The 113,716-nt window shown below is 49.4% G+C and carries 121 protein-coding genes, 8 tRNA genes, 2 pseudogenes and 1 riboswitch (2 of these 132 running past the window's edge); of the genes and pseudogenes, 70 read left to right on the top strand and 61 right to left on the bottom strand.

All coding sequences use genetic code 11. The annotated features are described in order from the left end of the window. The 4 genes from dacD to A1SC_RS15095 form a co-directional block, all read left to right on the top strand. Positions 1-348: the 3' portion of a serine-type D-Ala-D-Ala carboxypeptidase DacD gene (dacD, locus tag A1SC_RS15080; protein WP_001516605.1), read on the top strand. Its footprint begins 819 nt before the window's first position; only the last 348 of its 1,167 coding nucleotides appear in the window; its start codon lies off the left edge, out of view; the stop codon is at positions 346-348. Positions 349-466: 118 nt separating this feature from the next. Continuing rightward, positions 467-940: a DNA gyrase inhibitor SbmC gene (sbmC, locus tag A1SC_RS15085; protein ID WP_001105399.1), complete on the top strand. Its 474-nt coding sequence runs from the start codon at positions 467-469 to the stop codon at positions 938-940. A 208-nt stretch (positions 941-1,148) separates the two neighbouring features. Further along, complete coding sequence (locus A1SC_RS15090) at positions 1,149-2,207, top strand: FUSC family protein (RefSeq protein WP_016262098.1); 1,059 nt, start codon at positions 1,149-1,151, stop codon at positions 2,205-2,207. Between the two features lie 168 nt (positions 2,208-2,375). After that, complete coding sequence (locus A1SC_RS15095) at positions 2,376-2,705, top strand: DUF496 family protein (protein ID WP_000450409.1); 330 nt, start codon at positions 2,376-2,378, stop codon at positions 2,703-2,705. A gap of 108 nt (positions 2,706-2,813) precedes the next feature. Here A1SC_RS15095 and A1SC_RS15100 read toward each other — a convergent pair whose 3' ends face one another. Genes A1SC_RS15100 through pduA form a run of 19 tightly spaced genes read right to left on the bottom strand, consistent with a single transcriptional unit; the run spans position 2,814 to position 17,345 of the window. Continuing rightward, the gene (locus tag A1SC_RS15100) at positions 2,814-3,257 is read right to left on the bottom strand and encodes a EutP/PduV family microcompartment system protein (protein ID WP_016262097.1); all 444 of its coding nucleotides are present in this window, start codon (positions 3,255-3,257) and stop codon (positions 2,814-2,816) included. 4 nt (positions 3,258-3,261) lie between these two features. Then, the gene (gene pduU / locus A1SC_RS15105; protein ID WP_000107121.1) at positions 3,262-3,612 is read right to left on the bottom strand and encodes a propanediol utilization microcompartment protein PduU; all 351 of its coding nucleotides are present in this window, start codon (positions 3,610-3,612) and stop codon (positions 3,262-3,264) included. Beyond that, entirely contained in the window at positions 3,612-4,166 is a 555-nt protein-coding gene (pduT, locus tag A1SC_RS15110) for a propanediol utilization microcompartment protein PduT (protein ID WP_016262096.1), read from the bottom strand. The genes pduU and pduT overlap by 1 nt, the downstream gene beginning before the upstream one ends. A gap of 2 nt (positions 4,167-4,168) precedes the next feature. Then, a complete protein-coding gene (locus tag A1SC_RS15115; RefSeq protein WP_016262095.1) occupies positions 4,169-5,512 on the bottom strand; it encodes a 4Fe-4S dicluster domain-containing protein in 1,344 nt (447 codons plus the stop codon). Continuing rightward, a complete protein-coding gene (locus A1SC_RS15120) occupies positions 5,509-6,621 on the bottom strand; it encodes a 1-propanol dehydrogenase PduQ (RefSeq protein WP_001091444.1) in 1,113 nt (370 codons plus the stop codon). The genes A1SC_RS15115 and A1SC_RS15120 overlap by 4 nt, the downstream gene beginning before the upstream one ends. A gap of 10 nt (positions 6,622-6,631) precedes the next feature. Then, entirely contained in the window at positions 6,632-8,017 is a 1,386-nt protein-coding gene (gene pduP / locus A1SC_RS15125) for a CoA-acylating propionaldehyde dehydrogenase PduP (RefSeq protein WP_016262094.1), read from the bottom strand. Next, positions 8,014-9,021, bottom strand: a complete 1,008-nt coding sequence (gene pduO, locus A1SC_RS15130; RefSeq protein ID WP_001516597.1) for a two-domain cob(I)yrinic acid a,c-diamide adenosyltransferase PduO — start codon at positions 9,019-9,021, stop codon at positions 8,014-8,016. Before pduO ends, pduP begins: the two co-directional genes overlap by 4 nt. Positions 9,022-9,032: 11 nt before the next feature. Next, positions 9,033-9,308 carry a EutN/CcmL family microcompartment protein gene (locus A1SC_RS15135; RefSeq protein ID WP_000549830.1) on the bottom strand — a complete coding sequence of 92 codons (276 nt, stop codon included), beginning with the start codon at positions 9,306-9,308 and terminating at the stop codon, positions 9,033-9,035. A gap of 3 nt (positions 9,309-9,311) precedes the next feature. Then, positions 9,312-9,803 carry a microcompartment protein PduM gene (pduM, locus tag A1SC_RS15140; RefSeq protein WP_016248860.1) on the bottom strand — a complete coding sequence of 164 codons (492 nt, stop codon included), beginning with the start codon at positions 9,801-9,803 and terminating at the stop codon, positions 9,312-9,314. Further along, positions 9,800-10,432: a phosphate propanoyltransferase gene (locus A1SC_RS15145; RefSeq protein ID WP_000361033.1), complete on the bottom strand. Its 633-nt coding sequence runs from the start codon at positions 10,430-10,432 to the stop codon at positions 9,800-9,802. Before A1SC_RS15145 ends, pduM begins: the two co-directional genes overlap by 4 nt. 2 nt (positions 10,433-10,434) lie before the next feature. After that, positions 10,435-10,857, bottom strand: a complete 423-nt coding sequence (locus A1SC_RS15150) for a BMC domain-containing protein (protein ID WP_016262093.1) — start codon at positions 10,855-10,857, stop codon at positions 10,435-10,437. Between the two features lie 23 nt (positions 10,858-10,880). Beyond that, a complete protein-coding gene (pduJ, locus tag A1SC_RS15155; protein ID WP_001057752.1) occupies positions 10,881-11,156 on the bottom strand; it encodes a propanediol utilization microcompartment protein PduJ in 276 nt (91 codons plus the stop codon). 19 nt (positions 11,157-11,175) lie between these two features. Beyond that, positions 11,176-11,526: a glycerol dehydratase reactivase beta/small subunit family protein gene (locus tag A1SC_RS15160; RefSeq protein WP_000444065.1), complete on the bottom strand. Its 351-nt coding sequence runs from the start codon at positions 11,524-11,526 to the stop codon at positions 11,176-11,178. Then, the gene (locus tag A1SC_RS15165) at positions 11,516-13,348 is read right to left on the bottom strand and encodes a diol dehydratase reactivase subunit alpha (RefSeq protein WP_016262092.1); all 1,833 of its coding nucleotides are present in this window, start codon (positions 13,346-13,348) and stop codon (positions 11,516-11,518) included. The genes A1SC_RS15160 and A1SC_RS15165 overlap by 11 nt, the downstream gene beginning before the upstream one ends. Positions 13,349-13,357: 9 nt before the next feature. Next, complete coding sequence (gene pduE, locus A1SC_RS15170; protein WP_016248858.1) at positions 13,358-13,876, bottom strand: propanediol dehydratase small subunit PduE; 519 nt, start codon at positions 13,874-13,876, stop codon at positions 13,358-13,360. Positions 13,877-13,890: 14 nt separating this feature from the next. Continuing rightward, positions 13,891-14,559, bottom strand: a complete 669-nt coding sequence (locus A1SC_RS15175; protein WP_000405038.1) for a propanediol/glycerol family dehydratase medium subunit — start codon at positions 14,557-14,559, stop codon at positions 13,891-13,893. 9 nt (positions 14,560-14,568) lie between these two features. Next, positions 14,569-16,233, bottom strand: coding sequence for a propanediol dehydratase large subunit PduC (gene pduC / locus A1SC_RS15180; protein ID WP_016262091.1), 1,665 nt, complete (start codon positions 16,231-16,233; stop codon positions 14,569-14,571). 18 nt (positions 16,234-16,251) lie between these two features. Then, positions 16,252-17,064, bottom strand: coding sequence for a propanediol utilization microcompartment protein PduB (gene pduB, locus A1SC_RS15185; protein WP_000097486.1), 813 nt, complete (start codon positions 17,062-17,064; stop codon positions 16,252-16,254). After that, a complete protein-coding gene (gene pduA, locus A1SC_RS15190) occupies positions 17,061-17,345 on the bottom strand; it encodes a propanediol utilization microcompartment protein PduA (protein ID WP_001183614.1) in 285 nt (94 codons plus the stop codon). Before pduA ends, pduB begins: the two co-directional genes overlap by 4 nt. Before the next feature lie 512 nt (positions 17,346-17,857). Here pduA and pduF point away from each other — a divergent pair. From pduF to ldtA, 7 genes are all read left to right on the top strand, one after another. After that, complete coding sequence (gene pduF, locus A1SC_RS15195) at positions 17,858-18,667, top strand: propanediol diffusion facilitator PduF (protein WP_001516591.1); 810 nt, start codon at positions 17,858-17,860, stop codon at positions 18,665-18,667. Between the two features lie 202 nt (positions 18,668-18,869). Further along, complete coding sequence (gene pocR, locus A1SC_RS15200) at positions 18,870-19,784, top strand: transcriptional regulator PocR (RefSeq protein ID WP_000622053.1); 915 nt, start codon at positions 18,870-18,872, stop codon at positions 19,782-19,784. 87 nt (positions 19,785-19,871) lie between these two features. Further along, positions 19,872-20,047: riboswitch (cobalamin riboswitch) on the top strand. A gap of 217 nt (positions 20,048-20,264) precedes the next feature. After that, positions 20,265-20,699: a hypothetical protein gene (locus A1SC_RS15205; protein ID WP_001516590.1), complete on the top strand. Its 435-nt coding sequence runs from the start codon at positions 20,265-20,267 to the stop codon at positions 20,697-20,699. Positions 20,700-20,832: 133 nt separating this feature from the next. Then, on the top strand, positions 20,833-21,378 hold the full coding sequence (gene cobU, locus A1SC_RS15210) for a bifunctional adenosylcobinamide kinase/adenosylcobinamide-phosphate guanylyltransferase (protein WP_000973182.1): 546 nt from the start codon (positions 20,833-20,835) through the stop codon (positions 21,376-21,378). Then, complete coding sequence (gene cobS, locus A1SC_RS15215; RefSeq protein WP_001516588.1) at positions 21,375-22,118, top strand: adenosylcobinamide-GDP ribazoletransferase; 744 nt, start codon at positions 21,375-21,377, stop codon at positions 22,116-22,118. The genes cobU and cobS overlap by 4 nt, the downstream gene beginning before the upstream one ends. A gap of 24 nt (positions 22,119-22,142) precedes the next feature. Next, a complete protein-coding gene (gene cobT / locus A1SC_RS15220; RefSeq protein ID WP_016262090.1) occupies positions 22,143-23,222 on the top strand; it encodes a nicotinate-nucleotide--dimethylbenzimidazole phosphoribosyltransferase in 1,080 nt (359 codons plus the stop codon). A gap of 61 nt (positions 23,223-23,283) precedes the next feature. Continuing rightward, positions 23,284-24,219, top strand: a complete 936-nt coding sequence (gene ldtA, locus A1SC_RS15225) for a L,D-transpeptidase (protein WP_000986354.1) — start codon at positions 23,284-23,286, stop codon at positions 24,217-24,219. A gap of 57 nt (positions 24,220-24,276) precedes the next feature. Here ldtA and A1SC_RS15230 read toward each other — a convergent pair. Continuing rightward, positions 24,277-24,352 (bottom strand) — tRNA-Asn (locus A1SC_RS15230). A gap of 323 nt (positions 24,353-24,675) precedes the next feature. Between A1SC_RS15230 and nac the strand changes: the two genes are divergently transcribed. Beyond that, on the top strand, positions 24,676-25,593 hold the full coding sequence (nac, locus tag A1SC_RS15235) for a nitrogen assimilation transcriptional regulator NAC (protein WP_001011486.1): 918 nt from the start codon (positions 24,676-24,678) through the stop codon (positions 25,591-25,593). A gap of 100 nt (positions 25,594-25,693) precedes the next feature. Beyond that, positions 25,694-26,644 (top strand): HTH-type transcriptional regulator Cbl, encoded by a 951-nt coding sequence (cbl, locus tag A1SC_RS15240; RefSeq protein ID WP_001010989.1) that lies wholly within the window; start codon positions 25,694-25,696, stop codon positions 26,642-26,644. Between the two features lie 37 nt (positions 26,645-26,681). Here the strand turns inward: cbl and A1SC_RS15245 are convergent. Next, positions 26,682-26,757, bottom strand: a tRNA-Asn gene (locus A1SC_RS15245). A gap of 160 nt (positions 26,758-26,917) precedes the next feature. Between A1SC_RS15245 and yeeO the strand changes: the two genes are divergently transcribed. Together yeeO and A1SC_RS15255 are read left to right on the top strand one after the other, a co-directional pair. Beyond that, positions 26,918-28,393 (top strand): toxic metabolite efflux MATE transporter YeeO, encoded by a 1,476-nt coding sequence (gene yeeO, locus A1SC_RS15250; RefSeq protein WP_077627720.1) that lies wholly within the window; start codon positions 26,918-26,920, stop codon positions 28,391-28,393. 100 nt (positions 28,394-28,493) lie between these two features. Continuing rightward, positions 28,494-28,569: transfer RNA gene (locus A1SC_RS15255), tRNA-Asn, on the top strand. A gap of 92 nt (positions 28,570-28,661) precedes the next feature. Here the strand turns inward: A1SC_RS15255 and amn are convergent. The 3 genes from amn to A1SC_RS15270 all read right to left on the bottom strand — a co-directional run bounded on the left by amn (position 28,662) and on the right by A1SC_RS15270 (position 31,972). Next, entirely contained in the window at positions 28,662-30,116 is a 1,455-nt protein-coding gene (gene amn / locus A1SC_RS15260) for an AMP nucleosidase (protein WP_016262089.1), read from the bottom strand. Between the two features lie 101 nt (positions 30,117-30,217). After that, positions 30,218-31,534 (bottom strand): shikimate transporter, encoded by a 1,317-nt coding sequence (gene shiA / locus A1SC_RS15265; protein WP_000378543.1) that lies wholly within the window; start codon positions 31,532-31,534, stop codon positions 30,218-30,220. Between the two features lie 348 nt (positions 31,535-31,882). Next, positions 31,883-31,972 (bottom strand) — tRNA-Ser (locus tag A1SC_RS15270). 93 nt (positions 31,973-32,065) lie between these two features. Between A1SC_RS15270 and mtfA the strand changes: the two genes are divergently transcribed. Both mtfA and A1SC_RS15280 read left to right on the top strand, forming a co-directional pair. After that, a complete protein-coding gene (gene mtfA / locus A1SC_RS15275; protein WP_001516583.1) occupies positions 32,066-32,863 on the top strand; it encodes a DgsA anti-repressor MtfA in 798 nt (265 codons plus the stop codon). Between the two features lie 100 nt (positions 32,864-32,963). Further along, positions 32,964-33,039 (top strand) — tRNA-Asn (locus A1SC_RS15280). Positions 33,040-33,131: 92 nt separating this feature from the next. Here A1SC_RS15280 and A1SC_RS15285 read toward each other — a convergent pair. Both A1SC_RS15285 and hchA read right to left on the bottom strand, forming a co-directional pair. After that, on the bottom strand, positions 33,132-34,190 hold the full coding sequence (locus A1SC_RS15285) for a glycosyltransferase family 9 protein (protein ID WP_016262088.1): 1,059 nt from the start codon (positions 34,188-34,190) through the stop codon (positions 33,132-33,134). A 304-nt stretch (positions 34,191-34,494) separates the two neighbouring features. Beyond that, positions 34,495-35,346, bottom strand: coding sequence for a glyoxalase III HchA (gene hchA / locus A1SC_RS15290; RefSeq protein ID WP_000218188.1), 852 nt, complete (start codon positions 35,344-35,346; stop codon positions 34,495-34,497). Positions 35,347-36,075: 729 nt separating this feature from the next. Between hchA and A1SC_RS25790 the strand changes: the two genes are divergently transcribed. Further along, positions 36,076-36,234: a hypothetical protein gene (locus tag A1SC_RS25790; protein ID WP_172955709.1), complete on the top strand. Its 159-nt coding sequence runs from the start codon at positions 36,076-36,078 to the stop codon at positions 36,232-36,234. 88 nt (positions 36,235-36,322) lie between these two features. On the opposite strand, the pseudogene A1SC_RS15295 reads toward A1SC_RS25790, so the two are convergent. After that, positions 36,323-37,434 (bottom strand): annotated as a pseudogene (locus A1SC_RS15295) (porin). Between the two features lie 648 nt (positions 37,435-38,082). Between A1SC_RS15295 and drpB the strand changes: the two are divergent. The 4 genes from drpB to A1SC_RS15310 all read left to right on the top strand — a co-directional run bounded on the left by drpB (position 38,083) and on the right by A1SC_RS15310 (position 41,035). Beyond that, complete coding sequence (drpB, locus tag A1SC_RS0121475) at positions 38,083-38,364, top strand: cell division protein DrpB (RefSeq protein WP_242664688.1); 282 nt, start codon at positions 38,083-38,085, stop codon at positions 38,362-38,364. A 39-nt stretch (positions 38,365-38,403) separates the two neighbouring features. Then, complete coding sequence (locus A1SC_RS15300; protein ID WP_016262086.1) at positions 38,404-39,099, top strand: phosphohydrolase; 696 nt, start codon at positions 38,404-38,406, stop codon at positions 39,097-39,099. Positions 39,100-39,165: 66 nt separating this feature from the next. Next, positions 39,166-40,584, top strand: a complete 1,419-nt coding sequence (dcm, locus tag A1SC_RS15305; RefSeq protein ID WP_001157228.1) for a DNA-cytosine methyltransferase — start codon at positions 39,166-39,168, stop codon at positions 40,582-40,584. Then, on the top strand, positions 40,565-41,035 hold the full coding sequence (locus tag A1SC_RS15310; RefSeq protein ID WP_000785975.1) for a very short patch repair endonuclease: 471 nt from the start codon (positions 40,565-40,567) through the stop codon (positions 41,033-41,035). Before dcm ends, A1SC_RS15310 begins: the two co-directional genes overlap by 20 nt. Here the strand turns inward: A1SC_RS15310 and yedA are convergent. Beyond that, a complete protein-coding gene (yedA, locus tag A1SC_RS15315) occupies positions 41,024-41,944 on the bottom strand; it encodes a drug/metabolite exporter YedA (RefSeq protein ID WP_001212246.1) in 921 nt (306 codons plus the stop codon). The genes A1SC_RS15310 and yedA overlap by 12 nt on opposite strands. Before the next feature lie 172 nt (positions 41,945-42,116). Between yedA and A1SC_RS15320 the strand changes: the two genes are divergently transcribed. From A1SC_RS15320 to dgcQ, 3 genes are all read left to right on the top strand, one after another. Beyond that, positions 42,117-43,034, top strand: a complete 918-nt coding sequence (locus A1SC_RS15320) for a DUF808 domain-containing protein (protein ID WP_000922674.1) — start codon at positions 42,117-42,119, stop codon at positions 43,032-43,034. A 78-nt stretch (positions 43,035-43,112) separates the two neighbouring features. After that, positions 43,113-43,295 carry a YodC family protein gene (locus A1SC_RS15325; protein WP_000011632.1) on the top strand — a complete coding sequence of 61 codons (183 nt, stop codon included), beginning with the start codon at positions 43,113-43,115 and terminating at the stop codon, positions 43,293-43,295. Positions 43,296-43,487: 192 nt separating this feature from the next. Next, the gene (gene dgcQ, locus A1SC_RS15330) at positions 43,488-45,182 is read left to right on the top strand and encodes a cellulose biosynthesis regulator diguanylate cyclase DgcQ (RefSeq protein ID WP_016248837.1); all 1,695 of its coding nucleotides are present in this window, start codon (positions 43,488-43,490) and stop codon (positions 45,180-45,182) included. Here the strand turns inward: dgcQ and A1SC_RS15335 are convergent. Continuing rightward, positions 45,179-45,994 carry a mannosyl-3-phosphoglycerate phosphatase-related protein gene (locus A1SC_RS15335; protein ID WP_016262084.1) on the bottom strand — a complete coding sequence of 272 codons (816 nt, stop codon included), beginning with the start codon at positions 45,992-45,994 and terminating at the stop codon, positions 45,179-45,181. The two genes, dgcQ and A1SC_RS15335, sit on opposite strands and share 4 nt — an antisense overlap. 296 nt (positions 45,995-46,290) lie before the next feature. Beyond that, on the bottom strand, positions 46,291-46,518 hold the full coding sequence (gene yodD, locus A1SC_RS15340; RefSeq protein WP_001516578.1) for a peroxide/acid resistance protein YodD: 228 nt from the start codon (positions 46,516-46,518) through the stop codon (positions 46,291-46,293). Between the two features lie 162 nt (positions 46,519-46,680). On the opposite strand from yodD, the gene dsrB reads away from it, so the two are divergent. Beyond that, a complete protein-coding gene (dsrB, locus tag A1SC_RS15345; RefSeq protein ID WP_000867217.1) occupies positions 46,681-46,869 on the top strand; it encodes a protein DsrB in 189 nt (62 codons plus the stop codon). A 43-nt stretch (positions 46,870-46,912) separates the two neighbouring features. On the opposite strand, the gene rcsA is transcribed toward dsrB, so the two are convergent. The 14 genes from rcsA to fliF all read right to left on the bottom strand — a co-directional run bounded on the left by rcsA (position 46,913) and on the right by fliF (position 58,277). Continuing rightward, a complete protein-coding gene (rcsA, locus tag A1SC_RS15350) occupies positions 46,913-47,536 on the bottom strand; it encodes a transcriptional regulator RcsA (RefSeq protein ID WP_000103995.1) in 624 nt (207 codons plus the stop codon). Between the two features lie 289 nt (positions 47,537-47,825). Then, complete coding sequence (gene fliR / locus A1SC_RS15355) at positions 47,826-48,611, bottom strand: flagellar biosynthetic protein FliR (RefSeq protein ID WP_001516577.1); 786 nt, start codon at positions 48,609-48,611, stop codon at positions 47,826-47,828. Between the two features lie 8 nt (positions 48,612-48,619). Beyond that, a complete protein-coding gene (fliQ, locus tag A1SC_RS15360; RefSeq protein ID WP_000187358.1) occupies positions 48,620-48,889 on the bottom strand; it encodes a flagellar biosynthesis protein FliQ in 270 nt (89 codons plus the stop codon). 10 nt (positions 48,890-48,899) lie between these two features. Next, a complete protein-coding gene (fliP, locus tag A1SC_RS15365; protein ID WP_001253435.1) occupies positions 48,900-49,637 on the bottom strand; it encodes a flagellar type III secretion system pore protein FliP in 738 nt (245 codons plus the stop codon). Then, positions 49,637-50,002 carry a flagellar biosynthetic protein FliO gene (gene fliO, locus A1SC_RS15370; RefSeq protein ID WP_016262083.1) on the bottom strand — a complete coding sequence of 122 codons (366 nt, stop codon included), beginning with the start codon at positions 50,000-50,002 and terminating at the stop codon, positions 49,637-49,639. The genes fliP and fliO overlap by 1 nt, the downstream gene beginning before the upstream one ends. Before the next feature lie 2 nt (positions 50,003-50,004). Beyond that, positions 50,005-50,418 (bottom strand): flagellar motor switch protein FliN, encoded by a 414-nt coding sequence (gene fliN, locus A1SC_RS15375; protein WP_001281690.1) that lies wholly within the window; start codon positions 50,416-50,418, stop codon positions 50,005-50,007. Continuing rightward, the gene (gene fliM, locus A1SC_RS15380; protein ID WP_001516574.1) at positions 50,415-51,419 is read right to left on the bottom strand and encodes a flagellar motor switch protein FliM; all 1,005 of its coding nucleotides are present in this window, start codon (positions 51,417-51,419) and stop codon (positions 50,415-50,417) included. Before fliM ends, fliN begins: the two co-directional genes overlap by 4 nt. 4 nt (positions 51,420-51,423) lie before the next feature. Then, positions 51,424-51,888 (bottom strand): flagellar basal body-associated protein FliL, encoded by a 465-nt coding sequence (gene fliL / locus A1SC_RS15385; protein ID WP_000133098.1) that lies wholly within the window; start codon positions 51,886-51,888, stop codon positions 51,424-51,426. 104 nt (positions 51,889-51,992) lie between these two features. Next, the gene (locus A1SC_RS15390; protein ID WP_016262082.1) at positions 51,993-53,120 is read right to left on the bottom strand and encodes a flagellar hook-length control protein FliK; all 1,128 of its coding nucleotides are present in this window, start codon (positions 53,118-53,120) and stop codon (positions 51,993-51,995) included. Continuing rightward, positions 53,117-53,560, bottom strand: a complete 444-nt coding sequence (gene fliJ / locus A1SC_RS15395; protein WP_000807573.1) for a flagellar export protein FliJ — start codon at positions 53,558-53,560, stop codon at positions 53,117-53,119. The genes A1SC_RS15390 and fliJ overlap by 4 nt, the downstream gene beginning before the upstream one ends. Before the next feature lie 18 nt (positions 53,561-53,578). After that, positions 53,579-54,952, bottom strand: coding sequence for a flagellar protein export ATPase FliI (fliI, locus tag A1SC_RS15400; RefSeq protein ID WP_000213265.1), 1,374 nt, complete (start codon positions 54,950-54,952; stop codon positions 53,579-53,581). Next, positions 54,952-55,638 carry a flagellar assembly protein FliH gene (gene fliH / locus A1SC_RS15405; RefSeq protein ID WP_016262081.1) on the bottom strand — a complete coding sequence of 229 codons (687 nt, stop codon included), beginning with the start codon at positions 55,636-55,638 and terminating at the stop codon, positions 54,952-54,954. The genes fliI and fliH overlap by 1 nt, the downstream gene beginning before the upstream one ends. Next, a complete protein-coding gene (fliG, locus tag A1SC_RS15410) occupies positions 55,631-56,626 on the bottom strand; it encodes a flagellar motor switch protein FliG (protein WP_000067961.1) in 996 nt (331 codons plus the stop codon). Before fliG ends, fliH begins: the two co-directional genes overlap by 8 nt. Next, positions 56,619-58,277: a flagellar basal-body MS-ring/collar protein FliF gene (gene fliF / locus A1SC_RS15415; protein ID WP_016262080.1), complete on the bottom strand. Its 1,659-nt coding sequence runs from the start codon at positions 58,275-58,277 to the stop codon at positions 56,619-56,621. Before fliF ends, fliG begins: the two co-directional genes overlap by 8 nt. A gap of 214 nt (positions 58,278-58,491) precedes the next feature. Here fliF and fliE point away from each other — a divergent pair, with 214 nt between their 5' ends. Then, positions 58,492-58,806, top strand: coding sequence for a flagellar hook-basal body complex protein FliE (fliE, locus tag A1SC_RS15420; protein WP_016262079.1), 315 nt, complete (start codon positions 58,492-58,494; stop codon positions 58,804-58,806). A gap of 404 nt (positions 58,807-59,210) precedes the next feature. Here fliE and pliG read toward each other — a convergent pair whose 3' ends face one another. Then, positions 59,211-59,612 carry a g-type lysoyme inhibitor PliG gene (pliG, locus tag A1SC_RS15425; protein ID WP_000700038.1) on the bottom strand — a complete coding sequence of 134 codons (402 nt, stop codon included), beginning with the start codon at positions 59,610-59,612 and terminating at the stop codon, positions 59,211-59,213. 192 nt (positions 59,613-59,804) lie between these two features. Next, positions 59,805-60,209 (bottom strand): DUF1398 family protein, encoded by a 405-nt coding sequence (locus tag A1SC_RS15430; protein WP_016248821.1) that lies wholly within the window; start codon positions 60,207-60,209, stop codon positions 59,805-59,807. 327 nt (positions 60,210-60,536) lie between these two features. On the opposite strand from A1SC_RS15430, the gene zinT reads away from it, so the two are divergent. Further along, positions 60,537-61,184, top strand: coding sequence for a metal-binding protein ZinT (zinT, locus tag A1SC_RS15435; RefSeq protein WP_001516569.1), 648 nt, complete (start codon positions 60,537-60,539; stop codon positions 61,182-61,184). Positions 61,185-61,309: 125 nt separating this feature from the next. Here the strand turns inward: zinT and yedF are convergent, their stop codons facing one another. Together yedF and yedE are read right to left on the bottom strand one after the other, a co-directional pair. After that, positions 61,310-61,543, bottom strand: coding sequence for a sulfurtransferase-like selenium metabolism protein YedF (yedF, locus tag A1SC_RS15440; protein WP_000790504.1), 234 nt, complete (start codon positions 61,541-61,543; stop codon positions 61,310-61,312). Then, positions 61,540-62,745, bottom strand: coding sequence for a selenium metabolism membrane protein YedE/FdhT (yedE, locus tag A1SC_RS15445; RefSeq protein ID WP_001516568.1), 1,206 nt, complete (start codon positions 62,743-62,745; stop codon positions 61,540-61,542). The genes yedF and yedE overlap by 4 nt, the downstream gene beginning before the upstream one ends. A gap of 186 nt (positions 62,746-62,931) precedes the next feature. Here yedE and yedD point away from each other — a divergent pair, with 186 nt between their 5' ends. Then, positions 62,932-63,345 carry a lipoprotein YedD gene (gene yedD, locus A1SC_RS15450; RefSeq protein ID WP_001516567.1) on the top strand — a complete coding sequence of 138 codons (414 nt, stop codon included), beginning with the start codon at positions 62,932-62,934 and terminating at the stop codon, positions 63,343-63,345. 33 nt (positions 63,346-63,378) lie between these two features. On the opposite strand, the gene amyA is transcribed toward yedD, so the two are convergent. The 4 genes from amyA to fliD form a co-directional block, all read right to left on the bottom strand. After that, positions 63,379-64,866, bottom strand: coding sequence for an alpha-amylase (amyA, locus tag A1SC_RS15455; RefSeq protein WP_016262078.1), 1,488 nt, complete (start codon positions 64,864-64,866; stop codon positions 63,379-63,381). Positions 64,867-64,943: 77 nt separating this feature from the next. Continuing rightward, the gene (gene fliT / locus A1SC_RS15460; protein WP_001015042.1) at positions 64,944-65,309 is read right to left on the bottom strand and encodes a flagella biosynthesis regulatory protein FliT; all 366 of its coding nucleotides are present in this window, start codon (positions 65,307-65,309) and stop codon (positions 64,944-64,946) included. After that, entirely contained in the window at positions 65,309-65,719 is a 411-nt protein-coding gene (fliS, locus tag A1SC_RS15465; RefSeq protein WP_000286599.1) for a flagellar export chaperone FliS, read from the bottom strand. The genes fliT and fliS overlap by 1 nt, the downstream gene beginning before the upstream one ends. Positions 65,720-65,733: 14 nt before the next feature. Then, positions 65,734-67,149 carry a flagellar filament capping protein FliD gene (gene fliD, locus A1SC_RS15470; protein ID WP_001516565.1) on the bottom strand — a complete coding sequence of 472 codons (1,416 nt, stop codon included), beginning with the start codon at positions 67,147-67,149 and terminating at the stop codon, positions 65,734-65,736. Between the two features lie 245 nt (positions 67,150-67,394). Here fliD and A1SC_RS15475 point away from each other — a divergent pair, with 245 nt between their 5' ends. The 8 genes from A1SC_RS15475 to sdiA all read left to right on the top strand — a co-directional run bounded on the left by A1SC_RS15475 (position 67,395) and on the right by sdiA (position 74,689). Next, positions 67,395-68,705, top strand: a complete 1,311-nt coding sequence (locus tag A1SC_RS15475) for a FliC/FljB family flagellin (RefSeq protein ID WP_000079767.1) — start codon at positions 67,395-67,397, stop codon at positions 68,703-68,705. A gap of 305 nt (positions 68,706-69,010) precedes the next feature. Continuing rightward, positions 69,011-69,730, top strand: coding sequence for an RNA polymerase sigma factor FliA (gene fliA / locus A1SC_RS15480; protein WP_000839544.1), 720 nt, complete (start codon positions 69,011-69,013; stop codon positions 69,728-69,730). 45 nt (positions 69,731-69,775) lie between these two features. Further along, positions 69,776-70,327 (top strand): flagella biosynthesis regulatory protein FliZ, encoded by a 552-nt coding sequence (fliZ, locus tag A1SC_RS15485; protein ID WP_024191890.1) that lies wholly within the window; start codon positions 69,776-69,778, stop codon positions 70,325-70,327. A gap of 87 nt (positions 70,328-70,414) precedes the next feature. Next, on the top strand, positions 70,415-71,215 hold the full coding sequence (gene tcyJ / locus A1SC_RS15490; RefSeq protein ID WP_024214583.1) for a cystine ABC transporter substrate-binding protein: 801 nt from the start codon (positions 70,415-70,417) through the stop codon (positions 71,213-71,215). Positions 71,216-71,319: 104 nt separating this feature from the next. Then, complete coding sequence (gene dcyD / locus A1SC_RS15495; RefSeq protein ID WP_001128252.1) at positions 71,320-72,306, top strand: D-cysteine desulfhydrase; 987 nt, start codon at positions 71,320-71,322, stop codon at positions 72,304-72,306. Between the two features lie 14 nt (positions 72,307-72,320). After that, on the top strand, positions 72,321-72,989 hold the full coding sequence (tcyL, locus tag A1SC_RS15500) for a cystine ABC transporter permease (RefSeq protein ID WP_001158227.1): 669 nt from the start codon (positions 72,321-72,323) through the stop codon (positions 72,987-72,989). Beyond that, on the top strand, positions 72,986-73,738 hold the full coding sequence (tcyN, locus tag A1SC_RS15505) for an L-cystine ABC transporter ATP-binding protein TcyN (protein WP_001516561.1): 753 nt from the start codon (positions 72,986-72,988) through the stop codon (positions 73,736-73,738). Before tcyL ends, tcyN begins: the two co-directional genes overlap by 4 nt. Positions 73,739-73,966: 228 nt before the next feature. Then, a complete protein-coding gene (sdiA, locus tag A1SC_RS15510; protein WP_016262076.1) occupies positions 73,967-74,689 on the top strand; it encodes a quorum-sensing transcriptional regulator SdiA in 723 nt (240 codons plus the stop codon). 66 nt (positions 74,690-74,755) lie between these two features. Here sdiA and yecF read toward each other — a convergent pair whose 3' ends face one another. After that, the gene (gene yecF, locus A1SC_RS15515) at positions 74,756-74,980 is read right to left on the bottom strand and encodes a DUF2594 family protein YecF (RefSeq protein WP_000106471.1); all 225 of its coding nucleotides are present in this window, start codon (positions 74,978-74,980) and stop codon (positions 74,756-74,758) included. Next, complete coding sequence (locus A1SC_RS25015) at positions 74,967-75,107, bottom strand: hypothetical protein (RefSeq protein ID WP_228929308.1); 141 nt, start codon at positions 75,105-75,107, stop codon at positions 74,967-74,969. Before A1SC_RS25015 ends, yecF begins: the two co-directional genes overlap by 14 nt. Positions 75,108-75,439: 332 nt before the next feature. On the opposite strand from A1SC_RS25015, the gene uvrY reads away from it, so the two are divergent. From uvrY to yecA, 7 genes are all read left to right on the top strand, one after another. Then, entirely contained in the window at positions 75,440-76,096 is a 657-nt protein-coding gene (gene uvrY / locus A1SC_RS15520; protein WP_000611331.1) for a UvrY/SirA/GacA family response regulator transcription factor, read from the top strand. Further along, positions 76,093-77,925 carry an excinuclease ABC subunit UvrC gene (uvrC, locus tag A1SC_RS15525; RefSeq protein WP_000116020.1) on the top strand — a complete coding sequence of 611 codons (1,833 nt, stop codon included), beginning with the start codon at positions 76,093-76,095 and terminating at the stop codon, positions 77,923-77,925. The genes uvrY and uvrC overlap by 4 nt, the downstream gene beginning before the upstream one ends. A 56-nt stretch (positions 77,926-77,981) precedes the next feature. After that, entirely contained in the window at positions 77,982-78,530 is a 549-nt protein-coding gene (gene pgsA / locus A1SC_RS15530) for a CDP-diacylglycerol--glycerol-3-phosphate 3-phosphatidyltransferase (protein ID WP_001160187.1), read from the top strand. 151 nt (positions 78,531-78,681) lie between these two features. Then, a tRNA-Gly gene (locus tag A1SC_RS15535) sits at positions 78,682-78,757 on the top strand. A gap of 53 nt (positions 78,758-78,810) precedes the next feature. Continuing rightward, positions 78,811-78,884: transfer RNA gene (locus tag A1SC_RS15540), tRNA-Cys, on the top strand. A 12-nt stretch (positions 78,885-78,896) separates the two neighbouring features. Further along, positions 78,897-78,983: transfer RNA gene (locus A1SC_RS15545), tRNA-Leu, on the top strand. 194 nt (positions 78,984-79,177) lie between these two features. Then, complete coding sequence (gene yecA, locus A1SC_RS15550; RefSeq protein WP_000847906.1) at positions 79,178-79,843, top strand: UPF0149 family protein YecA; 666 nt, start codon at positions 79,178-79,180, stop codon at positions 79,841-79,843. A 56-nt stretch (positions 79,844-79,899) separates the two neighbouring features. Here the strand turns inward: yecA and tyrP are convergent, their stop codons facing one another. After that, positions 79,900-81,111, bottom strand: coding sequence for a tyrosine transporter TyrP (tyrP, locus tag A1SC_RS15555; RefSeq protein WP_000797551.1), 1,212 nt, complete (start codon positions 81,109-81,111; stop codon positions 79,900-79,902). A 190-nt stretch (positions 81,112-81,301) separates the two neighbouring features. Here tyrP and A1SC_RS15560 point away from each other — a divergent pair, with 190 nt between their 5' ends. Beyond that, positions 81,302-81,541: a YecH family metal-binding protein gene (locus A1SC_RS15560; protein ID WP_000443798.1), complete on the top strand. Its 240-nt coding sequence runs from the start codon at positions 81,302-81,304 to the stop codon at positions 81,539-81,541. Between the two features lie 37 nt (positions 81,542-81,578). Here the strand turns inward: A1SC_RS15560 and ftnA are convergent, their stop codons facing one another. After that, the gene (gene ftnA / locus A1SC_RS15565; RefSeq protein ID WP_000917208.1) at positions 81,579-82,076 is read right to left on the bottom strand and encodes a non-heme ferritin; all 498 of its coding nucleotides are present in this window, start codon (positions 82,074-82,076) and stop codon (positions 81,579-81,581) included. Positions 82,077-82,254: 178 nt separating this feature from the next. Then, positions 82,255-82,578 (bottom strand): YecR family lipoprotein, encoded by a 324-nt coding sequence (gene yecR, locus A1SC_RS15570; protein WP_000681531.1) that lies wholly within the window; start codon positions 82,576-82,578, stop codon positions 82,255-82,257. Between the two features lie 263 nt (positions 82,579-82,841). On the opposite strand from yecR, the gene azuC reads away from it, so the two are divergent. Further along, positions 82,842-82,928: a stress response protein AzuC gene (gene azuC, locus A1SC_RS24490; protein ID WP_010723106.1), complete on the top strand. Its 87-nt coding sequence runs from the start codon at positions 82,842-82,844 to the stop codon at positions 82,926-82,928. A 112-nt stretch (positions 82,929-83,040) separates the two neighbouring features. Then, a complete protein-coding gene (gene yecJ / locus A1SC_RS15575) occupies positions 83,041-83,292 on the top strand; it encodes a DUF2766 family protein YecJ (protein ID WP_000082115.1) in 252 nt (83 codons plus the stop codon). Between the two features lie 84 nt (positions 83,293-83,376). Here the strand turns inward: yecJ and A1SC_RS15580 are convergent, their stop codons facing one another. After that, the gene (locus A1SC_RS15580) at positions 83,377-83,880 is read right to left on the bottom strand and encodes a non-heme ferritin-like protein (protein ID WP_000246123.1); all 504 of its coding nucleotides are present in this window, start codon (positions 83,878-83,880) and stop codon (positions 83,377-83,379) included. A 783-nt stretch (positions 83,881-84,663) separates the two neighbouring features. Between A1SC_RS15580 and araF the strand changes: the two genes are divergently transcribed. The 5 genes from araF to otsA all read left to right on the top strand — a co-directional run bounded on the left by araF (position 84,664) and on the right by otsA (position 90,604). Then, the gene (araF, locus tag A1SC_RS15585; protein ID WP_000548681.1) at positions 84,664-85,653 is read left to right on the top strand and encodes an arabinose ABC transporter substrate-binding protein AraF; all 990 of its coding nucleotides are present in this window, start codon (positions 84,664-84,666) and stop codon (positions 85,651-85,653) included. A gap of 69 nt (positions 85,654-85,722) precedes the next feature. Further along, entirely contained in the window at positions 85,723-87,237 is a 1,515-nt protein-coding gene (gene araG / locus A1SC_RS15590) for an arabinose ABC transporter ATP-binding protein AraG (RefSeq protein ID WP_001187777.1), read from the top strand. A gap of 14 nt (positions 87,238-87,251) precedes the next feature. Next, entirely contained in the window at positions 87,252-88,238 is a 987-nt protein-coding gene (araH, locus tag A1SC_RS15595; protein WP_000100211.1) for an arabinose ABC transporter permease AraH, read from the top strand. A gap of 163 nt (positions 88,239-88,401) precedes the next feature. After that, positions 88,402-89,205, top strand: coding sequence for a trehalose-phosphatase (otsB, locus tag A1SC_RS15600; protein ID WP_000138763.1), 804 nt, complete (start codon positions 88,402-88,404; stop codon positions 89,203-89,205). Beyond that, complete coding sequence (otsA, locus tag A1SC_RS15605) at positions 89,180-90,604, top strand: alpha,alpha-trehalose-phosphate synthase (RefSeq protein WP_001516559.1); 1,425 nt, start codon at positions 89,180-89,182, stop codon at positions 90,602-90,604. Before otsB ends, otsA begins: the two co-directional genes overlap by 26 nt. A gap of 6 nt (positions 90,605-90,610) precedes the next feature. Here otsA and uspC read toward each other — a convergent pair whose 3' ends face one another. Further along, positions 90,611-91,039: a universal stress protein UspC gene (gene uspC, locus A1SC_RS15610; protein WP_000122662.1), complete on the bottom strand. Its 429-nt coding sequence runs from the start codon at positions 91,037-91,039 to the stop codon at positions 90,611-90,613. 778 nt (positions 91,040-91,817) lie between these two features. Between uspC and flhD the strand changes: the two genes are divergently transcribed. The 14 genes from flhD (at position 91,818) to flhe (ending at position 105,939) form a co-directional block, all read left to right on the top strand. Further along, positions 91,818-92,168, top strand: a complete 351-nt coding sequence (flhD, locus tag A1SC_RS15615; RefSeq protein WP_001516558.1) for a flagellar transcriptional regulator FlhD — start codon at positions 91,818-91,820, stop codon at positions 92,166-92,168. Positions 92,169-92,170: 2 nt separating this feature from the next. After that, positions 92,171-92,749 carry a flagellar transcriptional regulator FlhC gene (gene flhC, locus A1SC_RS15620; RefSeq protein ID WP_016248815.1) on the top strand — a complete coding sequence of 193 codons (579 nt, stop codon included), beginning with the start codon at positions 92,171-92,173 and terminating at the stop codon, positions 92,747-92,749. A gap of 124 nt (positions 92,750-92,873) precedes the next feature. Further along, the gene (gene motA, locus A1SC_RS15625; protein WP_000906344.1) at positions 92,874-93,761 is read left to right on the top strand and encodes a flagellar motor stator protein MotA; all 888 of its coding nucleotides are present in this window, start codon (positions 92,874-92,876) and stop codon (positions 93,759-93,761) included. After that, positions 93,758-94,684, top strand: a complete 927-nt coding sequence (gene motB, locus A1SC_RS15630; protein ID WP_000788500.1) for a flagellar motor protein MotB — start codon at positions 93,758-93,760, stop codon at positions 94,682-94,684. Before motA ends, motB begins: the two co-directional genes overlap by 4 nt. A 4-nt stretch (positions 94,685-94,688) precedes the next feature. After that, positions 94,689-96,653: a chemotaxis protein CheA gene (cheA, locus tag A1SC_RS15635; protein ID WP_001516557.1), complete on the top strand. Its 1,965-nt coding sequence runs from the start codon at positions 94,689-94,691 to the stop codon at positions 96,651-96,653. Positions 96,654-96,674: 21 nt separating this feature from the next. Then, the gene (cheW, locus tag A1SC_RS15640) at positions 96,675-97,178 is read left to right on the top strand and encodes a chemotaxis protein CheW (RefSeq protein ID WP_000147305.1); all 504 of its coding nucleotides are present in this window, start codon (positions 96,675-96,677) and stop codon (positions 97,176-97,178) included. Between the two features lie 150 nt (positions 97,179-97,328). After that, positions 97,329-98,990 (top strand): methyl-accepting chemotaxis protein II, encoded by a 1,662-nt coding sequence (gene tar, locus A1SC_RS15645; RefSeq protein ID WP_001516556.1) that lies wholly within the window; start codon positions 97,329-97,331, stop codon positions 98,988-98,990. Positions 98,991-99,151: 161 nt separating this feature from the next. Continuing rightward, on the top strand, positions 99,152-100,012 hold the full coding sequence (gene cheR, locus A1SC_RS15650; RefSeq protein ID WP_001516555.1) for a protein-glutamate O-methyltransferase CheR: 861 nt from the start codon (positions 99,152-99,154) through the stop codon (positions 100,010-100,012). A 2-nt stretch (positions 100,013-100,014) separates the two neighbouring features. Next, positions 100,015-101,064, top strand: a complete 1,050-nt coding sequence (gene cheB, locus A1SC_RS15655; RefSeq protein ID WP_016262075.1) for a protein-glutamate methylesterase/protein glutamine deamidase — start codon at positions 100,015-100,017, stop codon at positions 101,062-101,064. 14 nt (positions 101,065-101,078) lie between these two features. Continuing rightward, a complete protein-coding gene (gene cheY / locus A1SC_RS15660; RefSeq protein ID WP_000763855.1) occupies positions 101,079-101,468 on the top strand; it encodes a chemotaxis response regulator CheY in 390 nt (129 codons plus the stop codon). Between the two features lie 10 nt (positions 101,469-101,478). After that, positions 101,479-102,123 (top strand): protein phosphatase CheZ, encoded by a 645-nt coding sequence (gene cheZ / locus A1SC_RS15665; protein WP_016262074.1) that lies wholly within the window; start codon positions 101,479-101,481, stop codon positions 102,121-102,123. Between the two features lie 201 nt (positions 102,124-102,324). After that, positions 102,325-103,473, top strand: a complete 1,149-nt coding sequence (gene flhB, locus A1SC_RS15670; protein ID WP_016262073.1) for a flagellar biosynthesis protein FlhB — start codon at positions 102,325-102,327, stop codon at positions 103,471-103,473. Beyond that, complete coding sequence (flhA, locus tag A1SC_RS15675) at positions 103,466-105,544, top strand: flagellar biosynthesis protein FlhA (protein ID WP_000067990.1); 2,079 nt, start codon at positions 103,466-103,468, stop codon at positions 105,542-105,544. Before flhB ends, flhA begins: the two co-directional genes overlap by 8 nt. After that, a complete protein-coding gene (gene flhe, locus A1SC_RS15680; RefSeq protein WP_016248811.1) occupies positions 105,544-105,939 on the top strand; it encodes a flagellar protein FlhE in 396 nt (131 codons plus the stop codon). Before flhA ends, flhe begins: the two co-directional genes overlap by 1 nt. Before the next feature lie 52 nt (positions 105,940-105,991). Here flhe and argS read toward each other — a convergent pair whose 3' ends face one another. Then, on the bottom strand, positions 105,992-107,725 hold the full coding sequence (gene argS / locus A1SC_RS15685) for an arginine--tRNA ligase (protein ID WP_001025346.1): 1,734 nt from the start codon (positions 107,723-107,725) through the stop codon (positions 105,992-105,994). A gap of 215 nt (positions 107,726-107,940) precedes the next feature. Here argS and A1SC_RS15690 point away from each other — a divergent pair, with 215 nt between their 5' ends. The 4 genes and pseudogenes from A1SC_RS15690 (at position 107,941) to torZ (ending at position 113,197) form a co-directional block, all read left to right on the top strand. Further along, positions 107,941-108,507: a VOC family protein gene (locus tag A1SC_RS15690; protein WP_016262072.1), complete on the top strand. Its 567-nt coding sequence runs from the start codon at positions 107,941-107,943 to the stop codon at positions 108,505-108,507. Positions 108,508-108,520: 13 nt separating this feature from the next. Further along, complete coding sequence (cutC, locus tag A1SC_RS15695) at positions 108,521-109,267, top strand: copper homeostasis protein CutC (protein ID WP_001185711.1); 747 nt, start codon at positions 108,521-108,523, stop codon at positions 109,265-109,267. A gap of 374 nt (positions 109,268-109,641) precedes the next feature. After that, positions 109,642-110,743 (top strand): annotated as a pseudogene (locus A1SC_RS15700) (NapC/NirT family cytochrome c). Between the two features lie 24 nt (positions 110,744-110,767). Further along, positions 110,768-113,197 (top strand): trimethylamine N-oxide reductase TorZ, encoded by a 2,430-nt coding sequence (gene torZ / locus A1SC_RS15705; protein WP_016262070.1) that lies wholly within the window; start codon positions 110,768-110,770, stop codon positions 113,195-113,197. 197 nt (positions 113,198-113,394) lie between these two features. On the opposite strand, the gene cmoB is transcribed toward torZ, so the two are convergent. Further along, positions 113,395-113,716: the 3' end of a tRNA 5-methoxyuridine(34)/uridine 5-oxyacetic acid(34) synthase CmoB gene (gene cmoB / locus A1SC_RS15710; protein ID WP_001516547.1), read on the bottom strand. Its footprint extends 650 nt past the window's final position; 322 of the gene's 972 nt are visible here — the last part of the coding sequence; its start codon lies off the right edge, out of view — the gene reads right to left on this strand; it ends in the stop codon at positions 113,395-113,397.

The raw sequence follows: 113,716 nt of genomic DNA, 5'->3' as shown, positions 1-113,716 counted from the left end.
CTACTGCGTTGGGGACAACAGAACTTTACTACGGTGCAAATTTTACATCGTGGGAAAAAGATTGGCACAGAACGCATCTGGTATGGCGATAAAGAAAAGATTGCGCTTGGAACCGAACAAGAGTTCTGGATGGTGCTGCCAAAAGCGGAGATTCCGAATATCAAAGCAAAATACACCCTTAATGATAAAGAACTGACCGCGCCAATTAATGCCCATCAGCAGGTTGGGGAAATTGAACTTTACGATCGGGATAAACAGGTGGCGCACTGGCCGCTGGTCACCCTGGAATCCGTCAGTGAAGGCGGCATGTTTTCCCGGTTGAGCGATTATTTCCACCATAAGGCCTGACCTTTCTTTTGCAGCAGACTGGCAGGAGTGCGAGTCTGCTCGCATAATCAACACTCATTCCTTGTGGTTTTTATATTGCAAATGTACTGTATATAAAACCAGTATTAATGGAGGCATCATGAACTACGAGATTAAACAGGAAGATAAACGTACCGTTGCAGGTTTCCATCTCGTTGGCCCGTGGGAACAGACGGTAAAGCAAGGTTTTGAGCAGTTGATGATGTGGGTAGACGACAAAAATATCGTGCCAAAGGAGTGGGTAGCGGTCTATTACGATAATCCAGACGAAACACCCGCCGAAAAGTTACGTTGTGACACCGTCGTCTCGGTGGCAGATGACTTCACTCTCCCCGAAAACAGTGAGGGCGTCATCCTGACGGAAATTTCTGGAGGTCAGTATGCGGTGGCGGTTGCACGCGTAGTGGGTGATGACTTTGCTAAACCCTGGTATCAGTTCTTTAATACTCTCTTGCAGGACAGCGCTTACGAAATGTTGCCAAAGCCCTGCTTTGAGGTTTATCTGAACAATGGTGCGGAAGAGGGGTATTGGGATATCGAAATGTATGTTGCGGTGCAGCCTAAACAGCGCTGATAAGTGGCACTGGATCAGAGGATAACCCGATTGCTACGCTGTTTTTCGTTATGTAAAAGAGTAAGATTCGTCTGCAGTTTTCTGACAACCAAACCGGGAACGTCTGCTATTCCCGGTTTGCCGGACAGATTTGTTACATAGCGTTATCGTTCCCGGACTGCCAGATTGCATTATGACCGTTTTTTCTCTTATTCCACGGAGTGCCCGCGTGCGTGCCGATAAGTCCTTAAGCCCGTTTGAAATTCGAGTGTACCGCCATTACCGCATTGTGCATGGTACGCGAGTTGCGCTGGCGTTCTTGCTCACCTTTCTCATCATTCGCTTGTTTACCATCCCGGAAAGCACCTGGCCGCTGGTCACTATGGTGGTGATCATGGGGCCAATTTCGTTCTGGGGCAACGTTGTCCCTCGCGCCTTTGAACGTATTGGCGGTACTGTGTTGGGTTCGATATTAGGTCTTATCGCTCTGCAACTGGAGTTAATCTCTTTACCGTTGATGTTAGTCTGGTGTGCTGCAGCCATGTTCCTTTGCGGTTGGCTGGCGCTGGGTAAGAAGCCATATCAAGGTTTATTGATTGGTGTGACGCTGGCAATTGTTGTTGGCTCGCCAGCCGGTGAAATTGATACCGCATTATGGCGAAGCGGCGATGTGATCCTCGGCTCTTTACTGGCAATGTTGTTTACCGGCATCTGGCCGCAACGTGCTTTTATCCACTGGCGCATTCAACTGGCGAAAAGTCTCACTGAATATAATCGCGTCTATCAGTCAGCGTTCTCACCGAACTTACTCGAACGTCCACGTCTGGAAAAACATCTGCAAAAACTCCTGACCGATGCCGTGAAAATGCGTGGGCTGATTGCGCCCGCCAGCAAAGAAACCCGTATCCCAAAATCGATATATGAAGGGATCCAGACAATTAACCGTAATCTGGTTTGTATGCTGGAACTGCAAATCAATGCTTACTGGGCCACGCGCCCCAGCCATTTCGTGTTATTGAACGCGCAAAAACTGCGCGATACACAGCACATGATGCAGCAAATCGTGTTGAGCCTTGTTCATGCCCTGTACGAAGGTAATCCGCAGCCGGTTTTTGCTAATACGGAAAAATTGAACGATGCTGTGGAAGAGCTGCGTCAGTTGCTCGATAACCACCATGATCTCAAGGTCGTTGAGACCCCGATTTATGGCTATGTGTGGCTTAACATGGAAACGGCGCATCAACTGGAGTTGTTGTCAAATCTGATTTGCCGGGCCTTGCGCAAATAATTCCCGATCTTCAGAATCATCTTGCTGCTTCGATTCAGCAAAGATAAAGGGTATGATAGTGAAAAGGGATAAAAGCATTGTCATCTGCGGCAGCTATGAGTAATGTTGGCCCTAACGAATAGCGGCTGCTTAAACGAATCCGACTCTCACATTATCAGGGGTATAAAAATGGAAACTACCAAGCCTTCATTCCAGGACGTACTGGAATTTGTTCGCCTGTTCCGTCGTAAGAACAAACTGCAACGTGAAATCCAGGACGTTGAGAAAAAGATCCGTGACAACCAGAAACGCGTTCTGCTGCTGGACAACCTGAGCGATTACATCAAACCGGGTATGAGCGTCGAAGCAATTCAGGGCATCATCGCCAGCATGAAAGGCGACTATGAAGATCGCGTTGATGATTACATCATCAAAAATGCTGAGCTTTCCAAAGAACGCCGCGATATCTCCAAAAAGCTGAAAGCTATGGGTGAAATGAAAAACGGCGAAGCGAAGTAATTTCTGCTTTATTCAATGAGGGTTGCCCGGCAACCCTCATTGTTCATGATTCCTTTCTCTGTGTCACAAGTCATCATTCCCATCTGATAACATATTGAAATGTCGAAATTAACGACAACTCTCTTCTGTATGCAACAAGGTAAAAAGTTCTGCAACCCCGATGTTATTTATTGCGCTGGTTACTAATACGTTGTGTGCCCCGGCTTCCCGTAACCAGCATTTCACCAAAGATATTTGTTCTACGCTGGCTAAATCCGCTTTGGTTACTACCCCAATGACCGGGCGATTCATCGATGTAGTAAAGCCTGGCGAAAAAGGGGACCACGGTGCGTTCGCATTAAGTACCAGTGCGATAATGTCCGCTTCGCAGGCACAGACCAGCAGTGCGCTGTAAAGGCTGCGGTTTTCGAGGTATTCCCCGGGTGTGTCAATGGTGGCCGGTGACCAGACGATTTCCTGCGTCTTCTGATACTGAATATTCTCTCCGCGCAGGCATTGTGTGAGTGACGTTTTTCCGCACTGACTGGGGCCGATGAGCATCATCCGTTGCATAGTGTCAGGTCCGTGTAATGGAACAGGCGGTAAAGTGCATCATTTCGCCCAGCGTGCGTGTAACCTGGCTAAGTGCATATTCGATAGCAGAAACATCGCCAGTCAGAACTACCGCGCCGGTAAAACGATCAAGAAAACCAATCTCTACAGCGCCTGATTTTGTGGCGATATCACACGCGATGATAGATGCTTCACTGGGGGTAATCGTCAGAATGCCAATGGCAGAAACGGTGTCTGGTAAACCTAATTTCTTAAACAGATCCTTTCCGGGATTCGCAATCACATGCGCCAGTGTGACCTGTTTACCGGGAACATATTCCTGAATCATCCGTTCAGTCGTGTGTTGAGTTGACATTATCCCTCCACCATCTGATGCCACATGGCTTCATGCGGACGGGCAATCACCGAACGATAGACCAACAAACCTTTTTCCCCCGCGCGCTCGCTGGCGACAGAGACCGCGTTATTAACATCAGAAATATCGCCTGCCACTACCATGTAGCATTTACCGCCAATACCGAAGGCCATATGCACCCGCACGAGCGTGACGTTTGCCGCTTTCACTGCACAATCGGCAGCGTCAATGCAGGCTGCTACACTCCAGGTTTCTACTACACCGACAGCCCGTCGCTGGTCAACATGGTTCAGACCGCTGATTGCAGACAGGATAGTGGGATGAATATTAGGAAGAACCAGACTGTCGACCAGCATTTCACCAGCAAGGGACGTGCCATTATCGATGGCCTGTTGCACCGCACCGACATCGCCACCGAGCATCAGCAGAAATTTACCGGGGCATAGCGTTTTGCTGACCAGTAACTCAACGTTGGCGCTTTTCAGCATGGCATCGCCGGTTTCCATCCCTTTCGCGATACTGCTAAGTTCTAAAATACCTACCGCTTTTGACATGGTTAACCTCTCACAACCGTAATCGCGTTTTCTGTCACATCACTGATCGTGCCATCAATACTGGCATGAATGGGGGCACCTAATGTGCCGTGTGGAATTTGGCCTACACATTGCCCACGAACGACACGATCGCCTTTTTGGACACACGCAATTGCGCTGGCTCCGATGTGCTGGCGTAACAATAGCGTCACTTTTTCGGGCTGTGGCACGTGTTCAGACCATGGCGCATCCTGATACCACGGTGCTAAGCCCAGTCTGGTTACCAGCCGTTTTACGGGAATCAGTCGATAATTTGCCATGACATCCGCAGGGTTTAAGGTGCCTTCGTAGCGGAGATTTTTAGCGCGTAATTCCTGCTTAAGCAGGCGATTTATGCGCATTGGTGAAATACCTACCGGGCAGGCGACGCTGGCACAGACGTTGCACTCCGAACAGGTGAGTGCTGTCAGTAACAGTTGCGGTGTAGTGAGCTGTTGGTAGTTAACCGCACGAACTAACAAATGTGGTGACAGTTCGTGACCGATTAAATGACGTGGACAGAGATCGGTACATAAGCGGCATTGTTCACAAACGGTTTTCGCGACGGCAAGTACGTTGCGATCATCCTGCATTCGACGTTGGATCAGTGAATGAGAGTTGGGTAAGACCAGCAAGCCGCCGGTGGTTTTGCTGACTGGCGTATCGAGCGATGGGATCAAACTCCCCATCATCGGCCCGCCATTGATAAAACCGGGATTATCTACCGTAGCGCCTCCCGCCAGCGCCAGTACCTCGCGTAAAGACATTCCGATGGGAACGGTCACTGTTACTGGTTTAGCAACTGCACCATTAACGGTTAACGTGCGGCGCGTTACCGGATACTGTTGCTCAACGGCTCTGGCAACATTCAGCACGGTCTGGACGTTATTCACCACCACGCCGACGCTAACGGGCAACGCGGCGGGTGGAACGCGACGACCTGTTGCCATCCAGATGGTCAGCACCTCATCCCCAGCGGGATAAACGTCGGGCAAAATATGCAGGCGGATATCCGTTGGAAGTAATGGTGTAAGTGCTTTTATTGCGGGTTGATACTTCTCTTTCAGCGCGATGATTCCGCTAGCAGCCCCGGTGGCTTTCATCGCATAGTGAACACCGCGCAGCAGGCGGCTGGCTTGTTGTGCCATTAACTGCTGGTCCACTTTCAACATTGGTTCGCATTCCGCGGCATTTACCAGGAAAGTGTCAACACACGCCTGCAGCTTGATATGTGTTGGAAAGCCTGCGCCGCCAGCACCCACAACCCCGGCTGCCTGAACTCGCTCACGGATCGTCTGACTGTCACAGGACGTTAACTCGACGTTCATAACAACTCCTCAAGCAGTTCCTCAATAGCGGAGGCATCAGCCGCTCGTGGGTTGGTACGCAATGTTGCATCCGCCAGCGCTGCCTGAACCATATCTGGAAGACGTGCTGACCATTCTGCTTTTTTTTCTTTCAGTGCATTAGCGAGAGTCGGTATTGCACAGGCTTTTTTAAGCTGTTCAATATGTTGAATGAGTGCATTCAGGCTGGCGGTGTCATTGGCGTTATCAGGGCATAAATGACACGTTTTTGCCAGCCGGACGTAGCGTTTGGCGGCGCGCGGATCGCCAGCATTAAAGCGGATAACCGCCGTGAGCAGGAGAGCATTCGCCAGGCCGTGTGGCAGATGAAACTGCCCGCCGAGTTGATGGGCAATTGCATGATTTAACCCAAGCCCAGCCTGGCTAAAGGCCATTCCGGCAAGCGTCGAGGCATTATGCATTTTGCCGCGAGTAGCAAGACAATCGCCTTTATTCACTGCTGTAGGCAGGTAGTGAAAAACAATTTGCACGGCTTTTTCGACCAGAGCATCCGAGAAATCACTGGCGCGTGGAGAAACATAGGCTTCTAGCGCATGGGTTAAAACATCCATTCCGGTATTGGCAGTTATCGCGGGAGGCACGCTGACGACCAGCGAGGGATCGAGGACTGCAATATCCGGATAAAGTGCATTATCGAAAAGGGGATATTTAATCCCTTTCTCTGGATCGCTGATGACACAGGCGCTGGTCACTTCTGAGCCGGTGCCGCTGGTGGTGGGAATGGCTACGCAGGTGTCAATCTCAATAGCACACTGGCGACTAAACCAGACAATCGCTTTTGCGGCGTCCAGCGCAGAGCCGCCGCCAAAACCGATAACCACATCCGGGCGTAAAGTCTGCATTTGTGCAATGCCTTTTACCACGGTCTGGATAGTTGGGTCGGGTGTTATTTCGCTAAAAATACTGAGGCGGTTGCTGTCAGGCAGCGCCTGGCGCAACGTGTCAATCAGTGGTGAGCGTGCCAGAAAGGCGTCGCAAATAATCCAGATGTGCTTATTGGTGAAACGGCTAAGCACTTTAAGACTTCCTGGTCCGCTGTATAAACGCGTCTGCAGTGAAAAAGTATTCATTTCCGTTTCTCTAGCGAATGGAAAAACCAGTGGTCAACACGCAGCGTCGTGAGCGGGCAAAAGTCCGTGCTGACGTTGTCCCCTCTCCGGTCGGTGTAGCAATGGTGAAGGTCGTAAAGCCTTCACCGCCGACGCCAATGCCTGCCCAGGAGGGGCCGTTTTTGACAAAGATGGAGGTTTGCATAACGCGCGCGGCAAGGTTGAGCCGAGAGACATTCTGCGAGTGCATAATTGCCGTGTGGTGCAAGCTGTCTTCCACTTTCAGCGCCAGGGTGAGGGCGCTATCAAAATCATTAACTTTTACAATGGGCAACATTGGCATCAGTTGTTCGCAGGTAACCCAGCTATCATCGGCGTCGACAATAGCAATTAGTAATCGAGGGGCTTTCTGCGGTAAAGGAATTCCCGCTGCTTCCAGCATGGCTGAAGGACTTTTACCCACCAGCTTTTTGTTGGCAACATTGCCAGGAAGGCAAATAGCACGCAATTGGTCAGTTTGTTCCCGGTTAAGAAGAAAAGCGCCAAAACTTTGCATCTGTTGGATTAGGTAATCTGCTACTGATTCAACGACTATCAGGCTTTTTTCAGCGATACACGGCAGGTTGTAATCGAATGAAGCGCCGTTGATGATGTCTTCGGCGGCTTTCACAATATCCGCCGTTTCATCGACGATGCAGGGCGGGTTACCCGCACCGGCACCAATCACTTTCTTGCCACTTTTCATCCCCATCGCGACGATACCTGGACCGCCAGTAATTGCCAGAACGACGATTTTAGGGTGCGTCATCATCTGTTCGGTGGCGGCAAAGGTTGGTTCAGACACGGTAACGATAAGGTTATGAATGCCACTACAGCGAAACGTGATGTCTTCGATTATGGCGATCAGTTTCAGCGATACGTTTTTGGCTCCCGGGTGAGGACTGAAATAGACACTATTGCCTGCAGCCAACATGCTGATGCTGTTGTTAATGATGGTTTCCGTTGGATTGGTACTTGGCGTGACTGAGCCAATAACCCCAAACGGAGAGTATTCAAATAAAACCATGCCACCATCACCGGTTAGCGCAGTGGTGGTTAAGTCTTCAATTCCAGGTGTGTTATCGAGAGCCGCTTTGTTTTTTAGATACTTATCTTCTTTATTTCCCATCCCCGTTTCGATAGCGCTCTCTTCTGCCAGTTCGGTAAGGCGGGGGGATAACTCTTCGCGAATGGCGTTGATAATGGCACTGCGGGTTTTAAGTGGGCACTGTTGAAAGCGCAAAAAGGCCTGGTGTGCAGCGCAGACGGCGTCATCGACAGCCTGGAAAATACCATTTCTTTGCGTTTGTGACGCAGTGGGCATCATTTGTTCGCGCAGGATATTGCGGATAATCGTTTCTAATTCAGTGGTATTCATAGGTTTGCTCCTGCGTTAATTGCTGCCATTGCGGTTTGTGCAATATCCATGTCTTGTTCAACGCTACCGCCGCTGATACCAAGCCCTCCAAGCAATATTCCGTCACGCCAGAGGGGGAAACCGCCACCAAAAGTGACAACTTTGCCTTGCATATGGCTTTCGAGTCCGTAAAGCGGCGCTCCGGGTTGCACGGCGTCAGCAAGCTTGTGTGTTGCCGTTTTCATCGCCACGGCGGTCCAGGCTTTTTTCGGTGCCAGTTCACTGCTAACCAGCAGCGCATCAGGCATCCGCCAGGTAACGCTTTCCGTACCGTTGGCATCAACGATGCTAATGACTACGGGAATATGCAGTTCATCTGCGCGCATTGCCGCGCTACGAATGAGCTGATGAAGATCCTGAAAAGTGAGCGGCATCGTGCGTTCCTTCAATGCTGGAGTGTGGTTAGCTTCGTGATAACGTTTTGTTATTTCCTGAATCATCAGGTTCTGATGAGCAACATTGTCTTCCACGCGGGCGAGGGCATACAGGCAATCGGAAAGCCGGTTGATGTAGTGCAGTAAAACATGGCGAACGGTGGCTTCCGTTGTCAGTTCAACCAGACGTCTTTCGGCCCTGCGAGCCACTGTGCGGGCGAAATGCATGCGGCTTGCGGCTTCACAACGACCAGGTAGAATGAAGCTGCGAACTGGAGGAACCGCGTTCATTGCACTGTCGATCGCTTTTTCCAGCGCGGCGATTTCTTCCGTACTGATGTAACGTTGCTGCGCTGATGGCTGTTCGCTTTCACTGGCGAGCTCGGCACTAAACCAGAATATCTGTTGCTGAATGGCTTCCAGTAAGATGCGATGACTTTCGATGGTGGTGGCGCAATAACACAGACTGAGTGTCGCGTTCAGTTCATCCAGCGTGCCATAGGCTTCGACACGTAGATGAGTTTTGCTGACACGTTGCCCGGTAAATAGGGACGTATTTCCTGAATCGCCTGTTCTGGTATAAATCGCCATCTTTCAACTCCTTAGCGCGAAAGCGTATCGACAATGCCAACCACTGCCAGGTCGATGGCTTCGTTAGGTCCGGAAAACACATGTCTGGCGCTGGAACCGCTGCTGAGGAGTACCAACTCACCGACGCCAGCACCGACTGAATCAACGGCAACTTCGTCACCGGTTAATGGCGTGAGAGGCAGTTCACCGTCAGCGCTGACCCGGCGAACCAACAGCAGTTTTTTCCCGACCAGAGAAGGTGATTTTTGCGTGGATACCACCGCGCCAGTGACTCGAGCCAGATGCATGGGTTACTCCTGCCTGATTAACTGAATGTTTCGGGTAATTGCCGCTTCACGCGCAAGAGCGGTCACACAACATTTCCGTTGCAGCACCAGTATTCCCGTGCATAACTGCGCTATGTCGACATAACTTAAAAGTCGACCACGATGAAGGTAGACCGGTTGCCCTTGTTCGTCGCACCAGGTTAACGGTAGACGGGCGAGTGACTTTAATTTGATGGCGTTCAGAAAATGATGCTGCAACGACAATTGAATGTGCATTCCCCAGGCTAACGCCTCGTGAATGTGGCTTGCTGCACGATCTGACGTTTCGTTTTCCGCGAGTTGTCGCAACAACGGCAGATCGACATATTGAATTTGTAACGATGCATACTGATGAACTATCTCGTGAACGCTGGCTTCTCGCAGTTGCGAAACAGTTAGCGCGAGTGTTTTTCCCGCACGCTGTTTCAGGCGAAAAATCACTTCGTCAACAATGTGTTGCATCAGCACGTTATTCATGGCACCGACACCAGCGTAGCAAAAACGTCAGGATTATCAGCGCCTGCGGCGTTGGCTTCGTCGGTATCAATATGCATTTCAAGACGCATATCCGGTGAGACGCGAACGGCAACGTTATCGAATATCAGTCGTCGCTCATCCCCTTCAATGGCGACCGCCACCTTATCACCATGTGTAACGCCATAAATCAGGGCATCAAGCGGAGACATATGAATATGCCGTTGCGCGACAATAACGCCAGAAGCGATTTCCAGCTCTGCAAAAGGGCTTATCAGACGAATTCCCGGTGTGTCGCTGAGATCGCCAGACATGCGTAGCGGAGCGGCGATCCCTAACGTTCTGGCGTCAGTCCGGGAAATCTCCACCTGACTTGAGTTACGTAATGGCCCCAACAAGCGAACGTTGTGTAATTTGCCTTTTGGTCCCACCAGCGTAACAACCTGTTCAGCAGCGAACTGACCAGGTTGTAATAACGACTTTTTCTCGCTGATCGGTTGTTCAGGAAAAAGGCGCACATAATCCGCCGTTGAAAGATGAATGTGACGACTGGAGACGCCCAGAGGGATAGGGCGCTCGCGCATCTCATCCAGGACCAGGCTAACAGCCTCCTGCAAGGTTTGTTTATCCATTACTACACCCCTCGCTTATCGGAATGCAGGCAAAGTGAACGGGGTTCACCTTTTTGCCGTTGGCACGCCGGGTCAAGACACAAATTACAACTGATAATTTCTGCGGCGACTGTTGTTGCAGGTGTTTCGCTTGCTTCGACTGTCGCATCCAATGCTTCTGTTGTGCGGGGCAGTATTCCTTCTCCAGGTCGGGCAATCACTTTGTGCGCGACAAGACCATTTCGCTGTCTGGCGAAACTGACGCCTGTTGCGATCGCTGCATTAATCGAGGAGACGTCACCGATAATTTTGATGAGAGTCCAACCCGAACCATTGGTCTTCTCAAGGCCAACCAGCGTGATGGACGCGGCCTTAGCCATAGCGTCCGCGCAACTGATGGCGAGTGCCAGACCACTGACTTCAAGTAATCCCAGTGATTGCTTCACGCTGTGCTCCTTAGCGAATGGGGTTATGCAGATTTAGGTAAAATGGCCTCAACATCGCTGTGCGGTCGTGGAATGACATGGCAGGATTTCACTTCACCAACGGCGCTTGCTGCTGCGCTCCCCGCATCAACGGCGGCTTTTACTGCGCCGACATCGCCGCGGACCATCACCGTAATCAGACCCGAACCAATCTTTTCATAGCCAACCAGTTGCACGTTGGCGGATTTAACCATGGCATCCGCGGCTTCAATTGCGCCAACTAACCCTTTTGTTTCAACCAGTCCTAGTGCGTTATTCATACAGCATTTCTCCTGTGGATTATGGGTGGTATTCCCTGAAGGGAATGCCTTTGACCAGGCGGGCGGCGTTATTGCCGATACTACGCCGGGCATAGTTATCTTGTTGATACATCAGCGTAAACAACGGTGCTGATGCCGGTAAATTTTTGTAATGTACAATTAGTTTTTCCCGGTCGCAGGCTATGCCAACCAACAGGGGGGACTGACGAGCGGCCTGCCAGGCGCTATCGATCACCTCACCTGACGGGATTTGTTGAATGCTAAAGGGGATCCCCTCTTCTTCAATACCGAAAAGCACCTCATCCCATGCGTTGGTGTAAGCACCGATTACCATGACGACAATGGCGGGGGCTCGTCCTTTACTTTCCATAAGCCGACTCCTTGCGCCAGGCGATAAGTAGCCCGGTAGCTACCGCATTGCGCGGTCCTTCGTTGCCACGGATATTCCCCCGCCCGGCGACCAGTCGATAATGCGCCAACGCATCGGTGACTAACTGTGGTACTTCAAAATCCAGCGAAGAGCCGCCCACCAGCACGACGAATGGAATGTTGCGAATATTTCCACCTGGGCTTACCTGACGTAACGCACGCAGAGCGTTTGTTACGAAGACGCGCTCTTTCGCACTGCGACGAACGGCACGCACTTTTTCCAGTGTTAAATCGCCGGGAATCGGCACCAGCTCGTCGGGTTTCACCACACAAACGCGGGCAAAGACATGAGGGGATAGCGGAGTAGGGAAGAACTGAACGCTGCCGTCTTCATGGCGTAAATGGAACAGGCTTTCTACTTTTGCCAACGGGTGCTTTTTGATTTCTTCAGCCAGATAACGATCATTTAAGCCCAGTTCCCGGGCGATAATCATCGTCACCATGTCGCCTGCTCCTGCAAGGTGAGTGGCAATCATTTCCCCTTTCTGATTGATGATGGAGGCATCGGTAGAACCGGCGCCTAAGTCCAGAATTGCCAGAGGGCGCGTTGTCCCCGGGGTAGTTAATGCTCCCTGAATTGCGGCTTCTGCTTCTGCGCCTCCGACCTGAACATCAATATGCAGTTTTTGCTTAATTTCACTGGCGATCATCGCCATTTGCAGGCGGTCTGATTTCACCATTGAGGCGATACCCACTGCCTGTTCCAGTGAAAATTCTCCAGCCAGACCACCGGTTACGCTGACCGGAACAGACGTATCTATCGCCAGCAAATCCTGAATAAAAATTTCGTGGCTGGGTTTATTGGTCAGCACCGCCATGGTCTGGCGAACATGTTCCAGCATTCCGCCGATGTTGGTGCCCGGTTCGCCCGTCACGTTCTCCAGTTTTGGGCACTCACCGACCGCTTTCATAATGGCGTCGGCACCTGCGGCAACATCGACCCGCATTGTGCGCCCGGCAGAAAGCAGCTCAATGTTTCCGGCGGGTATCGAACGAGCTTTAACGTCACCAGACGGTGTTTTCACTACTACTGCTGAACGGTTGCCGATAAGCGCTCGTGCCACAGGAACAATGTTTTGAGTCTCTTCAGCATTGAGGGCAAAAACAGTGGCAATCCCATACGGGTTAGACAGGGTTTCGATAACTTTCCCGGGAACGGCAACTTCAATCGCGGCCAGCATACCGAGTGGAATACGCTCGATATAGAGGACTTCATCAACAATGGGTAAAGGGATTTCCAGTCGGTTACTGACCAGCACGCCATCATCGCGTTGCAGAATTACGCCAGTCAGTTGATATCCGGCACGCACGGAGGCGTTTATCATGGTCGCGATATCGGCAAAATCAAATGCCGATGACACGACCAGGATGTATGGTGCTTCCGCCGGGCGTGTTAACAACTCTTGCGGAGTGATGGTGAGTCCCACTCCCAGACCTACTCCGCCTGGCGTTTTCGGGTTGTGGCCGATCATGGTTGATTCGGTGATGATGGTTTCCGTAATGGTTTCCATCGCTACATCCCCAATGACCGGAGTTGCTTCGTTGATACGAATAAGCGAAATATCGCTGACAGTGATACCGACTTTTTTCGTTGCCTGTGCGAGCGCCTCCTGAATACCATGTACGTTACGCAACGTACCTTTGATTCCGGTGGTTTCTGCCAGAGCGCTGCTCACGAACGACAATTCTCCAGACGCACTGAGCGTTGCCAGCGCAACCTCTGTCGATGAATTGCCGATATCAATGCCTGCTATATAGCGCATAGTTCGTCCTTAATCGTCGCCTTTCAGTTTTTTACGCTCGACATAGAGTTCTGCGGCTTCACGGACAAATGCAGCGCAAATTTGGGCTTGATAACGCTGTTCAAGATCGTCGGCAATGGCAATGAGTTCTTGCTTAGTCGAACGATAAGGGCGCAACGCATTGTAGATTTCAAGGATGCGATCATCCGGCACTGAGGTAAGTTCGGCAGCACGTTCAAAATTCACCGCCAGGCGATCACGACCAGCATCTCTGGCAATCTCGGCCTGAATACGCAATGTTTCAGGGGTTATGCGCATATCCTGGGCGGTAACTTTATCGCTGAGTACATTTTCCAGAGTGAAATCGTCGAGCGTTTTATTGGTTGCCGTTTTGACCCATTCTGGGTGTTTATTTGCCAGCGGGTAATCAGTCACTTTAGCGCTCAGTGTTGATGAGTGGGGGGCCGCAGAAACAGGAGTTGCATCCTGTAGACTATTCATACGGTTCAACACGTCCCTGACCATCGACTCAATTGCATCGGTATTCATGAAGGTTTCCTTTGTTAAAACGTCACGCGCAGTTCTTGCGGCTTTTTGCCAGTGACCACGTACCTGGTCTCTTTGATATGCAAAATGGCAGATTTGGCCTGGTATTTCGGCCGCGCCATCTGATCGTTGAGGGTCGGAACGGGTTGTGGAGACTCACGCTTCGCATAACGCGCGGCGTTTTTGCCAATCTGGCGATAGGTTTCCAGCGTCAACAATGGCGCTTGTGGGAACAGCTCCAGGTTAGACAGGGGAGGAAGCCCTTGCTGGTGGATAACTGTGGTGCCTTTCGACTGGATACCAATAGCAATGCCTGAACCACTAAGACGATCGCCTTCGACCGCTACGAATGCGACATCAGACGATTTAAAGCAGCGAATCACTCGGGCTTTAATGCCTTCTTCTTCGATACCGGCAATCACTTCGCGCAAAATGTTTTTATGCGGAATGCCGATAATATTGACGGTCTGCGCCAGGCCAAAAGCCGGGCCTACAGCAATAATGACTTCATCTTGCTGAACACCTTGTTGGGCTTCACCAATTTCGGTCAAAAATTTTCCGCCATCCGGCGCGGAAGTGGCAGTTGCGGCGACAGGTGCGCGAAATGAAACGGACTTGTCGCTGGTTTGCATTTCTGCCAGCACGTCTTCGATGATCTGACGAAGTAATTTCTCGTTAATTTCCATTTCTCACCCTTAGTCAATTTCGTTGGGATCAAGTGCACCGGGAATATTTTTGATCTCTTCCCAGCGTTCCCCTTGCAGGCGATAACCCGTAGCCGGTCCGGCGTAATCATTGACGTCATTGACCGCAGAGAGTACTTGTCCGTCATCGACGATAATGGCTGAGGTATGGAGATAATCGCCGGTCAGTTTCGCTTTTTGCATGTTGAGCATGTCCTGCGCGACATCGGTAAAACCGCCTTGCGCCAGGGCTTTCACCACTTCCAGACTGTTACGGTTTTTATTGATAATTTCCTGGGCAAACTTTATGTCTTCTACGATGTTGCGCTCTGGCATATCTTTCGAACCGTGGGCATAGGTCGCTGCTTCGACTTCTTCATCGGTAATGGGCGGTAATCCCATACCTGCAAAGACAGCCTGTAAAGCGCGTGCGGCTTTATGGCGGATGGCGATAACATCCTCTTCGCGCACCGGTCGCAGGCCGCCATCAACCTTCAGGTCACGTTGAAGGACGTTATAATCATCGAAGTCTTCGGCATCTTCGTTTGAGCCGGCAAACATGTTGTCGTAGTTCGGTACTGCGGAAAAACCGGAAGAGATAAAGTCGGTGCCCGGCAGAAACTGCATCAGGAAACGTGCGGTACGGCGCATATCTGAGTGGGTAAAGGTCTGGTCATTACTGGAGGCGCATTCCAGATCCAACGATGAGCAAATTAAGTTTTCCGCCAGTACTGCACGGATGCCTGACGGCACAGCCGATGGCACGCCGATGCAGCTTACGGAACCGTTTTGCAGACCCTGAACACCCGCGGCTTTGGTGATGTAAATGCAACGTGCCTCAAGATAAAGCATTGATTTTCCTTCCGCATAGCCCATCTGCACTTCAGAACCGGAGCCGGAAGTAAAACGCATTTTTAAGCCGCGAGAAGCATAAGATGATGCGAGAAACCCTTTTGACCACGGTGTATCGTCGCCGTCGGTGAAAACGGGTTCCGTACCGTAGACAGAAATCGTTTCGGCGTAGCAGGTGTGGCCTAACATACCGAGTTTCAGTTCAGTGGCTTCTTCCAGTGAACACTGGGTTAAGACGCCAGGGCGTCCCACCTGCGAACCTACCAACAGGGCGATAGCATTGAAAGGTGCATAACGAGCAACGGCAACGGTGGTTTCCTGTTCGTCAAACCCGCGCCATGCTCCCTCGGCCGCGTCGGCAGCAATTTGCACCGGGTTATCTTTGACGTTGGTGACGTGAGCCTGTTGCGATGGTGTGCGACGGGCGCGCATTTTCTGCATCGCCATCATCATTTCTACCACGTTCATTTGTGAAACAACTTCGACGATTTTGGCGGGCGTCATTGCTGTGGTCAGGGGAACAATATCGCTACGTTTGACATTTGGATCGCACAACATATTGGCAAGTTTGACCGAGCTCATCGCGATGACTTCTTCGGCACGCGCGAGATTGATACCGTAGCGGGCGATAAAGTGGTCGATCAAGTCAAACTGGCTGGCGGGTTTTCCATCCAGCTCGGTGACGATGCCGTTAACAATTTTTATTGATGGTTTCGGGTCGTTCGGGCTTTCCATCGCAATGAAGCCTTCTTCAATCCACTCTTTAACGAAACCATCCTGGTTAACCGGGCGTTTTTCCAGTGCTTCAAATCTTTTCGATCTCATGAATCTGCCTCATGGAATTCAGATATAGGAAGGGCGATCGTTTTTCGGTGTATCACCGAGAGTCGAAAGCACGGTTTTACCGATTTCGCGAGCGGAGATGACCGCCTGTCGGACAGCGCCGGAGTCACCCGAGATAATCAGAATGACTTCATTACTGAAGCTGGTGCCATGAGCTGGGGAGCTGTATGCCACGACATCCACATTGGCGGATTTCAGCGCAGTATCGGCCATCAGAACACCAACAGCAGCCGGAGCGCCGACAATGACGCCACAAGCGCGGCCCAGTGGTGCGCCAAACGCTTTTTCCAGTGCATAGCTGGCGCGGGCGGTATATTGCAGTTCAAGATGTCCGGCTTCATTGGCGTAGACGTCGCCAAAGGTTCGGTCGAGTTCTTTCAGCGCAACTTCAATACCGCGTTTCACGTCGGAAACATCGTTGCCACCTAAGAGGATTAATGAGCCGTGTCCGGCACCACCTTTGGTATCGCGAGGAAGTTCAATGCTAATAACTTCAGTGTTCGTGGCTTTTACTGCTTCATCCGCGGCCATAATGTGTGGCCCCGCACCAATACGCGCGCCCAGAATGCCAATGGAGCGATAGCGTTTTTCGAGTTTCATCGCGTCCAATAGGGCGCTATCAACATTCGCAATGACCAGACCTACAGTGTCGCCAATAGCGGTGCCAACAAATTCCGTTAACGTGCAGCTTTTTTCTGCCATAGCCGTCTCTCGTGTTTGATGAGTGGTTTTCGGGAGAACCTCATGCTCTGGCGTCGCTACGCGAGCGATGACCTGCGCCATGATCTGTTCGACCAGTTCATTGCTGCTCATGGGTTAATTCCCTTTGGTAAGATTTTTTCGACATCAGTATGTGGGCGGGGAATTACGTGTACGGCTTTCACTTCACCGACGTTACGTGCGGCGGCGGCACCTGCGTCTGTTGCCGCTTTTACCGCCCCGACATCACCACGAACGATGACGGTCACCAGCCCGGAACCTATTTTTTCGTAGCCAACCAGCAATACATTTGCCGATTTAACCATGGCATCTGCGGCCTCTATGGCGGCAGTTAAGCCTTTGGTTTCAACCATTCCTAACGCTTCTTGTTGCATAAAGACCTCGCCTGGATTTTTTGACGATATGACTATAAAAAAAAGCGAGAAAAAAGAATGGCTGACTTAATCATCCGATGAGCAAAATTAATAGAGGGTAAATATTATAAAATTGCCTTAATTATCTATATGTTATTAATTTACTGGTCGTTTTCTGGTTTTTTTAATGTGAATTAATTGCATTGGTCGGTAGATTTAATTTGCACTAATGCTTTGTCGGGTTGGGCTTTGCGGAAGTGAATTGTGATATTTGTTTAAGTTTTATTATATAAGGATGGCAATTTTTTATTGTGGAAATCTGGCAGAGTTGGCGAGCTCAATAGCGATTGTATCTAAGTTGAATACTTTTTGAATGACAATAATTTGCTATATCAACACGATTTTTCAGCGTGCCGGTCATGCATGTTGGCAATATTTTCCCCGGCGCAATTTTTATAGTTGCGCTCGATATACACGACAATCAGTGCACGATTAACTGATAAAGAAACAAACTCCGTAAAGAAGGTGTCACTATGAATGATTCACTCAAGGCGCAATGCGTTGCTGAGTTTTTGGGCACCGGACTGTTCCTCTTTTTTGGCATTGGTTGTTTATGCGCCCTAAAACTTGCCGGGGCAAGTCTGGGTCTGTGGGAAATTTGTATCATTTGGGGGTTAGGTATTTCACTTGCTGTTTACCTTACGGCAGGCATTTCTGGCGCCCATCTGAACCCGGCGGTTACCATTGCTCTGTGGTTGTTTGCTGCTTTTCCTGCCCGTAAAGTGTTGCCATATTGTGTGGCACAATTGGCGGGGGCCTTTGGTGGAGCCGTTCTGGCGTATTTTTTATACAACAGCTTGTTTACCGATTTTGAATCCACTCACAATATAGTTCGTGGTAGCGCTGAAAGTTTGCAACTCGCCAGTATCTTTAGCACTTATCCGGCTGCCGCGTTAAATGTATGGCAGGCGGCGTTGGTTGAAGTGGTCATTACGTCCATGTTGATGGGGTTGATTATGGCGTTAACCGATGACGGCAATGGCGTACCAAAAGGACCTCTTGCTCCTTTACTTATTGGCATTCTGGTTGCTGTTATTGGTGCATCTACTGGACCATTAACCGGTTTTGCCATGAATCCAGCGCGTGATTTCGGGCCAAAAATTTTCACCTGGCTTGCTGGTTGGGGGGAAATAGCGATGACCGGTGGGCGTAATATTCCTTATTTCATCGTCCCCATTATTGCTCCGATCATTGGGGCATGTGTTGGCGCAGCAATTTATCGTTTTCTCATTGCAAAAAACTTACCTGTCAATAGTGTTACGCCTAAAGACATCATCGAATAGTGAAATAACATAGCGGTTATAAACGTTTATTTTTTTACTGTTTGTGATCTGCTTTCAGAACTTATTAAAAAGTCTCCCGCCTCACGGAGGCTTTTGTTATTGTCCTTTGTGCTTCTCGTCAGTAAATCATTAGGGATGATGTGAAGATTAAATGTAAAACAATTGTTTTACTATAACAATAAATTAACTGGGAGGTTTTATCATGATTTCTGCGGCGACACTTAATTCAGAACTCATTAATAAAATCGCGCAGGATTTTGCGCAGGCGACCAGCCTTGCGGTTGTCGTGGTTAATATCCACGGTGATGAAATTTCCGAGCTGTTTAACTTCACCTCATTTTGTCAGATGATGCGGCGACATCCTCAGCTTAGCACACGCTGCCGCATGAGCGATCGTTGTGGGGGGCTGGAAGCCTCTAAATCCGATCAACCTTGTATTTATCGTTGCCATGCAGGATTAACCGATTTTTCTATCCCTCTGGTGATTGCCGGGCATTTAGTCGGTTTTGTATTGTGTGGACAAGTCCGCCTGCGTAATGATGATGTCGATTTAGTCGATATTCTGAATGTCGATGATTGTTGGCAGGCAGATCCCGAGTTACTTAATGAATTTCGCAAAGTCCCGGAGATGGATTACTCGCGAGTTATGGCTTCTGCTGATCTGTTGAAGTTAATTGTGGAAAACTGCCTCAAAAAACAACTCAATTTTGTTGTTATTAAAGAGAATAAACCTTATTCGGATCCGCTACGTCAGACTCGCACGCCTAATCCCCACGATAACAAAATGAAAAAAGCATTACGCTATATTGATGCGCATTTATCAGACGATTTGCGCCTGGAAGATGTTGCCTCTCATGTTTATCTCAGCCCTTATTACTTCAGTAAATTGTTCAAGAAATATCATGGGATTGGTTTTAATGCGTGGGTAAACCAACAACGGATGGCCAGCGCCCGCGAGTTGCTGTGCCATAGTGACTGGAGCATCGCCAGCATTGCGCGTAATTTAGGCTTTTCGCAAACCAGTTATTTTTGCAAAGTTTTTCGTCAGACGTATCAGGTAACACCGCAGGTATATCGTCAGCAAATTAGCGAAAATACAGCAGCGGAAACAGCATAAATTGAATGTAAAAATGAGGGATGACTAAATAGATTCCGACAGTAATAATTAACGTTATTTACGTGTTATGGGAAAAGTGAAATCAGCTCATAACATACGCTGACAGGTTTGGCACATTTGTGCCTGGGAAGTGGGTGTAAATCCCTCGCAGCCCCCGCTGCTGTAATGCTGACAACCCCGAAAATACCACTGATCGCGAGATTGGGAAGGGTGGGGGAGGATGACGCTAAGCCAGAAGACCAGCCTGCCAGTCAATACCAACAACTTCGGTGGGAAGTGGGTTGCCCGGAAGCGTCTGCTTGAGCACTGACGCGTCTTTATACCCCTACCACCCTGAAAGGATCAGGGGATGGCGGCATCATTTAGTTTATTCATCGTAGTGCCGACAGGCATCAGGGCTGCACTCAAGGCGCAGCAATCTTTTTTTATGGTATATCAACCTGACCGTCATTGCAGGAAACCAAGCGGAGGACGGAGGGTATGAAAACGATGAAACCCGAATCGATAGCACTTTTTTGCCTCTCCACTGGCGATATTGAATTGGCTAAACATCTGGCTGAAATGTTGCCAATGACCTGTTTTGTTGGTGAGGACTGGCAGCAAGGTTTTCTGCCTTTTAACGGAGGACCAGTACAATCGTTGTCAGATGCATATAGCGATTATTCAGTGCTGTTATTGATTGCTGAAAACGGGGCATCCATACCAGAAAGCTTTTCTCATCCTGATGGTGCGACGGTAATCTTAATTGCAGAGCACAATGCCCGTTTGTTGGCCGGTCCGACCGGTGGAGCAGTAGCATTAATCAATTATCTGAATGAGACGTGTCGATGGAGAGAATCTGTTGCTAATGACGCATTTTGTCGGGCGTTTTCACAGGGAAATCAGACTATCTCACAATGCCGTCCTCATTCGTAATGAATTGAGAATACTGGATTTTTATTTTTATTACGCGCAGTATTAATCGAGGGAGTGTTATTACGGTCAGCACGGTGGTGTATCCATTGTTCTGGTCAATGAATACCATCATACAATTGAATCAGGAGTCCGTATGATGATTTTAGTGACGGGTGGAGCACGGAGCGGGAAAAGCCGGCACGCTGAGGCGCTTATTGGGAATTCTCCACAGGTTCTGTATATCGCCACTTCGCAAATCCTTGACGATGAGATGGCGGCACGAATTGAGCATCATCGACAAGGCCGCCCGGTGCACTGGCGTACAGTGGAACGCTGGCAACAGCTTGATGAGTTAATTAATGCGGACATTAATCCGCAACACGCCGTGTTGCTGGAATGCATTACGACAATGGTGACTAATCTGTTGTTTGAATATGGCGGCGATAAAGACCCTGACGAATGGGACTATATGGCGCTGGAGCTGGCGATTAATGACGAGATTCAGTCGTTGATTGCCGCCTGTCTATGTTGCCCTGCAAAAGTCGTAGTAGTCACCAATGAAGTGGGAATGGGGATTGTGCCGGAGAATCGCCTGGCGCGACATTTTCGTGATATTGCCGGGCGAGTGAATCAGCAACTGGCCGCTGCGGCAGATGAAGTATGGCTGGTGGTTTCGGGTATTGGAGTAAAAATCAAATGAGTAAATTATTTTGGGCGATGCTCTCTTTTATTACGCGTCTGCCTGTACCGCATCGTTGGTCCCAGGGGCTGGATTTTGAGCATTATTCTCGCGGTATTATTACTTTTCCTTTAATTGGTTTATTACTTGGTGCTATTAGCGGACTGGTCTTCATGGTGTTGCAGGCATGGTGTGGTGTGCCGCTGGCGGCATTGTTTAGTGTGCTGGTTCTGGCGCTGATGACCGGAGGATTCCACCTGGATGGGCTTGCAGATACCTGTGATGGCGTATTTTCTGCTCGTAGCCGCGATCGCATGTTGGAAATCATGCGTGATAGTCGTTTAGGAACCCACGGCGGTCTGGCACTGATTTTTGTTGTGCTGGCAAAGATTCTGGTGTTAAGCGAGCTGGCATTACGTGGTGAGCCGATCCTTGCATCTCTGGCAGCAGCGTGTGCGGTCAGCCGCGGAGCCGCTGCGTTATTAATGTATCGTCATCGTTATGCCAGGGAAGAAGGGCTTGGCAATGTGTTTATTGGTAAAATCGATGGACGACAAACCTGTGTCACCCTCGGTTTAGCCGTTATTTTTGCAGCCGTATTATTGCCAGGTATGCACGGTGTTGCTGCTATGGTGGTGACGATGGTGGTGATTTTCATCCTCGGTCAGCTTCTCAAACGTACTCTGGGTGGGCAGACCGGCGATACGCTGGGAGCGGCCATTGAACTTGGTGAGCTGGTTTTCCTGCTGGCGCTGCTGTAAGACAGATAACCCAGGAGAAGTGACATGCAAACACTCGTCGATTTACTGAATACAATCCCTGCTATCGATTCTGCCGCTATGTCGCGCGTACAACGGTATATTGACGGGTTACTAAAACCCGTCGGTAGTCTGGGAAGACTGGAGTCTCTTGCCATACAACTGGCGGGAATGCCGGGGCTGAATGGCACACCTCATGTGGGCAAAAAAGCAGTACTGGTCATGTGTGCCGATCACGGCGTCTGGGATGAGGGGGTCGCTATTTCCCCGAAAGCGGTGACAGCCATTCAGGCTGAAAATATGACACGCGGAACAACAGGCGTGTGTGTGCTGGCAGCACAAGCGGGTGCTAAAGTTCATGTGATTGATGTGGGGATAGATACTGCAGAGCCAATCCCCGGACTTATCAACATGCGTGTCGCCCGAGGTAGTGGCAACATCGCCTCAGGCCCGGCAATGAGCCGCTGCCAGGCTGAAGAGTTGCTTCTGGAAACCATCCGTTATACGCGTGAACTGGCGAAAAATGGCGTAACGCTGTTTGGTGTGGGCGAACTGGGGATGGCAAACACGACTCCGGCAGCGGCGATAGTTAGCGCTATGACGGGACATGATCCTGAAGTTGTGGTGGGTATTGGTGCAAACCTGCCAACAGATAAACTGGCTAATAAAGTGAATGTTGTCCGTCGGGCAATTACGTTGAATCAACCGAATCCACTGGATGGTGTTGATGTACTGGCAAAAGTCGGTGGGTTTGATTTGGTCGGAATGGCTGGCGTGATGTTAGGTGCCGCCTCCTGTGGTTTACCTGTATTGCTGGATGGATTTCTATCTTATGCCGCCGCGCTTGCGGCCTGCCAGATGTCACCCGCTATCAAACCTTATCTTATTCCTTCTCACTTATCGGCAGAAAAAGGGGCGCGTATTGCGCTGGCGCATTTGGGAATGGAGCCTTATCTCAATATGGAAATGCGCTTAGGTGAGGGGAGTGGCACGGCACTGGCGATGCCCATCGTTGAAGCAGCTTGTGCGATATACAGCAGCATGGGCGAACTTGCTGCCAGTAATATTGTTCTACCCGGAAATACAACTTCTGGATTGAACAGCTAAAAACGGAAAGCCTGACAAAAGCTATACTTATTGGATAACTTTCGCGACTTAGGAAAGGGATATGATGCGTCGTGTAAATATTCTTTGTTCATTTGTTCTGCTTTTTGCCAGCCATCATAGTCTGGCGGTAACTTATCCACTACCTCCAGAGGGTAGCCGTTTAGTGGGGCAGTCTCTTACGGTTACGGTTCCCGATCGCAATATCCAGCCGCTTGAAACTTTTGCTGCGCAGTACGGGCAAGGGCTGAGTAATATGTTGGAAGCGAATCCAGGCGTTGACGTTTTCTTGCCGAAGTCTGGCTCGCAACTCACCATTCCGCAGCAACTGATTTTGCCCGACACTATACGTAAAGGGATAGTCGTTAACGTTGCTGAGATGCGTCTTTATTACTATCCGCCAGACAGTAATACTGTAGAAGTTTTTCCTATCGGGATCGGTCAGGCCGGGCGTGAAACCCCGCGTAACTGGGTGACTGCCGTTGAACGAAAACAAGAAGCGCCAACCTGGACGCCAACTCCCAACACTCGCCGCGAATATGCGAAACGTGGGGAGAGTCTGCCCGCGTTTGTCCCTGCCGGACCCGATAATCCTATGGGGTTGTACGCTATTTATATCGGCAGGTTATATGCCATCCACGGTACTAATGCCAATTTTGGTATTGGCCTACGGGTGAGTCAGGGCTGTATTCGTCTGCGTAATGACGATATCAAGTATCTGTTTGATAATGTTCCGGTAGGCACGCGTGTGCAAATTATTGATCAGCCTGTGAAATACACAACGGAACCGGATGGTTCAAAGTGGCTGGAAGTTCATGAACCGCTGTCGCGCAATCGAGCAGAATATGAGTCTGACAGAAAAGTGCCATTGCCGGTAACGCCTTCTTTGCGGGCGTTTATCAACGGGCAAGAAGTTGATGTAAACCGTGCAAATGCTGCGTTGCAACGTCGCTCGGGAATGCCTGTGCAAATTAATCCTGGCGCAAGGCAGAGGTTTTAAAATAACTGCCGAGTGAATAGCAAAAAGCCCGCGTTAAAAGCGGGCTTTTCAGAAATTTGGCTCCTCTGACTGGACTCGAACCAGTGACATACGGATTAACAGTCCGCCGTTCTACCGACTGAACTACAGAGGAATCGTGAGAACGGGGCGAATATTAATGGCGAGGCCAGGGGATGTCAAAGGGGGAAATGCATTTTTTTGTTCGTTTGCTGCCAATTTCAACAAAGCGATGAACTTTCAATCTTTTTAATCATGTTCCATCGTGGTGCATATCACCCTTTCATGGGGCATGGGACATTTGCTCTGTAAAAAAGAGCAAGGGCAAAACAATCATAATCTCTTATTTGACAGGCTATTAGCTTTAGTACCAGCGGAAAAATGAAACTGGCAAGTATCTTGCAATCTGGTTGTAGTAATGTCGGCACTTGGGCTGACTTTTAAAAAACCGGAGGCACCATGAACTTTAGACGCCTGAAATACTTCGTAAAAATTGTAGACATTGGTAGCCTGACCCAGGCTGCTGAAGTATTGCATATAGCACAGCCTGCGCTCAGTCAGCAGGTTGCTACGCTGGAAGGAGAGCTGAATCAACAACTTTTGATTCGCACAAAACGAGGCGTTACACCGACAGACGCCGGAAAAATTCTCTACACCCATGCGCGGGCAATTTTACGTCAGTGTGAACAGGCCCAACTGGCGGTACATAACGTAGGACAGACATTATCGGGTCAAGTTTCGATTGGCTTTGCGCCTGGGATCGCCGCGTCATCTATCACCATGCCCTTATTACAGGCGGTTCGCGCCGAATTTCCAGAGGTGGTTATCTATCTACATGAAAATAGTGGTGCTGTTCTTAACGATAAACTTATTAATCGTCAGCTTGATATGGCGGTGATTTACGAGCATTCCCCTGTGTCAGGCGTATCCAGCCAGGCCTTGTTAAAAGAAGATCTGTTTCTTGTCGGTACTCAGGATTGTCCTGGGCAAAGCGTTGATGTTAATGCTATAGCGCAAATGAACCTCTTCCTTCCCGGCGATTACAGTGCAGTAAGACTTCGTGTCGATGAGGCTTTTTCCCTACGGCGACTCACAGCTAAAGTTATCGGTGAAATTGAGTCTATCGCCACACTTACCGCCGCGATTGCCAGCGGTATGGGCGTTGCAGTATTGCCGGAATCGGCCGCGCGTTCGTTATGTGACGCTGTTAACGGTTGGATGTCACGTATTACCACACCTTCAATGAGTCTCTCATTGTCATTAAATTTACCCGCCAGATCGAATTTATCGCCACAGGCGCAGGCAGTGAAAGAGCTTCTGTTGTCAGTGATTAGTAATCCAGCCATGGAAAAAAGACAATGGCAATTGGTGAGCTAAACGTTATATCCGAATGGAATAAGATGCAGGTTTTTATTATTTGTTATGCCGGGCATTAGACTCTAACAATAGTGGATGTCTGATATGCCCGGAGTTTACCGTGAATTTCCAACAGCTAAAGATAATCCGCGAGGCTGCCCGTCAGGATTACAATCTGACAGAGGTCGCGAATATGCTCTTTACCTCACAGTCTGGTGTCAGCCGTCATATTCGAGAGCTGGAGGATGAACTTGGTATAGAAATATTCATTCGTCGGGGCAAACGGCTTCTTGGCATGACTGAACCGGGCAAAGCGTTACTGGTTATTGCAGAACGTATTCTGAATGAAGCCAGTAATGTTCGTCGGCTTGCCGAGCTGTTTACCAACGATACGTCTGGCGTACTCACTATCGCAACGACGCATACTCAGGCTCGCTACAGCTTGCCGGATGTCATTAAAGTCTTTCGCGAACTTTTCCCGGAAGTGCGACTCGAGCTTATCCAGGGAACGCCACAGGAAATTGCCACATTGCTACAAAATGGCGGCGCTGATATTGGCATAGCCAGTGAGCGTTTGAGCAATGACCTCCAACTCGTCGCCTTCCCCTGGTTTCGTTGGCATCATAGTTTGCTTGTTCCTGTTAATCATCCTTTAACAAAAATTACGCCATTAACGCTGGAATCAATAGCGAAGTGGCCGTTGATCACTTACCGGCAGGGGATTACAGGCCGCTCGCGTATTGATGATGCATTTACCCGCAAAGGTTTGCTGGCAGATATTGTATTGAGCGCCCAGGATTCTGATGTCATCAAAACCTACGTCGCTCTTGGGCTGGGAATCGGATTAGTAGCCGAACAATCCAGCGGTGAACAAGAGGAAGAGAATTTAATTCGTCTGGATACTCGCCATCTTTTCGATGCCAATACTGTCTGGTTGGGGCTGAAACGAGGGCAACTGCAGCGTAACTACGTCTGGCACTTTCTGGAACTGTGTAACGCTGGATTGTCGGTTGAGGATATTAAGCGGCAGGTGATGGAAAATAGTGAAGAGGTAATTGATTATCAGATATAACAAAAAGCCCGCTATCAAAGCGGGCTTTTCAGAAATTTGGCTCCTCTGACTGGACTCGAACCAGTGACATACGGATTAACAGTCCGCCGTTCTACCGACTGAACTACAGAGGAATCGCTGTTGGGGCACATCTTAACGGCGAAAAATATTTTGTCAAACCCGATTTTTAAAAAACCTAACTGTTTGCCGTTTCTATCAACAGTTTGTTGCATTTGCAGACAATTTGACAGCGAAAATCTTTGCAGCTTTGCTGATTCTCCCTCATTATTTGAAATGTGGTTTCACTTTCTGCAATTAGGGTCGGCTTTGAATATCTCCTCTGCTTTACGCCACACTCGCTGGCACGCAAAACGCAAGAGTTACAAAGTGTTGTTCTGGCGTGAGATAACTCCGCTTGCTGTTCCTATCTTTATGGAGAATGCCTGTGTCCTGTTGATGGGCGTCCTGAGCACTTTTCTGGTCAGTTGGCTGGGAAAAGATGCGATGGCGGGCGTAGGGTTGGCTGATAGCTTCAATATGGTCATTATGGCCTTTTTTGCCGCTATCGATCTTGGTACTACTGTCGTTGTGGCATTTAGTCTCGGTAAACGTGATCGACGGCGAGCCAGAGTAGCGACACGGCAATCATTGGTAATCATGACGTTGTTTGCCGTGCTGTTGGCTGTTCTTATTCATCATTTTGGCGAGCACATTATCGAATTTGTTGCAGGTGATGCCTCGACGGAAGTGAAAGCACTGGCGCTGACTTATCTGGAGCTAACGGTAATCAGTTATCCTGCGGCTGCTATCACCTTGATTGGCAGTGGGGCACTTCGCGGTGCAGGGAATACGAAAATACCGCTGCTTATAAACGGCAGCCTGAATATTCTTAATATTATTATTAGCGGTATATTAATTTACGGTCTTTTTTCCTGGCAGGGATTGGGTTTTGTCGGGGCTGGGCTGGGATTAACTATTTCCCGTTATATTGGCGCAATTGCAATTTTGTGGGTACTGGCGATTGGTTTTAACCCTGCGCTACGGATCTCGTTAAAGAGCTATTTTAAACCTTTGAATTTCAGCATTATCTGGGAAGTAATGGGGATCGGTATTCCTGCGAGCGTTGAATCTGTATTATTTACCAGTGGCCGGTTATTAACACAAATGTTTGTCGCCGGGATGGGAACCAGCGTTATTGCCGGGAACTTTATCGCTTTTTCGATCGCGGCTCTTATCAATTTACCAGGAAGTGCACTCGGTTCAGCCTCCACAATAATCACCGGTCGAAGACTGGGGGTAGGGCAGATAGCGCAAGCAGAAATTCAGTTGCGGCATGTTTTCTGGCTGTCCACTATTGGACTAACGGCAATAGCCTGGTTGACTGCCCCTTTTGCCGGAGTTATGGCGTCGTTTTATACCCAGGATCCACAAGTTAAACATGTCGTTGTGATTCTGATTTGGCTAAACGCTTTGTTTATGCCTATTTGGTCCGCCTCATGGGTGTTACCTGCTGGTTTTAAAGGTGCTCGTGATGCACGCTACGCCATGTGGGTTTCTATGCTGAGCATGTGGGGATGCCGCGTGGTTGTGGGTTATGCGCTGGGAATTATGCTTGACTGGGGCGTGGTTGGCGTCTGGATGGGGATGTTTGCCGACTGGGCCGTGCGTGCCGTGCTGTTTTACTGGCGGATGGTGACTGGGCGTTGGCTATGGAAATATCCTCGCGCTGAACATAAAAAGTGTGAAAAAAAGCCAGTTGTGTCGGAATAAACGGCAAAACGCAGAATATTTCAGCAAACGCTTTCAAAATTAAAAAACAGGCTTTGACATTGTGGATGGGCATAGTTAATATTCGCCCCGTTCTCACGATTCCTCTGTAGTTCAGTCGGTAGAACGGCGGACTGTTAATCCGTATGTCACTGGTTCGAGTCCAGTCAGAGGAGCCAAATTCTGAAAAGCCCGATTTGATAGCGGGCTTTTTGCCTTGCTACTTATCAAATCCTTCACATTTTTTCCTGACGCAAAGGATCTGAACTCATTACCGGAACGGCGGCTCATTAAAGGTTCGCAGTTTACGCGAATGCAGTCGATCGCCTTCCGCGCGCAGCAAATCTATCGCCCGAATGCCAATTTGCAGGTGCTCGGAAATAGCGCCTTCGTAAAAACGGTTAGCCTGGCCGGGAAGTTTAATCTCACCATGCAACGGCTTATCTGAAACACACAGTAGCGTCCCGTATGGCACGCGGAAACGATATCCTTGTGCTGCAATGGTTGCACTTTCCATATCAATCGCCACGGCCCGGCTTAAGTTAAAACGCAGTGCAGAAGCCGAGTAGCGCAGCTCCCAGTTTCTGTCATCTGTGGTTACCACAGTGCCAGTACGTAACCGCTGTTTAACTTCCTCACCCGGTCTACCGCTGACCAGCTTGGTCGCGTCATAAAGCGCACGTTGCACTTCAGCAATGCTGGGAATAGGAATATCGGGCGGCAGAACCGCATCGAGAACGTGGTCATCGCGTAAATAAGCATGCGCAAGTACATAATCACCAATAGACTGGCTTTCACGTAATCCACCGCAGTGACCAATCATTAACCAGACATCCGGGCGTAGCACCGCCAGATGATCACAGATGGTTTTTGCATTTGACGGCCCCACGCCAATATTCACCAGAGTGATGCCCTGACCATCAATAGTGATTAAATGCCAGGCGGGCATCTGGTGTTTTTTCCATGCGAGGTCGGAAATTGCTTCTTCAGGTGCTTCTGTTTCGGCAGTGATCCAGTTCCCGCCAGCGCAAGAAAGTGCAATATAAGGGCTTTCAGGATCAAGGATCTGGCTGCATCCCCAACGAACGAATTCATCCACATAACGTGTGTAGTTGGTAAACAAGACGAACGGCTGAAAATGTTCGACAGGTGTGCCGGTATAATGGCGTAACCGCGCGAGGGAAAAATCTACCCGGCGTGCATCAAAATGCGATAACGGAGAAAATTCCGCCGGATGATAAATGCCGTCTGCAGTTTCATCGCCAATTTGTGCCAGCTCTGTTGTCGGGAAATAACGCGTTAGCCCGGTGCTCATTGAGCGATCAAGCGTTAACTCGGAGCCATCAATGACATAGGGGTAGGGGATTTCATGCTGTGACGGTTGCACGGAGATATGCGCGCCATAATCCTGATACAACAAAGTAAGTTGTTCATTGAGATACGAACGAAAGAGAGCAGGGCGTGTGATGGTGGTGGTATAGCTGCCAGCGTGAGTAAAGCGACCGAAAGCGCGTGTTTTGGGGGGATTGGTTGTGCTGCCGTCCCAGGTCACGGTCAGTGATGGATAGACAAAAAGACCTTGTTTGCGGGCGTTTTCATCAGGCAATTCGCCACTTTTAATATATTTGCCAATGGCATTGCGTAAAGCGACTACAGATTGCTCATACAGCGCGTCGAGTTTATCCAGTGCCTGAGCTGGGGTCAGACCGGAGCCCTTATTATTCATGTGTGTCTCCTGTTCCATACAATTACCGCGTTTCCGATAGTATGTCACAGGAATGTGAAACAAAAGTGGAAGGCGAAGATCGAATGATCTTCGCCAGACCCTCAGGCGCGTTGATTGTCTTTCATCAACAAAGCAGTTATTGCGGAAATCAGGCATCCTGCCAGCAAATAAATGGCGACGCTATGCCAGTCTCCAGCAAAATAAGTAATGAGAGCTGCAGCAATAAAAGGTGTAAATCCACCCCCTACCACACTGGCAACCTGGTATCCGACCCCCGCGCCGCTGTAGCGATAACTGGCACCAAACATCTCGGTGAACATCGGTTGTTGCACACAAACCACCATGTCATGCGCAATGTTCGCCAGCATAATGGAGAAGAAAACAATCCAGAAAATGGACTGTGCCTCAAGCGCCATAAAGAAAGGAAACGCGCTTAACGCTCCAATTAACGCGCCAGTGATATACACCCTACGGCGGCCAAAACGGTCGGCAAGCCAGGCAAAACAGGGAATTGTCAGACAGCTTAACCCACCCACCAGCAAACCAATATTAAGGAACAATTCGCGCGGTAACCCCATATTCTGGGTTGAATAGTTAAGTGCAAAGGCGGTAACGATATACATTGTCAGCAACTCGCACAGGCGTAGTGCAATAATCTTCAGGAAAGCGCCGGGATGTCGTAACAGGGCTTCGATAACCGGGATACGCTTTTGCGCGGTCACTTGATTATGTTGCTGTTGTTCAAATTCAGCGGACTCCTCCATGCCATTACGCACCCACAATGCGCCCAGCACCAGTATGATGCTAAACAGGAAAGGGATGCGCCAGCCCCAGCTCAAAAACTGCTCATCAGTAGTCATCATGCTGATCAGTGAAACCAGTCCGGTTGAAAGTAGTAACCCTACACCGTAACCAACTTGTACGCCGCTGCTGTAAAAGGCTTTTTTATTTTTCGGCGCGCTTTCAACAGACAGCAATGCAGCGCCTCCCCACTCTCCGCCGACGGCAAAACCCTGAATGGCACGCAGCGTCACCAGTAAAATCGGTGCCCACCAGCCAATAGTCGAAAACGAAGGGAGAATACCAATTAAAGCTGTTGCGATGCCCATCATCCAGACGGTCAGCATTAACATGCGTTTACGTCCCAGACGGTCACCAAAATGGCCGAAAATGACACCTCCGAGCGGACGGAAAAGGAAACCGACCCCAAAAGTAGCAAATGCGGCGAGCGTTCCCATTGCCGGGCTTATTTGCGGGAAAAACTCGCGATTAAACACCAGTGCGGCGGTAATGCCATAGAGTAAAAAATCGTACCAGTCGACGACGGCACCGGCGAAACTGCCTAACGCAGCTCGTCGGGCGCGACTTAACGAAAGCGTGCCTTCATCGGGACGCGTGGAGATGAGCGTGGAGTCCATAATGTTCCTGTTTGTACTGTCTTTTTATAATTAGTATGGAAAAGGTAACTCACATTGCCGTCGAACTATAAACGAGCCTTATGAGACTACCGCGACAGAGAGCATCTGCAAATGTTTTTATGTCAGAAAATGACTATGGGGGACGGGTAGGGGCATCACTGTAATGTGCGGAAACGAAACAGAATTGTGGGTTCAGGCGCGTATTAGAAATTCAAAAACAGCGAGAAAAATGTGATTGCTAAAGTAGTGCAGGTTACTTACAGGCGTTATTTTTCGCGGATGAATTTTTCGAATTTTCTCAATGGGATTTGTGTCACTGACATGGGGCGGACTAGCTGTTTGAATGATTGGCGGAGAGAGGGGGATTTGAACCCCCGGTAGAGTTGCCCCTACTCCGGTTTTCGAGACCGGTCCGTTCAGCCGCTCCGGCATCTCTCCGTTCAGATTGTTGCCATGATGCCAGGAAATTTGGCATTTTAACAGTCTCTGTCCGTGCAATTTTGTTCAAGTGACGAGTTTGCGAGCAAAACGATGATTAAGTGGCCCTGGAAAGTACAAGAAACCGCCCATGATGATGCAATTCCGTGGAAGGAAGCTTTGGCGATACCTCTTTTGACATGTTTGACTGAGCAAGAGCAAAACAAATTAGTCACTCTGGCTGAACGTTTTTTGCAACAAAAACGGCTGGTTCCTTTACAAGGCGTTGAACTTGATGCATTGAAAAGTGGTCGCATTGCCTTGCTGTTTTGCTTACCTGTTATGGAACTGGGACTGGAATGGCTGGATGGATTTCATGAAGTGTTAATTTACCCGGCACCATTTGTGGTAGACGATGAATGGGAAGACGATATAGGGCTGGTTCATAATCAACGTATTGTTCAGTCAGGTCAAAGCTGGCAGCAAGGTCCCATCGTGCTGAATTGGCTCGATATACAGGATTCTTTCGATGCCTCGGGATTTAATCTGATTATCCATGAAGTTGCACATAAACTGGACACCCGAAATGGCGATCGCGCCAGTGGCGTCCCCTTTATTTCTTTACGCGAAGTCGCGGGCTGGGAACACGATCTTCACGCTGCGATGGATAACATTCAGGAAGAAATTGAGTTAGTGGGGGAGAATGCCTCCAGCATCGATGCTTATGCTGCCAGTGATCCTGCCGAATGTTTTGCCGTGCTTTCCGAATACTTTTTTAGTGCTCCGGAGCTTTTTGCGCCTCGCTTCCCCTCGCTGTGGCAACGTTTCTGCCAATTTTATCAGCAGGATCCACTGCAAAGACTGCGAAATGCTAATGAAAGGGACGCATATTCAGCACCAGATGTTCATTAAATATCAATTTTGTTGCTTAATTAACCGATTGAAATGGCTTGTGAATTTTAGTGTTGACACTCGCTGCACCACTCAGTAATATTCGCCTCGTTCTCACGATTCCTCTGTAGTTCAGTCGGTAGAACGGCGGACTGTTAATCCGTATGTCACTGGTTCGAGTCCAGTCAGAGGAGCCAAATTCAAAAAAGCCTGCTTTAAGCAGGCTTTTTGCTATTTAGCGCCAAATCATAACAGACATATCTAAAATCTCTTAAATCTGATAATTACATCAGGATTGAATTTTTACGATAATTCTTTTCACCGTGTTTCTGAATTCATCCAGATTGATGCGATCAATCTCTTTCCCTACTACAATTGTCTCTGAAATATCCGCCATTGCAGGCCAGCGTGTTTTATAATCGGCATACACGGCGATGACAGGAACATTATAAGCACTTGTCATATGCAAAATAGAGGTATCTGGCGTTATCGCGAGAGAAGCATTTTTTATGACGGCAGCAGAACGTGCTATTGAAGGAGCCAACGATAAATGATAGACATTGTCAAAATACTGGGTTAGCTCTACTGCTTTTTCAGTACCATTGGGTCCATGAACAATGACAATTGGCATATTTGTTTCATTTTTAATCATAGCTATTAGCTTTTGAGCTATTGTTTCTGAAAAGGTTCTTTCCTGGGCACTGCCATCAAGATTAAGAGCGATGTAAGAACCCAATGGATCCAGTTCATAATGTACCTCGTCTATTACCTCTTCGTGGATCGGTAATTCAAATAAAGGGGGGACGGGTGGGAAACCTGCTTCTCGCATCATGAAAGCCCATGTCATTGGTACTGGCGCTCGAAGAGACTGATCCATTGTTGATGCCGATTTACATAATGGGGAATAACATGTCATCGTTAAACCCACAACTTGTAAATTCGTTTTCGCCTTTAAATGACTTATGAATAGCATTGTTTTCAAGTTTTTCTTGCGCATCGCTTCAATACAGAGATCTGGTGTACCGTGTTGCTCTCTTATACTCTTCGCCAGTTTTTTTATTTCATTTAAGCTGGCATAGTCCTGCATTGTCATACTGACTAATGTTAATTTGGTGTATTTAAGATGAAGCGCATCAAAAACAGATTTATTAATTGTAGATGTGATAATTAATAAATGTTTTATTTTATGTGATTCCAGCGATCTAATTATTGGGTAAATAGCCATTGCATCACCAATTTGATCTGGAATGTGAATGACTGCAAATTCAGTATTTGCAATATCAATATCTTCACATGAATAATCATAATAGCTAAATGCAATGCGTCTAAAAATTGACGTTAACGACATATCTAACCTCGCTTCCCTACTGGTTAAAACGTGATGGAGTTTATCAGAGATAGTCGTTTTCTAAAATCGATAAATAACGTAATGCCACATAACATGTCCTTATATTTTATGTGTTAATGATTTGCTTGAATTATACTTGTTATTTCAACAAAGGATTGTATTGCATTCTTCAATGCATGAAGCTGATGCAAAAATGGAGGTAAGACAAGAGATAAAGCGTCAACAACTGGTGGTGAACATCTCTCGTTTATTCAGTGGGGGAGATAAACCCCCACTTTTTTATTACACCGTAAGTGATGTCCGGTTAACCCACGTATGCCGCCAGCATTTCCTGTGCAGCAAGTTTGCCCAGCGCATTCGCTGCAAAAGGGCTGTCTCCGGTGAGAAGTTTACGATCCTTATGTACCCGGCCAGTAATGTCATCATTGATGATGTTCATTCCCATTTTCTTCAGTTCTTCACCGAAGTACCAGGTCAGATGACCCGGCATATAACCAATATCTGGTGTTTGTTTGTCTGCTGCATCCGGGAATGCGCAAATTGAATAACCGTTTAGTGGGTTATCACCGTGGCGGAGCGACAGAAACGCAGCCGGGCCGTGACAAAGAGAGATAACAAAGCGGTCGTTTTCAATTGCCCATTGCAGAGCGGTAGCAACTTCTTTGCTTTCAGGTAAGCCAATAAGAGCACCATGACCACCTGGGACAAAGATTGCTGCGTACTCGCTGTCTGCGTTGAGGCTGGCGACAACATCCGCTAATTTCTTCGGATTGCGGAACAGAGATTTGTGCTGCTCAAAGAATGGCATCACTTTTTCATCTTTGTGTGGCATAGCCCAGTATTCAAACTTCGTCATCAGGCCAGAGATGGTCGCAACTTCGAACTCGAAACCAGCAGCATGCAGGTGATACAACGGTAGCAACGTTTCAATGGGATGGTTGCCCGTCGAGAATAGTTTACCGTTATCGGTCGGCAAATAGCGTTCGTCAGCGGCGATCACCAGAATTTTATGCTTACCGCTATACGGTTTTGGGTAGTCCACACCATCAAGATCAGATACAGGACTGGTATATTGGCTAAGCGAATATTCTGAAGGGAAGAACGCATTATCTTCAGCAATATCAATCTGCGGGTTCTTACTTGTTTGAACAGTCATAGTGTATTCCTTATTGTTACTTCGGTAGGTTAGTCACTATATTCGCGACTGAGCTGGATGCTATATTTAACCAGGAACGTAAAACGAGTCAATATACCTAAAGCGGTAGAGGGTTGCGTTAAACACGTCAGGGAAAATACATCACAGTTCACGAATAGTGTTCTCATCGAATCAACCTTATTTGCAATAAAAAACGTAAAGCGTAGCAATATATTTTAGTTCATTTTTCAGAAAAGATGAGATTGCATACTCTCGTTACATAGGGTGACTGTAAGAATCATAAATGAGATTTTTAGCAAAAAATAATGATGCAGCCGTTCTGTATGCCCGTTAGTCGTGGAAAAATGATGAATCAGATTAATCATTAACTAATGACAGATATGGTTAATTACATGCTATCAGATTCTCTAATTACAGTAGCAACCAGAAACAGGTGTGCGAGGAGTGGCTAAGGTTACAGCAGATATAATGCACCAAATATTTAAGGCATAACTATAATTTTTAACAGATAAATTAATAATAATTTATAGTCTTTTTTATATTAAGATGTTTTCAGAGATTTTCTATGTACTGAAATATTGTTATTCCGGTGAATGTCTTTCTCGGGATGATAGGGAACTATCGCTTTATTATGCGTAGTTTTTCGCTAACGTTTCTTCAGGGCATATTCATTTACCTGGCTTTATTCCGGAATATGTAAGAATCCTGGAGCGTAGATATGTTTCTGACATGCATCGTTTTAAAGATGCACTACGTGATCAGGCTTTGCACTGTTTAGCGACTCTGGTTGAACAGAAACTGGCAGATGTTATTGTGCCGGGAGTCACCCAGGAATTGAGTTTTGTCGACATGCTACAGCGGTTGAGAGTGCCGCTGCTGGTGATTTGACGAGGGGGATAAAAAAGCCCGAGTTCAATGAGGGACGAACTCAGGCTGGATGAGTTTTTACAGTAACGTGCCGTGGCGCGTTGGCTGATTAGAACTGGTAGACGATACCAACTGCAAACTGGTCATCAGTTGCTCAGTAATTGCCGCGTCATCTTTATCCAGCATGTTGAATTTATATGCAGTATAAACGTTCATGTTCTTATTGAAGTAGTACCAAGTACCAACTTCAATGTAGTTCACGCGGTCAGCGTCAACATATCTATGGCCTGGGACGCCTTTAATATCTTTACCTTTGGAGTAGACATAACCTAAGGAAGGACGCAGACCAAAGTCGAACTGATACTGAACAACTGCTTCAAAGTTCTGAGTTTCGTTGAGCAGTTGATCATGCATTATCGAGTTGCCGTCTTTGTCGAAGCCGCCTGTATTAACTGATGTCGGTGTCATATTACGAGTTTCACCATACATCACAGCAGCGTAGACATTGTTCGCATCATATTTTGCTGCCAATGACCATACTTCTGCATTTGAACCGTTTCCATCAGCAACTTGCTCATTGGTACGATCAGATTTACCATAAACACCGACAATACCAAAACCATCAATGTTGTAGTCTACGGATAACGCATAGCCATCACCGTTTTGTTTAGTAACGCCACGATTGCTGTTCTTGCCTTGATACTGAATTGCAAAATTCAGTCCATCGACCAGACCAAAGAAATCAGAGTTGCGGTAGGTTGCAACACCGTTGGTACGACCGTTCATAAAGTTGTCAGCGGAAGCCCAGGAATCGCCGCCCCATTCAACTAACATATCGGTATAAGCTGCGGCATCATAGGCAACACCGTAGTTACGACCGTAGTCGAAAGAACCAAATCCGTTATATTTCAAACCGGCGAAGGTTAAACGGGTTTTTTCCTGATTAGAACCTTCAGGCTTGCTGGCATCAAGGTTGTATTCAAACTGACCAAAACCAGTCAGTTCGCTGGTAATCTGAGTTTCACCTTTAACGCCGAAACGAGCATAGGAGGTATCCTCGTTTTCGCTGTTATTATCATCAGTGTTCGACCAGATGCGTTCGCCAACCATCTTGCCGTAAAAATCAACTTTATTGCCATTCTTATTATAAATTTCAGCCGCATTTGCTGCGCCAGCAACTAATAACGCCGGGACCAGCATTGCCAGAACTTTTCTTTTCATTATGTATTCCCTTGTGATTATAATCTTCATGAATATATCAATAAGTGCCATTATCCAAAAAAAAGCACATTTGGATACTATTCTATGAAGTTCATTTTATTTTAAAGATTACATGTAACAAATATATTTAAAAGATTTCAAAATGTTTCTATCTTATTTAATATAATTCAAAATTATGAATTGCAGATACAAAAATTCATGTTATTTATGGTTGTATATCAATATATTATTGATTTTGCGGAAGGATAGTTTGTGTCAATGAGTGTTGCACCAAAGACCCTGAGTGATCTTGCGCACATTATGAATGGCATAAAAAAAGCCGGCATCATGCCGGCCCAAAAATATAAACAAGACGATAAAGGCTAATAACGGAGTTATCATGACACAGAAAACGAAAAAGGTATAATTGTATTCAGTGCTAATATATTCAATATGTGAATTAATTAATTATCCACTGCCGAAAGAAAAATACTTTCTTATTTGTTTTTTCTGCAAATAATAGCCATTGGCTAAGATTTATATATTTGTTCAAAAAATGAGTGAGACTTGACTGTCTCAACTAATGTGGAAAAATGTGACTTTTATCACATAATAGTGCTAAGTCTGAATTTCCCGGGTTATCTCAAAATGGAGTACGGTTCGACAACGATGGAAGAGAGACTTTCTCGCAGCCCTGGCGGCAAACTGGCTTTATGGGCTTTCTATACATGGTGTGGCTATTTCGTCTGGGTAATGGCGCGTTACATTTGGGTGATGAGCAGGATCCCGGATGCCCCCGTGTCGGGATTTGAAAGTGATTTAGGCTCTACCGCAGGAAAGTGGTTAGGGGCATTAGTGGGATTTTTGTTTATGGCCCTGGTCGGAGCGTTGTTAGGTGGTATTGCGTGGTACACCCGACCACGACCCGTGCGTAGCAGACGCTATGAGTAAAAACTGCTAAGGTTGCGACTCATTTGCAGCGGAGCGTGTATGGATTTACAACACTGGCAGGCACAGTTTGAAAACTGGTTTAAAAACCATCAAACGCACCAGGACGTGGCCCATGACCTGTGTCATTTTCGTCGTGTCTGGGCGACAGCGCAGAAACTGGCGTCAGATGAAGACGTCGATATGCTGGTCATTTTAACCGCCTGTTATTTTCACGATATTGTGAGCCTGGCGAAAAATCATCCGCAACGGCAGCGCTCCTCATTACTGGCGGCAGAAGAGGCGCGTCGCATTTTAAGTGCGGAATTTGTCGATTTTCCGCCAGAGAAAATAGACGCCATTTGCCATGCTATCGCGGCACACAGTTTCAGCGCACAAATTACACCTTTAACGGCGGAAGCCAAAATCGTGCAGGATGCAGACAGGCTGGAAGCTTTAGGCGCGATTGGTCTGGCGCGAGTGTTTGCGGTCTCAGGCTCGCTGGGTGTGGCGCTGTTTGACGGTGAAGACCCGTTCGCGCAGCATCGCCCGCTTGATGATAAACGCTACGCGCTGGATCATTTCCAGACTAAGCTGCTGAAACTACCGCAAACCATGCAAACGACAAAAGGTAAACAACTGGCGCAACACAACGCCCGTTTTCAGGTGGAGTTTATGGCTAAACTCAGCGCTGAACTGGCGGGCGAGAATGAAGGTGTGGATCATGACGTGATTCGTGCCTTTTCTCCTGCAGGCTGACCGCGTGGCCCTAAACTGAAGTAATTATGTTAACCTGTCGGCCATCTCAGATGGCCGGTTAAATCTATGCAGGAAAATATATCAGTAACCGATTCATACAGCACCGGGAATGCCGCACAGGCAATGCTGGAGAAACTGCTGCAAATTTATGATGTTAAAACATTGGTGGCGCAACTTAATGGTGTGGGTGAGAATCACTGGAGCGCGGCGATTTTAAAACGTGCGCTGGCGAATGATTCGGCATGGCACCGTTTAAGTGAGAAAGAGTTCGCTCATCTGCAAACGTTGTTACCCAAACCACCTGCACATCATCCGCACTATGCGTTTCGTTTTATCGATCTGTTTGCCGGAATTGGTGGCATCCGTCGCGGTTTTGAGTCGATTGGCGGTCAATGCGTGTTTACCAGTGAATGGAATAAACATGCGGTACGCACCTACAAAGCGAATCATTATTGCGACCCGGCTACGCATCACTTTAATGAAGATATCCGCGACATTACCCTGAGCCATAAAGAGGGCGTGAGCGATGAAGCAGCGGCGGCACATATTCGTCAGCACATCCCTGAACATGATGTTTTATTGGCCGGTTTTCCTTGCCAGCCGTTTTCCCTGGCTGGCGTATCGAAAAAGAACTCTCTTGGTCGCGCGCACGGTTTTGCCTGCGATACCCAGGGGACGTTGTTTTTTGATGTGGTACGCATTATCGACGCCCGCCGTCCGGCGATTTTTGTACTTGAAAACGTCAAAAACCTGAAAAGTCACGACCAGGGCAAAACGTTCCGCATCATCATGCAGACGCTGGACGAACTGGGCTATGACGTAGCCGATGCAGAAGATAATGGCCCGAACGATCCGAAGATCATTGATGGCAAACATTTTTTACCGCAGCACCGTGAACGCATTGTGCTGGTGGGTTTCCGTCGCGATCTTAATCTGAAGCAAGATTTTACCCTGCGTGATATCAGCGATTGTTTCCCTGCGCAGCGAGTGACGCTGGCGGAGTTGCTGGATCCGATAGTCGAAGCGAAATATATTCTGACGCCGGTGCTGTGGAAGTACCTCTATCGCTATGCGAAAAAACATCAGGCGCGCGGTAACGGCTTCGGGTACGGGATGGTTTATCCGAACAATCCGCAAAGTGTCACGCGCACGCTTTCTGCCCGCTATTACAAAGATGGCGCAGAAATTTTAATCGATCGCGGCTGGGATATGGCAACAGGTGAGAAAGACTTTGACGATCCGCAGAATCAGCAACATCGTCCGCGTCGGTTAACACCTCGTGAATGCGCACGGTTGATGGGCTTTGAAGCGCCGCATGAAGCGAAATTCCGCATTCCGGTTTCTGACACTCAGGCCTATCGCCAGTTCGGCAACTCGGTAGTCGTACCGGTCTTTGCCGCGGTGGCAAAACTGCTCGAGCCAAAAATCAAACAGGCGGTAGCGTTGCGTCAGCAAGAGGCACAACATGGCCGACGTTCACGATAAGGCCACGCGTAGCAAAAATATGCGCGCGATTGCCACGCACGATACAGCAATCGAGAAGCGCCTGGCCAGTCTGTTAACCGGACAGGGGCTGATGTTTCGCGTTCAGGGTGCCAGTCTACCCGGACGTCCGGATTTTGTCCTCGATGAGTATCGCTGCGTGATATTTACCCACGGCTGCTTCTGGCACCATCATCATTGCCATTTGTTCAAAGTTCCTGCCACACGAACGGAGTTCTGGCTGGAGAAGATAGGTAAAAATGTCGAGCGCGATCGTCGTGATATTAATCGATTGCAGGAACTCGGCTGGCGTGTATTGATTGTCTGGGAGTGTGCGTTACGTGGGCGAGAGAAGTTGACGGACGCGGCGCTGACCGAGCGTCTGGAAGAGTGGATCTGCAGCGAGGGTGCCAGCGCGCAGATCGACTCTCTGGGGATTCATTTACTCGCTTGATGTGTCCTGAATGACGGGGGCGACAACGGGTTTTGCGGGAAAGAGATATTTCCCCAGCGTTACCAGCACCACCGCGAAGACAATCACGCCCAGTGCCAGCCATTCAATCCGCGATAGCGTTTCGCCACCCAGCCCCGTACCCAGTAATACCGCGACCACCGGGTTAACATAAGCGTAGCTGGTCGCCAGAGCCGGGCTGACATTGCGGATTAAATACATATAAGCGTTGATGGCGATGATCGAACCAAACAGCGCCAGATAGCCGACCGCCAGGAAGCCCGAAAGAGAAGGGAGCGCCGTCAGTTTTTCACCCGCAATCATCGATGCGATCATTAACACCACGCCTGCCGCCAGCATTTCAATGGCTCCCGCCATCATCCCCACTGGCAGAGTGATTCGTGAGCCATAAACTGAACCAAATGCCCAACTCACAGACCCGATCAAAATCAGGATCGCGCCCCACGGATTGCCGCTTAAATTACCGCCACTGTTGAGCATGATGATCCCCGCTAACCCAATGGCGATGCCAAGCCACTCCAGTTTGCGCGTTTTTATGCCAAACAGGCGGCTGAAGCACAGGGTAAAGAGTGGCACCGTTGCCACCACCACGGCGGCAATGCCGGAAGGGACGTTTTGATGTTCGGCTACCGTTACCATGCCGTTACCGACAGCCAGCAGTAACAGGCCAATAAGCGCGGCATTAAGCAGTGGACGTAGCGGCGGCAATTTGTGCCCGCGCAGCAGTAAAAATGCCATTAGTAAAATACCGGCTGCCAGAAAGCGCACGCCCGCCATCATTAACGGTGGCCAGCTTTCTACCCCAATCCGAATGACAAAATAGGTTGAGCCCCAAATGATATACAGCGCAAACAGTGCGCCAAAAAGCGGTAACAACTGGCGGAAACGCATAATCCCTCACGATGGAAATAAAAAGGCGGTTCATAGTAAACGTGAAAATCATTTCACTGGCGAGAGATATAATCGTAATTGATTGTTAATAAAATGTTGACTTGTGAAGCAAGTATCAGACAAGCCGATTTTGCTTCATACTTAGCACCGTCAACAATAAAAATGAGAGGGAATGCTTTTGGCCGGGAGTAGTTTATTGACGTTGCTCGATGATATCGCCACTTTGCTGGACGATATCTCCGTGATGGGCAAGCTGGCGGCGAAGAAAACCGCTGGTGTATTAGGGGATGACTTGTCGCTCAATGCGCAACAAGTTTCAGGTGTGCGTGCCAACCGGGAATTACCCGTGGTCTGGGGCGTGGCGAAGGGATCGCTCATCAACAAAGTGATTCTGGTGCCGTTGGCGCTGATCATCAGTGCGTTTATCCCGTGGGCGATTACACCGCTGTTGATGATTGGCGGTGCATTTCTCTGCTTTGAAGGGGTAGAGAAGGTGCTGCATATGCTGGAGGCGCGTAAGCATAAAGAGGATCCGGCGCAGAGTCAGCAGCGCCTGGAAAAACTGGCAGCGCAGGATCCGCTGAAGTTCGAAAAGGACAAAATAAAAGGGGCGATTCGTACCGATTTTATTTTGTCTGCGGAAATTGTCGCTATCACGCTGGGGATTGTGGCGGAAGCGCCGTTGCTTAATCAGGTGCTGGTACTTTCAGGGATCGCACTGGTGGTTACCGTGGGCGTCTACGGTCTGGTGGGGATCATCGTTAAGATTGATGATCTGGGTTACTGGCTGGCGGAAAAATCCAGTACGGTTATACAGGCGCTGGGCAAGGGGTTATTGATTATCGCGCCCTGGCTGATGAAAGCGTTATCGATCGTCGGCACGCTGGCGATGTTTCTCGTCGGTGGTGGCATTGTGGTACATGGTATTGCGCCGCTGCATCATGCTATTGAACATTTCTCCGGGCAGCAGAGTGCGCTGGTGGCGATGATATTACCGACTGTTTTAAATCTGATTCTTGGTTTTATCATCGGTAGCATCGTCGTATTGGCAGTGAAAGCAGTAGCGAAAATGCGCGGTCAGGTACATTAATATTCTCACTGGCTGGTATGCAAAATTCGCCATTCTCGACTAAGGTGAACAAGTTTCACTCGAAAAAAGGAGGCGAGTATGAGCTTTGTGGTGAGTGAGGAAGTAACGGTTAAAGAGGGCGGCCCGCGGATGATTGTTACCGGGTATTCCAGCGGCATGGTTGAGTGTCGCTGGTATGACGGTTACGGCGTCAAACGGGAAGCCTTTCATGAAACTGAGCTTGTTCCGGGGGAGAAGAGTCGTTCATCGGAAGAAGTTTAAAAGCGTATAATTAACACCAGGGCAGATAAGGCGTTCACGCCGTATCCGGCGATTGTGCCAACGTTGGCATTGAAAGCCTGATGCGACGCTGGCGCGTCTTATCATGCCTCGTTATAAAAATATTGTTGTTTGGCGGTACGCTATTGCCAGGTTATGCCAGAATCATAAGAAAGCAGGTTGGGAGTTGTCAGGGTGCTGCACGAGACAGAAATGGAAAACCAGAGCTGGCTGAAAAAACTCGCGCGCCGCCTGGGGCCTGGTCATGTCGTTAATCTCTGCTTTATTGTGGTGTTGATCTTCTCAACTTTACTCACATGGCGTGAAGTCGTCGTACTGGAAGATGCCTATATTTCAAGTCAGCGTAACCATCTGGAAAATGTTGCCAACGCGCTTGATAAACAACTGCAATATAACGTTGATAAGTTATTATTTTTGCGTAACGGGATGCGCGAAGCCCTCGTTGCGCCGCTCGATTTCACCTCTCTGCGCAATGCCGTTACCGAGTTCGAACAACGTCGCGATGAACATGCCTGGCAGATAGAACTCAACAGACGACGTACCCTGCCGGTAAATGGCGTCTCTGATGCGTTAGTCAGCGAGGGGGATCTGCTTTCTCGCGAAAATGAATCCCTGGACAACGAAATTACCGCCGCGCTGGAAGTCGGTTACTTGCTGCGACTGGCGCACAACTCCTCGTCGATGGTTGAACAGGCGATGTATGTCTCGCGCGCCGGATTTTACGTTTCTACGCAGCCGACGCTGTTTATGCGAAGTGTGCCCGGGCGTTACTACGAATTTGTCACCCAACCCTGGTTTATCGGTCATTCACAACGAGAAAACCGCCAACGTGCGGTGCGTTGGTTTACCTCTCAGCATGACCATAACAATGTTACTGAACCACAAGTCACTGTAAGCGTGCCGGTTGACAGCAATAATTACTGGTATGGCGTGCTGGGAATGAGTATTCCCGTGCGTTCAATGCAGCAATTTTTACAAAATGCTATCGATAAAAATCTCGACGGTGAATATCAACTCTACGACAGTAAACTGAAATTATTGACCTCTTCCAACCCGGAGAATCCTACCGAAGATCTCTTTGATCCTCGCGAACTGGCATCACTTGCGCAGGCCATTGAACACGATACGCGCGGTGGAATCCGGATGAACAGTCGCTATGTTAGCTGGGAACGGCTGGATCATTTTGACGGGGTATTAGTGCGAATCCATACGCTTAGCGAAGGTGTGCGTGGTGATTTCGGCAGTATCAGCATTGCATTAACCCTGTTGTGGGCGCTCTTCACAACCATGTTACTTATCTCCTGGTATGTGATTCGCCAGATGGTCAGCAATATGTTTGTCCTGCAAAGCTCGTTGCAATGGCAGGCGTGGCACGACACTTTAACCCGCCTGTATAACCGTGGCGCACTGTTCGAAAAAGCGCGTCCGCTGGCCAAAATGTGCCAGACACACAAACATCCTTTTTCTGTCATTCAGGTCGACCTTGACCATTTTAAAGCGATTAATGACCGCTTTGGTCACCAGGCGGGCGACCGTGTGTTGTCACATGCTGCCGGATTAATTAGTCGTTCATTACGACCCCAGTATGTTGCCGGACGGGTTGGTGGTGAGGAGTTTTGTGTGATTCTGCCTGGCGCCAGCCTGGAGCAGGCAAAAGAAGTTGCCGAACATATTCGTCTGAAGCTGAATGAAAAAGAGATGTTGATTGCCAAGAGCAAGACTATCCGCATCAGTGCTTCATTGGGGGTGAGCAGCAGTGAAGAAACCGGTGATTATGATTTTGAACAATTGCAATCGCTGGCCGATCGTCGGCTGTATCTCGCTAAACAAGCAGGACGTAATCGGGTCTGCGCCAGTGATACCCCTTAACGGACGGTAAAAAAGTGATCCAACCCCTCGCGCCAGCCATCAGGACCTTCTCGCTGCGTTCGCCAGACACGAGGCGGATCCTCATTTTGCAGATGAATGCCTTCCCGGTTTAGCCCTTTCACAATGACCGCGTAATCCATCACTTCCAGTAATGGCGCGTCATTTGGACCATCGCCTAAGCCAAGCGTCGTCGGACGTTCTCCGCCTGATTGTTGATATGCCGCGATGATCCAGTTGGCGGCCTGATCTTTTCCGGCAGAGGCGTCCAACACATGCCAGAAGCGAGCGCCCTGGACAAACTGCAACCCTAACTCGTTCAGGCGAGCGGTAAATTGCGTCATTTGCTCGTCACTGTCGCGCCAGATGAGCGTGACCGAGGCTTCATGCAATTGCGTCAGCGCCGCCTGGCTACGGCTTAATCCAGTCCATTCAGCAATGGTTGTCTCATCGACATCATCAAAAGTGGTGAATTTGAAATGTTCTTTCTCGCGTAACGTATTCAACACCAGACTAATTTCACTATGGGCAATACCCGAGATGATACGGGGGAAACCATCTATATCTTGCCATTGATGATCCAGTTGGATCACCGCTCCGTTTTCGGCAATCAGCGGCAACCCTTGCAGACCCAGGATTTTTTGCAAGTACAGCATTTCCGTCGACGTTTTACTGCTGCAGAGAATCACTGGAACGTCTGCTTCTCGTAAACGGTTTAGCCAGGGAGCGGCAGGCTGCCAGTCATAGCTATGACTGTCCAACAGGGTGCCATCGAGATCGGTGAAAATCAGCAGTGGTTGTTGAATTGAAAGCATGGTAGCGCATACTCCCTTTACCAGGATGTTTCTCAAAATAGCACGATTTGTATTTGATCATTTTTTGGGAGCGATCCCGCCCGTAGCAGAGGCCATAAGGGGTGACGAAAGTCACAATTTCATTCATTAGTGATATTAATCATTCATGCAAAGAATATTTCCTTGTCAGCGAAAAAAATTGCAGATAAGGTGATGAACACATCAGATTTCCTGGTGTAACGAATTTTTTAAGTGCTTCTTGCTTAAGCAAGTTTGATCCCGACCCCCACAAGGGCCGGGATTTTTTTATGTCGCATTTAGCGGTTTACTTCCGAGACGCTAAAGTCATGAATATCCAGTTCAAAGGCATCCGCTAATTCACGCCATGTATGGTATTCACGACCATCGATACTGACGTGTTCTGAATCACTCTGGCTGCGATGAACTTCGCTTTCGCTAATTTCATTGATCGCCGCCAGCAGGGCATCGACATCGACGCTGACCTCACGTTTTGCGGTATCGCTGTACTCTTTTGCGGTTTTCATCATCTTTCCTCGCAACCGTTACTCATTTGATGCTGCTGACCGTGATGCACGCCTGGCATCTTTTAAGTATAGACCGTCGAGAAAATCAGCACTCGCGCTCATCCGGCGCTGCCAGCAAAAAGAAATTGTTCTACACTGGCACAAAGCCACAGGAGGAAAATGATGAAGGTGAATGATCGGGTAACAGTCAAAACGGATGGCGGTCCGCGTCGTCCTGGCGTGGTACTGGCAGTTGAGGAGTTTAGTGAAGGCACAATGTACCTGGTTTCGCTGGAAGACTACCCGCTCGGCATCTGGTTCTTTAATGAGGCAGGGCATCAGGACGGTATCTTTGTGGAGAAAGCAGAGTAATTTCATTCAGCCTGACTGGTGGGAAACCACCAGTCAGAATGTGTTAGCGCATGTTGACAAAAATACCATTAGTCACATTATCCGTCAGTCGGACGACATGATAGATAACTTGTTTATTATGCGTTTTGATCTTACGTTTAATATTGCCTTTATGCGATGAAACGGTCTTGGCTTTGATATTCATTTGGTCGGAGATCTGAATGGTTCCCTGACCAGCCATCCACATTCGTAACATACTCGATTCGGTTCGACTCAATGATAACGTCGGCATATTTAAAACAGTGGCCATTGTTGTCTCTTTTTTCAGAATATCGCCAAGGATATCATCGAGAGATTCCGGTTTAATTGATTTAGAACTAATCAATAAATTTTTTCTGACCAACAGATATTCATCAAAATGAACATTGGCAATTGCCATAAAAACGATAAATAACGTATTGGGATGTTGATTAATGATGTGCTTGATACGCTGACTGTTAGAAGCATCGTGGATAAAACAGTCCTCATTAATAAACACCACTGAAGGGCGCTGTGAATCACAAGCGATGGCAAGGTCATCAACGGTTTCGATGTCGTTGATTTCTCTTTTTTTAACCCCTCTACTCAACAGATACCCGGTCAAACCTAGCCGGGTGTAACTACATAAATCCATAATAATCGTTGACATGGCATACCCTCACTCAATGCGTAACGATAATTCCCCTTACCTGAATATTTCATCATGACTAAACGGAACAACAAGCATCACCTAATGCGGCACTCTCGCGATTTTTCAGGCGGACTTACTATCCCGTAAAGTTCTTTATAATTTGCCTGGAATTGTCTTAAAGTAAAGTAAATGTTGTGATATGTGAGTGAGACTAAAATAAATATTGCGCCAGCGGAGTATCCTGGAAGATGTAGCCTGATTTTATTTTTCGGATAATCCTTAGGATAACACGATAAACATTACGGAATCATATTGCTGGAAATTCGCTAATAATATCGGCAAGCAAATTAAAAATTTCACTGAATAAATGTTCGCAAAACGGAGCAATTAACGGCATTAATGCTGCCATTAATGAAATACCGACCGTCAGAGTTAATGGAAAACCGATAACGAAAATTGATAATTGCGGAGCCATACGATTAAGTAATCCCAGCGCCAGATTCAGTGTCAGCAGCAGGGTAATAATCGGTAATGCCAGCATCAATCCGTTGAGAAAAATTAAACTTCCTGCTTTGGTGAGCGCCAGAAACGCATTGTTGTTAAGCGGCTCGCCCCCAATAGGCAGAGTGTGAAACGTATCGACCAGCAGCGAAATCAACCATAAATGGCCGTTAAATGTCAGGAACAACAGCAGAGCCAGCATATCCATAATACGCGCCAGAACGGGCATATTAAGATGGCTGCCTGGATCGACGAATGTCGCAAATGAAAGCCCCATTTGCAGACCGATAATTTCTCCAGCAGTTCGCACAGCGGCAAAGGCAAATTGCATGGTAAACCCAAGGGCAATGCCAATCAGGATTTGCTGCACCGCCAGCCACAGGGCATGGAACGAAAAAACGGGAACATCGTTGGCTGGTAATGCCGGGGCAATAGCGAAAGTGATCATCATCGCGAGTCCCAGTTTCACCCGTTTCGGTATACTACGTTCGCTTAAAATGGGCGCGGTGGAGATCAGCGCCAGCACGCGCAGCAATGGCCAGAAATACAGACTTAACCAGGAAAGCCATTGTTCGCTTGTTACCTGCAACATAGCACGCGCTACCCGATGATATACGGCAGGTTAGTGAACAAGGTGCGGACGTAATCCAGCAAGAGGTTGAGCATCCACGGCCCGGCAATAATAATGGCGATAAATACGGCGATGATTTTCGGAATAAACGATAGCGTCATTTCGTTAATCTGCGTGGCAGCCTGCAAAATGCTGATAATAAGGCCAGTCACCAGCGCCACCAGTAGCAGCGGGGCGGCCAGCGCCAGAGCGACTTTCATCGCTTCCGTCCCCATCATCATGACCGATTCAGGTGTCATTTTGCCCTCTCTAACTATAAAAGCTCTGCGCCAGCGAACCGACCAGCAATTGCCAGCCATCCACCAGCACAAACAGCATCAGTTTAAATGGTAGAGCAATGGTCGCGGGGGGCACCATCATCATCCCCAACGCCATCAACACGCTGGCGATCACCAGGTCGATAATCAGGAAAGGAATGAAAATCGTGAAGCCTATCTGGAATGCGGTTTTCAGCTCGCTGGTCACATAGGCCGGTAGCAAAATGCGCATCGGCACGGCTTCCGGTCCCGGCAAGGGGCTGGTATTTGCCAGTCTGGCAAACAACCCTAAATCTGCCTCGCGGGTCTGACGCAGCATAAACTCACGCAGCGGTTGCGCCCCTTTTTCCAGCGCCTCCTGCATTGAGATTTTCTCTTCGCTGAATGGCTGGTACGCATCGACATAAATTTTGTCGATAACCGGTGACATAATAAAAAAGGTCAAAAACAGCGCCAGTCCCAGCAATACCTGGTTGGGCGGGGCGGAGGGGGTTCCCAGCGCGTTACGCAGTAAACCAAAAACGATGATGATGCGAGTGAAACTGGTCATCATCAGTAAAATCGCCGGAATAAACGTCAGCGAGGTGATGAACACCAGCGTCTGCACCGGAAGCGACCAGCTTTGTCCTCCGCCAGGCAGCGGTTGGCTGGTGATGCCAGGCAGTTGCGCAAAGGCGAGGGGGCTGACCAGCCAGAGAAGAGCAGGAGCGACAGATAACAGACGACGCATCAGGATCTCCCGTTACGCTTGAGCAAATTTTTCATTAGCGACTGGAAATCGGTCTGTGGCATCTCTTCCGTTGGCGCAGAAGGGGGAAGTTTATGCAATAGATTGATTTGCCCTGCGGTGACGCCGAGTACCAGTCGTGCATCTTCCACATCGATCACCACTACCCGCTCGCGCGCGCCAAGTGAAGCGCTGGCGCTGACTCTTAACCCGCGGGCGTCGCTGCGTTTGGCGGCAAATCCCAGCCGTTTCACCAGCCACGCTGCAGCGAGAATCAGGACAATAATGGCAATTAATGCGCCACTCACCTGCAGGAGCGGCGCGGTGGAAACCGGCGTGGTTGGTTGCACGGTGGCGTGGTTATTCATCACTAACGGCTCAGGCGGCGCATCCGCTCAGACGGGGTAATGATATCGGTGATCCGCACGCCATATTTATCGGCAACGACCACAACTTCGCCCTGGGCGATTAAATAGCCATTGATCAGAATATCCAGCGGTTCGCCAGCCAGACCGTCCAGCGCCACCACTGATCCTTGCGTCAGGCGCAACAGCTCTTTGATAGTCATTCGTGTGCGACCCAGTTCGACGGTCAGTTTGACCGGAATATCCATAATCAGGTCGATATCCTGCAATGTTCCACTGACGTCGCCGCCACCAAGCTGTTGGAACACCGCCTCAGTGGCGCTTTTGCCGCTGGTTGATTTTTGTTCGCTCAACGCTTCAGCCCACAGATCGTCCATTGCGCCGTTGTTGTCATCGGCCGGATTATTCAAGTCACTCATTTGGGCTGTTCCTCGTTCAGAGAATTCAAAATCGGGTTAATCAAATGTTCTATCCGTAACGCATACTGGCCATTGATGGTGCCGTACTGGCTGGTCAGCACCGGAACGCCGTCAACGTGCGCGATGATACGATCGGGTTTTTCTATCGGCAGGACATCGCCGGGTTTCAGTTTCAAAATCTGCGACAGGCGCAGCGAAATATCGGCAAAGTTGGCGATCAACTCCAGTTGTGAATGCTGTACCTGACGCACCAGATTATCGCGCCAGTTCTGATCTTCATTACGCGAGTTTTCCAGTGGCGGGTTAACCAACAATTCCCGCAGCGGCTCGATCATGCTGAATGGCAGGCAGATATTAAATTCACCGGTCAGGTTGCCAATTTCGACATGAAAAGGCGTATTAACCACAATGTCGTTTGGTGAGGTGGTGATATTGGTAAATTTCACCTGCATTTCCGAACGTACATACTCGACTTCCAGCGGATTAATCGCCTTCCAGGCGTCGCTATAGCCTTCAAGCGCCAGCTTTAACATGCGGTTGATGACGCGCTGTTCGGTATGGGTAAACTCGCGACCTTCCACTTTGGTAGGGAACCGACCATCGCCGCCAAACAGGTTATCCACGGCAATAAATACCAGGCTTGGCGAGAACACCACCAGTCCTGTGCCGCGCAGCGGTTTCAGGTGGATAAGGTTAAGGTTGGTCGGCACTGGCAGGTTGCGGGCAAATTCATGATATGGCTGGATACGGATCGCCCCGACGGTGATGTCCGGGCTACGACGCAGCAGGTTAAACAGCCCCATGCGGAAATGTCGGGCAAAACGTTCATTAATGATTTCCAGCGCCTGCAAACGTTCGCGCACAACCCGTCGTTGCGTATTGGGATCGTAAGGCCGAATGTCATTGTCGCTGGTCACGCCGGAAGTCGGTTCGTCTTTGACCTCGCTGTCGCCATTCAACAGTGCATCAATTTCAGCTTGAGAAAGAATACTATCGCCCATGTCGTTATCGCAGAATAAAAGCGGTATACAGCACGTCGGTGACATCCTGTTTCGGTTGCCCGGCAACAAGCGGGGTGGAGAGTATGGCTTTAATCGCGGCAATCAGCTTTTGCTTGCCTTCTTCGGTTGCCAGCACGGCGGCATCCTGACGCGAAAACAGTAACAGCAAGCGACTACGAACTTCCGGCAAATACTCGCTCAGGCGCGAACGGGTGGTTTCATCTTTTAGTCGCAGAGTAATACCGATATAAAGCACACGATCCGCATCGCCCAGGTTGACCGTAAAAGTGTCCAGTGCGTAGAAGACCGGTGAGGGCATGACATGTTGCTGCGCATTGTCGTCAGTCGCCGCCTGATGCGAGTGCCAGTAGCTGTACCCCGCGCTGGCGCAGGCCGCGAGAGTAATGAATACCAGAATCGGGAACCAAAGCGATCGCTTGCTTTTCTTGCTTATCGCGTAATCAGTCATGTGTTGCGGTCTTCCTGTGTCGCTACTGCTTATCGGTTAATTATCCTGTGTCTTGATCGCGACAAAGCGGGGAAAAGACGCAGGTTAAGGGGTTACCTCTGACGTTAGGCGAAAATATCAACGCCACAGTTGCCTGCTACACGCCCTCGTAAAGAGGCAGAAATTGGCAGTGCATCGTCATCTTCGCCAGCCTTGCGTTCATGGTTTATTGTGCGCTGGCTTTGCTGTTGCTGAGACGCCGCCTGTTGCTGACTGCTAGAACTTTCGCCGCTGATATTGCTCTGCCCCAACTGAATACCGCTTTCTGCCAGTTGTGTACGCAGTACCGGAAGAGCCGCTTCCAGGGCGGCGCGCACGTGCTGATGCGGCGAAACCATCTGGATTTGCGCCTGGTTGTCATCCACTTTGAGGGAGATGTGCACTTCACCTAAATCCTGCGGGTGCAAACGCAATTCAGCGCTTTGTTGCCCCTGACGGGTAAACAGTGAAATATGTTGGCTTAAGGATTGTTGCCATTCATGGGAACCCAGCGGGGCACTCAAAACAGGCGCTGCGACGGTGGGCAGAGGCTGCGTCTGGTGTGGAGTGATTAGCGGGCTGGCAGCAGCAGTCACTGGCGAAGGTGTGATGATGACTTCCGCTTTGCTCTGGGCTTCAGCTACCAGCGGTGTTAATGGCTGGACTGACGCTTCAGCGGTGTCGCCAGGCTGTGCTGTTGTGCGTTGCGCAGAAGTCAGTTTTGTGGGGTGTGCTGGCTTTTCTGTCGGTAACACGGTTGATGGTGTGTCAGTTACTTTGGGCGTATTGTCAAAACCCGGCAACATTGCGAAAAGGGCGCTCAGGCTGGCCGCGGCGTCTTCATTAAGATCATCCGCTTTTTCGTCTTTTGCCGTGTCTTTGTCTGGCACCGCAGCCAGCGTAATCGCCTGAGCGGTGATTAATGGTGTTGATGTGGATTGTTCGTCGTTGATGACGGGCTGTGTTCCATCCACAGAGATCCGTAAATCTGGTTGTTGCGCGTCGTTCTGAATATCGCTGACCAGCGGCTCGACTTTGATGACAAGTTTATCTGTCGCCACCAACAATGGGGGCGTAGATTTGTTGTTTGTTGTCTCGCCTGCTAATGCTCCGCTCAACAAAACGAGAAAATCTTGTGCGCTATCGGTGGCTTTACCGCCGGACAGCGTGGTGGTGTCAACGTCAGCGGTAATCAAGGGCGCTAAGCGAATCATTCTGGTTTCCTCATGGCGGCGCGCTGGGCAAACTCATCCATCTTTTTCTGATCGAGGCGGTTTTCTGCTAACAGTGCCGCCGTGGATTGCCGTTCCTGCAGTGTCTGCCAGGCCTGCAAACGTTGTTTCTTTTCCCGCCAGTTATTCAGGGCAACATCAACTTTCTGTGTCCACTGTGTAAGTTGCTGGTGGTGCTGAGTAATGGCTTTTTCCAGCGTCTGGATAAATTGCTGATAGTTAATCCAGCGATTGCTGGTCATTCCTGCACTCATATCGCTATTCAGGTTGTTACGATATTCATTCTGATAATCGATCAGCATTTTGAGTTGCTCTTCTGCCTGCTGGCATCCGCGACGCATTTCACCCAACAGTCGTGCGGCGTTATCCACCTCTTTTTCTGCCAGATCTTTCAGGGTCGCCAGTGCGCCATGTTCTGCCATCTGCTGTTATCTCCTGAGTTATGACACCGTTGGGAAAATGTGCTCCAGCCCCTGGAGAGAGTCTTCCCAGTCCGCGCGTTCAAAAATGCCTTGTTGCAAATAGCCCTCAAGCTGCGGCCATAAGGCGATGGCTTTATCGAGCATGGGATCGCTGCCTTTGGCATAAGCACCAACGCTGACCAGGTCGCGGTTGCGCTGAAAACTCGACAACAACTGTTTGAATGTGCGCACCCGCGCGTAATGTTGCTCGCTGATCAGTGCTGTCATTGCACGGCTGATTGACGCTTCAATATCAATTGCCGGATAGTGTCCGGCTTCCGCCAGACGACGAGACAGTACGATGTGCCCGTCGAGGATCGCCCGCGCGGAGTCGGCAATCGGATCTTGCTGATCATCACCTTCGGTGAGCACGGTATAAAAAGCGGTAATCGAGCCGCCGCCGCTGATGCCGTTTCCGGCACGCTCGACCAATGCCGGTAGTTTGGCGAATACCGATGGAGGATAGCCTTTGGTGGCAGGCGGTTCGCCAATCGCCAGCGCAATTTCACGCTGAGCCATCGCGTAGCGGGTGAGGGAATCCATAATTAGCAACACATGCTGACCCCGATCGCGAAAATCTTCGGCAATGCGCGTGGCATAGGCGGCACCTTGCATTCGCAGGAGCGGAGAAACATCGGCTGGTGCGGCAATCACCACCGAGCGCGCACGCCCTTCAGCACCGAGGATATTCTCAATAAAATCTTTTACTTCGCGTCCACGTTCACCAATTAAACCAACGACAATCACATCTGCACGGGTGTAACGCGCCATCATCCCCAGCAACACACTTTTGCCGACGCCGGAACCGGCAAACAGCCCCATACGCTGCCCGCGTCCGACGGTAAGCAGGGCATTGATTGGACGCACGCCCGTATCCAGCACGTGCTCAATCGGCGTACGTTGCAATGGGTTAAACGGCGGGGTAATTAATGCACCGGTTTCAGTCGTATCGGGAGAGGGCTGGCCGTCGAGTGGTTTACCGCTACCGTCCAGAACGCGACCTAACAACGCCGGACCGAGCGGTAATTGCTTGCCGCTTTGCAACCCTTGTGGGGAGATGTTTTTGGCATAAACGCGTGCGCCAGGCAGTACACCTTCCACTTCCTCCAGCGGCATTAAAAACAGCCGTTGACCGTTAAAGCCAACCACTTCGCTTTCCACTTCGTGAGTTTCAGCGCCGTTCTGGCGTTCAATCACACAGGTTGCGCCGAGCGGTAGTTGTAATCCGGTAGCTTCCAGCACCAGCCCGGTGGCGCGGGTTAATCGCCCGTAGCGGCGTACCGCAGGAAGTTGCGCAATTTTGGCTTCAAAGCTATCCAGCGAGGTTAACCAGCGTGTCAGGCGAGTGGTCATCACACCACTCCAGGTGCTGCCAGACGGCAGAGTTCTTGCCAACGGGTGGCGACACTGGCATCGAGATCGCCTTCATCGGCAGAGACTTTACAGCCGCCGGGATGCAGAGTTGGATCGCCGCGCAACCGCCAGCCGTGCAGGCTTAACGTTGCGCCAAGCATCTCATCGACGCGTTGCAGGTCATCCGGATGCACGCGTAACTGTGGTTTGCCGCTGAATAACGGTTCCTGCTGTAGCAACTGCTGGATCTGTTTGATCAGTGCCTGGCTGTCCACCGTGGGCGTCTGACCGATCACCTGACGCGCTGCCTCCAGAGCCATTTGCATCAGCCGCGAAGCTATCACGCTATCCAGCGCGTCAAGGGTGGTCTGGAATTCGCTGACCAGTTGCTGCATCCGCGCATGAATCGGTGCTTGCTGAGATTTCGCCTGCACCAGTCCTTGTTCCAGCCCCTGTGCCAGACCCTCCTGATAGCCTTGTTCATGGCCTGTCTGGCGACCTTCGGCAATCCCCGCCTGATAACCTTGCTCGTGAGCCTGCATTTGCAGTTGTGCCAGTTGTTGTTCAAGGCGGGGTTCGATCTCTTCAGTGACGGTTTCTTCCGGCTCCATCAGCGGCACAAACTCTGCCTGTGGCGGCGCAAGATCGTCAGGCGTCCAGGTTTTCCACGGCAGGTTATCAGACATAGGTGTCCTCGCCGCTGCCAATCACCATTTCGCCAGTTTCGGCAAGGCGGCGCACAATCAGCAGAATCGCTTTCTGCTCGTTCTCCACCTGCGACAAACGTACCGGACCACGGTTGGCGAGGTCGTCGCGCAGGATATCGGCGGCGCGTTGCGACATATTGCGCAGGAACTTCTCGCGCAGTGGCTGTTCGGCACCTTTCAGGGCGATCAGCAGCGATTCGGAATCCACTTCCTGCAACAGACGCTGGATACTGCGATCGTCGACATCCACCAGATTTTCGAACAGGAACATTTCGTCGATGATTTTCTGCGCCAGCTCACCGTCAAATTCACGCACGGCGGTAATAACCGCCTCTTCCTGCTGGGTTTTCATCAGGTTGATAATTTCGGCTGCTGTTCTCACGCCGCCCATTTTGCTGCGTTTGAGATTCTGACCGTCGAGCAGACCATTCAGCACTTCGGTCAGTTCCGCCAGCGCGGCAGGCTGTACACCGCCAAAGGTGGCGATACGCAGCATCACGTCGTGACGCAGACGTTCATCGAACAACGCCAGAATATCGGCGGCCTGGGCGCGCTTCAGATGTACCAGAATGGTGGCGATAATCTGTGGATGTTCATCGCGAATAAGATCGGCGGCACTCTGCGGCTCCATGAAGTTGAGCGTTTCTATGCCGCTGGCGGTGTCGCGGGTTTCGAGAATATCTTCCAGCAGGCTGGCGGCACGCTCTTCGCCCAGCGCTTTCACCAGCACCGAACGCAGATAATCGTTGGCGTTAATATTCAGAGCGGCGAACTGTTCAGCTTCTTGTTCAAACTCCGCCAGCACTTCAGTTAACTGTTTATTGGAGATCTGCGTGACATTTGCCATCGCTGCGCTCAGGGTTTGCACTTCGCGCTGGGAGAGGTGCTTGAACACTTCAGCCGCCCGATCTTCGCCAATGGTCATTAGCAAGATGACGCTTTTATCGGTGCCTGTCAGGTTACTCATGATCGTTATTTATCCACTGGCGAATGACCAGCGCTACTACGCGCGGATCGTTATCAGACATGTCACGGATACGCTGGCTCATTACTTCCGCTCCCAGACGTTGGTTAGCACGGCGTTGCTGCAATTGTTCGTCTTTGCTGAGGCGTACTTCCACCGCATCTTCCACTTCCTGGCGAGCCTGTGGCTGCTGTTGTACGGCGCTCACCGCCTCGGCGCGGCGTGTTAACTGCGGGTGTACCGCTTTACGCCACAGCAGCCACGCCACCAGTAGCACCAGCAACCAGCGACCGGCAGCCAGCAGTTGATCGATAAACACTTGTTGTTGCCAGAACGGCAGTTCTCCACCGCTTTCGTCACCGCTGTTGAAGGGGGAGTTGACGACATTGAGTGAATCTCCGCGCTTTTCAGAAAAGCCCATCGCCTCGCGGGTCAGATCTTCAATCTGCTTCATCTGTTCGGCGCTCAGTGGCAGCGGTTTACCATCCGGCAGCGTTTTGTAATTCACCACGACGGCGACCGACAAACGTTGCACGTCGCCTACGTTCATTTTGGTATGACGAATAGTGCGATCGACTTCGTAGTTGCTGGTTTCATTACGCTGGGTGCTGCGCGGGCCGCTATTACTGGTGGTGCTTGTTTGTTGCTGACGGTTGTTTTGATTTGCCGGAGGCGTACTGATTGGCGCGTTATTGGCAGGCGCGGGCTGATTCGATAATGCGCCAGGCACGCCGCCAGGGTAACCGGAACCGCTTTGTTCGCTCTCATTCAGTTGACGGGAACGGAGCGCCGCCTGTGACGCATTGCCATTAGGGCGATACTGTTCTTCGGTTTGCTCTTTACTGGCGAAATCCAGTTGTGCCGTCACCTGAGCGTGAATATTGCCGTTGCCGACAACTGGTGACAGGATCGCTTCAATACGCCGCTGAATGCGACCTTCAACATCACTGGCATATTTTAACTGGACGTCATTAAGATCGCGCCCGCTGGTGCTGGACTGGGTTAACAGATGCCCACCCTGATCCACCAGCGTGACGTTACCCGGTGGCAATCCGGCTACCGCACTGGAAACCAGATGCACAATGGCACTGATTTGCCCTTCATCCAGCGCGCGACCAGGTAAAAGATTTACCGTCACTGATGCCGAAGGGGATTTTTGTTCACGGACAAATAAAGACGGTTTCGGCATCGCCAGATGCACGCGCGCTCCTTTTACCGGGCCGATAGTTTCGATGGTACGGGAAAGTTCACCTTCCAGCGCTCGCTGATAATTCACCTGTTCGCTGAACTGGCTGATACCAAACTTTTCCTGATCGAGCAGTTCAAAACCGACCGCGCCGCCTTTAGGCAAGCCTTGCTGTGCCAGACGCAGACGTAGCTCGTGAACTTTATCTGCCGGAACTTCAATCGCGCCGCTGGCTTCGCTGAAGCGGTAAGGAATATTCATTTGTGTCAGTTGGCTGACGATCGCACCGCCATCCTGATCGGAAAGATTGCTGAATAACGTGCGGTAATCAGGGGCTTTTGCCCACAGAATTAACGCGACCATCACTGCAACCGCCGCGGAAGCAGCAACAACCAAAGGTATTTTCGGATTTGCGCGCAGGCGATTAAGCCACTCAAGAGATTTTGTCTGGGCTGCAGTCGCATTCATCGCGCACCTCGTGGCAGATGATAGACAGCGGTATTGGCAAAGTGGAACAAGACGCACTCCCGGGTCAGCAAACTCGAAAAATTAACGGCCTCATTATTTGTGGTTTTATTTTTTTCTATGCGCCAATTAACCCATTTTTTTGTCTCTATTTAGCGCCTTTATCTTATTGACTTACTGGTAGGCTCTGCTACCAAGAATTGTCCGGGAGATGAATATGTCAGCGATACAGGGGATTGAAGGGGTTATCAGCCAGTTACAGGCCACGGCGATGAGTGCGCGTGCGCAGGGGACTCTGCCGCAACCGACCATCAATTTTGCCGGACAGCTTCATGCTGCGCTCGATCGCATTAGCGATACGCAAACCACCGCCCGCACACAGGCAGAAAAATTTACCCTCGGTGAACCCGGCGTAGCGCTAAACGATGTGATGACCGAGATGCAAAAAGCGTCGGTTTCGATGCAAATGGGGATTCAGGTGCGTAATAAGCTGGTGGCGGCGTATCAGGAAGTGATGTCCATGCAGGTGTAGGTTTTGTAACCTGTTGACTATGAGAGTGAAAAGAAGCGCGGCTGTCGGATTGGAGCCGCGGGACAAGGTCCAAAATTATCTAAGAGTTGTTGAATTTCCCAGCTTCTGTTGAAGCATATGCATCTTACTAATAACTAAAAAAGGTTTAAACTAAAAAATTAACCGTATTTTCAGGTAAGTCTTACCGACATATCCTCACCGCATTCAGACGGTTAAAGAAGCCGTATTTAGCGCGTAAACAGGGCGCGGGGGTGTCCCTTATGCCAGCAGATTCAATCGGGTGGGAAGACTCCGGGTCATATTTCATGTGGCAGGAACAGCGTCATAGACAGCCTCTGTCTGTTACTGACAGTTATCCTCAGGTACAGGAAAGCAATGACGGGGATAGCCCCGTCAATTTCTGTTTACTCAATCTGTATGTTGACGCTGTATTTTTTAACTTTGTTTTTACGAGCGTCATTACGGGTTTGAAGCACTCTTAGCTCATATTTACCGGAAGCGGGAAGGATGTACTGACCATTGTCATCAAGCTCGGGAGAATATCTGGAGAGATCAACAGAGTCGCTAATTCCTGGCCCAAAGAGGACAATATCAGCCCCCTCATTGGAGATACTGATATGCACCTTCTGGCCTTTTTTGGCATAGAAGTTATATGTGTCGTAATCGTACCCCTTTATCTCTCCTGAGTACTGGGCGCTACTATGCCCCTTTCTGAACTCAACATTAATGTCCTTGCCAGCGGCAGAGGCCGTTGAGGTTAGCAGTGCAAAAAGAAAAATGGCTTTACCTATGGCATTGATTTTCATGTGTGTTCTCCTCAGTCAGGGTAAAACTGTTCGCTGTTATAATATAACAACTTTTGGCAGGCATTTTCCATGAACTTCCCGTCTGGGAGCTGCTATGAGCGTGAGTGGTGTCAGAGAAGAGAAAATCAAGCCAGAGATAATCTGACAGATACCTGTACGGATAACTGTCAGATCTGAAATGAGCTAATACATCTAAATTAAGGGTTTATTGTTCTCAACATCTTCAATATATAAGAGTGTATTATCGATAGAATAGTAACGACGTTTATTATCGTTAACGTCAGTAACCCACCGGAAGACACCCGCATTCGCGAGCGTTATACAATATTCCCGAAAAGTAGATCTTCTGGCAATGTGAGTCCGGGCTGCTTTTATTACTTTCTCAGGGTTCTTAGTGGCACTGACTTTTAATAGATTTCTGCTTCCTCTTATTAACAATACCTTGTCATCGTGTGTAACGATCCTAATGTTATCTGTAGCAAGATAGTAAATGTAATGCGCAATATGATGACGTTTTAACTCTGTGTAAAACCAGGAAAAGTTTAGCTCCGTTCTCACTTGCTCAAACATCTTTTGGAAAATAGCAACCTGATCCATCAGGGGGAATAATCTCTTGTTGGTTGTGAGAGTTTGTAGTTTGCATGATTGGTGCTATTCCTTCAATCAGATCCGATGACTTAATGTTGTCTCTGTACTGCATTCATGATTTCCCGTTATTACTGGCAGCGCAGTAAGACAAAATCATTACAATAAAAGCTTTCAACGGCGCATTTTTTCAACGGTTGTAGTTGGTGATGAAGACGTACTAAATGTAGGGTTATGGTGCGTGTGTTTGGTTAGGTTTTGCTATTCGTTCTTCAGTGTTGTTTTTATTAAATGTTATGTTATAACATTATGTGATGTTAAAGCGGGAGGACAAACTGGATGATGATTGTTAATAAATTGGCTTTTGCTCTGGGGTTACTATTAGCAGGCAACTATGCACTTGCTCATGGGCATCATTCACATGGGGCACCACTGACAGAAATGGAACAAAAAGCAGCAGAGGGTATTTTTGATGATAATAACGTGAAGGATAGATCCCTCGCTGATTGGGAGGGTATTTGGCAATCGGTGTACCCCTTGCTTCAAAGTGGTGATCTTGATCCTGTCTTTAAAATGAAAGCAGAAAAAGAACCGGGTAAATCATTCGCAGATATTAAAGCCTACTATCAGAAGGGATACATAACAGATGTTGACACAATTGGCATCGAAAATGGTGTTATGGAGTTCCATCGAGGGGAGGAGATGACTTCCTGTAAATATAATTACAGTGGGTTTAAAATACTGACATATAAATCAGGGAAGAAAGGTGTGCGTTATCTGTTTGAGTGCCGGGAACCAGCCAGTAAAGCCCCTAAGTTTGTGCAGTTTAGTGATCATATTATTGCCCCTCGTAAATCATCCCATTTTCATATATTTATGGGGAATACGTCACAACAGCAGTTACTTGAAGAAATGGACAACTGGCCAACTTATTATCCTTATCAGTTACAGACGAAAGAAATTGTGGATGAGATGCTTCACCACTAATTCATTCCTGCGTGGTCATAAAATATTGAGACTATTTTTCTGATATACCACGGACTTTCTGTACGTCCACAATGGAGAATTCGTAGCAAAGATACTCCCGCTGCCTGAAACAGCGGGAGAAAAGATTACTTCTGAATTAAATAACGAATGGTCGGCCCGTCTTGTTGGATATCCAGTACGGTATAGCCGTGGTTACGTGCGTCCAGTGGAATATTATTAATTGACTGCGGACAGTCGCTGACCACTTCGAGGATCTCGCCTTTTTTTAACTGCGGCATCGCCTCAAGGGTCGCGACCGCCGGATAAGGGCAGGGTTCGCCCACCATATCAAGACGGTAATCAGGAACGATATTTTTCATGCAATCTCCTTAGCAGTTTGCAGCGCCGCGCGGCGGAAGAAGCGTTTCTCCCAGCCGATAATCAACATCAGGGCAGCGAACAACAGTAAATATGTCACCAGCAGGCCGCCCATTGGGCCAAAGGTTTTCAGCAGGTTGATTTTGTCCCAGTCGGTGGCCAGTGCCGGGGCGAAGTCATCCCAGTAATAAGCCAGAATCGTTGAGCCGATAACATTACCCAGCCCAACCCACCAGTAGTGCACCTGGCCTTCCACTGCACGGTACATCCAGCCAGTTTCGCAGCCGCCCGCCAGCACAATACCAAAGCCAAACAGTAACCCGCCAATGACGGCGTTCGGGCCAGCCCACATGATTTTCGGTTCTACACCTAACTGTACGTAACTGAAAATACCGATGGCACTTACCGCCATACCGATAATGATCGCTTTCGCCATATGGGTACGCCCGGTGATCCACATATCGCGGAACGCCGAAGTAAAGCAGATTTGCGCGCGTTCAATCAGTAAGCCAAAGCCGACGCCAAACAGCATTGCCAGCCCCAGCTTCGGTTGATTCATCGCCGTTAACAGCGCCCAGCCCAACATGCCAAAAAAGACCAGCATCCCGAGGCGGAAACGACGCCGTGCCTGATCTGGTTTTTGTGTTAGCGGTGAGGCGGCAGAGACTTTTTGCATTTTTACCGGGATACGGAAGACTGGCAGCAGAGTAAAGCGTGCACCAAACCATGAGCCAATGGCGGTAGCGATGGCAAAGAACCAGGCGTGCAGTGAGAACTGCGGAATGCCAGTGAAAAATGCAGCCAGGTTACAGCCCATCGCCAGACGCGCGCCGAAACCAGCGATAATCCCGCCAATAATAGCCTGCATAATGCGGATACGGCTGCGCGGCATACGTAATTTAACGTTGTTGGCCCACAGAGCCGCGGCAAAACAGCCGCCAAACATACCAAGAATCATCATCCCGTCAATGCGGGTTAATGGCGATCCTTCCAGATGGATAATTTTAAAATAGCCCCACTCTTCGGCATGGACGCCAAACAGTTGCAGGAGCTGACCACCCCAACGGGTAAATTCGCCGGTAACAGCCCAAAAGGTGCCGGTGATGCCAAAATAATAAGTGGAGAGAATACCCGCCGCGATGACCGCAGGGATGGGGGCCCAGAATTTAATCAACCAGGCTTGTTTGAATTGCTGCCATGACATGTATATAGCCTCTGAACTCAGAAGGTTTGAAACAAGAGCCGCGAATAATACACCAGACAAATTCTTTTTCGTGGTAATAATTCACAAAAATAATGGTTAGATCAAATTTCTCTTTGGGCCTGGAAAGGCTGGCAGCATCAAGGCATTAATGCCACAATCTTCTTTTCTTCTCATGCAGGATGAATGATGAAAAAACTCGCAATTGCAGGCGCACTTATGCTGCTGGCTGGCTGTGCCGAAGTTGAAAATTATAACAATGTTGTGAAAACGCCCGCGCCAGACTGGCTGGCGGGCTACTGGCAGACTAAAGGGCCGCAACGTGCTCTGGTCAGCCCGGAAGCGATAGGTAGCCTGATTGTCACTAAAGAGGGTGATACGCTGGATTGCCGTCAGTGGCAGCGGGTGATTGCTTTACCGGGTAAGTTGACGCTGATATCTGATGATCTCACTAACGTTACTGTCAAACGTGAACTGTACGAGATTGAGCGTGACGGTAACACTATTGAATACGATGGCATGACGATGGAACGCGTGGATCGACCAACGGCTGAATGTGCTGCCGTGCTGGAAAAAGCGCCGTTGCCGACGCCACTACCGTAATGAAATATCCCCGGTTTGCCGCCGGGGATGTGTTTAAATCACCTCTTCGATAACCCACACACTGACGCTACCGCCGTTGCAAAAAAAGGTCGCTTCGCCATTTTCATCGGTCACCACGCTCTCTTGCCGATTGCCCAGAAAATCACGCCAGGTTTTATTGCCGTAATTCTCTCCCAGATGAATGGTTTTTTCGCCATCGTCACCGTTTGACATCACCACCACACAGCCTGGATATTCGTCGGTGCCGCTGCGACTAAAGGCAATACAGTTCGGATGATCGAAAAATAACGTCTGTACACCGTGGGCGAAGCGCTGGCGGGCGAGGATTAACTCATCGAGCTGTTCGATTATTGGCATATCTATCGGATAGGTTTGCCCGTCACCGCCGACATCTTCGTAATGAGCACCGTACAGATCAGGGTAGAACACTGAAGGGACGCCATTTTCCCGCAGCAAAATAAGGGCATACGCCAGCGGTTTAAACCACGGTTCTACCGGAGCTTCAAGGGCTTGCAACGGTTGGGTATCGTGGTTGGCGACCAGTGTAACGGCATGGAAAGGATCGGCTTCCACCAGCGTATCGGTGAATATCTGCGTCATATCGTAGTTGCGCCCCATTCGGGATGCTTCATGGAATTTCATTTGCAGCGGCGCATCAAATAGCATGGTTTTGCCTTCTACCTGGGCAATATATGTTTGCAGCTTATCTACTTCACGCGACCAGTATTCCGCCACAATAAATAGCGGTTTTGGCGCGACTTCCTGCACGTGTTCGATCCACTCTTTATAAAACCAGGCTGGAATATGTTTTACTGCGTCGAGACGAAAACCGTCGCACTGCGTTTGCTCCATCACCCAGCGTGCCCAGTATTTAAGCTCTTCCGTGACGGCATGGTTGCGAAAATCGATATTTTCGCCCATCAGATAGTCGAAATTACCTAACTCATCATCAACCTGGTCATTCCAGCCTTCGCCGGTGTAGTCGTTGACGATTTTAAAAATGCCATCTTCGTTTGGATTTTCGATATGGTCGATGCCGCTAAAACATTTGAAGTCCCAGATGAACTGCGAGTATTGACCGGCACGAGCCGGGAAGGTGTAACGGGTCCAGCCTTCGCACTCAATGATTTCATCATCAATTTGCGTGCGATCATCTGCATTGACGCGCTGTACGCGAATGGCTTCTTTTTCGTCAGCCCCCATTTTGTGGTTGACGACCACGTCCAGCAGTACGGCAATGTCATTGCGTTTGAGTGCGTCAATGGCCGCCAGCAACTGTGCTTTATCGCCATATTTGGTGGGGATGCTGCCTTTCTGATCAAACTCGCCTAAATCAAATAAATCATAGGAGTCGTAGCCAACAGAATACCCGCCCGATGCGCCTTTATAGGCGGGCGGCAGCCAGATCATATTGATACCAATATCATTTAAACCGTCGGCGCGCTCGGCCAGTTCAGGCCAGAGCTTGCCGCCTTCCGGGTAATACCAATGAAAACATTGCAACAGCGTGGGGTTACGCATTCTTCGACTCCGCTCAAGGGGAACATTAGAAGCGTAGCCGTAATCGGATTATTCGCGAGCAATCAGCTCTTTAAGCTTCAAAAGAGATTTTCCTGCGGCGCCAGCACGTAGCCACCCTGATCGCCGTAGGTGCTTAACACCGATTTTTGCATTGATGACTGACCGACCAGTTTCGCCAGTTCATCCATCCGAATCTGCAATAACTGTTTTACTTTGTTTTCGTTTTCCAGAACGAGGCGCAGCATAGGTCTGAGTTGCTCCTGGATCATGGCAGAGGGTTCCATTTCTTCCGTTAAGTGTGCAATTTTTTGCACCGCATTGACATATTCCATTTCGCTGGCGATGAGTTCATCCCACCGTCCTTCTGTCGCCAGGCGTAACATGAGCTGGCTTTTTTCGACGAGTTGTTGCCAGGCAAAATACAAGTGCGGTGCATGGTTCATCAGACAGGGTCCTGAATCAATGAAGGGGAGAGTAGAGACTCTTTCCAGGCATCGGCAAGATTGCGCATTAAAGTTTCCACTTCTGCGACTGCGGAGACATCGTTGCGTAAATTAGCTTGCAGCAAACGCCTGATCATATAGCTATAGAGTGCAATCAAATTCTGGGTTAATTCGTCCTGACTTTCTTCGTCAAGACTGAGTCTCAGCCCGTTCTCAATAATGTTGATCGCTTTTGACAAAGAGACGCCTTTGCCTTCCTGATTGTTGTCCTGCATAAACAAGCGCGCTCTTACCAGCGCACTCAACACGCCGTCAAATAGCATGGTGACCAGTTGCTGTTGGCTGGCACTCATTACGGCGCTTTCGACGCCAATTTGTGCGTAGGCCTGGGTGCCTTTTGCGCTGTACATTGTCTCTCCTGAGATTATTTCGAACTGCTATTTGAGGTGTCGAACTGTTGTGTCAGATAGCTGCTGGTGGAGTTCAGCGAGTTCATTAACACATCTAATTGGGTGAACTGGGCTTTATAGCGCGCCATTAATGTATCGATGCGTTCGCTGGCGGCATTGTATTGATCGGTCAAATTGTTCAGCGTTTTGCTGACGCCATCTTTTGCGGCCTGGATTATCCCTGTGGAGGAGAGCCAACTGGTCAGGTTGCTGCTAATGCTGGTGGTTACGCCTGTACTTTTACCGTCACCAATAAACATTTCACCGACGCCAGCAGCATCTTTTTTCAGCGCTGTTTGCAGTTTGTCGGTCGCTATTTCCAGCTTTCCGGTACTGGCATCGCTGGTAATGCCAATTTGTGCCAGCGTTTTATAGTTTGAACTGCTGTGGGTATTGGCGAGCAAGGTTTTAAGCTGAGTCTGGATGGTACGCAGTGTGGAGTCACCGAGTAATGCACCATTGCTGGAATCCTGGTTTTCAGCACCGGCATCGACGGCTGTGTATTTCGTTAAGTTGCTGAAGGTATCCTGTAATGCGTTATAGGCATCCACCCACGCTTTAACCGCATTTTCAGCTTTGGATGTATCTTTACTGATGGTCAGTGTCTGATTACCGGTGGTGACGTCATTCAGGTTGAGGGTGATATCTTCCAGCGCGTCACTGATAGTATTGCTGCTGTTTTCAATCTCAACGTTATTGACCGTCAGTTTGGCGTTCTGCGCGGTGACGCTTTCAACCATGCCATTGCTGCTATCACCCGAAGTTCCGTTGTAACCCATAAAACTTTGCAGGGTGCTGTCACCGCTGACGCTGAGCTTCATGGCGTTGTCGCTACCGGTATCATTGGCGGTGATGGACAAACGATACTCGCCGTTACCCACATTGATAATACTGGCGCTGACACCAGCTTTGGCGTTGTTAATGGCATCGCGAATGCCGGAGAGCGACGAATCAGCCGCACTGATATCAATCGTGACCGGCTCTTTACCGCCGCCTTGCTGGATGGTCAGTACGCTATCGCTGGTGGCGATGGCGGCTTTACTGTCTTTTTGACTATTTTGGGTGGTCAGCGTCTGCGCCTGCGCCAGTTGGCTGACGCTAATGGTGTATTTCCCGGCAATTGCGCTGCCCGTGGTCGTGGCGCTGAAAGCTGATGAACTGCTGGTGGTTGAGGTGGCGGTAAATAAATCGGCTTTATTCAGTGCTGTATTGGCCGTCTGGAAACTCTCCAGCGCGCTTTTCAGCGTCCCGTAAGCGCTCAGTTTCGCGGTGTAAGAACTTTGCTGTTTCGATATCGGCGTCAGGGTAGATTTTTCTGCCGCCTCCAGACTGTCGAGGATGCTGCTTAAGTCCAGCCCCGACCCAACCCCAAGCGTTGAAATACTCGCCATATAGATTCCTTAATCATGCGACATGTAGAACGAATACCGGGGTTATCGGCGTAAGTGGGGCAAAGTTTACGATTTATTTTTGGGCTTAATGACACGAACAGCAACGAGGAAGGGGAGTATTTCGACCGCTAGAAAAAAATTCTAAAGGTTGTGAGTGACCAGACGATAACAGGGTTGACGGCGACGAAGCCGAAGGGTGGAAGCCCAATACTTAAACCGTAGACTTGAAAACAGGAAAATGAATTATGGCACAAGTCATTAATACCAACAGCCTCTCGCTGATCACTCAAAACAACATCAACAAAAACCAGTCTGCGCTGTCGACTTCTATCGAACGCCTCTCTTCTGGCCTGCGTATTAACAGTGCGAAAGATGACGCTGCCGGTCAGGCGATAGCTAACCGTTTCACCTCTAACATTAAAGGCCTGACTCAGGCTGCGCGTAACGCCAACGACGGTATTTCTCTGGCGCAGACCACAGAAGGTGCGTTGTCTGAAATCAACAACAACTTGCAACGTGTGCGTGAGTTGACCGTTCAGGCGACGACCGGTACTAACTCTGATTCTGACCTGTCATCTATTCAGGACGAAATCAAATCCCGTCTGGATGAGATTGACCGTGTTTCCGGTCAGACCCAGTTCAACGGCGTGAATGTACTGGCAAAAGACGGTTCGATGAAGATTCAGGTTGGCGCGAATGATGGCCAGACTATTAGCATTGATTTACAGAAAATTGACTCTTCTACATTAGGGTTGAATGGTTTCTCCGTTTCTGCTCAATCACTTAACGTTGGTGATTCAATTACTCAAATTACAGGAGCCGCTGGGACAAAACCTGTTGGTGTTGATTTCACTGCTGTTGCGAAAGATCTGACTACTGCGACAGGTAAAACTGTCGATGTTTCCAGCCTGACGTTACACAACACCCTGGATGCGAAAGGGGCTGCCACCGCACAGTTCGTCGTTCAATCCGGTAGTGATTTCTACTCCGCGTCCATTGACCATGCAAGTGGTGAAGTGACGTTGAATAAAGCCGATGTCGAATACAAAGACACCGATAATGGACTAACGACTGCAGCTACTCAGAAAGATCAGCTGATTAAAGTTGCCGCTGACTCTGACGGCGCGGCTGCGGGATATGTAACATTCCAGGGTAAAAACTACGCTACAACGGCTCCAGCGGCGCTTAATGATGACACTACGGCAACAGCCACAGCGAACAAAGTTGTTGTTGAATTATCTACAGCAACTCCGACTGCGCAGTTCTCAGGGGCTTCTTCTGCTGATCCACTGGCACTTTTAGACAAAGCCATTGCACAGGTTGATACTTTCCGCTCCTCCCTCGGTGCCGTTCAAAACCGTCTGGACTCTGCGGTAACCAACCTGAACAACACCACCACCAACCTGTCTGAAGCGCAGTCCCGTATTCAGGACGCCGACTATGCGACCGAAGTGTCTAACATGTCGAAAGCGCAGATCATCCAGCAGGCGGGTAACTCTGTGCTGTCTAAAGCTAACCAGGTGCCGCAGCAAGTTCTGTCTCTGCTGCAGGGCTAATCGTCGTAATATAATGACAGCAAACGCCAAATTGCCTGATGCGCTACGCTTATCATGCCTACAAGGTGAATCGCAATTAATTAAATTTGCATATTCGCGTAGGTCGGATAAGGCGTTTACGCCGCATCCGGCAAGATGAGGCGGACTTTGTCAGCTATCTTAACCCCGCTCCAGCGGGGTTATTCTGCTCGCTATTTACCGATTACCCCAAATAACCCCTTATTTCACCCATTAATCGTCCGATTAAAAAACCTGCAGAAACGGATAATTATGCCGATTATTTATATAACGCAGGGCTGTTTATCGTGAAATCACTCTATACCGCTGAAGGTGTAATGGATAAACATTCGCTGTGGCAGCGTTATATCCCGCTGGTGCGTCACGAAGCATTGCGCCTGCAGGTTCGACTGCCCGCGAGTGTAGAACTTGACGATCTGCTACAGGCAGGCGGCATTGGATTACTTAATGCTGTTGAACGTTATGATGCCCTGCAAGGAACGGCATTTACAACTTACGCAGTGCAGCGTATCCGTGGTGCTATGCTGGATGAACTTCGCAGCCGTGACTGGGTGCCGCGCAGCGTGCGACGCAATGCACGTGAAGTGGCGCAGGCAATAGGGCAACTGGAGCAGGAACTTGGCCGCAACGCCACAGAAACGGAAGTGGCAGAACGTTTAGGGATTGAAATCGCTGATTACCGGCAAATGTTGCTTGATACTAATAACAGCCAACTTTTCTCTTATGATGAGTGGCGCGAAGAGCACGGTGATAGCATCGAACTGGTTACTGACGATCATCAGCGGGATAACCCGTTACAGCAGTTACTGGACAGTAATTTGCGCCAGCGGGTAATGGAAGCCATCGAAATGTTGCCGGAGCGCGAACAGTTGGTATTAACGCTCTATTACCAGGAAGAGCTTAATCTCAAAGAGATTGGCGCGGTGCTTGAGGTCGGTGAATCGCGGGTTAGTCAGTTACACAGCCAGGCTATTAAACGGTTACGCACCAAACTGGGTAAGTTATAACTCAGGTAAATGCCGCACATTAATTTTGAATACCAGGAGTTCTTAATAATGATGCAGCACCAGAAAAGGCGGCCATTAAGCCGCTATCTTAAAGATTTTAAACACAGCCAGACTCATTGCGCATATTGCCGTAAATTACTCGATCGCATTACCCTGGTTCACGATGGCAAAATAGTCAATAAAATCGAGATTTCCCGTCTTGATACGCTGCTTGATGAAAATGGCTGGTATGAGGAACAAAAATCATGGGCAGCGTTATGCCGTTTCTGCGGTGATTTACACTGCAAAACCCAGAGTGATTTTTTTGATATTATCGGCTTTAAGCAGTTTCTTTTTGACCATACTGAAATGAGCCCCGGTACAGTGCGCGAATATGTGGTTCGTCTACGTCGTTTGGGTAATTATTTAAGCGAACACGATATTTCCTCTGACCTGTTGCAGGATGGTTTTCTTGATGAAAACCTCGCACCCTGGCTGCCCACCACCAGCACCAATAATTATCGCATCGCATTACGTAAGTACCAGTGTTACCAGATGCAAACCCGCGGCGACCTTGCGCAGAAATCCCCCAGTCTGTCAGCTTCTGATATATATTAAATAAGAATAAGATGTAGCAGAGTTGTTTTTGTGTCTACGAACAATGGCTCTACACTGCAAACCAACATAACAACATTCGGGGTGAATATGAAATTAGTACATCTGGGGCGTCAGGCGTTGATGGGTGTTATGGCCGTGGTGCTGGTTGCGGGTATGAGCGTGAAAAGTTTTGCCAACGAAGGCCTGCTCAATAAAGTAAAAGAGCGTGGCACGTTGCTGGTGGGACTGGAAGGGACTTACCCGCCGTTTAGCTTTCAGGGCGATGACGGTAAATTGACCGGTTTTGAAGTGGAGTTTGCTCAACAACTGGCAAAACATCTGGGCGTTGAAGCCGCATTAAAACCGACCAAGTGGGATGGTATGCTGGCGTCCCTGGATTCTAAGCGCATCGATGTGGTGATTAATCAGGTTACCATCTCAGATGAACGTAAGAAAAAATACGATTTCTCTACCCCTTACACCATTTCCGGTATTCAGGCGCTGGTGAAAAAAGGTAATGAAGGCACAATAAAAACCGCAGACGACCTGAAAGGTAAAAAAGTTGGCGTTGGTTTAGGCACCAACTATGAAGAGTGGCTGCGTCAGAATGTTCAGGGTGTTGATGTGCGCACCTATGATGATGACCCGACCAAGTACCAGGATTTGCGCGTAGGCCGTATTGATGCCATCCTGGTTGACCGTCTGGCGGCGCTGGATTTGGTGAAGAAAACCAATGATACGCTGGCAGTAACCGGCGAAGCCTTTTCCCGCCAGGAGTCAGGTGTCGCGCTGCGTAAAGGCAACGAAGATCTGCTGAAAGCAGTCAACGATGCCATCGCAGAAATGCAAAAAGATGGAACCTTGCAAGCCCTTTCGGAAAAATGGTTTGGCGCTGATGTGACCAGGTAATCAGCATAATGACAAAAAAGGGCGCTTTAATCGGCGCCTTTTTTATTTAAGCGTTTTCAGCGTGCATAATAACAATATCACAACAACAGACATCGGAGGCTTTTATGCCACTGCATAATTTAACTCGTTTTCCACGGTTGGAGTTTATCGGCACACCGACACCGCTCGAATATCTGCCACGTTTTTCTGATTATCTCGGTCGGGACATTTTCATCAAACGGGATGACGTCACCCCGTTGGCAATGGGCGGAAATAAGTTACGCAAACTGGAATTTCTCGCAGCAGACGCCTTGCGCGAAGGTGCTGACACACTGATTACAGCCGGAGCGATTCAGTCTAACCATGTGCGCCAGACTGCCGCAGTGGCCGCAAAACTTGGTCTGCATTGCGTGGCGCTGCTGGAAAATCCCATTGGCACTACTGCAGAAAACTATTTAACCAACGGCAACCGCTTGTTGTTAGATCTCTTCAATACCCAGATTGAAATGTGCGACGCGCTGACCGATCCCAATGCCCAACTGGAAGAGCTGGCGACTCGCGTCGAAGCACAAGGCTTTCGCCCATACGTCATTCCTGTTGGCGGTTCCAATGCTTTAGGCGCGTTGGGCTATGTGGAGAGCGCGCTGGAAATCGCGCAACAGTGTGAAGGGGCGGTTAATATTTCTTCGGTGGTGGTGGCGTCGGGCAGTGCCGGAACGCATGCCGGGCTTGCAGTAGGGCTGGAACAACTGATGCCAGAAAGCGAACTGATTGGCGTGACCGTGTCACGTTCCGTTGCTGACCAGTTGCCAAAAGTGGTTAGCCTGCAACAGGCAATCGCGAAAGAGCTGGAACTGACCGCGTCAGCAGAAATTTTACTCTGGGATGACTACTTTGCCCCTGGCTACGGCGTGCCAAATGACGAAGGCATGGAAGCGGTGAAACTGCTGGCGCGGTTGGAAGGCATTCTGCTTGATCCTGTGTATACCGGAAAAGCGATGGCGGGGCTGATTGATGGCATCAGTCAGAAACGCTTCAAAGACGAAGGGCCGATTCTGTTTATTCATACTGGCGGCGCGCCTGCGCTGTTCGCCTATCATCCTCACGTCTAGCTCCGGAAACGCTCATGCAAGAAAGTATACAACTGGTTATTGATTCTTTGCCGTTCCTGCTAAAAGGGGCTGGGTATACGCTGCAACTCAGCATCGGCGGTATGTTTTTCGGTTTGCTGTTGGGGTTTATTCTCGCGCTGATGCGCCTGTCACCCATATGGCCCGTACGCTGGCTGGCGCGTTTTTACATCTCCATTTTTCGCGGTACGCCGCTCATTGCACAACTGTTTATGATCTACTACGGTCTGCCGCAGTTTGGCATTGAATTAGATCCGGTTCCGTCAGCGATGATTGGACTGTCACTGAACACCGCCGCCTATGCTGCCGAAACGCTGCGGGCAGCGATTTCGTCTATTGATAAAGGTCAGTGGGAGGCGGCTGCCAGTATTGGCATGACGCCGTGGCAAACTATGCGTCGCGCAATTTTGCCGCAGGCGGCGCGGGTGGCACTGCCGCCGCTGTCGAACAGCTTTATCAGCCTGGTGAAAGATACCTCACTGGCCGCGACGATTCAGGTGCCGGAACTGTTTCGTCAGGCGCAGTTGATAACCTCGCGTACTCTGGAAGTGTTCACCATGTATCTGGCGGCTTCGCTCATCTACTGGATTATGGCGACAGTGTTATCGACGCTGCAGAACCATTTTGAGAATCAACTAAATCGCCAGGAGAGAGAGCCAAAATGAGTGCCATTGAAGTTAAAAACCTGGTGAAAAAATTCCACGGTCAGACGGTGCTGCACGGTATCGATCTGGAGGTCAACACCGGCGAAGTGGTGGCAATTATCGGCCCGAGTGGTTCCGGCAAAACCACGTTGCTACGCAGCATAAATTTGCTGGAACAGCCAGAGGCGGGGACCATCACCGTTGGCGATATTACTATTGATACCGCACGTTCGTTAAGTCAGCAAAAATCGCTGATTCGCCAGTTGCGCCAGCACGTCGGGTTTGTGTTCCAGAACTTTAATCTGTTCCCGCATCGTACGGTGCTGGAAAACATTATTGAAGGGCCAGTGATCGTTAAAGGCGAACCGAAAGAAGAGGCCACGACACGCGCCCGCGAACTGCTGGCGAAGGTCGGGCTGACGGGGAAAGAGACCAGCTATCCGCGTCGTTTGTCCGGCGGTCAACAGCAACGTGTGGCGATTGCGCGTGCGCTGGCGATGCGCCCGGAAGTCATTCTGTTTGACGAACCTACCTCGGCGCTGGATCCGGAGCTGGTGGGCGAAGTCCTGAATACCATCCGCCAACTGGCACAGGAAAAGCGCACGATGGTCATTGTGACGCACGAAATGAGCTTTGCTCGTGACGTTGCTGACCGCGCGATCTTTATGGACCAGGGGCGGATAGTCGAGCAGGGGCCAGCAAAAGCGTTATTTGCTGATCCGCAGCAGCCCCGTACCCGCCAGTTCCTTGAGAAGTTTCTGTTGCAATAATAAGAAAAAATCAGCCCCGTCGGCTTTCCAGACGGGGCGAGAACGCGCTCTCAATCTGGTGAATTGCTTAACAAATCAGCATAACTTATTAATAACATAAAAGAATGCTATGTCTTGCAAAAGTAATTCATTGTCTGAATAATATAAATTATATATAAATCTTATTTATGTGATAGTTTGAGTTATCAATATAAATGATACTCACTCTCAGGAGCGTTGCGGTTAACTATGCAGGATACGGATTTTTTCAGTTGGCGTCGCACGATGCTGTTACGTTTTCAGAGAATGGAGGCCGCGGAAGAGGTCTACCATGAAATAGAGCGGCAGGCTCAACAACTCGAGTACGATTTCTATTCATTATGTGTGCGTCACCCGGTGCCATTCACGCGACCGAAAGTGGCCTTCTACACCAATTACCCGAAATCATGGATTAGTTATTATCAGGCAAAAAACTTTCTTGCCATTGATCCGGTGCTTAACCATGAAAACTTCAGTCAGGGGCATTTATTGTGGAATGATGACTTATTTAGCGAAGCGCAGCCGCTATGGGAAGCCGCGCGTGCACATGGTATACGCCGTGGTGTCACTCAGTATTTAATGCTGCCAAACCGGGCGCTGGGTTTTTTGTCCTTTTCCCGTAGTAGTACGCGTGAAATACCTGGCCTTAGTGATGAACTGCAATTAAAAATGCAGTTATCGGTGCGCGAAAGTCTGATGGCGTTGATACGCTTAAATGATGAAATAGTGATGACGCCAGAGATGAATTTCAGCAAGCGGGAAAAAGAAATTCTGAAATGGACCGCGGAAGGAAAAACGTCAGCAGAGATAGCGATGATCTTGTCAATCTCTGAAAATACGGTCAATTTTCATCAGAAAAACATGCAGAAAAAAATCAATGCACCAAATAAGACACAGGTTGCCTGCTACGCTGCTGCAACTGGCTTAATATGACATCAATTACATTCTGCGTGCCAGATGCAAAACCGGCTGAAAGGCGCGCTTTCAGCCGGTTTTATATTACTGACGGTAGGCTTGTTTAATTTGCTTAACCGTTTTGGAAAATATTGCAGCCTGGGTTTCGTCTTCGATCAGCGCAAGCTGTTTTTCCATCTTTAACATCACGCGGCCCGCGTCAGCTTGTCCCATCGCCTGCAGCATCAGCGTCAGCATCGCTTTCAGGCAGGAGACTTCATTTGCCAGATCTTGATTATTCTCGGCAGTAGAAAAATCAGGCGTACTCATTTATTTTCCTCGTCATGTTGCAATAAAAATTTGCGGTGAAAAATGTTAAGGCGGCGGAGTATACCATAAGCTTTGCTAAAAATATTAGTGGTTGTTTTTTGTGCGCTGTATCGTCAACTATATTAATTCAGTCAATATAATGACCAATAAATATTTTTATCATGAATGTTTTTTGCACGTATTGTTCGGGTTAATTAATGTTACATATTCATACCGCTGATTTTTCATTTGTGCTGAATAAAGTCAATTTTTGTCACATCTCGCCGTTGGTTGTGCTGTGAAACGAACCGGCAAACCTTTGATGACGGGCGTGATCATAACTGTGGACAATCGAATTTACAAAAACGAGAGAAAAATCGAATACCCACCATTTTTAACGTTTCAAAGTTGCAATAAAACCCGCTAATATACTAATGACTAACTATCAGTAGCGTTATCCCTATTTCTGGAGATATTCCTTTGATCAACGTTCTACTTGTTGATGACCACGAACTGGTGCGCGCAGGGATACGACGCATTCTGGAAGATATAAAGGGTATTAAAGTTGTCGGTGAGGCATCCTGCGGTGAAGACGCCGTTAAGTGGTGCCGGGCAAATACCGTTGACGTTGTGCTAATGGACATGAGTATGCCTGGCATTGGTGGTCTTGAGGCGACGCGTAAAATCGCCCGCTCGACAGCCGATGTCAAAATCATCATGCTTACGGTTCATACCGAAAACCCTTTACCAGCGAAAGTGATGCAGGCCGGTGCCGCGGGCTATCTCAGCAAAGGCGCAGCCCCGCAGGAAGTCGTGAGCGCGATTCGTTCTGTTTATTCAGGGCAGCGTTATATTGCTTCTGACATTGCTCAACAAATGGCGTTAAGCCAAATCGAACCAGAAAAAACAGAAAGCCCGTTTGCCAGTTTGTCGGAACGTGAATTGCAGATTATGCTGATGATTACCAAAGGCCAGAAGGTCAATGAGATCTCAGAACAGCTTAATCTCAGCCCGAAAACGGTGAACAGCTATCGCTACCGTATGTTTAGTAAATTAAACATACATGGCGATGTTGAGTTGACTCACCTGGCAATTCGCCATGGTCTGTGTAATGCGGAGACATTAACAAGTCAGTGAGTGTTCAGTTTGACGCAAAAGCGTTTTTAAAAACCGTAACCAGCCAGCCGGGCGTTTATCGCATGTATGATGCTGGTGGTACGGTTATTTATGTCGGCAAAGCGAAAGACCTGAAAAAACGGCTTTCCAGTTATTTCCGTAGCAACCTCGCTTCGCGCAAAACCGAAGCGTTGGTCGCCCAGATCCAGCAAATCGATGTCACGGTTACCCACACCGAAACAGAAGCGTTATTGCTGGAGCACAACTACATTAAACTCTATCAACCGCGTTACAACGTTCTGTTACGCGATGATAAATCTTATCCCTTTATCTTCCTGAGTGGCGATACCCATCCGCGTCTGGCTATGCATCGCGGCGCGAAACATGCCAAAGGTGAATATTTCGGCCCGTTCCCAAACGGTTATGCCGTGCGTGAAACCCTGGCGCTGCTACAAAAAATTTTCCCGATTCGCCAGTGTGAAAATAGTGTTTATCGCAACCGCTCGCGTCCGTGTCTGCAATATCAGATAGGGCGTTGTCTGGGGCCGTGCGTTGAAGGGCTGGTGAGTGAAGAAGAATACGCCCAGCAGGTAGAGTATGTGCGCCTGTTTTTATCCGGCAAGGACGATCAGGTGCTTACCCAACTGATTAGCCGCATGGAAACAGCCAGCCAGAATCTGGAATTTGAAGAGGCTGCACGTATTCGCGACCAAATCCAGGCGGTGCGGCGCGTAACCGAAAAACAGTTTGTCTCCAATACTGGTGATGATCTTGACGTTATTGGCGTGGCGTTTGATGCAGGCATGGCTTGTGTCCACGTCCTGTTTATTCGTCAGGGCAAGGTGCTCGGTAGCCGTAGTTATTTCCCGAAAGTACCTGGCGGTACGGAATTGGGCGAAGTGGTGGAAACTTTTGTCGGCCAGTTCTATTTACAGGGTAGTCAGATGCGCACTTTGCCGGGTGAGATCCTGCTCGACTTTAATCTTAGCGATAAAACGCTGCTTGCCGATTCTCTTTCGGAACTGGCGGGGAGAAAGATTAACGTTCAGACCAAACCACGTGGCGATCGGGCACGTTACCTGAAGCTGGCGCGCACCAATGCGGCGACTGCGTTAACCAGCAAACTTTCGCAGCAATCTACTGTTCACCAGCGTCTGTCTGCGCTTGCCAGCGTGTTGAAACTGCCGGAAGTGAAGCGGATGGAGTGTTTTGATATCAGCCATACCATGGGCGAACAAACAGTCGCTTCGTGTGTGGTGTTCGATGCTAACGGCCCGCTGCGAGCGGAGTATCGACGCTATAACATTACTGGTATTACGCCGGGCGATGATTATGCGGCGATGAATCAGGTGCTGCGTCGGCGTTACGGAAAAGCTATCGACGACAGTAAGATCCCGGACGTGATCCTTATCGACGGCGGCAAAGGACAGCTTGCGCAGGCGAAAAATGTTTTCGCTGAGCTGGATGTCTCATGGGATAAAAACCATCCGCTGTTACTTGGGGTAGCGAAAGGGGCCGATCGTAAGGCTGGTCTGGAAACGCTGTTCTTCGAGCCGGAAGGAGAGGGATTCAGCCTGCCGCCAGATTCACCTGCGCTGCATGTCATCCAGCATATTCGCGATGAATCACACAATCATGCGATTGGCGGTCACCGCAAAAAACGGGCAAAGGTCAAAAATACCAGCACCCTGGAAACCATCGAAGGTGTCGGGCCAAAACGCCGGCAAATGTTGTTGAAATATATGGGCGGTTTGCAAGGTTTACGTAACGCCAGCGTCGAGGAAATTGCAAAAGTGCCGGGTATTTCGCAAGGTCTGGCAGAAAAGATCTTCTGGTCGTTGAAACATTGATGTCTCTGTAGCAACATAGGGGTAATCTTACTGACAACAGATAGTTACCCGTCATTATGCAATTTAATATCCCTACGTTGCTCACACTGTTCCGTGTCATCCTTATCCCATTCTTTGTATTGGTTTTTTATCTGCCTGTTACCTGGTCACCGTTTGCTGCTGCGCTCATTTTCTGTGTCGCAGCGGTGACTGACTGGTTCGACGGTTTTCTGGCGCGTCGCTGGAACCAGAGTACCCGGTTTGGTGCTTTCCTTGATCCAGTAGCAGATAAAGTGCTGGTAGCCATCGCTATGGTGCTGGTAACAGAACATTACCATAGCTGGTGGGTGACTTTACCGGCAGCAACGATGATTGCCCGTGAAATTATCATCTCCGCGTTGCGCGAATGGATGGCTGAATTGGGTAAACGCAGCAGCGTGGCCGTATCCTGGATCGGTAAAGTTAAAACTACTGCTCAAATGGTAGCGTTGGCCTGGCTGTTATGGCGCCCGAACATTTGGGTTGAATACGCTGGTATTGCACTTTTCTTTGTGGCAGCGGTACTGACTTTGTGGTCAATGTTGCAATATTTGAGCGCTGCGCGCGCAGATCTGCTTGATCAGTGATCGTTTCGACGCAAAATTCAGCAAACGATCAAAACTGGTGAAAAATATCGTTGACTCATCGCGTCAGGTAAGTAGAATGCAACGCATCGAACGGCGGCACTGATTGCCAGACGATAATAAAATCAAGTGATTAGCTGATTGCTTGATGAATGCGGGAATAGCTCAGTTGGTAGAGCACGACCTTGCCAAGGTCGGGGTCGCGAGTTCGAGTCTCGTTTCCCGCTCCAGTTTAAAAGACATCGGCTTAAGCGGGTGTCTGGCTGAAAAGCCTGAAGAATTTGGCGCGTTAACAAAGCGGTTATGTAGCGGATTGCAAATCCGTCTAGTCCGGTTCGACTCCGGAACGCGCCTCCACTTTTTTCCCGAGCCCGGATGGTGGAATCGGTAGACACAAGGGATTTAAAATCCCTCGGCGTTCGCGCTGTGCGGGTTCAAGTCCCGCTCCGGGTACCATGGGAAAGATGAGAATAAAATCAAAGCAATAAGCAGTGTCGTGAAACCACCTTCGGGTGGTTTTTTTGTGTCTGCAACTTGTCGTTACACCCCTCTTATTTTTAATCACCGGGTAATCCACTCAAAAAGTATCTCTCTGCCAGACCGACATGTAAGATAGGCGCTGGCGAGTCGAGATCCACAAGGAAAAGCGTATGAAAACTGGACCGTTAAACGAAAGTGAGTTGGAATGGCTGGATGATATCCTGACCAAATACAACACTGAACACGCCATCCTTGATGTGGCTGAGCTGGACGGTTTATTGACGGCGGTGTTGAGTTCTCCGCAAGAAATTGAACCAGAACAGTGGCTGGTTGCTGTCTGGGGCGGGGCGGATTATGTGCCGCGCTGGGCGTCAGAAAAAGAGATGACGCGCTTTATGAATCTGGCTTTTCAACATATGGCCGATACCGCAGAACGTCTGAACGAATTTCCTGAGCAGTTTGAACCGTTGTTTGGCCTGCGAGAAGTTGACGGTAGCGAGCTGACGATTGTTGAGGAGTGGTGCTTTGGCTATATGCGTGGCGTTGCCCTCGCTGACTGGTCGGCATTGCCAGATTCGTTAAAACCGGCGCTTGAGGCGATAGCTCTACACGGTACAGAAGAAAACTTTGCGCGGGTAGAGAAGTTGTCGCCAGAAGCATTTGAAGAAAGCGTAGAAGCCATTCGACTGGCAGCGCTTGATTTACATGCTTACTGGATGGCGCATCCGCAGGAAAAACCTGTTCAGCAACCGATCAAAGCAGAAGAAAAGCCGGGCCGTAACGATCCTTGTCCGTGCGGCAGTGGTAAGAAATTTAAGCAGTGCTGCCTGCATTAAGAGGGCATATTGGGTGCTGGAGATGTTTCCGGCACCCAACGTTGTTATCAAGGCGATTATCCCACTTCGGGTAACAATCCTGCCGCAATCAAAAATTGCACACCAATCACGCCAATGCCGCAGAGAAACACTAACACCAGCGCCGGACGGCCACCTTTCACTCGATAAGCAGCTTGTGGATTATGCTTTCTGCTCTGCCAGGTCAGCAGGGAAGGGATAATTAACGCCAGCACCGCCAGCGCCACACCGGCGTAACCCAGCGCCATCACAAAGCCACGTGGGTAAAACAGCGCAAACGCCAGCGGCGGCAGAAAAGTAATTGCACCAGTTTGCAGTCGCCCTCCAACGGTATTTGAACGCTGAAACAAATCTGCCAGATAATCAAATAAGCCTAACGCTACGCCGAGAAAGGATGTTGCGAGGGCTAAGTCAGCAAATAAATGCACCGCCAGTTCGACATGCGGTGAGGCCACCACTTCGCGTAACGCCTGTAACAGTCCGTTTAACCCGGCATGATTAGCCAGCAGCCCCATAAAGGTTGTTGAATCAATGCTGCCCAGCGTCGCCAGTTGCCAGAAGATATACGCTACCAGGGGGATCGCACTACCAGTAATAAACACCCAGCGCAGCTTGCGAATGTTGCCATCCATATAACTAACGATGCTCGGCACACTACCGTGGAAGCCAAACGAGGTAAAAATTACCGGGATCGCAGACAACGCAAGTCCTTGTTGCAGCGGCAGGGTTAAAAGATTCATTTTATGAATATGCGGCAACAGCAGTACCAGCATCACCACCAGAAAAATAATTTTGGCGCTAAACAGAAAGCGGTTAAACAAATCGACCAGCGACGTCCCGACACAAACCACACCACCGGCAACAAAAGTGAACAACAACACGCCAGCGGTTGCCGACACTGGAATGCCTGTCCAGTCGCTGATGCTGGAGGCAAGTAATTCACCTGCACCGCTGATGTACGCCGCCGTCAGGGCATACATTAAAAACATCATACTGAAGCCAGTCAGCCACTGCCCATAACGCCCCAGATAGCGCTTTGCCAGCGTGCCCAGACCGGTGTCTGCCGGGACATGCTGGTACACCTCCAGCAGTAACAGCGCTGTGTAGCACATCAATGCCCAAAGCCCAATCAATAAGATTAACGTGACGCTAAAACCGACACCTGCCGCTGCCAGCGGCATTGCCAGCATACCCGCGCCAATTGTGGTTCCTGCCACGATAAAAACACTTCCCAGAGTTCTGTTTTTCACGCTTTCTTCTGTCCTGACGATCTTTATAAGTGATATCTGCGGCGCAGGTTAAGGCATTCTACATTTTTCGTCAAATCGACGTTACATTAGATGTAAATAAAACTGTACGATAAAATGCATTCAGAACTGCGCTGGCGCAAAGCCTTGATGAGCGGCTATCGCTACGCTATGCCTTTTTTGAGGAGGAACGATGGAATCTATTCACGGTCATGAAGTGTTAAATATGATGATTGAATCAGGTGAGCAATATACGCACGCCAGTCTGGAGGCGGCGATTAAAGCGCGTTTTGGTGAACAGGCGCGTTTTCATACCTGCTCAGCAGAAGGGATGACTGCGGGCGAGTTGGTGGCGTTTCTGGCGGCGAAAGGTAAATTTATTCCCAGCGAAGAAGGGTTCTCAACCGATACAAGTAAAATTTGCCGTCACTGATATGCAACGGCGGCAGAAAATCTGCCGCCGGAGAAGATTAGTTTTGCGTGTCGAGGGTAGAGAGTTCTTTATCGATGAAATAAAGACCTTCGCCGCTTTTACCTGCCAGGCTTAATTTATCAATAATCGATTTGAACAATTTCTCTTCTTCATGTTGCTCAGAAACATACCATTGCAGGAAATTAAATGTCGGGTAATCCTGATTGGTCATGGCAGCATGAGCCAGTTCGTTAATTTTCTGCGTGATTAATTGTTCATGCTTATAAGTTTCCTGGAATAATTCATCAAGTGAAGAATATTCAGCAAACGGGGATTCAACAGTATTAATACGCGGTAAGTTTCCGGTATCGGTCAGATAGTCAAACAGACGCTGCATATGCGTCATCTCTTCCTGGGCGTGACGGCGCAGAAACGCGGCCGCGCCTTCAAAGGTATGGTAGCTGCACCAGGCGCTCATTTGTTGATAAAGCAGTGAAGAGTACAGTTCCAGGTTCATCTGCTCATTGAGTTTTTCAATCATTTCTGGTTTCAGCATGATAGTGCTCCACAAAGGTTATTTTTGTTTCTGTGGCGCCACTATAATTTGTTATTTTATTATTTGCAAAAGGTAAAATATTAAATTCAATTATTAAAAATACGAATGGGAATAAAACGCATTACTGCTATTTATGGCATCAATTAACCAGCGAAGCCTCCCTCGCTGATTAAGGTCTTTATTGATAAGTCGAGGGTATTAAAATTTGGCACTGATACGACAGTGTAAATTCCGTATTCAGACATAACGACCCCGCAAACACACTACAGTTACTTACAGGTTGCCCAAACGCAATGGCGCGGGTAAACCCTGCCTGCTGACATGCACGTTGCGCTATTTCCTGATTGAGATAGCTGTCAGTACGGGCGTTTTGTAAAAATGCCTGATCGTAAACGAGGCGCACAATACCGCTCGTGGCGTTGACTTCGCTCAATTGAGCCTGACGAGTTACGGTGCAGCCCGCTAATGTTAAAAGTGAAAGAACAATTATCAGATGTTTCATGTCACTGCCTGAAGAGGAAGAAGAAACAGGTATTGTACTTGCGGATACGACCAGGCTATGGACAGAAAAGACGACGGATCGGTGCTATTCCTTGCTTTTTCCAGAGGTCAGACAGTTAGCGGTGACTTTATGGTTATCATTTTTATAACATTAAAGGGGTATTTGTGTGATTCAGATCACATAAAGATTGATTTTTGTGATGATTGTCATATTATAAGTGCAAAGACGATAACACCTGCATAACAAATGGTCGGAGTGCCGCGATGAAACTGCGCAAAATCCTGAAAAGTATGTTTAATAACTATTGCAAGACGTTCAAAGATGTACCGCCAGGCAATATGTTCAGATAACAAGAAACCTGCTCCGGCAGGTTTTTTGTATCCTGAGGACGGTGGATGTGACTATCGCTGAAGAAGTGAAGCCGCTACTATATCGGCTTTCAAATGCTATCAGGAGTTTACAATGTCCCAGCCGCTGAATGCCGATCAGGAACTGGTTTCTGATGTTGTCGCTTGCCAGTTGGTGATCAAACAAATTCTCGACGTACTCGATGTGATTGCACCTGTTGAGGTTCGTGAAAAAATGTCTGGCCAGTTGAAGAATATTGATTTTACTAACCATCCCGCCGCAGCCGATCCGGTTACGATGCGTGCTATCCAGAAAGCTATCGCATTGATTGAACTCAAGTTTACCCCACAAAGTGAATCCCATTAAAAAAACCGCTGCTTCAAGAGTATGAAGCAGCGGTTTTCTCAACAATTTTTATATCCGGCGCGTGATTTAAGGCGTCGATTTTTATTAGTGTATCTGATGCGACACAACATTAAGAACATGCTGGTCGGTCTGGACAGGGCACATACCGGCACGTTTCGCGCTGCGTACTTCATCAAGAATGGTTTGCAGTAACAGGCCATCGTGCTGCTGTTCTTTTTCCAGATCGCGCAGGAAATCGACGGTTGAATCATCATTCAATTCTTTAGCTTCATCGGCTAATTGTGCCAGCTTGCTTGAACGCTGCTCGTATTCTTCCATCGTTTTTTGGAAGAGTTCTTCCAGAGAGTTAAGCTTTTCACCTGGCACATCAATAGCTTTAACGATGGGCGTCGCGCCGATACTTTTCATAAAATTAAACATGCGCATCATTTGGGTCACGTTACTCTGTGCCTGGGCGCGAAGGAAAGTAGCGGTGCCATTCAGACTTTGTTCAGAACACCAGTTGCTCAGGTGAAGGTAGAGATTGGATGCGTAAAACTCGCGGTTCATTTGGGTGTTGAGTTTGAGAAGCATTCCAGTGGTTGCCATACCTAATATCCTTATATCCAGAAGACGTGAGGTGCAAGATGAATCAAAACACCGTAATTACTGTTTGCAGAATAATTCCTTTCTGCATGTCCGAAATGTGATCGTGGAGTCAATTCTGACGATGATCTGAAATAAGCATAACGTCTGAACGAATATAAGAAAATCCTTAAATCACCAAGTTTATAATTTTTTACATTTCATTGATAAGAGCAATGGGTTTGCAATAATTGTCAATGCTGTGCATTTGTGTATCTCATTGATATTAAATTAAAATATTAATGACATGATGACGATGTGATATTTTAAAACTTTTCCTGACTATGAGAGGTGGCTCTCATTATCGATTTACTCATTAATTAATGATGGTGGTGATAATTAACGCCGAAATGAATTTTGTACAAGCGCTTACCCATTTTACCATTCAGCTTAAAATGGACAGACTTCTGTCCGGTAATAATTAGATTAAAAAAAAGACACTCCAGACCACTCAACGCATACCACAAGGACTTCCAGGCTAATGTCATGGACTAATCTGCTAATGCACTTTTTATTTGTCAGACAATTGTTGTTTCCAGTATGTCATTTCTCGCTAAATTCATGCACGTTCTGACTGTAATTCTGCGATGTGATATTGCTCTCCTATGGAGAATTAATTTCTCGCTAAAACTATGCCAACACGGCCAATTATCTTTTCGTTAAAGGTAATGCTTTGTTTTCCGATTAAATTAACTAAAGTTCTTAGTTTTTACCCTACAAAAAATGATGCTAAAGCTGGAGATAACCATGCACAAATTTACTAAAGCTCTTGCGGCCATCGGTCTGGCTGCTGTTATGTCACAATCCGCTATGGCAGAAAACCTGAAACTCGGTTTCCTGGTAAAGCAACCCGAAGAGCCGTGGTTCCAGACCGAATGGAAATTTGCCGATAAAGCCGGGAAAGATTTAGGCTTTGAAGTTATTAAGATTGCCGTACCGGATGGTGAAAAAACGCTGAACGCTATCGACAGCCTGGCGGCCAGTGGCGCGAAAGGATTTGTCATTTGTACGCCAGACCCGAAATTGGGTTCCGCTATTGTGGCGAAAGCACGTGGCTATGGTATGAAAGTTATTGCCGTGGATGATCAGTTTGTAAATGCCAAAGGTAAGCCGATGGATACCGTGCCGTTGGTGATGATGGCGGCGACCAAAATTGGCGAGCGTCAGGGCCAGGAACTGTATAAAGAGATGCAGAAACGAGGTTGGGATGTAAAAGAAAGTGCCGTAATGGCGATTACAGCTAACGAACTGGATACCGCTCGTCGTCGTACTACAGGCTCTATGGACGCGCTGAAAGCTGCCGGATTCCCGGAAAAACAAATTTATCAGGTTCCTACCAAATCTAACGATATCCCGGGGGCATTTGACGCCGCCAACTCCATGCTGGTTCAGCATCCTGAAGTTAAACACTGGCTGATCGTCGGGATGAACGATAGCACTGTGCTTGGCGGCGTGCGCGCGACGGAAGGTCAGGGCTTTAAAGCGGCAGATATCATCGGTATCGGTATCAACGGCGTGGATGCAGTAAGCGAGTTGTCCAAAGCCCAGGCTACCGGTTTCTACGGTTCACTGCTGCCAAGCCCGGACGTACATGGTTATAAGTCCAGCGAAATGCTCTACAACTGGGTAGCGAAAGACGCAGAACCACCGAAATTCACTGAAGTTACCGATGTCGTTCTGATTACGCGCGACAACTTTAAAGAAGAACTGGAGAAAAAAGGGTTAGGCGGTAAGTAATCTGCCGAAAAAATTCCCCTCTGCGTGATGCAGAGGGGGTGTGAATGACCAGTGATTCACGGAGACGTTATGCAACAGTCTACCCCGTATCTCTCATTTCGCGGCATTGGTAAAACCTTTCCCGGCGTTAAGGCGCTTACGGACATCAGTTTTGACTGCTATGCCGGTCAGGTTCATGCGTTGATGGGTGAAAATGGTGCCGGTAAATCAACACTCTTAAAAATCCTTAGCGGCAACTATGCGCCAACCACGGGTTCTGTCGCAATTAGCGGACAGGAAATATCCTTTTCCGACACTACCGCTGCGCTTAACGCGGGGGTTGCGATTATTTACCAGGAACTGCATCTCGTGCCGGAAATGACCGTCGCGGAAAATATTTATCTCGGCCAGCTTCCTCATAAAGGCGGCATAGTGAATCGTTCGCTGCTGAACTATGAAGCGGGTTTACAACTTAAACATCTGGGGATGGATATTGACCCCGGTACGCCACTGAAATATCTCTCCATCGGCCAGTGGCAGATGGTTGAAATAGCCAAAGCGCTGGCGCGTAACGCCAAAATTATCGCCTTTGATGAGCCAACCAGTTCTCTGTCGGCACGAGAAATTGACAACCTTTTCCGCGTCATTCGTGAACTGCGAAAAGAGGGGCGAGTGATCTTATACGTTTCTCACCGTATGGAAGAAATATTTGCCCTAAGTGACGCTATTACCGTCTTCAAAGATGGGCGTTATGTCAAAACCTTCACTGATATGCAGCAAGTAAATCATGAGTCACTGGTACAGGCGATGGTTGGTCGCGATCTCGGTGATATCTACGGCTGGCAACCGCGCAGCTATGGTGAGGAGCGGCTGCGTCTGGATGCAGTGAAAGCACCAGGTGTACGCACGCCAATAAGCCTGACTGTTCGCAGTGGCGAAATCGTCGGTCTGTTTGGGCTGGTAGGGGCAGGGCGTAGCGAATTAATGAAAGGTATGTTTGGCGGTACGCAAATCACTGCCGGTCAGGTTTATATCGACCAAAGGCCGATCGATATCCGTAAACCGGGCCACGCTATTGCTGCTGGCATGATGCTCTGCCCGGAAGATCGCAAAGCGGAAGGCATTATTCCGGTGCATTCCGTTCGTGACAATATCAACATCAGCGCCCGTCGCAAGCATGTGCTCGGCGGTTGTGTGATCAACAACGGCTGGGAAGAAAACAATGCTGATCACCACATTCGTTCGCTCAACATCAAAACGCCGGGCGCAGAGCAACTGATCATGAATCTCTCTGGTGGTAATCAGCAAAAAGCCATTCTTGGGCGCTGGTTATCGGAAGATATGAAGGTCATTTTGCTGGATGAACCAACGCGCGGCATTGATGTGGGCGCTAAGCACGAAATTTACAACGTGATTTATACGCTGGCGGCGCAGGGCGTGGCGGTGCTGTTTGCCTCCAGCGATCTGCCCGAAGTCCTTGGCGTAGCCGATCGTATTGTCGTTATGCGTGAGGGCGAAATCGCCGGTGAATTGCTACACGAACAGGCAGATGAGCGTCAGGCACTAAGCCTTGCTATGCCTAAAGTCAGCCAGGCTGTTGCCTGAGTAAGGAGAGTATGATGTCTTCTGTTTCTACATCGGGGTCTGGCGCGCCTAAGTCGTCATTCAGCCTCGGCCGTATCTGGGATCAGTACGGTATGCTGGTGGTGTTTGCGGTGCTGTTTATCGCCTGTGCCATTTTTGTACCGAACTTTGCCACCTTCATTAATATGAAAGGTCTCGGGCTGGCAATCTCCATGTCGGGAATGGTGGCTTGCGGCATGTTGTTCTGCCTCGCTTCGGGGGACTTTGACCTTTCCGTCGCTTCGGTAATTGCCTGCGCAGGTGTCACGACGGCGGTGGTTATCAATCTGACCGAAAGCCTGTGGATTGGCGTGGCGGCAGGCTTGCTGCTGGGCGTCCTCTGTGGTCTGGTGAATGGTTTTGTTATCGCCAAACTAAAAATCAACGCCTTGATTACGACGCTGGCGACGATGCAGATTGTTCGTGGTCTGGCGTACATCATTTCTGATGGTAAAGCGGTCGGTATCGAAGATGAAAGTTTCTTTGCTCTTGGTTATGCCAACTGGTTCGGCCTGCCTGCGCCAATCTGGCTTACGGTGGCTTGTCTGATTGTCTTCGGTTTGCTGCTGAACAAAACCACCTTTGGGCGCAACACGCTGGCGATTGGTGGTAATGAAGAGGCGGCGCGTCTGGCTGGTGTACCCGTTGTCCGCACCAAAATCATTATCTTTGTTCTCTCTGGTCTGGTATCGGCAATTGCCGGGATTGTTCTGGCTTCACGTATGACCAGCGGTCAGCCGATGACTTCGATAGGCTATGAGTTGATTGTTATCTCCGCCTGCGTTTTAGGCGGCGTTTCTCTGAAAGGTGGCATCGGAAAAATCTCATATGTAGTGGCGGGTATCTTAATTTTAGGCACTGTAGAAAACGCCATGAACCTGCTCAATATTTCTCCGTTTGCGCAGTACGTTGTCCGTGGCTTAATCCTGCTGGCGGCGGTGATCTTCGACCGTTATAAGCAAAAAGCGAAACGCACTGTCTGATGTTTTTTTCAGCATAAATTTAGTTCGACTTTCCTCCACAGCCAACCGCCACAAAGGTTGGCTGTTCTTTTTTGCAAATGGCGAGCTACGTCACACTGTCTATACTTACATGTCTGTAAAGCGCGTTCTGCGCGAACTATAAAAAGATAAGGAGGAGTACCGGGTGACAGAACCGTTAACCGAACCCCCTGAACTATCCGCGAAATATGCCTGGTTTTTTGATCTCGATGGAACGCTGGCGGAAATCAAACCGCATCCTGATCAGGTCGTCGTGCCTGACACTATTCTGCAAGGACTTCAGCTACTGGCAACCGCAAGTGATGGTGCATTGGCATTGATATCAGGGCGCTCAATGGTGGAACTTGACGCACTGGCAAAACCTTATCGCTTCCCGTTAGCGGGCGTGCATGGGGCGGAGCGCCGTGACATCAATGGTAAAACGCATATCGTTCACCTGCCGGAAGCGATTGCTCGTGATATTAGTGTGCAACTGCATACGGCGATTGCCCAACTTTCCGGCACGGAGCTGGAATCCAAAGGGATGGCGTTTGCACTGCATTATCGTCAGGCACCGCAGCATGAAGACGCCTTATTGACGTTAGCGCAACGTATTACTCAGATTTGGCCGCAAATGGCATTACAACAGGGAAAGTGTGTCGTCGAGATTAAACCGCGAGGCACCAGTAAAGGGGAGGCTATTGCTGCATTTATGCAGGAAGTTCCCTTCATCGGTCGGAAGCCGGTGTTTCTGGGCGATGATTTAACCGATGAATCTGGCTTCGCGGTTATTAATCGACTGGGGGGAATGTCAGTAAAAATTGGTACAGGCGCAACCCAGGCATCATGGCGGCTGGCGGGCGTGCCGGATGTCTGGGGCTGGCTTGAATTGATAACCAACGCATTACAAAAACAAAAAAGAGAAAATAACAGGAGTGATGACTATGAGTCGTTTAGTCGTAGTATCTAACCGAATTGCACCACCAGACGAGCACGCCGCCAGTGCCGGTGGCCTTGCTGTCGGCATACTGGGGGCACTGAAAACTGCAGGTGGACTGTGGTTTGGCTGGAGTGGCGAAACAGGGAATGAGGATCAGCCGCTAAAAAAGGTGAAAAAAGGAAATATTACCTGGGCCTCTTTTAACCTCAGTGAAAAAGATCTCGACGAATACTACAACCAATTCTCCAATGCCGTTCTCTGGCCGGCATTCCATTACCGACTCGATCTGGTGCAATTTCAGCGTTCAGCGTGGGAAGGCTATTTACGCGTGAATGCGTTACTGGCAGACAAATTACTGCCGCTGCTGGAAGATGATGACATTATCTGGATCCACGATTATCACTTGTTGCCATTTGCGCAGGAATTACGTAAACGCGGCGTGAACAATCGCATCGGTTTCTTCCTGCATATTCCTTTTCCGACACCGGAAATCTTTAATGCGCTACCAATTTATGACACATTGCTGGAACAGCTTTGTGATTATGATTTGCTGGGGTTTCAGACAGAAAACGATCGTCTGGCGTTCCTGGATTGCCTTTCCAACTTGACGCGGGTCACGACACGTAGCTCGCGCAATCACACGGCCTGGGGCAAAGCATTTCGTACAGAAGTTTACCCGATTGGTATTGAACCGGATGAGATTGCTAAACAGGCTGCCGGGCCGCTACCGGCAAAACTGGCGCAATTAAAAGCGGAACTGAAAAATGTGCAGAATATCTTTTCTGTCGAGCGGCTGGATTATTCCAAAGGTTTGCCAGAACGTTTTCTTGCTTATGAAGCGCTGCTGGAAAAATATCCGCAACATCATGGTAAAATTCGTTATACCCAGATTGCGCCGACCTCGCGTGGTGATGTGCAAGCGTATCAGGATATTCGTCATCAGTTGGAAAATGAAGCCGGGAGAATTAACGGTAAATATGGGCAATTAGGCTGGACGCCGCTTTATTATCTGAATCAGCATTTTGATCGTAAATTATTGATGAAAATCTTCCGCTATTCCGATGTCGGGTTAGTGACGCCGCTGCGTGATGGGATGAATCTGGTCGCAAAAGAGTATGTCGCCGCTCAGGATCCTGCAAATCCGGGCGTACTGGTACTTTCTCAGTTTGCCGGTGCGGCAAACGAACTGACGTCAGCGCTAATTGTTAACCCATACGATCGTGATGAAGTCGCGGCGGCGCTCAATCGGGCGTTGAGCATGTCGCTGGCGGAACGTATTTCCCGCCATGCAGAAATGCTGGAAGTTATTATCAAAAACGATATTAAACACTGGCAGGAGTGCTTTATCCGCGACCTAAAGCAGGTAGTACCGCGAAGCGCGGAAAGTCAGCAACGCGATAAAGTCGCTACCTTTCCAAAGCTGGCGTAAGTGGAATTAATCCCCTTTAAGTGGAACTAACAGCACATCAACCTCACTTGAGGCAATCACACTTTTCGCTGAGCAGGACGCTCGCGAAAAGAAACTGTGATTATGGTTACCGCAAATCACCAAATCGAACTTATGTTTACGGCATACTGCCAGAATATGTTCGCTTAACTCTCCGTAAGCAATAAATGTCTCTTCTACCGGATATCCCGCATCCTGAATTAATTTATCAAGAAAGTTTTGTGTTTCTTCCTGCATCACGCTGCGTAAATCTTCAAGCATCGGCGCGGCTAATTGATTGAACATTTCCGGGTCGGAAGCAAGAGTGATTAAACTTATGCGCCCATTTACCGGACGGGCGATAGAAACCGCTTTTGCTAACAGTTGCTGACTTTCTGGTGAGACAGCAACAGCAACAAGAATATTGGTATAGCTCATAACCTGCTCCTTATTCTGTGAACTTCAGGTGTTATTACAGCTTTACTCTGAATGAGGTACTGATGCAATAACAACTCAGTCAAAACAGTAAATATTAGGCTGGTTATTAGTAAGTGAGGCTAATTAATAACGTACAGTTATCACATGATTACAGATGAGGTTATAAAAACTAAAATTATCAATTCCCCGTATAGAACAAATGGATAATATTTATAGAACATTGTTGTAACATATGAGATGTTCCCGGATTTATTTTCACTTGAAGAAACTCATGTTATGTAACTCTCTGTTTGAAAATAAGTTATAGGAGGTGAATATATTTATTTTATATGTAGCAGGTGGTTATTTACGGTGATTTATATTAACAGTGCGCAACATCATCATTTTATCTACCCACTTCATTTTTGAAGCCAGGCAAGCTGAAAAACTTTTTAACAGAATGAAATATGACCAAAACAAAAGTATGACTTATACATTAATGTTAAGTAATTGATTGTTTTGTGTGATCTGAGTCACACATTATCGAAAATCGCAACACCGCTCCGTTGTATGTGTGAGTGGTGACGAGTACAGTTGCGTCGAATTAGGAAAAATCTTAGATAAGTGTAAAAAACACTGTTCTCTGTAAGGGATTGTTTCATCTCTTACACTGCCTGTGTGTTTTTTCGTTGATCGCAACTATTCCATTGTTCTTTACTTTTTACCGGGATTTCCCGGCGACATCACGGGGTGCGGTGATACCGCATAAAAATAAAGTTAGTTATTCTGGATGGGAATAATGCATACCTCCGAGTTGCTGAAACATATTTATGACATTAATTTGTCATATTTACTTCTTGCACAACGTCTGATCGTTCAGGACAAAGCGTCCGCCATGTTTCGTCTCGGTATTAATGAAGAAATGGCAACAACGTTAGCGACGCTGACTCTTCCTCAAATGGTTAAACTGGCAGAAACCAATCAACTGATTTGCCATTTCCGCTTTGACAGCCACCAGACTATTAATCAGCTAACGCAGGATTCCCGCGTTGACGATCTCCAGCAAGTTCATACCGGCATCATGCTATCTACGCGTTTGTTGAATGATGTTAATCAGCCCGAAGAAGTGCTACGTAAAAAAAGGGCCTGACAATGAGCGAAAAAAGCATTGTTCAGGAAGCCCGGGATATTCAACTGGCAATGGAGTTGATCACCCTTGGCGCTCGTTTGCAGATGCTGGAAAGTGAAACACAATTAAGTCGTGGACGGCTGATCAAACTCTATAAAGAACTGCGCGGAAGCCCCCCACCGAAAGGCATGTTGCCATTCTCCACCGACTGGTTTATGACCTGGGAACAAAATGTTCATGCGTCGATGTTTTGTAATGCATGGCAGTTTTTACTGAAAACAGGGTTATGTAACGGCGTCGATGCAGTGATCAAAGCCTATCGTTTATACCTCGAACAGTGTCCGCAAGCCGAAGACGGTCCGCTACTGGCGTTGACCCGTGCCTGGACACTGGTGCGATTTGTTGAAAGTGGTTTACTACAACTTTCCAGTTGCAAATGTTGCGGCGGTAATTTTATCACCCATGCCCATCAGCCTGTTGGCAGCTTTGCCTGCAGCTTATGTCAACCGCCATCACGTGCGGTAAAAAGACGTAAACTTTCTCAAAACCCTGCCGATATTATCCCTCAACTGCTGGATGAACAGAGAGTACAGGCTGTTTAACTCACACGATGTGGCGAAACACTCCAGCAGCGGTAAGTGATTGCCGCTGCTTTTTTTTCCCAACGGTAAGTTAGCGTCTGACGACTGAACATCCTGTCATGGTCAACAGTGAAAGGATGATGTCGTGCTTATCTTATTAGGTTACCTGGTTGTTCTCGGTACAGTTTTCGGCGGTTATTTGATGACCGGCGGAAGCCTTGGAGCACTCTATCAACCCGCTGAACTGGTGATTATTGCCGGTGCAGGTATTGGGTCGTTTATTGTCGGTAACAACGGTAAAGCAATCAAAGGCACGCTCAAAGCGCTGCCGTTACTGTTTCGCCGCTCCAAATACACCAAAGCGATGTATATGGATCTGCTGGCACTGCTTTACCGACTCATGGCGAAATCGCGACAGATGGGCATGTTTTCGCTGGAGCGCGATATTGAAAACCCCCGCGAAAGCGAGATCTTCGCCAGTTATCCCCGCATCCTCGCGGATACCGTTATGCTTGATTTTATCGTTGATTATCTGCGCCTGATCATCAGTGGCCATATGAATACCTTCGAAATCGAAGCGCTGATGGATGAAGAAATTGAAACCCACGAAAGCGAGTCGGAAGTTCCCGCTAACAGCCTGGCGCTGGTCGGTGACTCGCTCCCGGCATTTGGTATTGTCGCGGCAGTGATGGGGGTGGTTCACGCGCTGGGATCGGCTGACCGGCCTGCCGCCGAACTGGGGGCGCTGATTGCTCATGCGATGGTAGGGACTTTCCTCGGTATCTTACTGGCTTACGGATTTATTTCCCCACTGGCGAGTGTTTTGCGCCAGAAAAGCGCAGAGACCAGCAAAATGATGCAATGCGTCAAAGTCATACTGCTTTCTAATCTGAACGGTTATGCACCGCCAATTGCCGTTGAATTTGGTCGTAAAACGCTCTACTCCAGTGAACGACCATCGTTTGTTGAGCTGGAAGAACACGTTCGCGCGGTAAAAAATCCGCAACAGCAGACGACAACCGAGGAAGTATGAAGAATCACGCGCACCCAATAATTGTCGTCAAACGACGCAAAGCAAAAAGCCACGGCTCGGCGCATGGATCGTGGAAGATTGCTTATGCTGACTTTATGACCGCGATGATGGCTTTTTTTCTGGTGATGTGGCTGATCTCCATTTCCAGCCCAAAAGAGCTGATACAGATAGCGGAATATTTCCGCACGCCGTTGGCGACCGCGGTAACGGGTGGTGATCGCATTTCTAATAGCGAAAGCCCAATTCCCGGCGGCGGTGATGATTACACTCAGAGTCAGGGAGAAGTGAATAAGCAGCCGGACATTGAAGAACTGAAAAAACGCATGGAGCAAAGTCGGTTGCGGAAATTGCGTGGCGATCTCGACCAGCTTATAGAGTCAGACCCGAAACTACGGGCGCTGCGTCCACATCTCAAAATCGATCTGGTACAGGAAGGTTTACGCATTCAGATTATCGACAGCCAGAATCGCCCGATGTTTAAAACCGGCAGTGCTGACGTCGAACCCTATATGCGCGACATTCTGCGGAGTATTGCGCCAGTGCTGAATGGTATTCCTAACCGTATCAGTCTCTCCGGTCATACCGATGATTTCCCTTACGCCAATGGTGAGCAAAGCTACAGCAACTGGGAGCTTTCTGCCGAACGCGCTAATGCGTCGCGCCGTGAGCTAATGGTGGGGGGGCTGGCTGATGGCAAAATTCTGCGCGTCGTCGGCATGGCGGCGACCATGCGTTTAAGCGATCGCGGACCTGATGATGCTGTCAACCGTCGAATCAGTCTGCTGGTCCTGAACAGACAGGCCGAGCAGGCCATTTTGCATGAAAACGCTGAAAGCCAGAATGAGCCGGTAAGTGTACTGGAAAAAACTGGGGGCGCTCCGCAGGTCAGTGTTCCCACAATGCCATCAGCCGAACCGAGGTGACAGCGTGAGCATGGATATAAGCGATTTTTATCAGACATTTTTTGATGAAGCGGACGAATTGTTGGCCGATATGGAGCAACATCTGCTGGATTTGCAGCCAGAAGCGCCAGATGCCGAACAATTGAATGCTATCTTTCGTGCGGCCCATTCCATCAAAGGAGGGGCAGGAACTTTTGGTTTTACCGTGTTACAGAAAACCACGCATCTGATGGAAAACCTGCTCGATGAAGCCAGACGCGGTGAGATGCAGCTTAATACCGACATTATCAATCTGTTTTTGGAAACGAAAGATATCATGCAGGAACAGCTCGACGCTTATAAACAGTCGCAAGAGCCGGATGCCGCCAGCTTCGATTATATCTGCCAGGCCTTGCGTCAACTGGCATTAGAAGCGAAAGGCGAAACGGTGCCCGCAGTGACCCGGTTAAGTGTGGTTGCCAAAAGTGAACCGCAAAATGAGCAGAGTAACAGTGAGTCGCCGCGACGAATTATCCTTTCACGCCTGAAGGCGGATGAAGTCGATCTGCTGGAAGACGAACTGGAGCAGTTGACCACATTAACTGACGTGGTTAAAGGTGCGGATTCATTATCTGCAACAATGTCGGGAGATATTGCGGAAGACGACATTACCGCCGTGCTCTGTTTTGTGATTGAAGCCGATCAGATTGCCTTTGAAGCGGTAGAGCCTGCACCAACAGTATCGACCCCGCCAGTGCTGGAACTGGCCGCAACAGAAGCACCAGCCGGACGCGTAGAGCGGGAAAAAACGACGCGCGGTAGCGAATCGACCAGCATCCGTGTGGCGGTAGAAAAGGTTGATCAACTGATAAACCTGGTCGGTGAACTGGTCATCACCCAGTCAATGCTCGCTCAGCGCTCCAGTGAACTGGACCCGGTAAATCATGGGGATTTGATTACCAGCATGGGGCAGTTACAACGTAACGCCCGTGATTTGCAGGAATCGGTGATGTCGATTCGTATGATGCCGATGGAATATGTCTTTAGCCGCTATCCGCGGCTGGTGCGCGACCTGGCGGGTAAACTCGGCAAACAAGTAGAACTCACGCTTATAGGCAGCTCCACCGAACTCGACAAGAGTCTGATAGAACGCATTATCGATCCGCTGACCCACCTGGTACGCAACAGCCTTGACCACGGTATAGAACTGCCGGAAAAACGCCTCGCCGCAGGTAAAAATAGCGTCGGAAATTTGATCCTGTCAGCCGAACATCAGGGCGGTAACATCTGCATCGAAGTGACCGACGATGGCGCGGGACTAAATCGTGAGCGGATTCTGGCAAAAGCCGCCTCGCAAGGGCTGCCTGTCAGCGACAACATGAGCGACGACGAAGTGGCGATGTTGATATTTGCTCCGGGTTTTTCCACGGCGGAGCAGGTTACCGATGTTTCCGGGCGTGGCGTCGGCATGGATGTCGTTAAACGTAATATCCAGGAGATGGGCGGCCATGTCGAAATCAAGTCGAAGCCGGGCACAGGTACAACGATCCGCATTTTACTACCGCTGACACTGGCGATCCTCGACGGTATGTCCGTGCGCGTTGCTGATGAAGTTTTCATTCTGCCGCTGAATGCTGTCATGGAATCACTGCAACCCCGTGAAGTCGATCTGCATCCGCTGGCAGGTGGCGAGCGGGTACTTGAAGTGCGTGGTGAATATCTGCCAATAGTCGAACTGTGGAAAGTGTTTAATGTCGCTGGTGCGAAAACTGAAGCCACCCAGGGGATTGTCGTGATCCTGCAAAGTGGTGGTCGTCGTTATGCCTTGCTGGTGGATCAATTAATTGGTCAACACCAGGTGGTGGTGAAAAACCTTGAAAGTAACTATCGCAAAATTCCTGGAATATCCGCCGCAACAATTCTTGGCGACGGAAGCGTAGCACTGATTGTTGATGTCTCAGCCTTGCAGGCAATAAACCGCGAACAATGTATGGCGAACACCGCCGCCTGATTGAGTAAAAAGGTAATAAATATGACCGGTATGACAAATGTAACAAAACTGGCCAGCGAACCGTCAGGCCAGGAATTTCTGGTATTTACCCTTGGTGATGAAGAGTACGGCATAGACATTCTGAAAGTGCAGGAGATCCGTGGTTACGACCAGGTCACGCGGATTGCGAATACGCCAGCGTTTATCAAAGGCGTCACTAACCTGCGCGGCGTCATTGTGCCAATTGTCGACTTACGCATTAAGTTCAGCCAGGTCGATGTGGACTATAACGACAACACAGTCGTGATCGTCCTGAATCTTGGCCAGCGCGTGGTCGGCATAGTGGTTGACGGCGTATCGGACGTTCTTTCGTTGACGGCGGAACAAATTCGCCCGGCACCGGAATTTGCCGTGACGCTTTCCACTGAATATCTTACGGGACTGGGCGCGCTGAGTGACCGCATGCTGATTCTGGTTAATATCGAAAAACTGCTAAATAGTGAAGAGATGGCGCTGTTAGATAATGCGACCGCAGACGTCGCGTAATTTCGCGTTCAGCAATAAATAAAGGCAGAACCCGATGATGCGCACATCGGGTTTTTTATTTTAAGTCATCTCTCTACGATTGATCTAAGCAATAAAGTTTCCCACCTTCCTGCCGATAACGGGATCAACTTGTTTTCAGGAAGGTGCCTTATGATTAACCGTATCCGCGTAGTTACGCTGCTGATGATGGTGCTGGGGGTATTTGCACTGTTACAGCTCATGTCCGGCAGTCTGTTTTTTTCTTCGCTGCACCATAGCCAGCAAAGCTTTGTGGTTTCCAATGAACTACGGGAACAACAGGGCGAGTTAACTTCAACCTGGGATCTCATGCTACAAACGCGCATTAACCTGAGTCGTTCAGCGGTGCGGATGATGATGGACCCATCCAATCAACAAAGTAGTGCAAAAATTGAATTGCTTGATAGCGCCAGGAAAACGTTGGCGCAGGCGGCTGTTCATTATAAAAAATTCAAAAGCATGGCACCGTTACCCGAAATGGCTGCCGCCAGTAGTCATATTGATGAAAAATACAAAAATTACCACACGGCATTAACTGAACTGATTGATTATCTTGATTATGGTAACACCGGAGCCTATTTTGCCCAGCCAACCCAGGGAATGCAAAATGCGATGGGAGAGGCTTTTGGGCAGTACGCCCGTAGCAGCGAAAAATTGTACCGCAATATCGTTGTCGACAATGCCAGTGATTACCGTTTTGCCCAGTGGCAACTGGCCGTTATCGCGCTGGTGGTGGTACTGATTCTTCTGGTGGCATGGTATGGCATTCGCCGCATGTTGCTTAACCCGCTGGCAAAAATCATTACCCACATCCGTGAAATTGCGGGTGGTAACCTGGCGAATAACCTGGCCATTGCTGGACGCAGTGAAATGGGCGAGCTGGCGCAGAGCGTTTCGCATATGCAACGTTCTCTGACTGATACAGTCACCCACGTGCGCGAAGGTTCAGATGCCATCTACGTTGGTACGCGTGAAATTACTGCAGGTAATACCGATCTCTCCTCCCGAACTGAACAGCAGGCCTCGGCACTGGAAGAGACTGCTGCCAGCATGGAACAACTCACCGCCACGGTGAAACAGAACGCCGATAATGCCCGCCAGGCCTCGCAACTGGCGCAAAGTGCCTCCGACACTGCCATGCACGGCGGTAAAGTGGTGGATGGCGTGGTGAAAACCATGCACGAAATTGCTGACAGTTCGAAGAAAATTGCTGACATCATCAGCGTTATCGACGGTATTGCTTTCCAGACCAATATACTGGCGCTGAACGCCGCCGTAGAAGCTGCCCGTGCCGGTGAACAGGGCCGTGGTTTTGCCGTGGTTGCGGGTGAAGTGCGTAATCTTGCCAGCCGTAGCGCCCAGGCGGCAAAAGAGATTAAAGCCCTGATTGAAGACTCAGTATCCCGCGTCGATACCGGTTCGGTGCTGGTTGAAAGCGCCGGAGAGACGATGACCAACATCGTTAATGCGGTTACGCGCGTTACCGACATTATGGGGGAAATTGCTTCAGCCTCCGATGAACAGAGCCGTGGCATTGATCAAGTGGCGCAGGCCGTGTCGGAAATGGATCGTGTGACTCAACAGAACGCCTCGTTGGTGCAGGAGTCAGCCGCTGCAGCCGCCGCGCTGGAAGAGCAGGCCAGTCGTTTAACGCAGGCAGTATCCGCGTTTCGTCTGGCTGCCAGCCCGCAATCCCAAAAACCACCGCTTCAATCCCGGCCAGCCAGTGAAAAACCACCAACACAACCACGCCGGCATATCGCTGAACAAGCTCCAAACTGGGAAACATTTTGATGGCTATTTACTCAAGCACCATTGTTGCCAGATTGATCAGATGATGCAACAGAACGTCGCGCGTATCGTCTCTGATGGCGCTATTTACAAGTGGTTATACGACACAATCGGCGCAGTTACAGGCTGTGCCAGTGGTTTCCTGAAGTGACTGAGAAGGCGCTATGACATCATCTCTGCCCTGTGGGCAAACGTCTTTATTGTTACAGATGACCGAGCGCCTCGCGCTTTCCGACGTTCATTTTCGGCGGATAAGTCAATTGATCTACCAACGTGCGGGGATCGTTCTGGCCGATCACAAACGTGACATGGTCTACAACCGGCTGGTACGCCGTTTGCGTTCGCTGGGACTGGCAGATTTTGGGCATTATCTGAATATGCTGGAATCTAATCAGTGCAGCAGCGAGTGGCAGGCATTTATTAACTCATTGACGACCAACCTGACGGCATTTTTTCGTGAAGGGCATCATTTTCCGCTGATCGCAACTCACGCCCGCCGCTGTTCTGGGGAATATCGCGTATGGAGTGCAGCGGCATCGACAGGCGAAGAACCGTACAGCATTGCGATGACGCTGGCGGATACATTGGGCACTGCGCCCGGACGCTGGAAAGTCTTTGCCAGTGATATCGATACCGAAGTCCTGGAGAAAGCTAAAAGCGGCATTTATCGCCATGAAGAGCTGAAAAACCTGACGCCACAACAACTCCAGCGTTACTTCATGCGCGGCACGGGACCGCATGAAGGGCTGGTGCGCGTGCGTCAGGAACTGGCGAATTATGTCGATTTTTCGCCGCTGAATTTGTTGGCGAAACAGTACACCGTACCGGGGCCGTTTGATGCGATCTTCTGCCGTAACGTCATGATCTACTTTGATCAAACGACTCAACAGGAGATTTTGCGTCGCTTTGTACCGCTACTTAAGCCCGACGGATTGCTGTTTGCGGGTCACTCTGAAAACTTTAGCCATCTTGAGCGCAGCTTCACGTTGCGAGGTCAGACGGTGTATGCGCTAAGTAAGGAATAACGATGAGCAAAATCAGGGTGTTGTCTGTCGATGATTCGGCATTGATGCGCCAGATCATGACGGAAATCATCAACAGCCATAGCGACATGGAAATGGTTGCGACGGCTCCTGATCCGCTGGTCGCGCGTGATTTGATTAAGAAATTCAACCCTGATGTGTTGACGCTGGACGTTGAAATGCCGCGGATGGACGGGCTGGATTTCCTCGAAAAATTAATGCGTTTGCGACCAATGCCGGTGGTGATGGTTTCTTCTCTGACCGGCAGAGGTTCCGAAGTCACGCTGCGCGCGCTTGAGTTAGGGGCGATAGATTTTGTCACCAAACCACAACTGGGTATTCGCGAAGGAATGCTGGCGTATAGCGAAATGATTGCCGAAAAGGTACGAACGGCGTCAAGAGCGAGCCTGGCCGCGCATAAACCGTTATCGCCACCGGCAACGCTGAAGGCTGGCCCGCTGTTGAGTTCAGAAAAATTGATTGCAATTGGTGCCTCAACGGGCGGAACAGAGGCGATTCGTCACGTACTGCAATCGTTGCCACTTTCCAGCCCGGCGCTGTTAATCACCCAGCATATGCCGCCCGGTTTCACCCGCTCTTTTGCTGACCGACTTAACAAGCTGTGTCAGATCGGCGTTAAAGAGGCTGAAGACGGTGAACGCGTCTTACCGGGACATGCCTATATCGCGCCGGGCGATCGGCATATGGAACTGGCGCGCAGTGGCGCGAACTATCAAATCAAAATTCACGATGGCCCGGCGGTTAACCGTCATCGGCCTTCGGTAGATGTGTTGTTCCATTCTGTTGCCAAACAGGCGGGGCGTAATGCTGTTGGGGTGATCCTGACGGGCATGGGTAACGACGGCGCGGCGGGAATGTTGGCGATGCGTCAGGCGGGGGCATGGACCCTCGCGCAAAACGAAGCAAGCAGCGTGGTTTTCGGTATGCCGCGTGAGGCCATCAATTTGGGGGGCGTCTGCGAAGTGGTCGATCTTAGTCAGGTAAGCCAGCAAATGCTGGCAAAAATCAGTGCCGGACAGGCGATACGTATTTAAATCAGGAGTGTGAGATGGCGGATAAAGAGCTTAAATTTTTGGTTGTGGATGACTTTTCCACCATGCGACGCATTGTGCGTAACCTGCTGAAAGAGCTGGGATTCAACAATGTTGAGGAAGCGGAAGATGGTGCCGATGCTCTCAACAAGTTACAGGCGGGCGGTTATGGGTTTGTGATCTCCGACTGGAATATGCCGAATATGGATGGTCTGGAACTGCTGAAAACCATTCGTGCTGATGGCGCGATGTCGGCGTTACCGGTGTTGATGGTGACCGCAGAGGCGAAGAAAGAGAACATTATCGCCGCAGCACAAGCGGGGGCCAGTGGCTATGTGGTTAAGCCATTTACCGCCGCGACGCTGGAGGAAAAACTCAACAAAATCTTTGAGAAACTGGGCATGTGAGGATGCGATTATGATGCAACCATCAATCAAACCGGCTGATGAACATGCCGCTGGCGATATCATTGCGCGCATTGGCAGCCTGACGCGTATGTTGCGTGACAGTCTGCGGGAGCTTGGACTGGAGCAGGCGATAGCTGAGGCCGCTGAAGCCATCCCCGATGCCCGCGATCGTTTGTACTACGTCGTGCAGATGACTGCCCAGGCTGCGGAGCGTGCGCTGAACAGTGTTGAGGCGTCACAGCCACATCAGGATGAAATGGAGAAGTCGGCAAAAGCATTAACCCAACGCTGGGATGCCTGGTTTGCCGATCCGATTGACCTTGCCGATGCCCGTGAACTGGTGACCGATACGCGGCAATTTCTGGCGGATGTGCCTGTTCATACCCGTTTCACCAATGCGCAACTGCTGGAAATCATGATGGCACAGGATTTTCAGGATCTCACCGGCCAGGTGATTAAACGGATGATGGATGTGATACAGGAGATTGAACGCCAGTTGTTGATGGTGCTGCTGGAAAACATTCCGGAACAGGATGCGCGTCCGAAGCGTGAAAGCCAGAGTCTGCTTAATGGGCCACAGGTTGATAGCAGCAAAGCGGGTGTGGTAGCCAGCCAGGATCAGGTCGACGATTTGTTGGATAGTCTCGGTTTTTAATTTGTATTGCCTGATATGACGTGACCCGTCGTATCAGGCGGCCGGATGAGACGTTTACACCGCATCCGACAAACGCGGCACCACGCCTGATGTGCTGCGGTAAAAGCCCTAAATCCCGCCTGTTTTGCCCCTTACTCTAACCATTGAACGCTTTCCGCTCTGGCATTATTCACGCTTATCACTATTTCCAGGATTGGCGACGTGTCTGACGAGAGCGACGACAAAACAGAAGCCCCCACACCTCACCGACTTGAAAAAGCACGGGAAGAGGGACAGATCCCGCGCTCCCGTGAGCTAACCTCACTGCTGATTTTGCTGGTGGGCGTGTGTGTTATCTGGTTTGGTGGCGCGTCTCTGGCTCACCGGTTGTCTGGGATGCTCTCCGCCGGGCTGCATTTTGATCACAACATCATCAATGACCCCAACCTAATCCTGGGGCAGATTATTCAGTTAATCAGAGAAGCCATGTTGGCTCTGTTGCCGCTGATTAGCGGCGTGGTGCTGGTGGCACTCATTTCACCAGTCATGTTGGGTGGTCTGGTATTTAGCGGCAAATCATTACAGCCGAAGTTTTCCAAAATCAACCCGTTACCAGGTATTAAACGCATGTTCTCAGCGCAAACCGGCGCAGAGCTGCTGAAAGCGATACTGAAATCCACTTTGGTCGGCAGTGTGACTGGTTTTTATCTCTGGCATCACTGGCCGCAGATGATGCGCTTAATGGCGCAGTCGCCCATTACTGCAATGGCTAACGCGATGGATGTTGTGGGATTCTGCGCGCTTTTAGTGGTGCTTGGGGTCATCCCAATGGTGGGATTTGACGTCTTTTTTCAAATATTCAGCCACCTGAAAAAGCTGCGTATGTCACGGCAGGACATTCGTGATGAGTTCAAACAAAGCGAAGGCGATCCCCATGTCAAAGGGCGAATTCGTCAGATGCAGCGAGCTGCGGCGCGGCGTCGGATGATGGCCGATGTACCGAAAGCGGACGTCATTGTTAACAACCCAACTCACTACTCAGTGGCATTGCGATATGACGAAAACAAAATGAGTGCGCCGAAAGTGGTCGCCAAAGGTGCAGGGCTGGTAGCACTGCGCATTCGTGAAATTGCCGCTGAAAATAACGTCCCGACCCTTGAAGCACCGCCGCTGGCGCGTGCGCTGTATCGACATGGTGAAATAGGCCAACAAATTCCAGGCCAACTATACGCCGCTGTGGCAGAAGTACTGGCCTGGGTCTGGCAACTGAAACGCTGGCGTCTGGCCGGTGGGCAACGCCCTGTACAACCCACACATCTTCCGGTGCCGGAAGCCCTGGATTTTATCAACGAGAAACAACCCCATGAGTAATCTGGTCGCAATGCTGCGCCTACCCGCAAACCTGAAATCGACACAATGGCAGATCCTTGCCGGACCGATTTTGATCCTGTTGATCTTGTCGATGATGGTGCTGCCACTGCCCGCATTCATTCTCGACCTGCTGTTTACCTTCAATATTGCCCTGTCGATCATGGTGTTGCTGGTGGCGATGTTTACCCAGCGCACGCTCGAGTTTGCCGCGTTCCCGACCATCCTGCTGTTTACCACGCTGTTGCGTCTGGCGCTCAACGTGGCTTCAACCCGTATCATTTTGATGGAAGGTCATACTGGTGCGGCGGCGGCGGGGAAGGTCGTTGAAGCGTTCGGTCACTTCCTCGTTGGCGGTAACTTTGCAATCGGCATTGTGGTATTCGTCATCCTCGTGATCATCAACTTTATGGTTATCACCAAAGGTGCCGGGCGTATTGCGGAAGTGGGGGCGCGCTTTGTTCTCGACGGTATGCCGGGTAAACAGATGGCGATTGATGCCGATCTCAACGCCGGATTGATTGGTGAAGATGAGGCGAAAAAACGTCGTTCCGAAGTGACCCAGGAAGCCGATTTTTACGGCTCAATGGACGGGGCGAGTAAGTTTGTTCGTGGTGATGCTATTGCCGGGATCCTCATCATGGTCATTAACGTCGTCGGCGGATTGCTGGTCGGCGTGCTGCAACATGGCATGAGCATGGGCCATGCGGCAGAAAGTTATACGCTGTTGACCATCGGTGATGGCCTGGTGGCGCAAATCCCGGCGCTGGTTATTTCTACCGCTGCGGGGGTCATCGTCACGCGTGTCAGCACCGATCAGGATGTTGGCGAGCAGATGGTGAATCAGCTTTTCAGTAACCCCAGAGTCATGTTGTTAAGTGCCGCAGTACTGGGGTTACTTGGTCTGGTGCCAGGAATGCCAAACCTGGTCTTTTTACTGTTCACGGCGGGACTGCTGGGGCTGGCGTGGTGGATCCGTGGACGCGAACAAAAAGCGCCTGCCGAACCGAAGCCGGTAAAAATGGCGGAGAATAATGCCGTTGTTGAAGCGACGTGGAACGATGTGCAACTGGAAGACTCGCTGGGAATGGAGGTGGGGTATCGGCTGATCCCGATGGTCGATTTTCAGCAGGATGGCGAGTTGCTGGGGCGTATTCGCAGTATTCGTAAGAAATTTGCCCAAGAGATGGGCTTTCTGCCGCCGGTGGTGCACATTCGCGACAATATGGATCTGCAACCTGCCCGCTATCGTATCCTAATGAAAGGCGTTGAAATTGGTAGTGGCGATGCCTATCCGGGGCGCTGGCTGGCGATCAACCCGGGGACAGCCGCCGGAACATTACCCGGCGAAGCGACGGTCGACCCGGCGTTTGGTCTGAATGCTATCTGGATCGAAAGCGCGCTAAAAGAACAGGCGCAGATTCAGGGATATACCGTGGTTGAGGCCAGCACGGTGGTCGCAACGCATCTTAACCACCTCATTAGCCAACATGCCGCCGAACTGTTTGGTCGTCAGGAGGCGCAGCAGTTACTGGATCGCGTCGCCCAGGAGATGCCAAAGCTAACGGAGGACTTAGTTCCTGGCGTCGTCACGCTCACCACGCTGCACAAGGTGCTACAAAACCTGCTTGATGAAAAAGTGCCGATTCGCGATATGCGCACCATCCTCGAAACGCTGGCGGAACATGCGCCCATCCAGAGCGATCCACATGAATTAACCGCCGTCGTCCGCGTGGCGCTTGGTCGGGCGATTACCCAGCAATGGTTTCCCGGCAAAGATGAAGTTCACGTTATTGGCCTGGACACGCCGCTGGAGCGTTTGCTGTTACAGGCATTGCAGGGCGGGGGCGGGCTGGAGCCTGGACTGGCGGATCGTTTGCTGGCACAAACTCAGGAGGCATTATCCCGTCAGGAGATGCTGGGCGCGCCGCCAGTGCTGTTGGTGAACCATGCGCTGCGGCCATTATTATCTCGTTTTCTGCGCCGTAGCCTGCCGCAACTGGTGGTGCTTTCGAATCTCGAACTCTCTGATAACCGCCAAATCCGTATGACGGCGACGATTGGCGGCAAATAATGAGGAGCTTATTAGCTATTTTGTTGTTTCCGATGCTTGTGCAGGCTGCCGGGGAGGGCATGTGGCAGGCAAGTAGCGCGGGCGTGACGCTGAATCATCGTGGTGAATCGATGTCGTCAGCGTCTCTGGCTTCGCGACAACCGGTTTCAGGATTGGTGACGCTGGTGGCCTGGCGTTATCAGCTTATCGGCCCGACACCTGTAGGGCTGCGCGTGCGCTTGTGTTCGCTATCTCGTTGTGTCGAATTAGACGGGCAGAGCGGGAGTACGGTGGCATTTACCGGCGTACCTGCGACAGAACCGTTGCGCTTTATCTGGGAAGTTCCAGGCGGCGGGAGGTTAATTCCGCCGCTGAAGGTGCAGCGTAATGAAGTGATTGTGAATTATCGGCGGTGATAAAAAAGCCGATGTCCGTAACTGCGACATCGGCCTTTGACACATAACGCGATTACATACGCTCTACAGTCTCAATACCCAGCGTATCCAGACCCAGTTTCAGCGTCTTCGCGGTCAGTTGTGCCAGTTTCAGACGGCTGTTACGCACTTCTTCGTTTTCTGCGCTGAGGATCGGGCAGTGCTCGTAGAAGCCAGAGAACAGACCAGCCAGATCGTACAGGTAAGCACACATCACGTGCGGTGTACCTTCACGGGCAACTACCGTGAGGGTTTCTTCAAATTGCAGCAGGCGAGCGGCCAGTTGCGCTTCACGATCCTCACGGATGACAACCGGAGCCGCAGCCAGTTGATCTTCGTTAATTTCCGCTTTACGGAACACGGACAGCACACGGGTGTAGGCATACTGCATATACGGCGCAGTGTTACCCTCGAACGCCAGCATGTTGTCCCAGTCGAAGATGTAGTCGGTAGTGCGGTTTTTGGAGAGATCCGCGTATTTCACCGCGCCGATACCGACCGCATTGGCCAGTTTTTCCAGCTCGTCGGCTGGCATATCCGGGTTCTTCTCAGCCACCAGACGACGCGCGCGTTCCAGTGCTTCATCCAGCAGATCTGCCAGTTTCACCGTACCGCCAGCGCGGGTTTTGAATGGTTTACCGTCTTTACCCAGCATCATGCCGAACATGTGGTGTTCCAGCGGTACGGATTCTGGTACATAACCTGCTTTGCGTACGATTGCCCATGCCTGCATCAGGTGCTGATGCTGACGGGAGTCGATGTAATACAGCACGCGATCGGCATGAAGGGTTTCATAACGATACTTCGCACAGGCGATATCGGTAGTGGTGTAGAGATAGCCGCCATCTTTCTTCTGAATGATAACGCCCATCGGCTCGCCTTCCTTGTTCTTGAACTCATCAAGGAATACAACGGTCGCGCCTTCACTTTCTACTGCCAGACCTTTGGCTTTCAGATCTGCCACGATACCCGGCAGCATCGGGTTGTAGAGGCTTTCGCCCATCACATCATCGCGAGTCAACGTTACGTTCAGACGATCGTAAGTGATCTGGTTCTGCGTCATGGTGATGTCGACCAGTTTGCGCCACATTTCGCGGAAGTATTCGTCACCGCTTTGCAGTTTTACCACGTAGTTACGTGCACGTTCGGCAAACTCTTCATCTTCGTCGTAATGCTTTTTCGCATCGCGGTAGAAACCTTCGAGATCTGCCAGCTCCATTTCACCGGCGTTTTCCTGCTGCTGTTTTTCCAGCCACGCAATCAGCATACCGAACTGGGTGCCCCAGTCACCGACGTGGTTAGCGCGAATTACGTTGTGACCGAGGAACTCCAGGGTACGCACAGCCGCGTCACCAATGATGGTGGAACGCAGATGCCCTACGTGCATCTCTTTCGCCACGTTTGGCGCGGAGTAGTCCACCACAATGGTCTGTTTTTCTGGTGTAGCAACACCGAGACGATCGGACGCCAGCGCCTGCTGAACATGTTCAGCCAGGAATACCGGATCAAGGAAAATGTTGATAAAACCTGGGCCGGCGATCTCAACTTTACTGGCGATACCGTTAAGATCCAGATGAGTCAGCACCTGCTCTGCTAATTGTCGCGGTGCCATACCCAGTTTTTTAGCAACTGCCATCATGCCGTTAGCCTGATAGTCGCCGAACTGAACTTTTGCTGACTGACGAACCTGCGGTTCGCAATCCGCAGGCGCGCCTGCCGCAATCATGGCCTGACGGACTTTTTCTGAGAGAAGAGCCTGAATATTCACCGGAATACCTTACATTGATGAAGCGAGCGAGAATTGCCCGCACCAGTTAAAGAAATTAGGGCGGGAGTATACTGCAAATGGCTGTTTTCGTCAGCAACGTGCGCGTGGCGTATTGCCGTTTTCACTATTGCACCGGGGACTGCGCGAAATCAGCAGTTGGTTGGCGCAGGGCAACAAGGTAAATTAACGCTTTTGCTGAAAGACGAAGAGTGATTATGGCTAACTGGCAATCTGTCGACGAGTTGCAGGATATTGCAACGGATTTACCGCGATTTACCCACGCATTAGACGAACTTTCCCGTCGTCTGGGGCTGGATATTACTCTGCTGAATGCCGATCACATTTCCTTGCGTTGTCATCAAAACGCCACCGCTGAACGCTGGCGTCGTGGGTTTGAACAGTGCGGCGAACTCCTGTCAGAAAATATGATCAATGGCAGACCGATTTGCCTGTTTAAATTGCATGAACCGGTACAGGTTGCTCACTGGCAGTTTTCGATAGTTGAGTTACCGTGGCCTGGGGAAAAACGTTACCCGCACGAAGGCTGGGAACATATCGAAATCGTTCTGCCTGGTGATCCAGAGACACTGAACGTCCGTGCACTGGCATTACTTTCTGATGAAGGGCTTAGTCAGCCGGGGATCTCGGTTAAAACCAGTTCGCCAAAAGGTGAGCATGAGCGATTACCCAATCCAACGCTGGCCGTCACCGACGGTAAAACCACGATTAAGTTTCATCCGTGGTCCATTGAAGAGATCGTCGCCAGTGAGCAGTCGGCGTAATTAAGGAGTAAAAATGGCATTACTGGAAATTTGCTGTTACAGCATGGAGTGCGCGCTGACGGCGCAGCAAAACGGTGCCGACAGAATAGAGCTGTGTGCGGCACCGAAAGAAGGTGGCTTAACGCCGTCGCTGGGCGTGCTGAAGTCTGTGCGTCAGCAGGTTACTATCCCTGTGCATCCGATTATCCGTCCTCGCGGTGGCGATTTTTGCTACAGCGACGGCGAGTTTGCCGCCATTCTTGAGGACATCCGCACAGTACGCGAATTGGGATTTCCTGGACTGGTGACGGGGGTTCTGGATGTTGACGGTAATGTCGATATGCCACGAATGGAAAAAATAATGGCGGCTGCCGGTTCGCTGGCCGTCACTTTTCATCGCGCCTTCGATATGTGCGCTAACCCTTTAAATGCACTGAATAATCTTGCGAAATTAGGCATTGCCAGGGTGCTGACATCGGGGCAAAAATCAGACGCGCTGCAAGGTTTATTAAAAATTATGGAACTTATTGCCTATGGTGATGCTCCAATCATCATGGCCGGAGCTGGAGTTCGTGCAGAAAACCTGCACCACTTCCTCGATGCCGGAGTGCTGGAAGTCCATAGCTCCGCGGGAGCGTGGCAAGCCTCACCGATGCGTTATCGTAATCAAGGATTGTCCATGTCATCAGATGCACTCGCGGACGAGTATTCGCGTTATGTCGTAGACGGGGCGGCGGTTGCTGAAATGAAAGGAATCATTGAACGCCATCAGGCCAAATGATTTTTACCGTTGCATCATGTCGCCCAATATGATGCTTGCTCGTACCAGGCCCCTGCAATTTCAACAGGGGCCTTTTTTTATCCTTGATTAGTATAAAAAATGAACAGTCATCGTGTAATAGCGTGCAAAATCATGCTGCTAAAAATGTTTTATATATTCATATTAATTATGTGATTTAAATTTTTAAAACTGCCAAATATATATTAAAAATAACGACTGGTTTCTTCTTTAATAATTAATGGTTAAATTGCAATAAATCATATTTTTTGTCGATTATTTCAGGCAGTGTTGTGCCGAATTTAGTGAGTTATTAATTCGTTGTGTATTTATTTATACAACTGGTTCGGTGTACTGGAATTTAATTAGAGGAATTTATGCGAGGGAAAAAACGCATTTGGTTATTTTTTTTTGCTCATGGCAGTAGCGGTGGGTGGCGGTGGGTTATTGCTGGCGCAAAAAACGTTGCACAAAACGTCGGAAACGACATTTTGTCTTTCCTGCCACTCAATGAGCAAACCGTTTGAGGAATATCAGGGAACTGTCCATTTTTCTAATCAAAAAGGTATTCGTGCTGAATGTTCCGACTGCCATATTCCAAAGTCAGGAGTGGATTATTTATTTGCTAAATTAAAAGCATCTAAAGATATTTATCATGAATTTGTTAGCGGCAAAATAGACAGCGACGATAAGTTCGAATCCCATCGTCAGGAAATGGCCGAAACAGTGTGGAAAGAATTAAAAGCCTCAGACTCTGCAACGTGCCGTAGTTGCCATACTTTTGAAGCCATGGATATTGCTTCACAAAGTGAATCTGCACAGAAAATGCACACCAAAGCGCAAAAAGACGGCGAAACGTGTATTGATTGCCACAAAGGAATAGCCCATTTTCCGCCAGAAATAAAAATGGATGACAACGCGGCACATGAACTGGAAAGTCAGGCCGTCACATCAGTGACTAATGGTGCGCATATTTATCCTTTCAAACCTTCCCGCATAGGCGAGCTGGCTACTGTAAATCCTGGCACCGATCTCACGGTTGCTGATGCCAGCGGTAAACAGCCGATCGTTCTGTTACAGGGCTATCAAATGCAGGGTAGTGAAAACACGCTCTACCTGGCGGCAGCTCAACGACTGGCGTTAGCCACACTAAGTGAAGAAGGTATCAAGGCGCTAACGGTAAACGGGGAATGGAAAGCTGACGAATACGGTAATCAATGGCGTCAGGCGTCATTACAAGGGGCGCTTATCGATCCCGCATTAGCGGACCGTAAACCGCTATGGCAATACGCTGAAAAACTCGACGATACCTATTGTGCTGGTTGCCACGCGCCGGTTGCCGCCGACCATTACACCGTCAATGCCTGGCCGTCCATTGCGAAAGGGATGGGGACGCGAACCAGCATGAGCGAAAACGAACTGGATATTTTGACGCGGTACTTCCAGTACAACGCCAAAGATATTACCGAGAAACAGTGATCCTCGTTGATCAGGGAGGAAGTTATGACATTAACAAGACGTGAGTTTATTAAACATAGCGGTATTGCGGCAGGGGCGCTGGTGGTGACATCGGCTGTACCGTTACCTGCATGGGCAGATGAGAAGGGCGGTAAAATTCTTACCGCAGGCCGCTGGGGGGCGATGAACGTAGAAGTGAAGGACGGTAAGATTGTTTCTTCTACAGGCGCGCTGGCGAAGACCATCCTGAACTCCTTACAGTCTACGGCGGCGGATCAGGTACACACTACGGCGCGTATTCAGCATCCGATGGTGAGAAAAAGTTATCTCGACAATCCACTGCAACCGGCAAAAGGTCGTGGCGAAGACAGTTACGTTCAGGTGAGCTGGGAACAGGCATTAAAACTGATTCATGAGCAACACGATCGCATCCGCAAGGCCAACGGTCCTTCGGCCATTTTTGCCGGATCTTACGGCTGGCGTTCTTCTGGCGTGTTGCATAAAGCGCAAACTTTACTGCAACGTTATATGAATCTGGCGGGCGGTTATTCAGGACATAGCGGCGATTACTCAACCGGGGCTGCGCAGGTGATCATGCCGCACGTTGTCGGTTCTGTGGAGGTCTATGAACAGCAGACTTCCTGGCCACTGATTCTGGAAAACAGTCAGGTGGTGGTGTTGTGGGGCATGAACCCGCTGAATACCTTAAAAATTGCCTGGAGTAGTACCGATGAGCAAGGGCTGGAATACTTCCATCAACTGAAGAAATCTGGCAAACCGGTGATTGCCATCGACCCTATCCGTTCTGAAACGATCGAGTTCTTTGGCGATAACGCTACCTGGATCGCGCCGAATATGGGCACCGACGTGGCGCTGATGTTAGGGGTTGCGCACACCCTGATGACACAAGGCAAACACGATAAAGCGTTCCTTGAAAAATACACAACCGGCTATCCGCAATTTGAAGAGTATCTGACCGGCAAGAAAGATAATACGCCGAAGAACGCCCCCTGGGCGGCGGAAATTACCGGTGTGCCAGAAGCGCAAATAGTCAAACTTGCCGAACTGATGGCGGCGAATCGCACGATGCTGATGGCCGGCTGGGGAATTCAGCGGCAGCAATACGGTGAGCAGAAACACTGGATGCTGGTGACCCTGGCGGCGATGTTAGGACAGATTGGTACGCCGGGCGGCGGCTTTGGTTTCTCTTATCATTACTCCAACGGCGGCAACCCAACACGCGTTGGCGGTGTGCTGCCGGAAATGTCTGCGGCGATTGCCGGACAGGCCAGCGAGGCCGCTGATGATGGTGGAATGACGGCGATTCCTGTCGCCCGTATTGTCGATGCGCTGGAAAATCCTGGTGGCAAATATCAACACAACGGTAAAGAACAAACTTACCCAAATATCAAAATGATCTGGTGGGCTGGCGGCGGTAATTTCACCCATCACCAGGACACTAACCGTCTGATAAAAGCCTGGCAGAAACCAGAGCTGATCGTCGTTTCTGAATGCTACTGGACGGCGGCAGCCAAACACGCGGATATCGTATTACCGATCACCACATCGTTTGAGCGCAATGACCTGACGATGACCGGCGATTACAGCAACCAACATATTGTGCCGATGAAGCAGGTTGTTGACCCACAATTTGAAGCACGTAACGATTTTGACGTATTTGCTGACCTTGCTGAATTACTGAAACCTGGCGGAAAAGAGATCTATACCGAAGGTAAAGATGAAATGGCGTGGCTGAAATTCTTTTATGATGCCGCTCAGAAAGGTGCCCGTGCGCAGCGCGTCACTATGCCGATGTTTAATGCCTTCTGGCAGCAAAATAAACTGCTTGAAATGCGCCGCAGCGAGAAGAACGAGCAATATGTTCGCTATGGCGATTTCCGCGCCGATCCGGTGAAGAATGCTCTGGGTACGCCAAGCGGAAAAATTGAGATCTATTCCAAAACGCTGGAAAAATTTGCTTATAAGGATTGCCCGGCACACCCAACCTGGCTTGCACCTGATGAGTGGAGAGGCACCGCCGACGAGAAGCAGTTGCAGCTTCTGACCGCGCATCCGGCACACCGTTTACACAGCCAGCTTAACTATGCGGAGTTGCGTAAAAAATATGCGGTTGCCGATCGTGAGCCGATCACCATTCACACCGAAGATGCTGCTCGCTTTGGTATTGCGAATGGCGATCTGGTGCGTGTCTGGAACAAACGCGGTCAGATTTTGACTGGCGCTGTGGTGACTGATGGGATCAAAAAAGGCGTGGTGTGCGTGCATGAAGGCGCATGGCCGGATCTGGAAAATAGCTTGTGTAAAAACGGCTGCGCAAACGTGTTAACGGCGGATATTCCAAGCTCTCAATTGGCGAATGCCTGCGCCGGTAACACCTCGCTGGTGTATATCGAAAAATACACGGGCAATGCGCCGAAGTTGACGGCGTTTGATCAGCCAGCCATTCAGGCATAAGAAGTAAATAGCGCCCGGAAACGGGCGCTAAATTGCAGATAAAGTGTGCTTTATTCATGCCGGATGCGGCGTGAACGCCTTATCCAGCCTGCAAATTTGTGCAAATTTAACATATTGCAGGAGACGGGTAGGCCTGATAAGCGTAGCGCATCAGGCGGTTTTGGCGTTTGTCATCAATCTCAGCGCTCGGAAACGGGTTACGGCTTACGCGCAATCAACACCGCGCGTTTAGGCGCAGGATAACCTTCTACCGTTTTACTCGGATCATGCGGGTCGAGGAAATCAGACAAAGACTCGGTAACCATCCATTCAGTACGGCGCTGCTCTTCTGTAGAGGTAACGCTCACGTCCGCAATGCGGATATCAACAAACCCACACTTCTTCAGCCAGTTTTTCAGCGCCAGTGCTGATGGAATGAAATAGACATTACGCATTTGCGCGTAACGATCGCCTGGCACCAGTACTGTGTGCTCATCGCCATCAACAATCAGCGTTTCCAGCACCAGTTCGCCTTCATTC

Source organism: Escherichia sp. KTE52, from assembly GCF_000408325.1.
GTDB lineage: Bacteria > Pseudomonadota > Gammaproteobacteria > Enterobacterales > Enterobacteriaceae > Escherichia > Escherichia marmotae.
The sequence above is the reverse complement of the archived record's forward strand: the minus strand, read 5'-3'. Positions and strand labels throughout refer to the sequence as shown.

Bases quoted from the DNA above. Each gene is read 5' to 3' on its own strand.
- sbmC (WP_001105399.1), top strand. From the start codon at position 467: ATGAACTACGAGATTAAACAGGAAGATAAACGTACCGTTGCAGGTTTC.
- A1SC_RS15095 (WP_000450409.1), top strand. From the start codon at position 2,376: ATGGAAACTACCAAGCCTTCATTCCAGGACGTACTGGAATTTGTTCGC.
- A1SC_RS15100 (WP_016262097.1), bottom strand. From the start codon at position 3,257: ATGCAACGGATGATGCTCATCGGCCCCAGTCAGTGCGGAAAAACGTCA.
- pduU (WP_000107121.1), bottom strand. From the start codon at position 3,612: ATGTCAACTCAACACACGACTGAACGGATGATTCAGGAATATGTTCCC.
- pduT (WP_016262096.1), bottom strand. From the start codon at position 4,166: ATGTCAAAAGCGGTAGGTATTTTAGAACTTAGCAGTATCGCGAAAGGG.
- A1SC_RS15115 (WP_016262095.1), bottom strand. From the start codon at position 5,512: ATGAACGTCGAGTTAACGTCCTGTGACAGTCAGACGATCCGTGAGCGA.
- A1SC_RS15120 (WP_001091444.1), bottom strand. From the start codon at position 6,621: ATGAATACTTTTTCACTGCAGACGCGTTTATACAGCGGACCAGGAAGT.
- pduP (WP_016262094.1), bottom strand. From the start codon at position 8,017: ATGAATACCACTGAATTAGAAACGATTATCCGCAATATCCTGCGCGAA.
- pduO (WP_001516597.1), bottom strand. From the start codon at position 9,021: ATGGCGATTTATACCAGAACAGGCGATTCAGGAAATACGTCCCTATTT.
- A1SC_RS15135 (WP_000549830.1), bottom strand. From the start codon at position 9,308: ATGCATCTGGCTCGAGTCACTGGCGCGGTGGTATCCACGCAAAAATCA.
- pduM (WP_016248860.1), bottom strand. From the start codon at position 9,803: ATGAATAACGTGCTGATGCAACACATTGTTGACGAAGTGATTTTTCGC.
- A1SC_RS15145 (WP_000361033.1), bottom strand. From the start codon at position 10,432: ATGGATAAACAAACCTTGCAGGAGGCTGTTAGCCTGGTCCTGGATGAG.
- pduJ (WP_001057752.1), bottom strand. From the start codon at position 11,156: ATGAATAACGCACTAGGACTGGTTGAAACAAAAGGGTTAGTTGGCGCA.
- A1SC_RS15160 (WP_000444065.1), bottom strand. From the start codon at position 11,526: ATGGAAAGTAAAGGACGAGCCCCCGCCATTGTCGTCATGGTAATCGGT.
- A1SC_RS15165 (WP_016262092.1), bottom strand. From the start codon at position 13,348: ATGCGCTATATAGCAGGCATTGATATCGGCAATTCATCGACAGAGGTT.
- pduE (WP_016248858.1), bottom strand. From the start codon at position 13,876: ATGAATACCGATGCAATTGAGTCGATGGTCAGGGACGTGTTGAACCGT.
- A1SC_RS15175 (WP_000405038.1), bottom strand. From the start codon at position 14,559: ATGGAAATTAACGAGAAATTACTTCGTCAGATCATCGAAGACGTGCTG.
- pduC (WP_016262091.1), bottom strand. From the start codon at position 16,233: ATGAGATCGAAAAGATTTGAAGCACTGGAAAAACGCCCGGTTAACCAG.
- pduB (WP_000097486.1), bottom strand. From the start codon at position 17,064: ATGAGCAGCAATGAACTGGTCGAACAGATCATGGCGCAGGTCATCGCT.
- pduA (WP_001183614.1), bottom strand. From the start codon at position 17,345: ATGCAACAAGAAGCGTTAGGAATGGTTGAAACCAAAGGCTTAACTGCC.
- pduF (WP_001516591.1), top strand. From the start codon at position 17,858: ATGAATGATTCACTCAAGGCGCAATGCGTTGCTGAGTTTTTGGGCACC.
- pocR (WP_000622053.1), top strand. From the start codon at position 18,870: ATGATTTCTGCGGCGACACTTAATTCAGAACTCATTAATAAAATCGCG.
- A1SC_RS15205 (WP_001516590.1), top strand. From the start codon at position 20,265: ATGAAAACGATGAAACCCGAATCGATAGCACTTTTTTGCCTCTCCACT.
- cobU (WP_000973182.1), top strand. From the start codon at position 20,833: ATGATGATTTTAGTGACGGGTGGAGCACGGAGCGGGAAAAGCCGGCAC.
- cobS (WP_001516588.1), top strand. From the start codon at position 21,375: ATGAGTAAATTATTTTGGGCGATGCTCTCTTTTATTACGCGTCTGCCT.
- cobT (WP_016262090.1), top strand. From the start codon at position 22,143: ATGCAAACACTCGTCGATTTACTGAATACAATCCCTGCTATCGATTCT.
- ldtA (WP_000986354.1), top strand. From the start codon at position 23,284: ATGATGCGTCGTGTAAATATTCTTTGTTCATTTGTTCTGCTTTTTGCC.
- nac (WP_001011486.1), top strand. From the start codon at position 24,676: ATGAACTTTAGACGCCTGAAATACTTCGTAAAAATTGTAGACATTGGT.
- yeeO (WP_077627720.1), top strand. From the start codon at position 26,918: ATGTGGTTTCACTTTCTGCAATTAGGGTCGGCTTTGAATATCTCCTCT.
- amn (WP_016262089.1), bottom strand. From the start codon at position 30,116: ATGAATAATAAGGGCTCCGGTCTGACCCCAGCTCAGGCACTGGATAAA.
- shiA (WP_000378543.1), bottom strand. From the start codon at position 31,534: ATGGACTCCACGCTCATCTCCACGCGTCCCGATGAAGGCACGCTTTCG.
- mtfA (WP_001516583.1), top strand. From the start codon at position 32,066: ATGATTAAGTGGCCCTGGAAAGTACAAGAAACCGCCCATGATGATGCA.
- A1SC_RS15285 (WP_016262088.1), bottom strand. From the start codon at position 34,190: ATGTCGTTAACGTCAATTTTTAGACGCATTGCATTTAGCTATTATGAT.
- hchA (WP_000218188.1), bottom strand. From the start codon at position 35,346: ATGACTGTTCAAACAAGTAAGAACCCGCAGATTGATATTGCTGAAGAT.
- A1SC_RS25790 (WP_172955709.1), top strand. From the start codon at position 36,076: ATGCATCGTTTTAAAGATGCACTACGTGATCAGGCTTTGCACTGTTTA.
- drpB (WP_242664688.1), top strand. From the start codon at position 38,083: ATGGAAGAGAGACTTTCTCGCAGCCCTGGCGGCAAACTGGCTTTATGG.
- A1SC_RS15300 (WP_016262086.1), top strand. From the start codon at position 38,404: ATGGATTTACAACACTGGCAGGCACAGTTTGAAAACTGGTTTAAAAAC.
- dcm (WP_001157228.1), top strand. From the start codon at position 39,166: ATGCAGGAAAATATATCAGTAACCGATTCATACAGCACCGGGAATGCC.
- A1SC_RS15310 (WP_000785975.1), top strand. From the start codon at position 40,565: ATGGCCGACGTTCACGATAAGGCCACGCGTAGCAAAAATATGCGCGCG.
- yedA (WP_001212246.1), bottom strand. From the start codon at position 41,944: ATGCGTTTCCGCCAGTTGTTACCGCTTTTTGGCGCACTGTTTGCGCTG.
- A1SC_RS15320 (WP_000922674.1), top strand. From the start codon at position 42,117: ATGCTTTTGGCCGGGAGTAGTTTATTGACGTTGCTCGATGATATCGCC.
- A1SC_RS15325 (WP_000011632.1), top strand. From the start codon at position 43,113: ATGAGCTTTGTGGTGAGTGAGGAAGTAACGGTTAAAGAGGGCGGCCCG.
- A1SC_RS15335 (WP_016262084.1), bottom strand. From the start codon at position 45,994: ATGCTTTCAATTCAACAACCACTGCTGATTTTCACCGATCTCGATGGC.
- yodD (WP_001516578.1), bottom strand. From the start codon at position 46,518: ATGAAAACCGCAAAAGAGTACAGCGATACCGCAAAACGTGAGGTCAGC.
- dsrB (WP_000867217.1), top strand. From the start codon at position 46,681: ATGAAGGTGAATGATCGGGTAACAGTCAAAACGGATGGCGGTCCGCGT.
- rcsA (WP_000103995.1), bottom strand. From the start codon at position 47,536: ATGTCAACGATTATTATGGATTTATGTAGTTACACCCGGCTAGGTTTG.
- fliR (WP_001516577.1), bottom strand. From the start codon at position 48,611: ATGTTGCAGGTAACAAGCGAACAATGGCTTTCCTGGTTAAGTCTGTAT.
- fliQ (WP_000187358.1), bottom strand. From the start codon at position 48,889: ATGACACCTGAATCGGTCATGATGATGGGGACGGAAGCGATGAAAGTC.
- fliP (WP_001253435.1), bottom strand. From the start codon at position 49,637: ATGCGTCGTCTGTTATCTGTCGCTCCTGCTCTTCTCTGGCTGGTCAGC.
- fliO (WP_016262083.1), bottom strand. From the start codon at position 50,002: ATGAATAACCACGCCACCGTGCAACCAACCACGCCGGTTTCCACCGCG.
- fliN (WP_001281690.1), bottom strand. From the start codon at position 50,418: ATGAGTGACTTGAATAATCCGGCCGATGACAACAACGGCGCAATGGAC.
- fliM (WP_001516574.1), bottom strand. From the start codon at position 51,419: ATGGGCGATAGTATTCTTTCTCAAGCTGAAATTGATGCACTGTTGAAT.
- fliL (WP_000133098.1), bottom strand. From the start codon at position 51,888: ATGACTGATTACGCGATAAGCAAGAAAAGCAAGCGATCGCTTTGGTTC.
- A1SC_RS15390 (WP_016262082.1), bottom strand. From the start codon at position 53,120: ATGATTCGCTTAGCGCCCTTGATTACCGCTGACGTTGACACCACCACG.
- fliJ (WP_000807573.1), bottom strand. From the start codon at position 53,560: ATGGCAGAACATGGCGCACTGGCGACCCTGAAAGATCTGGCAGAAAAA.
- fliI (WP_000213265.1), bottom strand. From the start codon at position 54,952: ATGACCACTCGCCTGACACGCTGGTTAACCTCGCTGGATAGCTTTGAA.
- fliH (WP_016262081.1), bottom strand. From the start codon at position 55,638: ATGTCTGATAACCTGCCGTGGAAAACCTGGACGCCTGACGATCTTGCG.
- fliG (WP_000067961.1), bottom strand. From the start codon at position 56,626: ATGAGTAACCTGACAGGCACCGATAAAAGCGTCATCTTGCTAATGACC.
- fliF (WP_016262080.1), bottom strand. From the start codon at position 58,277: ATGAATGCGACTGCAGCCCAGACAAAATCTCTTGAGTGGCTTAATCGC.
- fliE (WP_016262079.1), top strand. From the start codon at position 58,492: ATGTCAGCGATACAGGGGATTGAAGGGGTTATCAGCCAGTTACAGGCC.
- pliG (WP_000700038.1), bottom strand. From the start codon at position 59,612: ATGAAAATCAATGCCATAGGTAAAGCCATTTTTCTTTTTGCACTGCTA.
- A1SC_RS15430 (WP_016248821.1), bottom strand. From the start codon at position 60,209: ATGGATCAGGTTGCTATTTTCCAAAAGATGTTTGAGCAAGTGAGAACG.
- zinT (WP_001516569.1), top strand. From the start codon at position 60,537: ATGATGATTGTTAATAAATTGGCTTTTGCTCTGGGGTTACTATTAGCA.
- yedF (WP_000790504.1), bottom strand. From the start codon at position 61,543: ATGAAAAATATCGTTCCTGATTACCGTCTTGATATGGTGGGCGAACCC.
- yedE (WP_001516568.1), bottom strand. From the start codon at position 62,745: ATGTCATGGCAGCAATTCAAACAAGCCTGGTTGATTAAATTCTGGGCC.
- yedD (WP_001516567.1), top strand. From the start codon at position 62,932: ATGAAAAAACTCGCAATTGCAGGCGCACTTATGCTGCTGGCTGGCTGT.
- amyA (WP_016262078.1), bottom strand. From the start codon at position 64,866: ATGCGTAACCCCACGCTGTTGCAATGTTTTCATTGGTATTACCCGGAA.
- fliT (WP_001015042.1), bottom strand. From the start codon at position 65,309: ATGAACCATGCACCGCACTTGTATTTTGCCTGGCAACAACTCGTCGAA.
- fliS (WP_000286599.1), bottom strand. From the start codon at position 65,719: ATGTACAGCGCAAAAGGCACCCAGGCCTACGCACAAATTGGCGTCGAA.
- fliD (WP_001516565.1), bottom strand. From the start codon at position 67,149: ATGGCGAGTATTTCAACGCTTGGGGTTGGGTCGGGGCTGGACTTAAGC.
- A1SC_RS15475 (WP_000079767.1), top strand. From the start codon at position 67,395: ATGGCACAAGTCATTAATACCAACAGCCTCTCGCTGATCACTCAAAAC.
- tcyJ (WP_024214583.1), top strand. From the start codon at position 70,415: ATGAAATTAGTACATCTGGGGCGTCAGGCGTTGATGGGTGTTATGGCC.
- dcyD (WP_001128252.1), top strand. From the start codon at position 71,320: ATGCCACTGCATAATTTAACTCGTTTTCCACGGTTGGAGTTTATCGGC.
- tcyL (WP_001158227.1), top strand. From the start codon at position 72,321: ATGCAAGAAAGTATACAACTGGTTATTGATTCTTTGCCGTTCCTGCTA.
- tcyN (WP_001516561.1), top strand. From the start codon at position 72,986: ATGAGTGCCATTGAAGTTAAAAACCTGGTGAAAAAATTCCACGGTCAG.
- sdiA (WP_016262076.1), top strand. From the start codon at position 73,967: ATGCAGGATACGGATTTTTTCAGTTGGCGTCGCACGATGCTGTTACGT.
- yecF (WP_000106471.1), bottom strand. From the start codon at position 74,980: ATGAGTACGCCTGATTTTTCTACTGCCGAGAATAATCAAGATCTGGCA.
- pgsA (WP_001160187.1), top strand. From the start codon at position 77,982: ATGCAATTTAATATCCCTACGTTGCTCACACTGTTCCGTGTCATCCTT.
- yecA (WP_000847906.1), top strand. From the start codon at position 79,178: ATGAAAACTGGACCGTTAAACGAAAGTGAGTTGGAATGGCTGGATGAT.
- A1SC_RS15560 (WP_000443798.1), top strand. From the start codon at position 81,302: ATGGAATCTATTCACGGTCATGAAGTGTTAAATATGATGATTGAATCA.
- ftnA (WP_000917208.1), bottom strand. From the start codon at position 82,076: ATGCTGAAACCAGAAATGATTGAAAAACTCAATGAGCAGATGAACCTG.
- yecR (WP_000681531.1), bottom strand. From the start codon at position 82,578: ATGAAACATCTGATAATTGTTCTTTCACTTTTAACATTAGCGGGCTGC.
- azuC (WP_010723106.1), top strand. From the start codon at position 82,842: ATGAAACTGCGCAAAATCCTGAAAAGTATGTTTAATAACTATTGCAAG.
- yecJ (WP_000082115.1), top strand. From the start codon at position 83,041: ATGTCCCAGCCGCTGAATGCCGATCAGGAACTGGTTTCTGATGTTGTC.
- A1SC_RS15580 (WP_000246123.1), bottom strand. From the start codon at position 83,880: ATGGCAACCACTGGAATGCTTCTCAAACTCAACACCCAAATGAACCGC.
- araF (WP_000548681.1), top strand. From the start codon at position 84,664: ATGCACAAATTTACTAAAGCTCTTGCGGCCATCGGTCTGGCTGCTGTT.
- araG (WP_001187777.1), top strand. From the start codon at position 85,723: ATGCAACAGTCTACCCCGTATCTCTCATTTCGCGGCATTGGTAAAACC.
- araH (WP_000100211.1), top strand. From the start codon at position 87,252: ATGTCTTCTGTTTCTACATCGGGGTCTGGCGCGCCTAAGTCGTCATTC.
- otsA (WP_001516559.1), top strand. From the start codon at position 89,180: ATGAGTCGTTTAGTCGTAGTATCTAACCGAATTGCACCACCAGACGAG.
- uspC (WP_000122662.1), bottom strand. From the start codon at position 91,039: ATGAGCTATACCAATATTCTTGTTGCTGTTGCTGTCTCACCAGAAAGT.
- flhD (WP_001516558.1), top strand. From the start codon at position 91,818: ATGCATACCTCCGAGTTGCTGAAACATATTTATGACATTAATTTGTCA.
- flhC (WP_016248815.1), top strand. From the start codon at position 92,171: ATGAGCGAAAAAAGCATTGTTCAGGAAGCCCGGGATATTCAACTGGCA.
- motB (WP_000788500.1), top strand. From the start codon at position 93,758: ATGAAGAATCACGCGCACCCAATAATTGTCGTCAAACGACGCAAAGCA.
- cheW (WP_000147305.1), top strand. From the start codon at position 96,675: ATGACCGGTATGACAAATGTAACAAAACTGGCCAGCGAACCGTCAGGC.
- tar (WP_001516556.1), top strand. From the start codon at position 97,329: ATGATTAACCGTATCCGCGTAGTTACGCTGCTGATGATGGTGCTGGGG.
- cheR (WP_001516555.1), top strand. From the start codon at position 99,152: ATGACATCATCTCTGCCCTGTGGGCAAACGTCTTTATTGTTACAGATG.
- cheB (WP_016262075.1), top strand. From the start codon at position 100,015: ATGAGCAAAATCAGGGTGTTGTCTGTCGATGATTCGGCATTGATGCGC.
- cheY (WP_000763855.1), top strand. From the start codon at position 101,079: ATGGCGGATAAAGAGCTTAAATTTTTGGTTGTGGATGACTTTTCCACC.
- cheZ (WP_016262074.1), top strand. From the start codon at position 101,479: ATGATGCAACCATCAATCAAACCGGCTGATGAACATGCCGCTGGCGAT.
- flhA (WP_000067990.1), top strand. From the start codon at position 103,466: ATGAGTAATCTGGTCGCAATGCTGCGCCTACCCGCAAACCTGAAATCG.
- flhe (WP_016248811.1), top strand. From the start codon at position 105,544: ATGAGGAGCTTATTAGCTATTTTGTTGTTTCCGATGCTTGTGCAGGCT.
- A1SC_RS15690 (WP_016262072.1), top strand. From the start codon at position 107,941: ATGGCTAACTGGCAATCTGTCGACGAGTTGCAGGATATTGCAACGGAT.
- cutC (WP_001185711.1), top strand. From the start codon at position 108,521: ATGGCATTACTGGAAATTTGCTGTTACAGCATGGAGTGCGCGCTGACG.
- torZ (WP_016262070.1), top strand. From the start codon at position 110,768: ATGACATTAACAAGACGTGAGTTTATTAAACATAGCGGTATTGCGGCA.